Origin of the sequence: Clostridium hominis (assembly GCF_014287825.1) — a bacterium.
Taxonomy (GTDB): Bacteria; Bacillota; Clostridia; order Clostridiales; family Clostridiaceae; genus Clostridium; species Clostridium hominis.
Map to the genome: position 1 here is coordinate 1 of NZ_JACOOO010000008.1, position 115,343 is coordinate 115,343.

General features: G+C 29.6%; 114 protein-coding genes and 1 other annotated feature (1 of these 115 running past the window's edge). Of the genes, 104 read left to right on the forward strand and 10 right to left on the reverse strand.

Going from position 1 to position 115,343, the window contains the following annotated elements; genetic code table 11:
• Both H8S20_RS05645 and H8S20_RS05650 read right to left on the reverse strand, forming a co-directional pair.
• On the reverse strand, positions 1-210 hold a 210-nt coding region (locus H8S20_RS05645; RefSeq protein ID WP_186859514.1), incomplete at its 3' end, for a hypothetical protein.
• A 107-nt stretch (positions 211-317) separates the two neighbouring features.
• On the reverse strand, positions 318-1,727 hold the full coding sequence (locus tag H8S20_RS05650; RefSeq protein ID WP_186859515.1) for a cation:dicarboxylate symporter family transporter: 1,410 nt from the start codon (positions 1,725-1,727) through the stop codon (positions 318-320).
• Between the two features lie 276 nt (positions 1,728-2,003).
• Here H8S20_RS05650 and H8S20_RS05655 point away from each other — a divergent pair, with 276 nt between their 5' ends.
• Positions 2,004-2,384: a hypothetical protein gene (locus H8S20_RS05655; RefSeq protein ID WP_032118044.1), complete on the forward strand. Its 381-nt coding sequence runs from the start codon at positions 2,004-2,006 to the stop codon at positions 2,382-2,384.
• Positions 2,385-2,426: 42 nt separating this feature from the next.
• On the opposite strand, the gene H8S20_RS05660 is transcribed toward H8S20_RS05655, so the two are convergent.
• From H8S20_RS05660 to H8S20_RS05670, 3 genes are all read right to left on the reverse strand, one after another.
• Positions 2,427-3,167 carry a TIGR03915 family putative DNA repair protein gene (locus tag H8S20_RS05660; RefSeq protein WP_186859516.1) on the reverse strand — a complete coding sequence of 247 codons (741 nt, stop codon included), beginning with the start codon at positions 3,165-3,167 and terminating at the stop codon, positions 2,427-2,429.
• A 2-nt stretch (positions 3,168-3,169) separates the two neighbouring features.
• Positions 3,170-4,498, reverse strand: a complete 1,329-nt coding sequence (locus H8S20_RS05665) for a putative DNA modification/repair radical SAM protein (protein ID WP_186859517.1) — start codon at positions 4,496-4,498, stop codon at positions 3,170-3,172.
• Between the two features lie 151 nt (positions 4,499-4,649).
• Entirely contained in the window at positions 4,650-7,256 is a 2,607-nt protein-coding gene (locus H8S20_RS05670) for a cation-translocating P-type ATPase (RefSeq protein WP_186859518.1), read from the reverse strand.
• Between the two features lie 195 nt (positions 7,257-7,451).
• On the opposite strand from H8S20_RS05670, the gene H8S20_RS05675 reads away from it, so the two are divergent.
• The 6 genes from H8S20_RS05675 to H8S20_RS05700 all read left to right on the forward strand — a co-directional run bounded on the left by H8S20_RS05675 (position 7,452) and on the right by H8S20_RS05700 (position 13,822).
• Entirely contained in the window at positions 7,452-9,161 is a 1,710-nt protein-coding gene (locus tag H8S20_RS05675) for an ABC transporter ATP-binding protein (RefSeq protein ID WP_186859519.1), read from the forward strand.
• Between the two features lie 136 nt (positions 9,162-9,297).
• Positions 9,298-9,612 carry a thioredoxin gene (gene trxA / locus H8S20_RS05680; RefSeq protein WP_032118049.1) on the forward strand — a complete coding sequence of 105 codons (315 nt, stop codon included), beginning with the start codon at positions 9,298-9,300 and terminating at the stop codon, positions 9,610-9,612.
• 14 nt (positions 9,613-9,626) lie between these two features.
• A complete protein-coding gene (locus H8S20_RS05685; protein ID WP_081921696.1) occupies positions 9,627-10,490 on the forward strand; it encodes an NAD(P)/FAD-dependent oxidoreductase in 864 nt (287 codons plus the stop codon).
• 91 nt (positions 10,491-10,581) lie between these two features.
• Positions 10,582-12,495 carry an HIRAN domain-containing protein gene (locus H8S20_RS05690; RefSeq protein ID WP_032118050.1) on the forward strand — a complete coding sequence of 638 codons (1,914 nt, stop codon included), beginning with the start codon at positions 10,582-10,584 and terminating at the stop codon, positions 12,493-12,495.
• A 48-nt stretch (positions 12,496-12,543) separates the two neighbouring features.
• On the forward strand, positions 12,544-13,197 hold the full coding sequence (locus H8S20_RS05695; protein WP_032118051.1) for a deoxynucleoside kinase: 654 nt from the start codon (positions 12,544-12,546) through the stop codon (positions 13,195-13,197).
• A 28-nt stretch (positions 13,198-13,225) separates the two neighbouring features.
• Complete coding sequence (locus H8S20_RS05700; protein WP_032118052.1) at positions 13,226-13,822, forward strand: hypothetical protein; 597 nt, start codon at positions 13,226-13,228, stop codon at positions 13,820-13,822.
• A 29-nt stretch (positions 13,823-13,851) separates the two neighbouring features.
• Here the strand turns inward: H8S20_RS05700 and H8S20_RS05705 are convergent, their stop codons facing one another.
• The gene (locus tag H8S20_RS05705; protein ID WP_186859520.1) at positions 13,852-15,756 is read right to left on the reverse strand and encodes an NAD(+) synthase; all 1,905 of its coding nucleotides are present in this window, start codon (positions 15,754-15,756) and stop codon (positions 13,852-13,854) included.
• A 329-nt stretch (positions 15,757-16,085) separates the two neighbouring features.
• Between H8S20_RS05705 and H8S20_RS05710 the strand changes: the two genes are divergently transcribed.
• The 68 genes from H8S20_RS05710 (at position 16,086) to H8S20_RS06045 (ending at position 84,853) form a co-directional block, all read left to right on the forward strand.
• Positions 16,086-16,514, forward strand: coding sequence for an NfeD family protein (locus H8S20_RS05710; protein WP_032118054.1), 429 nt, complete (start codon positions 16,086-16,088; stop codon positions 16,512-16,514).
• 1 nt (position 16,515) lies between these two features.
• A complete protein-coding gene (locus H8S20_RS05715; protein ID WP_032118056.1) occupies positions 16,516-17,460 on the forward strand; it encodes an SPFH domain-containing protein in 945 nt (314 codons plus the stop codon).
• Positions 17,461-17,634: 174 nt separating this feature from the next.
• A complete protein-coding gene (locus H8S20_RS05720; RefSeq protein ID WP_032118057.1) occupies positions 17,635-18,027 on the forward strand; it encodes a zinc-ribbon domain-containing protein in 393 nt (130 codons plus the stop codon).
• Between the two features lie 133 nt (positions 18,028-18,160).
• Positions 18,161-19,288: a Rho termination factor N-terminal domain-containing protein gene (locus H8S20_RS05725; protein WP_186859521.1), complete on the forward strand. Its 1,128-nt coding sequence runs from the start codon at positions 18,161-18,163 to the stop codon at positions 19,286-19,288.
• Positions 19,289-19,302: 14 nt separating this feature from the next.
• Positions 19,303-19,632: a hypothetical protein gene (locus tag H8S20_RS05730; RefSeq protein ID WP_186859522.1), complete on the forward strand. Its 330-nt coding sequence runs from the start codon at positions 19,303-19,305 to the stop codon at positions 19,630-19,632.
• 42 nt (positions 19,633-19,674) lie between these two features.
• Positions 19,675-20,607, forward strand: coding sequence for a tetratricopeptide repeat protein (locus H8S20_RS05735; protein WP_186859523.1), 933 nt, complete (start codon positions 19,675-19,677; stop codon positions 20,605-20,607).
• Positions 20,608-20,713: 106 nt separating this feature from the next.
• Positions 20,714-21,175, forward strand: coding sequence for a MarR family winged helix-turn-helix transcriptional regulator (locus H8S20_RS05740; RefSeq protein ID WP_032118061.1), 462 nt, complete (start codon positions 20,714-20,716; stop codon positions 21,173-21,175).
• Positions 21,176-21,313: 138 nt separating this feature from the next.
• Positions 21,314-21,901, forward strand: a complete 588-nt coding sequence (locus H8S20_RS05745) for a hypothetical protein (RefSeq protein WP_186859524.1) — start codon at positions 21,314-21,316, stop codon at positions 21,899-21,901.
• A 292-nt stretch (positions 21,902-22,193) separates the two neighbouring features.
• Positions 22,194-24,827, forward strand: a complete 2,634-nt coding sequence (adhE, locus tag H8S20_RS05750; protein WP_186859525.1) for a bifunctional acetaldehyde-CoA/alcohol dehydrogenase — start codon at positions 22,194-22,196, stop codon at positions 24,825-24,827.
• A 255-nt stretch (positions 24,828-25,082) separates the two neighbouring features.
• Entirely contained in the window at positions 25,083-25,889 is an 807-nt protein-coding gene (locus tag H8S20_RS05755; RefSeq protein WP_032118064.1) for a CAP domain-containing protein, read from the forward strand.
• Between the two features lie 160 nt (positions 25,890-26,049).
• The gene (locus H8S20_RS05760) at positions 26,050-27,318 is read left to right on the forward strand and encodes a replication-associated recombination protein A (RefSeq protein ID WP_186859526.1); all 1,269 of its coding nucleotides are present in this window, start codon (positions 26,050-26,052) and stop codon (positions 27,316-27,318) included.
• A 188-nt stretch (positions 27,319-27,506) separates the two neighbouring features.
• Positions 27,507-27,959 (forward strand): RrF2 family transcriptional regulator, encoded by a 453-nt coding sequence (locus tag H8S20_RS05765; protein ID WP_032118066.1) that lies wholly within the window; start codon positions 27,507-27,509, stop codon positions 27,957-27,959.
• The gene (gene nifS / locus H8S20_RS05770; protein ID WP_032118067.1) at positions 27,960-29,144 is read left to right on the forward strand and encodes a cysteine desulfurase NifS; all 1,185 of its coding nucleotides are present in this window, start codon (positions 27,960-27,962) and stop codon (positions 29,142-29,144) included.
• 1 nt (position 29,145) lies between these two features.
• Positions 29,146-29,589, forward strand: a complete 444-nt coding sequence (gene nifU, locus H8S20_RS05775; protein WP_032118068.1) for a Fe-S cluster assembly scaffold protein NifU — start codon at positions 29,146-29,148, stop codon at positions 29,587-29,589.
• An 18-nt stretch (positions 29,590-29,607) separates the two neighbouring features.
• Positions 29,608-30,684, forward strand: a complete 1,077-nt coding sequence (gene mnmA / locus H8S20_RS05780; RefSeq protein ID WP_186859527.1) for a tRNA 2-thiouridine(34) synthase MnmA — start codon at positions 29,608-29,610, stop codon at positions 30,682-30,684.
• A 129-nt stretch (positions 30,685-30,813) separates the two neighbouring features.
• Positions 30,814-31,302: a PRC-barrel domain-containing protein gene (locus H8S20_RS05785; protein ID WP_032118070.1), complete on the forward strand. Its 489-nt coding sequence runs from the start codon at positions 30,814-30,816 to the stop codon at positions 31,300-31,302.
• Positions 31,299-32,327: an AI-2E family transporter gene (locus H8S20_RS05790; protein ID WP_032118071.1), complete on the forward strand. Its 1,029-nt coding sequence runs from the start codon at positions 31,299-31,301 to the stop codon at positions 32,325-32,327. Before H8S20_RS05785 ends, H8S20_RS05790 begins: the two co-directional genes overlap by 4 nt.
• A gap of 63 nt (positions 32,328-32,390) precedes the next feature.
• Positions 32,391-32,565: a binding site (T-box leader), on the forward strand.
• Between the two features lie 85 nt (positions 32,566-32,650).
• Positions 32,651-35,299, forward strand: a complete 2,649-nt coding sequence (gene alaS, locus H8S20_RS05795) for an alanine--tRNA ligase (protein WP_186859528.1) — start codon at positions 32,651-32,653, stop codon at positions 35,297-35,299.
• 130 nt (positions 35,300-35,429) lie between these two features.
• Complete coding sequence (locus H8S20_RS05800; protein ID WP_032118073.1) at positions 35,430-35,687, forward strand: IreB family regulatory phosphoprotein; 258 nt, start codon at positions 35,430-35,432, stop codon at positions 35,685-35,687.
• A 43-nt stretch (positions 35,688-35,730) separates the two neighbouring features.
• Entirely contained in the window at positions 35,731-36,150 is a 420-nt protein-coding gene (ruvX, locus tag H8S20_RS05805; protein WP_032118074.1) for a Holliday junction resolvase RuvX, read from the forward strand.
• Positions 36,151-36,273: 123 nt separating this feature from the next.
• The gene (locus H8S20_RS05810) at positions 36,274-36,546 is read left to right on the forward strand and encodes a DUF1292 domain-containing protein (protein ID WP_032118075.1); all 273 of its coding nucleotides are present in this window, start codon (positions 36,274-36,276) and stop codon (positions 36,544-36,546) included.
• 20 nt (positions 36,547-36,566) lie between these two features.
• The gene (locus H8S20_RS05815) at positions 36,567-37,031 is read left to right on the forward strand and encodes a Fur family transcriptional regulator (RefSeq protein ID WP_032118076.1); all 465 of its coding nucleotides are present in this window, start codon (positions 36,567-36,569) and stop codon (positions 37,029-37,031) included.
• A gap of 65 nt (positions 37,032-37,096) precedes the next feature.
• Positions 37,097-38,764, forward strand: a complete 1,668-nt coding sequence (locus tag H8S20_RS05820) for a ribonuclease J (protein ID WP_186859529.1) — start codon at positions 37,097-37,099, stop codon at positions 38,762-38,764.
• Between the two features lie 197 nt (positions 38,765-38,961).
• Positions 38,962-40,788, forward strand: a complete 1,827-nt coding sequence (gene typA, locus H8S20_RS05825) for a translational GTPase TypA (protein ID WP_032118078.1) — start codon at positions 38,962-38,964, stop codon at positions 40,786-40,788.
• A gap of 87 nt (positions 40,789-40,875) precedes the next feature.
• Complete coding sequence (gene mltG / locus H8S20_RS05830; protein ID WP_186859530.1) at positions 40,876-41,889, forward strand: endolytic transglycosylase MltG; 1,014 nt, start codon at positions 40,876-40,878, stop codon at positions 41,887-41,889.
• A 17-nt stretch (positions 41,890-41,906) separates the two neighbouring features.
• On the forward strand, positions 41,907-42,560 hold the full coding sequence (locus H8S20_RS05835; RefSeq protein WP_032118080.1) for an O-methyltransferase: 654 nt from the start codon (positions 41,907-41,909) through the stop codon (positions 42,558-42,560).
• Between the two features lie 62 nt (positions 42,561-42,622).
• Positions 42,623-43,858, forward strand: coding sequence for a peptidase U32 family protein (locus H8S20_RS05840; protein WP_032118554.1), 1,236 nt, complete (start codon positions 42,623-42,625; stop codon positions 43,856-43,858).
• A 21-nt stretch (positions 43,859-43,879) separates the two neighbouring features.
• On the forward strand, positions 43,880-44,497 hold the full coding sequence (gene udk / locus H8S20_RS05845) for a uridine kinase (RefSeq protein ID WP_032118081.1): 618 nt from the start codon (positions 43,880-43,882) through the stop codon (positions 44,495-44,497).
• Positions 44,498-44,552: 55 nt separating this feature from the next.
• Positions 44,553-46,178, forward strand: a complete 1,626-nt coding sequence (locus H8S20_RS05850; protein WP_032118082.1) for a penicillin-binding transpeptidase domain-containing protein — start codon at positions 44,553-44,555, stop codon at positions 46,176-46,178.
• A 125-nt stretch (positions 46,179-46,303) separates the two neighbouring features.
• Entirely contained in the window at positions 46,304-46,999 is a 696-nt protein-coding gene (gene sigK / locus H8S20_RS05855) for an RNA polymerase sporulation sigma factor SigK (protein ID WP_032118083.1), read from the forward strand.
• 101 nt (positions 47,000-47,100) lie between these two features.
• Positions 47,101-48,156, forward strand: coding sequence for a type IV pilus twitching motility protein PilT (locus H8S20_RS05860; RefSeq protein WP_186859531.1), 1,056 nt, complete (start codon positions 47,101-47,103; stop codon positions 48,154-48,156).
• A 407-nt stretch (positions 48,157-48,563) separates the two neighbouring features.
• A complete protein-coding gene (gene ftsZ, locus H8S20_RS05865) occupies positions 48,564-49,688 on the forward strand; it encodes a cell division protein FtsZ (RefSeq protein WP_032118085.1) in 1,125 nt (374 codons plus the stop codon).
• A 193-nt stretch (positions 49,689-49,881) separates the two neighbouring features.
• Entirely contained in the window at positions 49,882-50,685 is an 804-nt protein-coding gene (locus H8S20_RS05870; protein WP_032118086.1) for a sigma-E processing peptidase SpoIIGA, read from the forward strand.
• Positions 50,686-50,693: 8 nt separating this feature from the next.
• Positions 50,694-51,401 (forward strand): RNA polymerase sporulation sigma factor SigE, encoded by a 708-nt coding sequence (gene sigE, locus H8S20_RS05875; protein ID WP_032118087.1) that lies wholly within the window; start codon positions 50,694-50,696, stop codon positions 51,399-51,401.
• A gap of 80 nt (positions 51,402-51,481) precedes the next feature.
• Positions 51,482-52,255, forward strand: a complete 774-nt coding sequence (sigG, locus tag H8S20_RS05880) for an RNA polymerase sporulation sigma factor SigG (RefSeq protein ID WP_032118088.1) — start codon at positions 51,482-51,484, stop codon at positions 52,253-52,255.
• A gap of 88 nt (positions 52,256-52,343) precedes the next feature.
• Entirely contained in the window at positions 52,344-52,622 is a 279-nt protein-coding gene (locus tag H8S20_RS05885) for a YlmC/YmxH family sporulation protein (protein WP_032118089.1), read from the forward strand.
• Between the two features lie 60 nt (positions 52,623-52,682).
• Positions 52,683-53,135, forward strand: a complete 453-nt coding sequence (gene nrdR, locus H8S20_RS05890) for a transcriptional regulator NrdR (RefSeq protein ID WP_032118555.1) — start codon at positions 52,683-52,685, stop codon at positions 53,133-53,135.
• Positions 53,136-53,347: 212 nt separating this feature from the next.
• Positions 53,348-54,085: a peptidoglycan editing factor PgeF gene (pgeF, locus tag H8S20_RS05895; RefSeq protein ID WP_032118090.1), complete on the forward strand. Its 738-nt coding sequence runs from the start codon at positions 53,348-53,350 to the stop codon at positions 54,083-54,085.
• A 22-nt stretch (positions 54,086-54,107) separates the two neighbouring features.
• Positions 54,108-54,806: a winged helix-turn-helix domain-containing protein gene (locus H8S20_RS05900; protein WP_032118091.1), complete on the forward strand. Its 699-nt coding sequence runs from the start codon at positions 54,108-54,110 to the stop codon at positions 54,804-54,806.
• Positions 54,807-54,810: 4 nt separating this feature from the next.
• Positions 54,811-56,496 (forward strand): ATP-binding protein, encoded by a 1,686-nt coding sequence (locus tag H8S20_RS05905; RefSeq protein WP_186859532.1) that lies wholly within the window; start codon positions 54,811-54,813, stop codon positions 56,494-56,496.
• 202 nt (positions 56,497-56,698) lie between these two features.
• Positions 56,699-57,547 carry a phosphate ABC transporter substrate-binding protein gene (locus tag H8S20_RS05910; RefSeq protein WP_186859533.1) on the forward strand — a complete coding sequence of 283 codons (849 nt, stop codon included), beginning with the start codon at positions 56,699-56,701 and terminating at the stop codon, positions 57,545-57,547.
• Between the two features lie 87 nt (positions 57,548-57,634).
• On the forward strand, positions 57,635-58,531 hold the full coding sequence (gene pstC, locus H8S20_RS05915; RefSeq protein ID WP_186859534.1) for a phosphate ABC transporter permease subunit PstC: 897 nt from the start codon (positions 57,635-57,637) through the stop codon (positions 58,529-58,531).
• A 2-nt stretch (positions 58,532-58,533) separates the two neighbouring features.
• Positions 58,534-59,358 carry a phosphate ABC transporter permease PstA gene (gene pstA, locus H8S20_RS05920; RefSeq protein ID WP_186859535.1) on the forward strand — a complete coding sequence of 275 codons (825 nt, stop codon included), beginning with the start codon at positions 58,534-58,536 and terminating at the stop codon, positions 59,356-59,358.
• Positions 59,359-59,404: 46 nt separating this feature from the next.
• The gene (gene pstB, locus H8S20_RS05925) at positions 59,405-60,169 is read left to right on the forward strand and encodes a phosphate ABC transporter ATP-binding protein PstB (protein ID WP_032118096.1); all 765 of its coding nucleotides are present in this window, start codon (positions 59,405-59,407) and stop codon (positions 60,167-60,169) included.
• Between the two features lie 21 nt (positions 60,170-60,190).
• Positions 60,191-60,847, forward strand: coding sequence for a phosphate signaling complex protein PhoU (gene phoU / locus H8S20_RS05930; protein WP_032118097.1), 657 nt, complete (start codon positions 60,191-60,193; stop codon positions 60,845-60,847).
• A 138-nt stretch (positions 60,848-60,985) separates the two neighbouring features.
• Positions 60,986-62,320 (forward strand): DUF512 domain-containing protein, encoded by a 1,335-nt coding sequence (locus H8S20_RS05935; RefSeq protein ID WP_186859536.1) that lies wholly within the window; start codon positions 60,986-60,988, stop codon positions 62,318-62,320.
• The gene (gene der, locus H8S20_RS05940) at positions 62,320-63,636 is read left to right on the forward strand and encodes a ribosome biogenesis GTPase Der (protein WP_186859537.1); all 1,317 of its coding nucleotides are present in this window, start codon (positions 62,320-62,322) and stop codon (positions 63,634-63,636) included. Before H8S20_RS05935 ends, der begins: the two co-directional genes overlap by 1 nt.
• A 5-nt stretch (positions 63,637-63,641) precedes the next feature.
• Positions 63,642-64,634, forward strand: a complete 993-nt coding sequence (locus H8S20_RS05945; protein ID WP_032118100.1) for an NAD(P)H-dependent glycerol-3-phosphate dehydrogenase — start codon at positions 63,642-63,644, stop codon at positions 64,632-64,634.
• A gap of 186 nt (positions 64,635-64,820) precedes the next feature.
• Positions 64,821-66,299, forward strand: coding sequence for a stage IV sporulation protein A (gene spoIVA, locus H8S20_RS05950; RefSeq protein ID WP_032118101.1), 1,479 nt, complete (start codon positions 64,821-64,823; stop codon positions 66,297-66,299).
• A gap of 153 nt (positions 66,300-66,452) precedes the next feature.
• On the forward strand, positions 66,453-66,854 hold the full coding sequence (locus H8S20_RS05955) for a PBECR3 domain-containing polyvalent protein (RefSeq protein WP_032118102.1): 402 nt from the start codon (positions 66,453-66,455) through the stop codon (positions 66,852-66,854).
• Positions 66,855-67,043: 189 nt separating this feature from the next.
• Positions 67,044-68,015, forward strand: a complete 972-nt coding sequence (locus tag H8S20_RS05960) for an asparaginase (RefSeq protein WP_032118103.1) — start codon at positions 67,044-67,046, stop codon at positions 68,013-68,015.
• 285 nt (positions 68,016-68,300) lie between these two features.
• Positions 68,301-69,686 carry an NCS2 family permease gene (locus H8S20_RS05965; RefSeq protein WP_186859538.1) on the forward strand — a complete coding sequence of 462 codons (1,386 nt, stop codon included), beginning with the start codon at positions 68,301-68,303 and terminating at the stop codon, positions 69,684-69,686.
• A 162-nt stretch (positions 69,687-69,848) separates the two neighbouring features.
• Positions 69,849-70,730, forward strand: a complete 882-nt coding sequence (locus H8S20_RS05970; RefSeq protein WP_186859539.1) for a YicC/YloC family endoribonuclease — start codon at positions 69,849-69,851, stop codon at positions 70,728-70,730.
• 13 nt (positions 70,731-70,743) lie between these two features.
• Positions 70,744-71,013, forward strand: coding sequence for an extracellular matrix/biofilm regulator RemA (remA, locus tag H8S20_RS05975; protein WP_032118106.1), 270 nt, complete (start codon positions 70,744-70,746; stop codon positions 71,011-71,013).
• On the forward strand, positions 71,013-71,648 hold the full coding sequence (gene gmk, locus H8S20_RS05980) for a guanylate kinase (RefSeq protein WP_186859540.1): 636 nt from the start codon (positions 71,013-71,015) through the stop codon (positions 71,646-71,648). The genes remA and gmk overlap by 1 nt, the downstream gene beginning before the upstream one ends.
• On the forward strand, positions 71,629-71,847 hold the full coding sequence (rpoZ, locus tag H8S20_RS05985) for a DNA-directed RNA polymerase subunit omega (RefSeq protein ID WP_032118108.1): 219 nt from the start codon (positions 71,629-71,631) through the stop codon (positions 71,845-71,847). Before gmk ends, rpoZ begins: the two co-directional genes overlap by 20 nt.
• Positions 71,848-71,849: 2 nt before the next feature.
• The gene (gene coaBC / locus H8S20_RS05990) at positions 71,850-73,043 is read left to right on the forward strand and encodes a bifunctional phosphopantothenoylcysteine decarboxylase/phosphopantothenate--cysteine ligase CoaBC (RefSeq protein WP_186859541.1); all 1,194 of its coding nucleotides are present in this window, start codon (positions 71,850-71,852) and stop codon (positions 73,041-73,043) included.
• Between the two features lie 45 nt (positions 73,044-73,088).
• On the forward strand, positions 73,089-75,326 hold the full coding sequence (gene priA, locus H8S20_RS05995) for a primosomal protein N' (RefSeq protein WP_436231591.1): 2,238 nt from the start codon (positions 73,089-73,091) through the stop codon (positions 75,324-75,326).
• Between the two features lie 11 nt (positions 75,327-75,337).
• Entirely contained in the window at positions 75,338-75,781 is a 444-nt protein-coding gene (gene def / locus H8S20_RS06000; RefSeq protein ID WP_186859543.1) for a peptide deformylase, read from the forward strand.
• 12 nt (positions 75,782-75,793) lie between these two features.
• Positions 75,794-76,720 (forward strand): methionyl-tRNA formyltransferase, encoded by a 927-nt coding sequence (gene fmt, locus H8S20_RS06005; RefSeq protein WP_186859544.1) that lies wholly within the window; start codon positions 75,794-75,796, stop codon positions 76,718-76,720.
• 18 nt (positions 76,721-76,738) lie between these two features.
• The gene (locus tag H8S20_RS06010) at positions 76,739-77,431 is read left to right on the forward strand and encodes a zinc metallopeptidase (RefSeq protein WP_186859545.1); all 693 of its coding nucleotides are present in this window, start codon (positions 76,739-76,741) and stop codon (positions 77,429-77,431) included.
• Positions 77,432-77,441: 10 nt separating this feature from the next.
• Positions 77,442-78,758: a 16S rRNA (cytosine(967)-C(5))-methyltransferase RsmB gene (rsmB, locus tag H8S20_RS06015; protein ID WP_032118114.1), complete on the forward strand. Its 1,317-nt coding sequence runs from the start codon at positions 77,442-77,444 to the stop codon at positions 78,756-78,758.
• An 11-nt stretch (positions 78,759-78,769) separates the two neighbouring features.
• Complete coding sequence (gene rlmN, locus H8S20_RS06020; protein ID WP_186859546.1) at positions 78,770-79,801, forward strand: dual-specificity RNA methyltransferase RlmN; 1,032 nt, start codon at positions 78,770-78,772, stop codon at positions 79,799-79,801.
• Between the two features lie 17 nt (positions 79,802-79,818).
• On the forward strand, positions 79,819-80,529 hold the full coding sequence (locus H8S20_RS06025) for a Stp1/IreP family PP2C-type Ser/Thr phosphatase (RefSeq protein WP_032118116.1): 711 nt from the start codon (positions 79,819-79,821) through the stop codon (positions 80,527-80,529).
• A 2-nt stretch (positions 80,530-80,531) separates the two neighbouring features.
• Positions 80,532-82,520: a Stk1 family PASTA domain-containing Ser/Thr kinase gene (gene pknB / locus H8S20_RS06030; protein ID WP_186859547.1), complete on the forward strand. Its 1,989-nt coding sequence runs from the start codon at positions 80,532-80,534 to the stop codon at positions 82,518-82,520.
• A 181-nt stretch (positions 82,521-82,701) separates the two neighbouring features.
• Positions 82,702-83,565, forward strand: coding sequence for a ribosome small subunit-dependent GTPase A (rsgA, locus tag H8S20_RS06035; protein ID WP_186859548.1), 864 nt, complete (start codon positions 82,702-82,704; stop codon positions 83,563-83,565).
• Positions 83,565-84,212 (forward strand): ribulose-phosphate 3-epimerase, encoded by a 648-nt coding sequence (gene rpe, locus H8S20_RS06040; protein WP_186859549.1) that lies wholly within the window; start codon positions 83,565-83,567, stop codon positions 84,210-84,212. The genes rsgA and rpe overlap by 1 nt, the downstream gene beginning before the upstream one ends.
• Before the next feature lie 2 nt (positions 84,213-84,214).
• Positions 84,215-84,853, forward strand: a complete 639-nt coding sequence (locus tag H8S20_RS06045) for a thiamine diphosphokinase (protein WP_032118119.1) — start codon at positions 84,215-84,217, stop codon at positions 84,851-84,853.
• A gap of 276 nt (positions 84,854-85,129) precedes the next feature.
• On the opposite strand, the gene rpmB is transcribed toward H8S20_RS06045, so the two are convergent.
• Positions 85,130-85,321 (reverse strand): 50S ribosomal protein L28, encoded by a 192-nt coding sequence (gene rpmB / locus H8S20_RS06050; protein ID WP_032118120.1) that lies wholly within the window; start codon positions 85,319-85,321, stop codon positions 85,130-85,132.
• Positions 85,322-85,538: 217 nt separating this feature from the next.
• On the opposite strand from rpmB, the gene H8S20_RS06055 reads away from it, so the two are divergent.
• The 6 genes from H8S20_RS06055 to H8S20_RS06080 all read left to right on the forward strand — a co-directional run bounded on the left by H8S20_RS06055 (position 85,539) and on the right by H8S20_RS06080 (position 91,299).
• On the forward strand, positions 85,539-85,889 hold the full coding sequence (locus H8S20_RS06055) for an Asp23/Gls24 family envelope stress response protein (RefSeq protein WP_032118121.1): 351 nt from the start codon (positions 85,539-85,541) through the stop codon (positions 85,887-85,889).
• An 11-nt stretch (positions 85,890-85,900) separates the two neighbouring features.
• On the forward strand, positions 85,901-87,547 hold the full coding sequence (locus tag H8S20_RS06060; protein ID WP_032118122.1) for a DAK2 domain-containing protein: 1,647 nt from the start codon (positions 85,901-85,903) through the stop codon (positions 87,545-87,547).
• Positions 87,548-87,605: 58 nt separating this feature from the next.
• A complete protein-coding gene (gene recG / locus H8S20_RS06065) occupies positions 87,606-89,636 on the forward strand; it encodes an ATP-dependent DNA helicase RecG (protein ID WP_186859550.1) in 2,031 nt (676 codons plus the stop codon).
• A 66-nt stretch (positions 89,637-89,702) separates the two neighbouring features.
• Positions 89,703-90,257, forward strand: coding sequence for a 16S rRNA (guanine(966)-N(2))-methyltransferase RsmD (rsmD, locus tag H8S20_RS06070; RefSeq protein ID WP_032118124.1), 555 nt, complete (start codon positions 89,703-89,705; stop codon positions 90,255-90,257).
• A 12-nt stretch (positions 90,258-90,269) separates the two neighbouring features.
• On the forward strand, positions 90,270-90,761 hold the full coding sequence (coaD, locus tag H8S20_RS06075; RefSeq protein WP_032118125.1) for a pantetheine-phosphate adenylyltransferase: 492 nt from the start codon (positions 90,270-90,272) through the stop codon (positions 90,759-90,761).
• A 1-nt stretch (position 90,762) separates the two neighbouring features.
• Positions 90,763-91,299 carry a hypothetical protein gene (locus H8S20_RS06080; protein WP_032118126.1) on the forward strand — a complete coding sequence of 179 codons (537 nt, stop codon included), beginning with the start codon at positions 90,763-90,765 and terminating at the stop codon, positions 91,297-91,299.
• Here H8S20_RS06080 and ylbJ read toward each other — a convergent pair.
• On the reverse strand, positions 91,285-92,460 hold the full coding sequence (ylbJ, locus tag H8S20_RS06085) for a sporulation integral membrane protein YlbJ (protein ID WP_032118127.1): 1,176 nt from the start codon (positions 92,458-92,460) through the stop codon (positions 91,285-91,287). The two genes, H8S20_RS06080 and ylbJ, sit on opposite strands and share 15 nt — an antisense overlap.
• A gap of 52 nt (positions 92,461-92,512) precedes the next feature.
• Positions 92,513-93,718 carry a nucleotidyltransferase gene (locus H8S20_RS06090; protein ID WP_186859551.1) on the reverse strand — a complete coding sequence of 402 codons (1,206 nt, stop codon included), beginning with the start codon at positions 93,716-93,718 and terminating at the stop codon, positions 92,513-92,515.
• 216 nt (positions 93,719-93,934) lie between these two features.
• On the opposite strand from H8S20_RS06090, the gene pta reads away from it, so the two are divergent.
• From pta to rnhB, 20 genes are all read left to right on the forward strand, one after another.
• Positions 93,935-94,939: a phosphate acetyltransferase gene (pta, locus tag H8S20_RS06095; protein WP_032118129.1), complete on the forward strand. Its 1,005-nt coding sequence runs from the start codon at positions 93,935-93,937 to the stop codon at positions 94,937-94,939.
• Between the two features lie 22 nt (positions 94,940-94,961).
• A complete protein-coding gene (locus H8S20_RS06100) occupies positions 94,962-96,161 on the forward strand; it encodes an acetate kinase (protein ID WP_186859552.1) in 1,200 nt (399 codons plus the stop codon).
• A gap of 168 nt (positions 96,162-96,329) precedes the next feature.
• On the forward strand, positions 96,330-96,830 hold the full coding sequence (locus tag H8S20_RS06105) for a YceD family protein (RefSeq protein ID WP_186859553.1): 501 nt from the start codon (positions 96,330-96,332) through the stop codon (positions 96,828-96,830).
• 12 nt (positions 96,831-96,842) lie between these two features.
• On the forward strand, positions 96,843-97,028 hold the full coding sequence (gene rpmF / locus H8S20_RS06110) for a 50S ribosomal protein L32 (protein ID WP_005213472.1): 186 nt from the start codon (positions 96,843-96,845) through the stop codon (positions 97,026-97,028).
• Positions 97,029-97,084: 56 nt separating this feature from the next.
• Entirely contained in the window at positions 97,085-98,080 is a 996-nt protein-coding gene (plsX, locus tag H8S20_RS06115) for a phosphate acyltransferase PlsX (RefSeq protein WP_186859554.1), read from the forward strand.
• A 79-nt stretch (positions 98,081-98,159) separates the two neighbouring features.
• Positions 98,160-98,390 (forward strand): acyl carrier protein, encoded by a 231-nt coding sequence (acpP, locus tag H8S20_RS06120; RefSeq protein ID WP_032118133.1) that lies wholly within the window; start codon positions 98,160-98,162, stop codon positions 98,388-98,390.
• A gap of 113 nt (positions 98,391-98,503) precedes the next feature.
• Positions 98,504-99,202 (forward strand): ribonuclease III, encoded by a 699-nt coding sequence (gene rnc / locus H8S20_RS06125; protein WP_032118134.1) that lies wholly within the window; start codon positions 98,504-98,506, stop codon positions 99,200-99,202.
• A complete protein-coding gene (locus tag H8S20_RS06130; RefSeq protein ID WP_186859555.1) occupies positions 99,195-100,229 on the forward strand; it encodes an elongator complex protein 3 in 1,035 nt (344 codons plus the stop codon). Before rnc ends, H8S20_RS06130 begins: the two co-directional genes overlap by 8 nt.
• A gap of 131 nt (positions 100,230-100,360) precedes the next feature.
• Entirely contained in the window at positions 100,361-100,453 is a 93-nt protein-coding gene (locus H8S20_RS20320; protein WP_207725267.1) for a DUF4044 domain-containing protein, read from the forward strand.
• Positions 100,454-100,472: 19 nt separating this feature from the next.
• The gene (gene smc / locus H8S20_RS06135; protein ID WP_186859556.1) at positions 100,473-104,030 is read left to right on the forward strand and encodes a chromosome segregation protein SMC; all 3,558 of its coding nucleotides are present in this window, start codon (positions 100,473-100,475) and stop codon (positions 104,028-104,030) included.
• 11 nt (positions 104,031-104,041) lie between these two features.
• Positions 104,042-104,950 (forward strand): signal recognition particle-docking protein FtsY, encoded by a 909-nt coding sequence (gene ftsY / locus H8S20_RS06140; protein WP_032118137.1) that lies wholly within the window; start codon positions 104,042-104,044, stop codon positions 104,948-104,950.
• Between the two features lie 281 nt (positions 104,951-105,231).
• Positions 105,232-105,561, forward strand: a complete 330-nt coding sequence (locus tag H8S20_RS06145) for a putative DNA-binding protein (protein WP_032118138.1) — start codon at positions 105,232-105,234, stop codon at positions 105,559-105,561.
• A gap of 21 nt (positions 105,562-105,582) precedes the next feature.
• Positions 105,583-106,932 (forward strand): signal recognition particle protein, encoded by a 1,350-nt coding sequence (gene ffh, locus H8S20_RS06150; RefSeq protein ID WP_032118139.1) that lies wholly within the window; start codon positions 105,583-105,585, stop codon positions 106,930-106,932.
• A 41-nt stretch (positions 106,933-106,973) separates the two neighbouring features.
• Positions 106,974-107,219, forward strand: coding sequence for a 30S ribosomal protein S16 (gene rpsP / locus H8S20_RS06155; RefSeq protein ID WP_032118140.1), 246 nt, complete (start codon positions 106,974-106,976; stop codon positions 107,217-107,219).
• Between the two features lie 44 nt (positions 107,220-107,263).
• A complete protein-coding gene (locus H8S20_RS06160) occupies positions 107,264-107,503 on the forward strand; it encodes a KH domain-containing protein (RefSeq protein WP_032118141.1) in 240 nt (79 codons plus the stop codon).
• Between the two features lie 109 nt (positions 107,504-107,612).
• Positions 107,613-108,110, forward strand: coding sequence for a ribosome maturation factor RimM (gene rimM, locus H8S20_RS06165; RefSeq protein WP_032118142.1), 498 nt, complete (start codon positions 107,613-107,615; stop codon positions 108,108-108,110).
• Positions 108,100-108,813: a tRNA (guanosine(37)-N1)-methyltransferase TrmD gene (gene trmD / locus H8S20_RS06170; RefSeq protein WP_032118143.1), complete on the forward strand. Its 714-nt coding sequence runs from the start codon at positions 108,100-108,102 to the stop codon at positions 108,811-108,813. The genes rimM and trmD overlap by 11 nt, the downstream gene beginning before the upstream one ends.
• Before the next feature lie 113 nt (positions 108,814-108,926).
• On the forward strand, positions 108,927-109,277 hold the full coding sequence (gene rplS / locus H8S20_RS06175) for a 50S ribosomal protein L19 (protein ID WP_032118144.1): 351 nt from the start codon (positions 108,927-108,929) through the stop codon (positions 109,275-109,277).
• 157 nt (positions 109,278-109,434) lie between these two features.
• A complete protein-coding gene (gene ylqF / locus H8S20_RS06180) occupies positions 109,435-110,388 on the forward strand; it encodes a ribosome biogenesis GTPase YlqF (RefSeq protein ID WP_032118145.1) in 954 nt (317 codons plus the stop codon).
• Positions 110,388-111,206 carry a ribonuclease HII gene (gene rnhB, locus H8S20_RS06185; protein WP_186859557.1) on the forward strand — a complete coding sequence of 273 codons (819 nt, stop codon included), beginning with the start codon at positions 110,388-110,390 and terminating at the stop codon, positions 111,204-111,206. Before ylqF ends, rnhB begins: the two co-directional genes overlap by 1 nt.
• Here the strand turns inward: rnhB and H8S20_RS06190 are convergent.
• The gene (locus H8S20_RS06190; RefSeq protein ID WP_186859558.1) at positions 111,203-111,574 is read right to left on the reverse strand and encodes a YraN family protein; all 372 of its coding nucleotides are present in this window, start codon (positions 111,572-111,574) and stop codon (positions 111,203-111,205) included. The two genes, rnhB and H8S20_RS06190, sit on opposite strands and share 4 nt — an antisense overlap.
• A gap of 110 nt (positions 111,575-111,684) precedes the next feature.
• Between H8S20_RS06190 and H8S20_RS06195 the strand changes: the two genes are divergently transcribed.
• The 3 genes in view from H8S20_RS06195 to topA are tightly spaced (at most 52 nt apart) and all read left to right on the forward strand, a layout consistent with a single transcriptional unit that may run on beyond the window.
• Entirely contained in the window at positions 111,685-113,211 is a 1,527-nt protein-coding gene (locus tag H8S20_RS06195; protein WP_032118148.1) for a YifB family Mg chelatase-like AAA ATPase, read from the forward strand.
• Between the two features lie 21 nt (positions 113,212-113,232).
• Entirely contained in the window at positions 113,233-114,288 is a 1,056-nt protein-coding gene (gene dprA, locus H8S20_RS06200; protein ID WP_032118149.1) for a DNA-processing protein DprA, read from the forward strand.
• Positions 114,289-114,340: 52 nt separating this feature from the next.
• Positions 114,341-115,343, forward strand: the 5' portion of a protein-coding gene (gene topA / locus H8S20_RS06205) for a type I DNA topoisomerase (RefSeq protein WP_032118150.1). 1,082 nt of this gene lie beyond the right edge of the window; 1,003 of the gene's 2,085 nt are visible here — the first part of the coding sequence; it begins with the start codon at positions 114,341-114,343; the stop codon falls past the right edge of the window.

Genomic DNA, 115,343 nt, shown 5'->3' on the forward strand with positions numbered 1-115,343 from the left:
ATTATGAGTAGAAAGATAAAATTTAATTGCTTTTAGAAATCTATCAGAATTATTTTTTTGCAAATCTTTAATTGAAAGAATACCTCTTTCAATTTTTTCATCAGATATCTGTTCTTTAAGAGAGATAATATTTTCTTCAATAAATTTTGAAAGTAGTCTTAATGAGAAATATATTAATATAAAAAAAGGAGTATATTTTAATAAATTCATATAATAATTCACCTCAGTATAAATTATTGACAAATTTATCTGTTATATACAAAAAGCTAGCTTATAAGAAAAAACTTATAAACTAGCTTAAAAAATATATATCTAAATTAATCTTCAATATTAGAATTAGATTTCTCATCACTGTTAAAGATATCTTTATCTAAGTCATTAGTGATTGAGCTTGTTATAACAGCAGATATCATTGTTCCATTAACATTTATCATAGTACGTGCCATATCAAGAATTGGATCTATAGCTATAATACCAGCTGCTAATGGGAAGAATTCACCAAGGCCAACACCACTAATAACTACTGAAACAGCCATAATAGCAGTTCCAGGTAAGCCGGCTATACCAAGTGAACTTATTACAATTACTATTATAAGTGTTGCATAGAAAGATATGTCTAAAGGTCTTCCTACCATGTTTGCTAAAGTTACAGCCATAAGCGCAGGATAAATACCAGCACAACCATTCATACCCATATTAGATCCTAATGATCCAACAAAAGTTGAAGTACCTTCTTTTATACCAGCATTCTCTGTTAAAACCTTTATTGTTACAGGTAAAGTTCCAAGGCTTGAACGAGAGGTAAAAGCAAGCACAAGTGCTTCAAGAACGTTTTTAACATATCTAAATGGGTTTAATTTAAATAGTGAAACTATAAGCATTTGGACTACAAAGGCAATTGCAACAGAAATATATAAAGCAATTATAAACCCAAATACTTCTTTTAAAGAACTTATACCACGCGAAGCTATTACATTAGATAATAATGCGATAACAGCATAAGGCATAAATTTAATAACTGTTATAGCGACGCTAGTTATAATTGTATAAGAAGATTCAATAAAATCTATAAAAACTTTAACTTTATCATATTTTTTTACTTTTAATCTTCTTATAGAAAGCCCTATAAACGTTGCAAATATAACTATAGCTATAACGTTTCCTTTAGCCATAGAATCTACTATGTTTGAAGGTAGTAAACCTCTTAATGTATCAGCTATAGGCTCTATTTCCTTTATAGTTGCAGAACCAGCAGCTACATTTGCACCTACACCTAAATTCATTATATTTGCTACGACTATACCTATTATTGCAGATAAAGCTGTAATTGATAAAAGACTTCCGATAGATAAAGCTGTAAGTTTACCAATATTATCATCTTGAGTCATATTCATAATTACTCTTATTATAGAGATTAAGACTATTGGGACTACAAGCATTTTTAATAGATCTATAAAGCCATTACCTATAAGTCCATACCACTTAGAAACCTCGTTAATCCATGTTATTTCAGATGGATTAGTAGGGAACTTTGCTACTAATTGTATTAATAGACCTAATACTAATCCTATTACAGTTGATAAAATCATTCTAGTAGAAAACTTAAGTTTTGTTTTTCCTTTACCTAGAAAACTTATTCCGAAAAATATTGCTACTAAAACTGCGATAAATAAAATAGTTCTAATGTCTGAAATCATTAAAAACTGTTGAAAAAATGTTGAATCCATTTTTTACTCCTTTCTAAACTACTCTTTAAGTTAGTATTATATATTTTGATAAAAATTAATTCAATAAAATTTATTAAAAAATAATAAAAATATTATTGAATAATTTCGAAATTTGCTTTAAATTTTTAAGTAAACGATTTAAATAAGTATATTTTTCATAATATTATCACATAAAATGTGGAAAAAGGTGTTTTATTCTGTGAAATATCATATTATAATGATAATAATATGATTTAAGTAGAAATTTAATAACTAAGAATTAAGGGGGAGTCTAATATGGAAAAAGTATTAAGATGTAGTATTCTGATAGTTGATGATTTTAATAACGTTTTAGTAGCTGAAAGAGGAAAAGGAAAAGGTGCGACTAAAACTTGGGGGTTATTTGGAAAAGAAATTAAGGGAAAAGAAGATGAAGAAAAATGTATTACAAAAGCTGTTGATAAAGATATCAAATGTAATATATTTGATTTAAAGCCTTTCAAAGAATATTTCAAAGAAGAAGGTAATGGTCTTAAAGTATTTAGAGGGAGTATAAAAGAATACATAACATGTCATAAAAGTATAAATCAGGTTAAATGGATTGGGAAAAATGATATAGATAAATATGAATTTAATGAAGAAGATATAAAGATTCTTAAAGATTTTTTTAATATATAAAAGATGAAGCTTAATTGCTTCATCTTTTTATTGTAAGATGTACTATTTGACTTCAATTAAGTTATGCCAGTATCTAGTAGGCATATACATTTTTTGAAGTCTTGAGTTTTCGCGTTCTTTTATATTTACAGAATTGTAGAATGTTTTCCATAGCAATTCAAATTCATCATTAGAATTGTTTAATAAGTTTTTTGATTTATCCATAGAAAAATTAGTTATTATACTATTGTTTTTATTATAAAAAAGAGCAATTCCTCTTTTTGAATCATGAATTATAAAGTTTTGATCAGAAAAGCGTTCTATAAAATGTGTTGATATTATAGGTAAAATATTGTAATCAGGTTCTATAGAACTATAATATAAATCCTCTTTTATTTTTTTAAATCTAACAAAGCCTGTGAAACGATGGGCCTCTAAAGAAATCCTTCTGTAATACTTATCAACTAAGGATATTATTTCGTTATTTTTAGCTAAGTTAATATCATTTCCATAGGTGTAACATAGTTTAATATATTTGTATATTAACGTTTCTATATCATTAATATCACTTAAGTAAAGATAATAAATAGTTTTTAATGTAGTATAACTAAGTTTGTCCCTTATACTTGAATAAACTCTTTTAAATTTATCTATTTCAGTTACAATCTCTATAGGAGATGAAATAAGATTAGGTAAATAATTTTTAGTTTTCGTTATTTTTACTTCAGACTTAGATGAATAAGAATAAAAAATACATGTTAATAAACCTTCAAAAGATCCATCGTATAAATATTCATTTAGCATAATTATATTTCTCCTATTAATGAAGATGTTCTATCTTTTAATAATGTTAACTTATTAAAAGAAGGTAGGATAGTGGTATTGTTATCCAAAAAGCTAAGCTGTTCATGATTGTTATCTATAATGTTTAAGTCTACTTTAGGGGTTAAAACTTTTTTGATTTTTTCACCGTCCATAGATACAGATCCAAAATATTTTCCTTTACAAGTAACAAAATACTGAGCTCTTCTTAAGACTATACCCAATTTTTTTAAGTCATAAAAATCTAAAGATGCGATTCGACGAGAGCTAATTATTTTTCTAGCACCTCTTATACCTATACCTGGAATTCTTATAAGAGTTTCGTAGGGTGCTTTATTTATTTCTACAGGGAAAAGATGAATATTATTAATAGCCCAATTAGTTTTAGGATCAAAGTTAATATCAAAATTAGGAGAGTTATTATCTAGTAATTCATTAGCCTTAAATCCATAAAGTCTAAGAAGCCAATCACCTTGATATAAGCGGTGTTCTCTTAATGTTGGTGGAGTTTTTATAGTAGGTAGATTTTTATCACTATTTACAGGTATATACGCAGAGTAATAAACACGTTTAAGTGAAAACTTATTATAAAGGTTTTCGCTTAATTTTAATATGTTAAAATCACTTTCTTTAGTTGCACCAACTATTAGTTGTGTGCTTTGCCCTCCAGGAACAAATAGCGGAGCAGATTTGAATTTTTTTCTTTCATCATTATGCAAAATAATATTATTCTTAATAGATTTCATTGGAGTAAAAATACTGCCCTTATTTTTTTCGGGGGCAAGAAGTTTTAATGAGTCACTAGAAGGTAACTCTAAATTAACACTCATTCTATCTACTAAAGTACCAGCTTTTTTTATTAACGTATCATCAGCTCCAGGAATAGCTTTTAAATGTATATAACCTCTAAAATTATGGACATTCCTAAGCTTATCAACAATATTTGTTAGCATCTCCATAGTATGATTAGCATCTTTAAATATGGCGGAACTCAAAAAAAGCCCTTCAATATAATTTCTTCTATAGAAGTTTATTGTTAAGTCTACTACTTCGTCTACAGTAAAAGCAGCTCTTTCTATATCATTAGATCTTCTATTTAAGCAATAAGCACAATCGTAAATACAATAGTTTGTTAATAAGATTTTTAAAAGGGAGATACATCTTCCATCTGGAGTAAATGAATGACAAATTCCAGAAGTACTAACTGAACCGAGTTGGCCGTTTTTAGAACTACGGTTTGAACCAGATGATGAACAAGATACATCATATTTAGCTGCATCACTTAATATTCTCAATTTATCGTTTATATCCATTAAATCACCTTCAAAATATATTAATATATTTATATTAACAGAACATATGTTTATGAGCAAGGGTAATAATTATGTAATAAGAGGAAATTTATAAAAAATAAAACAACTACAATTAAAGTTCAAACAATTGTGGTTGTTTTATTAATAATATTTATTTTTTTCTAAAAAGTTTTGAGATTTCGAAAAAAGTAAAAGGTATCATAGCTAGTAGTGATACAAAAAGCCAATCTTTTAATGTTAGAGAGAATACATTAAATATTCTAGCGATTGGAGGAATAGATATTATAGATATCTGAAGAAGAATACCTATAAAAATAGCTCCTAATAATTTCTTATTTTTAAAGATACCAATTTTAAAAACAGATTCTTTCTCACTTCTCATAGATAAAGATAAAATAAGTTGTGATCCACTTAAAACTACAAAAGACATAGTTTGGGCATGAGCTAAAGAGTTTGGATATAAATATTCCCCAACTTTAAATGCAAGCAATGTTGTAAAACCTATTAGTATTCCTAACAGTATTAAAGTTACTCCAGTACCATTTGAAAATAAATTATCCTTTGGATTTCTAGGAGGCTCTGACATCACATTAGGATCTTTAGGATCTACACCAAGTGCTAAAGCTGGCAAGCTATCTGTAATAAGATTTATCCATAATATGTGGATGGGCAATAATGGAGAAGCCCAATTAAGTAATATAGCGGTAAATAGAGTTATTACTTCACCTAAATTACTACTAAGTAAAAATACGATTGATTTTTTTATATTGTTAAATATATTTCTCCCTTCCTCTATTGCTTTTACAATAGTTGAGAAATTATCATCAGTAAGAATCATATCAGCTGCACCTTTTGCTACATCAGTTCCTGTAATTCCCATAGCAACACCTATATCAGCAAATTTTAATGATGGAGCATCATTAACGCCATCGCCAGTCATAGAAACAATATTTCCATGAGATTTTAAAGCTTTAACTATTTTTACTTTATGTTCTGGAGATACTCTTGCAAAAATATTATAAGTATTTACTATTTTATTAAACTCTTCTTGACTGTAAGAATCTATTTCACTTCCAGATAAGGCTTCTGAAATATTATTAGCTATACCTAACTCATTACCTATAGCAAAGGCAGTGTTTTTATGATCTCCAGTTATCATAACCGTCCTAATACCTGCAGCTTTACTTGTGGCAATAGAATTTTTAACTTCCTTTCTAGGAGGATCAATCATACCCATAAAGCCTACAAAAGTTAGATTATCTTCTAAGTTACTATTTTCAGAAGGGTCTTTTGTATCTTTATATGCAAGAGCTAAAACTCTTAAAGCAGAATCAGACATTTTATTCGATGCAGTTAAGATTAATTTTTTTTCTTCATCATTTAAAGGTAGTACTTTATCATCTTTTAGTATTTGGGTTGAGAGTTTAAGTATATTATCTATAGCACCTTTAGTAAAAACGCGGTATTTATTTTCATATAAATTTACTGTAGTCATAAGTTTACGCTCAGAGTCAAAAGGAATTTCGTTTACTCTTTTATGATTTAAGTTTAGTGAATCTTTTAAAATGTTAAATTTATTGCCAACATCAAGTAAAGCTATTTCTGTAGGATCACCACTTTTTGATTCTTTTATTGAAGTTGCATCATTACATAATATCATACCTTCCACAAGAATTTTATCTTCATTTTTATTAAGATTTAGTTCATTTACATCAATAGAAATATTATTTACAAAAGCCTTTTTAACAGTCATTTTATTTAAAGTTAATGTGCCTGTTTTATCTGAGCATATAATATTTACTGACCCTAATGTTTCAACAGCTGGCAATTTTCTTATTATAGCATTTTCTTTACTCATTCTCTGAACGCCTAATGCAAGAACAATAGCAACAGTTGCAGGTAAACCTTCCGGGATAGCTGCTACAGCTAAGCTTATTGATGTCATAAACATTTGAAGAAAATCTCTACCTTGAAACATGGAGATTATAAACATTAATATAGAGATAGATACTGCCCCTATACCTAAAATTTTACCAAGATGAGCTAAGTTTTTTTGAAGTGGAGTTATATTATCATTTTCTGTATCCAACATTTTCGCTATTTTACCTATTTCAGTATCCATACCTGTAGAGACTACAATGCCACTTCCTCTTCCATAAGTAGCTAAAGTAGACATAAATGCCATATTTGATTTATCACCAATTGCAACATCATCGCTGGATAAAACTATAGAGGAATCTTTCTCGGCAGGTAGTGATTCACCAGTAAAAGCAGATTCATCAACTTTAAGATTTATACTTTCTATTAATCTTAAGTCTGCAGGAATATATCTACCAGCATCGATAATAACTAAATCACCTAATACAACATCTTCAGAAGGGATTTCAAGTATATTTCCATCTCTTTTTACGAGGGCTTTAGGTGTGGATAGAGATTTTAATGCTTCTAAAGCTTTTTCGGCTTTATTTTCCTGAACAACGCCTATAATAGCATTTATAAGAATCACAATAACTATAATGATGGAATCACTTACTTCTCCTACAAGAGCAGAAATAAGAGCTGCAGCAATAAGTATATATATCATAACATCATTAATTTGAGAAAGAAAAAGTTCTAAGAGAGTTTTTTTCTTTTTAGCAATCAGCTTATTTTTACCATTTTTAGATAAGAGTTCTTCAGCAGCTTTAGAAGAAAGGCCATTGGTTATATTTGTATCAAAATGAGATATAATTTTATCGATAGGTTCATTAGAATACATTAATATCACCCCTAATAATTAATAATTTATAAAATAAAAAACTTTATATAATTAGGGTATTAAAGTCGTATTATAATAATGACTTAATTCATAAGTATCGATGGAAGAATATTTCATATATTGTTATAAAAATCAAAAATATGTATAATGTTTAATTAAGATATAAATTAAAATTACTGATAAAGGGGGAGTTCGATGATAAAAAAATTTATATCATATTACAAACCATATAAAAAACTATTTTATTTAGATTTGCTAGTAGCATCTATAGCATCAGGAGTAGATTTGTTTTACCCTATGATGACTAGAGAACTAGTAAATGAAGCAGTACCAAATAGAGATATTAGAACTATTGGAGTTTTTGCTATCACTCTTTTAATAATTTACTTAATAAAAGCAGCTTGTGGATATTTCATGAATTATTATGGACATGTAGTTGGAGTTAGAATGCAAGCAGATATGAGAAAAGATATGTTTGACCATTTGCAAAAGTTGCCTAACTCATATTTCGACAATAATAAAACTGGTGATTTGATGAGCAGAATGATAAATGACCTTATGGAGGTGTCTGAACTTGCACATCATGGTCCAGAAGATATATTTATATCTATAGTAATGCTTATAGGATCTTTTATAGTTTTAAGTACAATAAATTTACCTCTAACAATAATAATATTTGCCTTTGTACCATTTATAGTTTTGTTTACTTGGAAGCAAAGAACAAGAATGAACAATGCATTTATGGAAACAAGAGTAGAAACTTCAGAGGTTAATTCAACTTTAGAAAATTCAATTTCAGGTATAAGAATATCAAAGGCATATGTATCCCATAGCTATGAAAAAAAGAAATTTAAAAAAGGAAATGAAAAATTTAAGGCGGCAAGAGAAAGGGCTTATAAGGTAATGGCTGAGTATTTTGCAGGAGTTAATTTTGGAATAGATTTTTTGGATTATGTTGTATTAATAGCAGGTGGAATATTTACTTTTTATAATATCATAGATATAGGAGATTTTCTTGCATATATGCTTTATATAAAGTTATTTACTCAGCCTATCAAGAAGCTAGTAAACTTTATGGAGCAATATCAAAGTGGAATGACTGGATTTAAGAGATTCATCAAAATAATAGAAGAAGATATAGAAAAGGAAAAAGATATAGCTATTGATATAAAAGACGTTAAAGGTGAAATAGAATTTAAGAATGTTAACTTCAGTTATGAGGATAATAAGATATTAGAAAATGTATCCTTAAAGATTGAAAGTGGAAAAATGCTTGCGCTTGTTGGGCCATCAGGTGGTGGTAAGTCTACTTTCTGTAATTTAATACCTAGATTCTATGATGTGGATAGTGGAGATATAGAAATTGATGGTACAAGCATCTATGATTTAACATTATCTTCTTTAAGAAATAACATAGGAGTTGTACAGCAAGAAGTATTTTTATTCACTGGAACTATTAAAGATAATATTAAATATGGAAAACAAGATGCAACAGATGAGCAAATTATAGATTCAGCCAAAAGAGCAAATATTCATGAGTATATAATGGGATTAAAAGATGGTTATGATACATTTATTGGTGAGAGAGGTGTTAAACTGTCAGGAGGGCAAAAGCAAAGAATATCTATTGCGAGAGTATTCCTTAAAAATCCGCCAATATTAATTCTAGATGAAGCTACTTCAGCCTTAGATAATACTACTGAATACTTAATACAAAAATCTTTAGAGGAACTTTGTAGAGGAAGAACTACTATTGTTGTAGCACATAGATTATCTACTATAAAGAATGCAGATGAAATTATAGTTTTAACAGAAAATGGTATAGAAGAAAGAGGAAGCCACACAGAATTAATAAGAAAAAGTGGAATTTATGCTGAACTAAACAGATATGCTGTAGTTAGTTAAAAGTTAATATAAAAAGGGTTATAGTTGGATAAAATAAGATTGTTAATATACTAGGTTAATATTGACTAAAAATATCTAAAAGAGTAAAATGAACTTAAACAATATACCCCATGGGGGTACACTAGGAGGAAAAATTATGGTTAAACATGTACAAGAAAATGAATTCTCAGCTGAGGTTTTAAATTTTGATGGAGTTTCAGTAGTAGATTTTTGGGCTTCATGGTGTGGTCCTTGTAAAATGATTGCTCCAATATTTGAAGAAGTTGCTGGAGAAATAACTAATGCTAAATTTGTAAAGGTTAATGTTGATGAAAATCCAAATTTAGCAAATCAATTTAGAATAGCTAGTATTCCTACTATACTAATTATGAAAAATGGTGCTCCAGTAGATACTTTAGTTGGATTTATGCCTAAGCCACAATTAAAAGATGCTATTGCTAAACACGTATAGGATGAGTGATATTAGTGGAAAGATATGATATTGCTATAGTAGGGAGTGGACCTGCTGGATTATCAGCTGCATTAAATGCGAAGATCCGTAATAAAAAGTTTATAGTGTTTGGAAATAAAAACTTAACTAATAAATTAGTTAAAGCACCAAAGGTAAATAATTATCTTGGGTTCTATGGCTTGAATGGTGAAGAGATTAAGAATAAGTTTCAAGAACACTTAGATGCTATGGAGATAAAAATAACACACGAGAGAGTAAATAACATTTATGCTATGGGTGATTATTTTGCTTTAATGGTAAATGAAAAAATGTATGAAGCTAAGACTTTAATTTTAGCTACAGGTATGGAATATACAAAAGCTATAAGTGGTGAATTAGAGTTTTTAGGAAAAGGTGTTGGATATTGCGCTACTTGTGATGCACCTCTTTATAAAGGTAAAGTTGTAACGATAATAGGTTATAACAAAGAGGCAGAAGAGGAAGCTAGATATGTAAGTGAGCTTGCAAGTAAACTTTACTATATTCCTATGTATAAAGCTGAATATGAATTAAATGATAATATTGAAGTTATTAATGATAAACCAATTGAAATAATTGGTGATATAAAAGTTAATAAACTTAAGTTGCAAAATAGTGACTTAGAAACTGACGCAGTTTTTGTTCTAAAGGATACTATTTCTCCAGGACAGTTAGTTCCAGGATTAGAGATAGAGGATGGACATATAAAAGTTGATAGAGAGATGAAGACAAATATTGCAGGATGTTTTGCAGCAGGAGATTGTGTAGGTAAGCCTTATCAATATATAAAATCTGCTGGTGAAGGTAATATTGCAGCATTAAGTTCAGTTAAATATTTAGATAATTTAAAAGTTAAGTAAATTAAAAGGAAACTACATTGTGTAGTTTCCTTTTTTTTACTTATATATTTTGATATAATTATTATGACTAAATGTTTAAGGGGTATTATTTATGATTACAGAAATATATATTAATTTAGAAAAGCATTGGAATAAAAATAAATACAAACCGTATAAAAAGCAGGATCTTAATGTAGCAGGTAAAGATGAGTGTGATGGAATATATAGCAATGAATATTTTACAGAAACTATGCAAAGTGAAGTTGCAGATGGGTTAATAGAGTTAATCATTGATTATATTGAAGATATAGCTCCAATATTAAACTATGTAAATAGATATAAAATAATTAATTTTTATAAAAAGTTCTTATTAAAATTAGATGTATTGATTAAAGAAGAAATATTTTTAAAAGAAGAAATTCACAATTTAGCTGTTTTTTTTATAAAGAATTATGAGGATTTTGAGATTATAAAGTTAGGGTTATTAATGCTTAGATTTAGTAATAATGACGAAGGTCTAGAAATATTAAAGATTTTTTCTAATCATAATGATTTCATTTTCTATTCTATAGAGGGGATAAAAGGATATGAAAAGTGTAATTCTATAATTTTTGAGATTGCAAAAAAATCTACAGGATATGGACGAGTAATTTCATATTCAAAAATTGAACCGATAAGCAAAGAAATTAAAAGTTGGATTCTAGGAGATGGTATAAAAAATATATTTTTACAAGAATTCTTAGCTACAATTTCTTTTAATAAGGTTGATTATGTACAATATTTTGATGAAGAAGAAAAAACAAATAAAATGTATAAGATATTAACTAGAAATTTATTATTATTATATGATTTAAGAGACAGTTTCATAAACACTATATCCTTTGACTTAATATATATATATTATTCTTATTTTAAAAAGTATAAGTATACCTTTGATAATATATATGTTATGTGTGCTTTATTTTCTCTTTTTTATAAGATTGATGGTGAAAGTAATTTGATTGATAAATTAGATTTATCAAAAGAGGAAGAGGAAATTTTAGATTATGCAATAGAAAGTTTTGTAAAGAATGATTATATAGATCTTTTAAAAGAAAGTATAAAATCTAATAACACTGAAATAAGCAAAATTGTAGATGTAGCAATGGCTTTAGATATTTATTTATCTTTTGATGAAGTGTTAGAAATACTTGAAGAAAATCCACTTGATGTCTCATTATTTAATTATATTATGAGTTATGGGAATGATGAAGATAGAAATAAGTTAGTTGACTTTGCTTTAAATAAATTAGATTTTGATAAAATAATTGATATAAATTCAACTATAAATGATGATGATTTTAAGATTGACTACCTTGATGATTATTGTTTCTTATTAATAATAATTTATATGGATAAAAGCTATAAAGAATTCAAAACGTTAAACTTATTAGCTCTTAAGGCTAGATATATAAAAACAAAAATAGAAGCTTTAAATAATTTAAAAGGCATTCAAGAAGAGCTTGATAATTATTCAATTGAAAAAATCAAGGAGGCTTATGAATTAGAAAAGGATAGTTACCAACAGAGAGGTTTAAGAGATTTCCTATTATTGATAAAAGGCGATTCAGTAAAGATAGAAAGAGAAAATATAGATAAATATAAGGTGAAAACTCATGCTAAAGATATATATTTAACTGATATATATATTAATGAAACAGAAAACAAGGATATTATTAAATTTAGGCAAGAATTATCCAAAGAAGATATAGTATATCTAAAAGTTGATATAAATAACGAAGATGATGAAAAAATATCGATTTTTAATAATAATGGTTTTGTTGTTGGATATATAAAAAGTAAAGAAAATAATATTTTGAAAAATCTTATGGATTGGGGTAAAATAATATACGGTAAAATTACAAATACAAGTGAAGATTATAAAGAAATAGAATTAGCACTTTATTTAAGCTATGAAGATGTTATAACAGAAGTTTCAAATGCATTTAATATGGTTATTAGAAATCCTAGAGGATATTTAAATTAATAGCTTAAAAGAGTGTAATCGGCACATAAGATGAAGGATAGGTGAAATATGGTGATAGTAGTAGGCGGAATGATAGGGCTAGGAAAAAGCTCTGTAGCGGAAATATTAGGTGAACATTTTAAATCGGAGGTATTTTATGAAAGTGTAGATGATAATCCGATTTTACCATTATTTTATAGTGAGTCTGAAGAAGAAATAGCAAAAAAGAGATATCCGTTTTTATTGCAATTATATTTTTTAAATACAAGGTTCAAGAGTATAAAGGATGCTCTTCATCATGACAACAACATTCTTGATAGATCAATTTATGAAGATTGGTATTTTGCAAAGAAAAATATGGAGCTTGGTAGGATATCAGAATTAGAAATGCAAACATATGAAGGTTTATTAAATAATATGATGAGTGAGCTAGATGAACTTCCAAAGAAGGCTCCAGACGTTATGGTATACTTAAAAGGTTCTTTTGAGACTGTAATGAAAAGAATAAATTTAAGGGGAAGAGATTTTGAAATTGATGATAGTTTAAGAGATTATTATCATTTCTTATGGGAAGATTATGATAATTGGATAAATAATTATTATAATGCATCAGAAGTTGTAATAATAGATATGGACAACTTAGATGTAGTTAATAATGAAGAAGATAAAGAGAAACTTATAAAGACTGTAGAAGAAAAATTAAGGGAAGTAAGAGGAGCATAAATGGTATTAGGGTATTAGGAGTGAGGGGATGGCAAAGAAAAGAAAGATTATATTAATTTCAATGAGTATATCTATAATACTAATAATTATCTTTGGAGTTTTTAAGTTGATGAATGGTGGGTTTATGTTTTTAACTTATGCTACTGATAATTATTTAGAAATCCAATTAGAAGAGTTTTTATTTAAAGAAAGTGGACAAGATTATAAAGATAAAATAACTATTATTGGTGAGCGTGAATATGATAATGGTACATTAATATTTTATAAAATAAATACTAATGATAATATGATTGTATATTATGAGAATGTAACAGAGCTTGGGAAATATAAAGTTTTTAGCATGGATAGAGTTATAAAAAGTGATAACTCCATAGCAATGATAGATGTTTATGATAATAATAGAAGGAAGTATATAATCTTATCTAGTTTAGATAAAGATGAGTTTACTAGTATAAATATAGTAAGTACGACAACTAATAAAATATTAGAACAAATAGAATTAGAAAAAAGTTCGGAAGATGAGTTTAAAATAGAAGAATTAGATGATAAAAGTATTATGTTAGAATATATACCAAAAGCTAATGTAGAACTGAAGTTAGAGTTAAACAAAAAGAGTGGAAATTAAATCCACTCTTTTATTTTATACAAGAAAGTTTATTTGAATGAAGCGAAGGATGCATCAGAAGGCATTCTCCAGTCTCCTCTAGGACTTAAAGAGATAGTACCAACTTTAGGACCATCTGGTAAAGCACTTCGTTTAAATTGTTGAGTGAAGAATCTATATATAAATTTATCTAGCCACTTTTGAATTTCTTCTTTTGAATAGTCACTCTTAAAGGCATTTTCTGCTAAGAATAAAATTCTTTCTTTAGAAGAGCCATGTTTAATAAAGTGATATAGGAAGAAATCATGAAGTTCATAAGGACCTACTATATCCTCTGTCTTTTGAGATATATTTCCTTCGCTGTCTTTAGGTAATAATTCAGGGCTTACAGGGGTATCTAAGATATCTAATAATGTTTCAGAAACATCTTTATTAGATTCATTTTCAGCTACATACTTAACTAAATATCTTACAAGAGTTTTAGGAATAGACGGATTTACAGAGTACATGCTCATATGATCTCCGTTATAAGTGCACCAACCTAATGCTAACTCAGAAAGGTCTCCTGTACCTATAAGTAATCCCCCTTCTTTATTTGCTAAATCCATAAGTATTTGAGTTCTTTCTCTAGCCTGAACATTTTCATAAGTCACATCGTGTATATCTTTATCATGACCTATATCTTTAAAGTGTTGAAGAGATGCTTCAACTATATTTATTTCTCTAAGATCACAGTTAAGTTCTTTGCATAGAGTTAAAGCGTTATTGTAAGTTCTATCTGTAGTTCCAAAGCCTGGCATAGTAATAGTTATAATATTCTTATTATCAATACCAAGAAGTTTAAATGTCTTAGCTATTACTAATAATGCTAAAGTAGAATCAAGTCCACCAGAAATTCCTATGACAGCTTTTTTCAAACCTACATGCTCTAATCTTTTGGCAAGAGCTGATGATTGTATATTAAAGATTTCTTTGCATCTTTCATCTCGTTCGTGAATATTTGATGGAACGAAAGGATGTTTATCTATATATCGTGCAAATTTATTAATTTTAGTATCTTTAAAAGTAAAATCTATATATTTAAATGACTGAGATAAGAAAGATGAAGAATCCCTAAAACTCAAGTTTTTTAATCGCTCTGAATTTAATTTAAATATATCTATGCAAGAAGAAATAATTTCATTGTCTCTTTGAAACCTAGAGTTTTCTTCTAATGTAGAGCCATTTTCAGCAATGATAAGGTGACCGCTAAATAAAAGATCAGTAGTAGATTCGTGTACACCAGCTGATGAATAAATATAAGAAGAAATACATCTAGCACTTTGATTTGAAATTAATGATTTTCTATAATCTTTTTTACTAACTAGTTCATTAGATGCAGAAAGATTACCTATAATATTAGCCCCAGCTAAAGAAAGATAAGAACTAGGGGGAATAGTTACCCATAAATCTTCACAAATCTCAACTCCAAATTTATAATCTCCAGCATTAAATATTAAGTTTGTGCCGAAAGGAATATCTTTTTGAAATGAAAGGTTAACTTTTTGGTCTGTTATGTTGACACCTTGGGTAAACCATCTTTTTTCATAGAATTCACTATAGTTAGGAATATAAGATTTAGGCACGATCCCTAAAATGTCTCCTTCGAAAATTAAATAAGCACAGTTATATAATACATTATTATATAGTAATGGAGCACCAACAGCTATTAGCATATCTTTATTTATACTATTTTTTGCTATTGATTCTAAACCATCTAAAGACGCACGTAAAAGTGAAGAATTTAAAAATAAGTCTCCGCAAGTATAGGATGTAACAGATAATTCAGGGAAAACTAGAAATTTAATATTTTGCTTTTTAGCATCTTCAATACAAGTATATATATTCTCTATATTATAAGCTATATCGGCAACTTTAGTTTTAGGACAAGCTGCACCTACTTTTATAAAATCCATTTTATCATCTCCGTATGTTAAATATAGTTTAGTATTAGATTAAAAAGTTAATAAAATACATATAAGTCAATAATAAAAGGAAAACGCTATAAAATCAACGAAAAGAAAAGGAAAATTAAAACTATCACATTAAATGGTTTAAAATAACCTATAAAAAGATAAAAAATAACTTGCAATAAAATAAAAGATAGCATATAATGTAATCATAGTAAATAAAATATATAAATATCAATTTGTTGGAAAATACTATATAATAAATTTATCAACAAAGTTTTTTACTATAATATTTAATGCATAAATACTTTATTATTAAAGAAAGGGGGAGGACTATGTTAGATGTTATTATCTGGTTAGTAGTTGCGGTTGTCGCAATAATAATTGACGTAGTTACAAGTAGCTTTATATTTATGTGGTTTTCTATAGGAGCATTAGCAGCAATAATCTTATCATTCTTTGGCGTAAGTATGGCATGGCAATTTATTGTATTCTTAATAACAGGAATAATTTTAATTGCTATAGGATATCCTTGGGCTAAGAAAAAATTTAAAGTAGAAAAAAATCATACCCTTACTATGGAACAAACATATATAGGAAGAGTTATGAAGGCGAATGAAGAGATAGTTGAGAAAGCTAAAATTAAAGTAGACGGAATATATTGGACAGCGTATAACAAAGGCAATAAGATAAATAAAGATGATCAATTTGTTATAACAGGAATAGAAGGAAATAAGTTAATAGTTGAATTAAAGGAGAAATAGTATGATTAAGTTAATAGTAATTGGAGTTTTATTATTGATAGTATTATTAGTATTACTATCATCTATCAAAGTTGTAAACACAGGTTATTTATATGTAGTTGAAAGATTAGGACAATTTCATAGGATATTAGAGCCAGGCTGGCATTTTATGATTCCAGGTGTAGATTTTGTAAGAAAAAAAGTATCTACTAAACAACAAATTTTAGATGTACCACCTCAATCAGTTATTACTAAAGATAATGTTAAAATATCAGTTGATAATGTAATATTCTATAAAATGTTAAATGCAAAAGATGCTGTATATAATATAGAGGATTTTAAGTCAGGTATAGTTTATTCAGCAACAACTAATATGAGAAATATTATTGGTAACATGAGTTTAGATGAAGTATTATCAGGAAGAGATAAGATAAATTCAGATCTTTTAAGTATAATCGATGAAGTTACAGATGCTTATGGTATAAAAATACTATCAGTTGAAATTAAAAATATAATACCTCCTGCTGAGATACAACAAGCAATGGAAAAGCAAATGAAAGCAGAAAGAGATAAGAGAGCAGCAATATTAGAAGCTGAAGGTCAAAGACAATCTCAAATTGAAAGAGCAGAAGGGGAAAAGCAAGCTAAGATTCTTTCAGCAGAAGCTGAAAAGCAAGCTAATATTAGAAGGGCAGAAGGTTTAAGAGAATCTCAATTACTTGAAGCTGAAGGTAAGGCTAAAGCTATAGAACAAATAGCTATTGCAGAAGCAGAAGCTATAAGGAAAGTAAACCAGGCTATTATTGAATCAGGAACTAATGAAACAGTTATAGCGTTAAAGCAAGTTGAAGCACTTAAAGAAATGGCAAACAACCCAGCTAATAAGTTAATTTTACCTAATGAGACATTATCATCTTTAGGAAGTATAGCTGCAATAGGTGAAATGTTAAAAGGCAATAAAGAATAAAAGTAAGTAAATAAGTAAATATTATTAATAGCCCGACAGGGTTACGTAGGAAGAGTTGTCGTATGAATTTTTCATAAGGCAATTCTTTTTTTTGATTTGCAGATAATTTATGAAGTTAGTTGCTTATTTTGTTGTGATATAATTAAAGTAATGATATAACTTATGGAGGTAAGAATGTTTTTTATAGGGGTATTTGGTATAGAGAATAAAGAAAAAATAATAAAAGAAACACAAAGAATATATTGTAAGGGTTGCAATGACTACATAGAAGGTAAAATAATTAAAGTATATAGTTTTTTTCACTTTTTCTTTATTCCTTTGTTTAAATGGAATGAGAAATATTATGTTATATATAATAATTGTGATCATGTATATAGTATATCTAAAGAGAAAGGAAAGAGTATTGAACATGATGAGAGTTATGAGATAAGCTACTGGGATTTAAAAGATTTTCAAGGTGCTAATTATGAAAATAATAATGCAATTAATAACAAATGCCTTAGATGTGGAAGAGAACTAGAAAGAGACTATATTTACTGCCCATACTGTGGTAAAAAAATAAGATAAATATTTAATTAAAGAATAGAAAAGATTATTGATTTGATTAGAGAGTTGTAAAAAATTTTGACTATATTAAAAAAACATATATAATTGTATATGTGATTTTTTCAGAATATGATATGAGGTGACTTAATATAATATGGCAGATAATAATAAAATACAAGAGGAAATAATAAAGGCAGATATTAAAGAGGTTGAGAGATTATGGAAAAGTAATATTCAAGATAACTCATTAGAGTCTTTATTAGAAAAAATGACGAAGGAAGAATTAGTTAGAGTAGCTAAAAGATATTCCATTAAAGGGTTAACATCTTTAAAAAAGGCGGAAGTTGTTGAGAGAATAAAAACTATAGTACTAGAAAAGTACGAACAAGCTTTAAGTATTATGGATGAAGATACTTTAAAATTTATAGAGGATCTTATAGATAATAATGGGCAAAAAGTGTATGAATGTAATGATATAGTGTATTCTAATTACCTAAGAAATAGAGGATTAGTATTTACAGGAACTATTGATGATGAACTTTTTGTAATATTACCTAAAGAAATGATGGAATTATTTGAAGAAAAGATAAACAGAGAATTGTATCAAAAGGCTAGATTAAATAAAGAGATAATAAGATCTATTGCAGGTATGATATATTATTACGGTGTTATGGATATAAATAACATAAAAGATACTTTAGAAAAAGTATTTTTATGTGAATTTGATATAGACTTTATAAAAGCTTTAGCTTTAAATGGTGAAGAACTAGGTTATGATTATGTAATTGATGAAGAAGTTTTATATCATATAGATGTTGAAGATGTTGAAAAGTTAATACAAGCTCAGAAATTATGTAATAGTGATTACTATAAATTTGATAAGAAAAGTTTAATTAAGGCTGGGGAACCAGATTATATTGAAGAAAATAAACAAGCTGAAAAATTAAAAAAAGTTTTTAAGGAATTATTTGTTATAGATAATAATATCCTAAGAGAAGAGATGGATTCATTTATAATAGCTATTAAAAATGAGATGTCAAAAGAAGAAGCTATAGAATGCTTCCTAGAAGCATACGAAATTGAATCTGAGGAAGAAAAAGAAATATTTAAATATGAATTAGAGATTTTCGCTAAAAGCATTAAAAGATGGACTTTAAAGGGAAATAGTGAAAATGAAATAAAGAAAAATGAACAAAGAGTTGTTAACGAGAGTAAAATAGGAAGAAATGATCCGTGTGTTTGTGGTAGTGGTAAAAAGTACAAAAAGTGTTGTGGAAAATAAAGAGGTTATAAATTATGTTCAATGGGGTAATTATAGTAATTGGAATAATTGAATTTTTAATAGGTTTATCCATAAGTCTTTTTGCAAAATCTGAAGGGGTGTGTAGATTTATACAATTTCTTTATGATTTTGAAAAAGGTCAAGTGGAATCTTTACCAATTTTAAATAAATGGATAGGACAAAATTATGGCCTCATAGGAAGTGTATATATATTCTTTGCAAGTATAGCTATAGCTTTTAATATGGATTGGTTTATATTAATTTTAGCAATTTCTTTGATTGAATTTTTAAGCTATAGAAGGATTAATAGGGGAATTAAAGAGATATTAAAGAATTCACAATAGGTATTATACTTATTGTGAATTTTACTATAGGAAGGTACTACTATGAATAAGGCATATTTATTTAATAATTATATAAGTATAGCTAGAGGTTTTTTAGCTGAAAAAAATGATCTGAAGGCTTTGAAGTTTTTTAAAATGGCTCATAAATGTGAGGAAGGAAAAGAGGACATTGAGCTGATTTTGGATATAGCGTTATTGTATGATAAAATTGGAAATCCTGTACTATCAAAAAAGATGTATGAAAAAGTTTTAAGTATTAATGACAAAGAGGCGACAGCTTATTATGGAATAGGTGTTTTATTTGATGAAAGTGAAAATTACCTAGAAGCGATAGAGTACTATAAAAAAGCTATAGCTATTGATAAGAACTATGATAAAGCATATTTCTTTTTAGCCAATTGTTATGACGAAATAGGGGAGAAAGAAAAAGCTATAGAATGCTATAGTAAGGTGTTGAGTATAAATCCAAATGATTTATGGGCAAATGCAAATTTAGGTTGTATTTATGATGAATTAGAAGAAATTACACTGGCAATAAAATATATGGAGAAGGCATTACAAATAGATCATAAACATTTTAGAATACTTTTTAATATGGGAGTATTCATGGGTAAGATTAAAAAAGAGGAAGAAGCTGAAGAATTTTATAAAAAATCGATTAATGAAAATCCTAAATTTCCATATAGTTATTTGAATTATTCTATTTTATATAGAGAGAAAAATAAATTTAGGAGAGCTATTGAAATTATTAGTGAAGGAATAAAAGAAAATCCTAATCAAGGATTTTTATATTATAATAGAGCATGCTTTTATGTGAATATAAAAGAATTACATAAAGCTTTTGAGGATTTAAATAAAGCTATAGACCTTGATTATATATTTGAAGAGTATATGAAGGAAGATGAAGAGTTAAATCCTTTAAGAGGATTAGAGGAATATATAGAATTATATGGAAATGATGATAAAGGTAACTAACTAGTTAAAATAATAAATTGTTGAAAAAAGTTAAAATTTGATTGAAAGTTTAAATGATATTTATTATTATTAGAATAAGATTAGTATTTAAATGGGAGTGAAATTGATGACTAATAGAAGAGAGTCAGAAAGTGTATTGAACAAATTATTAGTTCAGTTGTTTAGGGATATTTTAGATATTGAAGAAAAATGTTTACAGAATAGTGAGTTTTCAGATCTTTCAGTAACAGAAATTCATGTTATTGAAGCTATATCAATAGATAAGGAAAGAACTATGAGTGAGGTAGCTTATGATTTAAGCATCACAGTAGGAACACTAACTACTGCTATCAATAAGCTTATAAAAAAAGGTTATGTTGATAGAAGAAGAATCGAAGAAGACAGAAGAGTTGTATTGATAACGTTAACAGAAAAAGGAAAAGAAGTATATAAATTTCATGAAGAATTTCATAATGACATGATAAAATATACAATTGATAGCTTTTCAATAGAAGAAGAAACTGTATTAGTTTCTGCATTAAAGAAGATATCTGGATTTTTTGAAGAGAAATATCATCTTATAAAGTAATATATAAATAGACATCAAGTAAGGATGTCTATTTTTTTTGTATATTATTAACTTAAAAGGATAAATGAATAAATCTACTCGTAATGTTAAATCATATTTATATAATACAAATATGTTAATTAACTATGAGGTGAAGAAATGTGGAAAGATGTACTTATGATGATGGCTGTAGTTTTGGGGGGATATAGCGTATATAATTTTATTTTTGTTTTAGTTAAGAAAGTTATTAGTAGAACAAAAGTTTCCAAAATGGTATATAGTTTTAAAGGTAGAAGAAGATATTACCCTTTGTTGGGAATAGTTATTTTGATTGTAAACATAATAGGGTTAACTAAAAAGAGTCAAGAAGAAATAATTATTGGTAAATATATGCTAAGTATGAGATTGCATCAATTTTATAATGAATCAGGAATTTTGAACAAATGGGTAATATATGTATTAAGCATATTTTTAATTGCAAATTTTATTTTAAGTATTTATATAAAGCCTGTTATGTATGAAGAAGGCATTGTATGTGAGAATGGAAACTTTTTATCTTGGAATAAAATTAAATCAATAAATACGGTTCAGAATACACTAGGTAATAATAAATACATAGTCATTAATACTACTAATGATAAAGAAATTTTTCTAAATGTTACAAATGATGAGAGTAATTTTATTAAAGAAATTATCTTTAATAAAACGGGAATAGTTAATAAGGATATAGTAACAGAATTTAATTAGGAATAGCTAGATATGATGCGATTGTTATTAAGATAACAATCGCATTTGCTTTTTTTATTGAACTTATTATGAAAAAAATAAAGAGATATGAAAAAAGATAATTTATATGTAGATAAAAGGATGAAAATGTTAAAAAAAATAAAAGTTAAAAAAATAACAAAAAAAAGATTGACAAAAAAACACAATGGAATAAAATAGAATCATAGAAGATGTTAAAAAAATAACAAACAAATCTTCGGAAATTTTAAAAATGAGAAAATGTAAAATTCACATATATTTAGGAGGAATAAAAATGGCAGTAACAAATGCTCAAGAGTTAACAAAAAGAATCGAAGAATTAAGAAAGGCTCAAAAGGAATTTGCAAAGTTTAACCAAGAACAAGTTGATGAAATTTTTAGACAAGCAGCTTTGGCAGCTAACCATAACAGAATTAAGTTAGCAAAAATGGCTGTTAAAGAAACAGGAATGGGAATAGTAGAAGATAAGGTTATAAAAAATAACTTTGCTGCTGAATATATATACAACCAATACAAGAATATGAAAACTTGTGGAGTTTTAGAAGAAGATAAGACAAATGGTATTACTAAAATCGCTGAGCCAATTGGAGTTATTGCTGCAATAGTTCCAACTACAAATCCAACATCAACAGCGATATTTAAGACTTTAATAGCATTAAAAACTAGAAATGCAATAATTATATCACCACATCCAAGAGCTAAACATTCTACTATAGAAGCAGCTAGAATAGTTTTAGAAGCAGCTGTTAAAGCAGGAGCTCCAGAAGGGATAATAGGATGGATAGATGAACCATCAGTTGAATTATCTCAAAATGTTATGAGAGAATCAGATATCATATTAGCAACAGGTGGACCAGCTATGGTTAAAGCCGCTTACTCATCAGGAAGACCAGCACTTGGAGTTGGAGCAGGTAATACTCCAGCAATTATCGATGAAACAGCACACATTAAAATGGCTGTAAACTCAATATTGCTTTCTAAAACATTTGATAATGGAGTTATTTGTGCATCAGAGCAATCAATAGTAGTTTTAGATCAAGTTTATGATGAAGTTAAAAAAGAATTAGCTGAAAGAGGAGCTTATATTCTTAAAGGTGAAGAAATAGATAAAGTAAGAAGTATAATATTAAATGAAAAAGGTGGATTAAATGCCGATATGGTTGGACAATCTGCTTATAAGATAGCTAAAATGGCAGGAGTTGAAGTTCCGGAATCAGCTAAAGTTTTAGTTGGAGAAGTTACTTCAGTTGAATTAGAAGAACCATTCTCTCATGAAAAATTATCTCCAGTATTAGCTATGTATAGAGCTAAGTCTTTTGAAGAAGCTTTAGATAAGGCTGATAGATTAATAGAATTAGGTGGAATGGGACATACTTCAATCCTTTATACAGATCAACTTAAATCTAAAGATAGAATATTAACATTCGGAGAAAGAATGAAAACAGCTAGAACATTAATAAATATGCCAGCTGCTCAAGGGGCAATCGGAGATTTATATAACTTTAAATTAGCACCATCACTAACTTTAGGATGTGGATCTTGGGGAGGAAACTCAGTTTCAGAAAACGTTGGTCCAAAGCACTTAATTAACGTTAAGAGCATTGCTGAGAGGAGAGAAAATATGCTTTGGTTTAGAGTTCCAGAAAAAACTTACTTCAAATATGGTTGCTTACCAGTTGCTTTACAAGAATTAGGCGATATGGGTAAAAAGAAAGCTTTCATTGTTACAGATAGAGTGTTATTTGAAATGGGATATACAAATAAAGTAACAGAAATTTTAGAATCAAATGGAATTCAATACAAAATATTCTCAGATGTTGAACCAGATCCAACATTAAGATGTGCTAGAGCAGGAGCTCAAGAAATGGAAACATTCCAACCAGACGTTGTAATTTCACTTGGTGGTGGATCAGCGATGGATGCAGCTAAGATCATGTGGGTTATGTATGAACATCCAGAAGTAAACTTCCATGATTTAGCTATGACATTTATGGATATAAGAAAGAGAATTTACAAATTCCCTACAATGGGGCAAAAAGCAATGATGGTTGCTATCGCTACTTCAGCAGGAACAGGATCAGAAGTAACACCTTTCGCTGTTATAACTGATGAGCAAACAGGAGTTAAATATCCATTAGCTGATTACGAACTAACTCCAGACATGGCTATAGTTGATGCTGAGTTAATGATGACATCACCAAGAGGATTAACTGCTTGTGCTGGTATAGACGTATTGGTTCACGCAATTGAAGCTTATGTTTCAATAATGGCATCAGAATATACTAATGGATTAGCTTTAGAAGCAATAAGATTAGTATTTAAGTACTTACCAGATGCTTATAATGAAGGAACTACTAATGTTAAGGCGAGAGAAAAGATGGCTCATGCATCATGTATGGCAGGTATGGCATTCAGTAATGCATTCCTAGGAATTAATCACTCAATGGCTCATAAGTTAGGTGCATTCCATCACTTACCACACGGTATGGCTAATGCATTATTAATGAATGAAGTTATAAGATTTAATGCAACAGATGCTCCAACTAAGCAAGCTGCATTTGCTCAATACAAGTACCCAAATGCAGCATGGAGATATGCAAGAATTGCAGATCACTTAGGTTTAGGTGGAAATACTGAAGCTGAAAAGGTTGAATTATTAATAAAGGCTATTGAAGGGTTACAAGCAAAAGTAAATATGCCAAAAACTATACAAGAAGCTGGAGTTAGTGAAGTTAAATTCATGGAAACATTAGATGAAATGGTAGAACAAGCATTTGATGATCAATGTACAGGAGCTAATCCAAGATATCCATTAATGAGTGAGTTAAAAGAAATGTACATCACTTCATACTATGGTAAAAAAGAAGAAATAAAGGTAGAGAATAAAAAATCTAAAAAGAATAAATAATAATTTGAAATAGGTGCTAGCTTAAAGCTAGCACTTTTTTTATGTAATAAATTTATCTCCAAAAATATTACTATTAATGCATAAATTTTAAATTTTATGTAGATATATCAATGTAAAGCAGTAATCTACTATTAATTAACTCCTAGTTTTATGGCATAATTTAAAAAGGCTAGATTAGATGAAGTAAAAGTACTTTAACTAATAAAATATTGGACAAGGAGGTTTCTTGTTCGAAAAAATAAAGGGGAGTGTACAATGAAAAATAAACTAATAGCCGCAATTATATCTATTTGCGTAATAGGGGGAGTAGGTACAACTATTTTCTTAGATCAAAAGTCGAAAAACTTAAATGAATTATCTGAAAATAAGGTGCTTCAAGAAAAAAGCATAGAAGATAGTAGTTCAAAAGAAGATAGTAAAGCACAAAAAGATGTAGTAGAGAAAGAAGTAAAAGCAGTAAATGAAGGTGATATACAAACTGCATCACTAGAAAACTCTGAGCCTGTTCAAAATAGTGTAGTAGAAGAAAATGAAGTTATTAATAGTGTAGTGGATAATACAAATGAAGAGGTTGTACAAGAAGTGATACAAGAATCAAGTAACGAAGTTGAAGTTTCTAGGCCGGATAATGAAGCACAAATACCTACTTATGACTCAAGTTATATGGCAGAAGTTGAAAGTATGATTTTTAATAAGGTAAATGAAGAACGAAGCAAAAATGGACTAGCTCCATTATCGTATAATGGTACAATGGAGTATTATGCAAGGATAAAATCTCAAGATATGGGTGATAGAGGGTATTTTGATCATAATAATCCAGAGGGGGAACTTATAACGGCTCAAATGCAAAGAGATGGGGTAAGTTATAGCTCGTGGGGAGAAAATATTGCATACATAGGTGGTGTCTCTGACGCTACTACTTTAGCTAACCAATTTATGACTAACTGGATGAATTCATCAGGTCACAGAGCAAATATATTATCTAGCAATTTTACTTCAATTGGTATTGGGGTATATAAGGTAGGTAATACAGTTTATGCGACGCAAGAATTTTATAGATAGATAATTAAAATATAATATTATGATTATTGAAGGAGCTATGTACTTTGTCATAGCTCCTATTTTTTATATATTAAAATTAAGTTATAATATATATTATGTTATACTTTAAAAATAGTATAATTTTGATGATATTCAATTTAAATAAATTTGAGGTGTAATAATGAAGCCATTAGCAGATTTGGTTAGGCCCAGAAAATTAAGTGAAGTTTATGGGCAGCAACATATTTTAGGAGAAAATAAAATTTTAGATAGAATAGTTAAAAGTGGAAGAATATCTAATATGATTTTTTATGGGCCACCTGGTGTTGGAAAAACGACAGTAGCAAATATTATTGCTGAGAAGGCTGGGAAAAGATTTTATAAACTAAATGCTACCAATGCATCGTTAAAAGATATTCAAGAAATAACAAAAGAGCTAGATACTTTTTTAGGTGTGAATGGAGTAGTTTTATATTTAGATGAGATACAAAACTTTAATAAGAAGCAACAACAATCACTGTTAGAGTATATAGAGGATGGAAGAATTACACTTATAGCATCAACTACAGAAAATCCATATTTTTATATATTTAAAGCGTTGTTATCAAGATCAACAATTTTTGAATTTAAACCTTTAAGTGAGGAAGATATTAAGAAAGCTATAAATAGAGCTTTGGATATAAAGATTGCAGATTATAGTGAAATAAAACTTCAGGTTACTGAGGAAGCTAAAAGTTACCTTGCTTCTTACTGTAATGGGGATGTGAGGAAAGCTTTAAATGGATTAGAAATAGCACTTAATTCAACAAGACCTAATGAAGATAGAGTTGTTCTTATAGATATTGAAGTAGTGAAAGATTCTACGCAAAATAAAATTATAGCTTATGATATTGATGGAGATGCTCATTATGATATTTTAAGTGCTTTCCAGAAATCTATTAGAGGTAGTGATGCAAATGCAGCTGTTCATTACTTAGCTAGACTTGTTAAAGCTGGAGATTTAATTTCAATTTGCAGAAGACTTCAGGTTATAGCTTCTGAGGATATAGGTCTGGCGTATCCGCAAGCAGTTGTAATTGTAAAAGCTTTAGTAGATTCTGCTAGAGAATTAGGTTTTCCTGAGGCAAGAATACCACTAGCAGAAGCAACTGTTCTTTTGGCAACGAGTCCTAAATCTAATTCGGCATATTTAGCATTAGATGCTGCTCTTAGAGATTTAGAAGATGTTACTGTAGGGGATATACCTATTCATTTAAAGGATGCACATTATAGTGGAGCATCTAAGCTTGGGAGGGGATTAGAATATAAATATCCACATAATTATCCTAATCATTATATTAAGCAACAATATCTACCTGATAATATTAAAGATAAAACTTATTATATATATGGGGATAATAAATTTGAAAAGGCTACAAAAGATTATTGGAATAAAGTAAAGAATATATAGAGGAGTTTTAGGTGATTAAATTATTAATTTATATAAGAGAAATTGATAATTTGAATAAAAAAATCTATGGTAAAATTACTATTAATTAAAATTTAAAAAAACTAATTAGTATAGTTGACAAAAGCCGAGTAAGTTAGTATGATATAAACATAAAGCAGAGCAAAAGAGTCTGAATAAGGGGTGAGAAAATGAAACTATCTACAAAAGGAAGATATGGAGTAAAAGCCATGGTAGAGCTTGCAATACATTATGGAGATTCTCCCCTATCAATAAAAACTATTTCTCAGAGACAAGGTATTTCTGAATATTATTTAGAACAACTTTTTTCTCCTTTGAGAAAAGCAAAGCTTATAAATAGTATAAGAGGAGCTCAAGGAGGGTACGTCCTTGGTAAGGAACCAAAAGATATAAAGGTTTCTGATATCATGTATGTTCTTGAGGGACCGATAGAAATTGCTGATTGTATTGAAGGGGTATCTTGTGACAATATTGATTGTTGCGCTACAAGGCTTTTATGGACAAAAATTAAAAATAGTATAGATGAAGTTATGGAAAGCATAACATTACAAGATATAGTAGATGACTACAACAGAATAAAAGAAAAAAATGAAACTTTAGTTTTAAAGAGGAGTGAACAATAAATGAGAACAGTATATATGGATTATGCGGCAACTACATATGTTAAGCCAGAGGTTTTAGAAGAAATGATGCCATATTTTACTCAAAAATTTGGTAATCCATCATCTTTTTATGGAATTTCAAGAGAAACAAAAATGGCTATTGATAAGGCGAGAGGACAAGTTGCCAAAGGGCTTAACTGTGATGTTAATGAAGTTTATTTCACAGGAGGTGGATCTGAAGCTGATAACTGGGCAATAAAAGGTATTGCTTCAGCTCATAGAAAAAAAGGTAATCATATAATAACTACTAAGATAGAGCATCATGCTGTTCTTCATACTTGCGAATATTTAGAGAAAAATGGTTTTGATGTAACGTATCTAGACGTAAATGAAGAAGGATTTATAGATTTAGAAGAATTAAAAAATGCAATAACTGATAAAACTATTTTAGTATCAATTATGTTTGCTAATAATGAAATTGGAACTATTCAGCCTATAAAGGAAATAGGACAAATTTGTAGAGAAAGAAAAGTATTCTTCCATACAGATGCAGTTCAAGCTGTTGGAAATGTTCCAGTAGATGTTAAAGAAATGAATATAGACTTATTATCTTTAGCAGGACATAAAGTATATGGACCTAAAGGAATAGGAGCTTTATACATAAGAAAAGGAATAAAGATTGACAACTTAATTCACGGTGGTGGGCAAGAAAGAGCTAGAAGAGCTGGAACAGAAAATATTGCCTCTGTAGTAGGATTAGGAAAGGCTATAGAGTTAGCAACTAATGATTTAGAAGGTCATATGGAAAGTTTATCTGCTTTAAGAGATAGATTGATAGATGGAATATTAGAAAAAGTTCCATATTCATATCTAAATGGACCAAGAGGAGATAAGAGATTACCTGGTAATGTAAATGTAAGATTTGAATTTATAGAAGGTGAATCAATACTTTTATCGTTAGATTTTGAAGGTGTATGTGCATCAAGTGGAAGTGCCTGTACTTCAGGATCATTAGATCCATCACATGTATTACTTGCAATTGGGCTACCTCATGAAAAAGCACATGGATCATTAAGATTAACTTTAGGAGATGGATCAACAGAAGAAGATGTTGATTATGTTATTGAAGTATTACCTGGAATTATAGAAAGAATAAGAAATATGTCACCATTATGGAGTGATTTTGTTAAGAAGGGAGAAAAATAATATGATATATACAGATAAGGTTATGGACCATTTTAGAAATCCAAGAAATGTAGGGCAAATTGATGACGCAAATGGTATTGGTGAAGTAGGGAATGCTAAGTGCGGAGATATAATGAGAGTTTACTTAAAAGTTGAAGATAACGTAATAAAAGATGTTAAATTCCAAACATTTGGTTGTGGATCTGCTATAGCTTCATCTTCGATGGCAACTGAAATGATTAAAGGTAAAACTTTAGAAGAAGCTTGGGAACTTTCAAATAAAGCTGTTGCTGAAGCGTTAGATGGACTTCCACCAGTAAAAATGCACTGTTCAGTATTAGCTGAAGAAGCTATTCATAAGGCTATAAATGATTATAGAAAAAATGCCGGATTAAGCACAGAAGGATGGGAATTTGAAGAAACAGATCACGATGAATTACATGATGCTGTTCATGGGCATGAATAAAATTTAAGGTGTGAGTTGATGAAAAAGAAAGTAGTTATAGGTATGAGCGGCGGAGTAGATAGCTCTGTTGCAGCTTACCTTTTAAAAGAACAAGGTTATGATGTCGTTGGAGTAACGATGCAAATATGGCAAGAGGATAATGAATATACAGAAAGGGAAGGTGGATGTTGCTCCCTTTCTGCTGTTGATGATGCAAGAAGAGTTGCAGATAAAATAGGTATTCCTTTCTATGTAATGAACTTTAGAGATAGTTTTAAGGAAAAAGTTATTGATTATTTTGTTCAAGAATATATAGATGGAAAGACTCCTAATCCATGTATAGCTTGTAATAAGCATTTGAAATTTGATGAATTATTAAGAAAAGCAAAAGGGATTGGGGCTGATTATGTAGCAACAGGCCATTATGCAAAGATAGAAGAGAAAGATGGAAGGTATCTTCTAATTCGTTCTGATGATGATAGAAAAGATCAAACATATGCATTATACAATTTTACTCAAGATCAATTAGCACATACATTAATGCCTTGTGGTGAATATACAAAAGACAGAATTAGAGAAATTGCTAAAGAAATTGGATTAGCAGTACATAACAAAAAAGATAGTGAAGAAATATGCTTTATTCCAGATAATAATCATGGACGTTATATTTCAGAAGCTAGACCATTAGAGGTTGTTCCGGGAAATTTTGTAGATAAGAATGGCAATATATTAGGTAAACATAAAGGTATAGTTTATTATACTATAGGTCAAAGAAAGGGGCTAGGAATAGCACTTGGAAGACCAGTTTTTGTAACTGATATAAATCCAGAAACTAATGAAGTAGTTCTTGGGCCTGAAGTAGATATATTTAAAACCGATCTTGTTGCAAAAGATGTTAACTTTATTCCTTTTGATAAATTAGAAGGAGAATTAACTGTAGAAGCGAAGGTTAGATATTCTGGAAGACCAGCGGAAGCGATTATATCACAATTAGAAGACGGAAAAGTTAAGGTTAGCTTTAAAGATAAGCAAAGAGCAATAACTAAAGGTCAATCCGTTGTTTTTTACCAAGGGAATATAGTTGTTGGTGGTGGAATAATAGAAGAGATTCTATAATAAATTAAATTATAAAGAAGTCATTGAGAAGATGACTTCTTTTTTTATATTAAAATTTAGCAATAATTAGTAATAATATTATAGAGATGGGGAGATAATAAAAAGATAATATTTAAAAGGAGAAAGTCTATGTTTAAAACTAGAGATTTTTATTTGATGAAGGTCTATGATACAAATGGAAAGTATCTAGGAGCAATAAGTGATATAGCTATAGATTTCTATGAGGGAATTATTAAAGGTTTTATTATTTCAAGTCTATCTATTTTTAATAAAAAAAATTTTGTAAAAAAAGAAAACATAATTTCTCTAGAGGATGTGCTTATAGTTTCTAGTATAGAAAATTATAAAGGCTTAACTTTTAATAATATAAAATTTATGGATGTTGTAGACAATAAAAATATTATGAAAGGTGTTTTAGAGGATTTAATAATTGATAAAGGAACATTTACTATTAAAGGAATTATAATGAGTTCAGGGGTTATAGATACTATGTTTAAAGGTAAAGAAATAATTCTTTTGAGCGGATGTGTTTTATGTGATAATTTCATTCTATATAAAGGTAAGGAATACATTAAGCTTAAAACATTACCTCATAACTTAGGAGGTGTAATATCATGATTAAAGGTAAATACAAATCGATATTGGCCAAAGTAGGTATAGTTTTTATAGTTGTATTAATTTTGCTGATTTATTTCTTTTATGAGCCAGTTCGTTCGGTGATAAATTTGATATTAATATCATTTATTATAGCATATGCAATTAAACCTCTTAGAAACTATTTATGTGATAAATTTAGAATTTCTAAAAGAATATCATCACTTATAATAATTCTCTTATCTTTAGGGATATTTACCACTATAATATATTTTATTGTTCCTACTATAATATATGAAAGCGGTAATTTTGGAATTATGCTTGATAATATTGAGTTATATTTAATGAATATGGCTAGTAAGTTTAATTTAAGTGATTTAAGTTTATTTGAAACAGCTTATATTCAAATAAATGAGAAGATAAACTTATTTCTAGCATCCTTATCAGGAAATTTAATAGATAACATAGCATCGATATTAGAGAATTTAGTAGGATTTGCTATAATTCCTGTAGTAGCGTATTACTTTTTAGCTGATGGGGAGCTGATATATAATAAAATGCTATTAATTTTTCCAACAGATAAAAGGATTTTAATTAGAAAGATTAATAGTAATATTGATAAAGTGTTGAGTAGATATATAGTTAGTCAATTATTATTATCAGTAATTATTGGAGTTCTGACATTTATAATGTTACTAGTATTAGGAATAAAGTTACCTCTTATATTAGCTATATTAAATGCCATAGCTAATATTATCCCTTACTTTGGGCCAATAATAGGGGGAGTTCCTATGGTGTTAATAGCTTTACTTCAATCGCCTACAAAAGCAATTTTAGCTCTAATAGGAGCTTTTTTAATACAACAGATTGAAGGTGATTTACTTGCACCTAAAATTACTGGTGTATGTATCAACTTCCATCCTATAATAATTATAATATTGCTTATATTAGGTGGTAAAATCGGAGGAGTTGCTGGAATGGTATTAGCAGTTCCGATATTAGTTATAGTAAAAGTTATATATGATGATATTAATTATTACTTATTTTGATGATAATAATTGACATAATGACATAAATAAACTATAATTTGCCTAGGAATATTGAATTAAATATAAAAGGCAATGAAAAGAATGAGTAGGTATGTAATAAATATAAAGAGAGGAAGTGGATGGTGTAAACTTCTTGTTTATCATATTGAAGCTATCTTGGAGTCTTTATGCTTTAAGTGATGTGCGAATTAGCGCATAATTAGGGTGGTACCGCGGAATTTAAGTTTTCGTCCCTTGTCTTTAGGGATGGAGACTTTTTTATTATATTTAAATTTATTTTAGTGAAAATACTAATTATAGCAAGAAGTTTTGGAGGTAATTTTATGCAGTTCATAGGAGCAAATGAATTAAGAGAGCAATTTTTAAAGTTCTTTGAGTCAAAAGAACACTTAAGAATGGAGAGTTTTCCATTAGTACCTAAAAATGATAATAGTTTATTATTGATTAATGCAGGTATGGCACCGCTTAAGCCATATTTTACGGGAATACAAACTCCACCAAGTAAAAGGGTAACTACATGTCAAAAATGTATAAGAACTGGTGATATTGAGAACGTTGGTAAGACATCAAGACATGGTACTTTCTTTGAAATGTTAGGAAACTTCTCTTTTGGAGATTATTTTAAAAATGAAATTATTCCATGGTCATGGGAATTTGTAACACAAGTCTTAAAGTTACCTAAAGATAAACTGTACGTAACTATCTACTTAGAAGATGATGAAGCATATGATATATGGACTTCAAAAACAGATATAGATCCAAATAGAATTTTTAGATTAGGTAAAGATGATAACTTCTGGGAAGTTGGAACAGTTGGGCCATGTGGACCTTGTACTGAAATTCACTTTGATAGAGGCGTAGATGTAGCATCTGTTACGAATGTAGAAGATTTTGTGGCAGCTTCTGATGCTGATAGAATAGTTGAATTCTGGAATCTAGTATTTATTCAATTTGATAAGCAAGAAGATGGAAGTTATGCTCCATTAAAGAATAAAAATATAGATACTGGTATGGGGTTAGAAAGAATTGCAACTATAATGCAAGGCGTTGATAATATCTTTGAAATAGATACAGTTAAAAATATATTAAATAGAGTATCTAAATTATCAGGTGTTGAATACGGAAAAGATAGTAATATAGATGTATCTTTAAGAATAATAACTGACCATGTTAAGGCAGTAACAATGCTTATATCTGATGGAGTTCAACCAAGTAATGAAGGTAGGGGTTATGTCTTAAGAAGATTACTTAGAAGAGCTGCTAGACATGGAAGACTTCTTGGAATTAAGGGATTATTCCTAAAGGAAGTTGTAGATGCTGTAATCGAAAATTATGGTGGTTCATACACTCAATTAATAGAAAATAAAGAGTATATAACAAAGATAATTACATTAGAAGAAGAAAGATTTAATGAAACTATAGATGCTGGTATGAATATATTATCAGGTTACATAGCAGAATTGGAGGAAGCTGGTGCTAAAGTTTTAAGTGGAGAAAAAGCATTTAAGCTTTATGATACTTATGGGTTCCCTATAGAATTAACAGAAGAAATTCTTGAAGAAAAAGAAATGGCTGTTGATTCAGATGAGTTTAAAAAAGAAATGGAAGCTCAAAGAGAAAGAGCTAGAAGTGCAAGAGGCGAAACTTCATATATGGGAAGTGAAGAGGTTCCAATAAATAAAGTTAAGGCTGATGTATTAACAGAATTTGTTGGATATACTGATACTGTTGCAACAGGAAAGGTTGTTATTCTTGCTACTGATGAAGAGTTTGTAGAAGAGTTATCAGTAGGAAATAAAGGATATATTTTAACTGATAAAACTCCATTTTATGCAGAAATGGGTGGTCAAATAGGAGACACTGGTATAATAGAGGGGCAAAATGGAAGTGCATTAGTTTATAATACTAAGAAAAATGTTGGTGGAAAAACTATTCATTATGTTGAAGTTAAAACAGGGACTATAAAAAATGGAGATGTTGTAACTTTAAATGTTGATAAAGCTAGAAGAGGAAGCATTTGTAAAAATCATACAGCTACGCATATGTTACAAGCAGCATTAAAAGAAATAGTTGGATCACATATACATCAAGCTGGTTCTTATGTCGACAATGAAAGATTAAGATTCGACTTTACTCATTTCCAAGGGTTAACGGTTGAAGAGATTGAAAAGGTTGAAGATTTAGTAAATGAAAAGATAATGGAAGTTGATTCAGTGTCTACTGAACTAATGACTATTGATGAAGCTAAAGCTTCTGGAGCAACTGCTTTATTTGATGAAAAATACGGAGATAAAGTAAGAGTTGTAGCAGCTGGTGAGTTCTCTAAAGAATTATGCGGTGGTACTCACGTAAGTAATGTAGGAGAAATTGGTTTCTTTAAAATTATATCTGAAACTGGAGTTGCTGCAGGTATAAGAAGAATAGAAGCTTTAACTGGAAGAAATGCTATAAGATATATGGAAGAGAAGCAAAGACTGCTAAAAGAAGCTTGTGCCACTTTAAAATGTAATGAAAAAGATATTTTAAAGAAAATTAATTCACAAGGAAGTGAGTTAAAGGAAAAAGATAAGGAAATAGCTGAGTTAAAAGCTAAACTTACTTCTGGTGCAGAAGATGATATATTAAATTCAGCAAGAGATATAGCTGGAGTTAAGGTCGTAGCTTATGGTTTAGAAGGCGTTGATGGAAATGCATTAAGAGATTTAGCTGACAAAATAAGAAGCAAGATGAATAGTGGTGTAGTAATTTTATTAAGTAATGGTGGAGATAAGGTTAATCTAGTTGCTATGTCATCTAAAGATGTTTTAGCTAATGGAATTCACTGTGGAAAAATTATAAAAGAAGTTGCTGCTGTTGTTGGCGGTGGCGGTGGAGGAAGACCAGATATGGCTCAAGCAGGTGGTAAGAATCCAAGTAATATTTCTAAAGCTATTGAAGTTGCATACGAAGTTGTAGAAAATTTAGTTAAGTAAAATAGTATACTTTTATAAAAAGTTGTTATATAATTAAGTTAACAATATTTGAATAAATAATCTAAAAATGATAATACTATTAATAGTTGTAAAACACGTAAGGGGGTGAGCTGCAAGTAAGCAGCACATTATGGAAAACAATCTTGATAGAACAATGCAATTTAATTTAGGTGTTGATAAAGAGGATTTAACAAAGTCTATATTAACTGATGTATATAAGGCATTAAAAGAAAAAGGATATAATCCTGTAAACCAATTAGTTGGATACTTAATTTCAGGAGACCCTTCTTACATTACAAGTTACAACGGAGCAAGGGCTTTACTTAGAAAGCTTGAAAGAGATGAAATACTAGAAGAAGTAATAAAATCTTATTTAGAAATAAAGTAGAAAGTGCCCGTTAATCGGGCACTTTTAATTTAAGGAGTTTTTAATGCGAATATTAGGACTAGATGTAGGATCAAAAACTATAGGAGTAGCGTTAAGCGATCCTTTAGGATGGACTGCACAAGGAATTACTACTATTAGAAGGACAAAAAAAGAACAAGATATAGAAGAAGTTCATAAGATATGTAAGGAGTATGGTGTAGAGACTATAGTTGTTGGATTACCTAAGAATATGAATGGAACTATAGGAGAGTCTGGAGAAAGAGTTATGGCTTTAGCAGAGCTAATAAAAGAAAAAACTGGATTGCCTATAGAGATGTGGGATGAAAGATTAACTACAGTGGCTGCACATAGAGCTATGCTTGAGGCAGATCTTTCTAGAGGAAAGAGAAAAAAAATAGTAGATAAGATAGCAGCAATATATATACTTCAAGGTTATCTTGACAAGTTGAGACTTAGTAAATAATCAGTGCTAATGATGGAGTCACTTATTTATAGGAAAGAGTTCTTTCTGATAAGATTAGTTTAGTGAATAACAATTGATAATATATTAAATTTAAAATTAAGATGATTTAAAGGAGAAAAAAATATGGAAAAAGAATTAGAAAACATTAAATTATATGATGAAGATGGAAATGAAATAAACTTAAAGGTTATAGCTTTTTTTGATGTAGTTAATCCAGATAATGATGAAAAATGTGAATATGTTATAGTAGAAGATGAAGCATATCCAGATGAAAATCCATTTGCTTTAAAAGTAATAAAGGATGAAAATGGAGAAGAGTTCTTTGAACTTATAGATAATGAAGTAGAACTTGCAGCTGTAGAAGAAGCGTATAATACTATTTTTATTGATGAATAAATATAAGAAGAGGTGTTATAATGGGAGGAAATAGTATTAACATAAACGAATTGAAAGAAAACTTAAAGGAAAAGGGATATAAATTAACGCCTCAAAGAAGAGCTATACTTGATATAATAATTGATAAAGAAGGTCAACATTTAACTGCAGAAGAGATTTATGATGAAGTAAAAAAAATATGTCCTGATATAGGGTTAGCAACAGTATACAGAACAGTATTGCTTTTAGAAGAAGTTAATGTCATATATAAATTAGATTTAAATGATGGATGTAGTAGATATGAATTAGTTCATAGTGATGAAGAGCATAGACATCATCATTTAGTATGCAATAAATGTAAAAAAGTTTTTGAAGTTCAAGATGATTTATTAGAGGAATTAGAAGAAAGAATAGAGAAAACTTATAAATTTAAGATATTAGACCATAGCGTTAAGTTTTTTGGAATTTGTTCAGATTGTTGTGACCATAAAGAAGAGCTTAAATAAGGGGGAACTCTCGCTTAAGAGCGTGATTTAATACATATACAAGAAAGATATGAAGGAGGGGACATATGAAAAACGAAAAGGCTAAAGTTAAGATTATTCCTTTAGGTGGAGTAAACGAGATTGGAAAGAATCTAACAGCTATTGAATACAAAAATGATATTGTTATAATAGACTGTGGCCTAAGATTTCCAGATGAAGATATGTTTGGTATTGATTTGGTTATTCCAGATATAACGTATCTTATTAAAAATAGAGAGAGAGTTACAGGAATTTTTCTAACTCACGGGCACGAAGATCATATAGGAGCATTACCATATGTTTTAAAACAATTAAATGTACCGGTATATGGAACAAAATTAACTTTAGGAATTGTTGAAACAAAGCTTAAGGAACATGGTTTATTAAGCACAACAGAATTAATTAGGGTTAAACCAAGAGATGTTATAAGACTTAATTCTGTTTCAGTAGAATTTATAAAAACAAATCACTCTATAGCAGATTCGGTTGCTATAGCAATTCATACTCCATTAGGAGTTGTACTTCATACAGGAGACTTTAAAGTAGATTATACACCAATTGATGGTGAACCAATGGATTTTGCAAGATTTTCAGAGTTAGGTAAAAAGGGCGTTCTTGTAATGATGGCTGACTCAACTAATGTTGAAAGACCTGGATACACTATGTCAGAAAGAGTGGTTGGAGAAAGTTTAGTAAAAATATTTGGTAAAGCAAAAGGAAGAATTATAATAGCTACTTTTGCATCTAATATCCATAGAATTCAACAGATAATAGAAGCTGGTAAAATATATGGTAGAAAAGTTGCAGTTTCAGGAAGAAGTATGGAAAACAATATGCAAGTTGCTATGGAACTTGGTTATATTGATGTAGATAAGGAAACACTTATAGGTATAGATCATATTAATAAATATAATGATGATGAATTAGTAGTTATAACTACTGGAAGTCAAGGAGAGCCTATGTCGGCACTTTCAAGAATGGCTTCATCAGACCATAGAAAAGTAAATATAAAACAAGGTGATACAGTTATAATATCTGCAACACCTATTCCTGGAAATGAAAAGTTAGTATCTAGAGTTATTAATCAACTTTTCAAAAATGGAGCAGAAGTTATTTATGAGTCACTAGCACAAATTCATGTATCAGGTCATGCCTATCAAGAAGAATTGAAATTAATGCAAGCATTAGTAAAACCAAAATTCTTTATACCAGTTCATGGTGAGTATAGACATCTAAAGAAGCATGGAGAACTTGCTATGACAGTAGGGTTACCAGAAGAAAACCTTGTTATTGCTGATATTGGTGATGTAATAGAGGTTACAAGGAATTCTATAAAGAAGAATGGATCAGTAGCAGCAGGTCAAGTATTTGTTGATGGATTAGGTGTTGGTGACGTTGGAAATATAGTTTTAAGAGATAGAAAGCATTTATCTCAAGATGGTATTTTAACTGTTGTAGTAACTTTATCAAAAGAAAATAAATCAATTGTTGCCGGACCAGATATTATATCAAGAGGATTTGTATATGTAAGAGAATCTGAGCCGTTAATGGAAGAAGCTAGGGAAATAGTTAAATCAATTTTATTAGAATGTGAAGAAAAGAAGATTAATGATTGGGCTACATTAAAATCAAGAGTAAGAGATGAACTTAGAAGTTATTTATATGAAAAGACTAAGAGAAAACCAATGATTTTACCAATAATAATGGAAATTTAACTGAAAGTTGACAAGAGGTCAAATAGATAGTAGAATAGCTTATAGATTTGAAAATTGGATACACGTGTATCCAATTTTCTTTTTGGGCAAAATATTTATAGGTTTACATTAAAGCAAAAATAATAATTAAAAGAATTTGAAGCAACTTTTTTAAAAGATTCTGATAAAATTATTATTACAATTTGGAGGAAATATATATGGAATTAATAAGTAGAGACGATATTAGAAATATAGCTATAATAGCTCACGTTGACCATGGTAAGACTACATTAGTTGATGCTATGTTTAAGGAAAGTCACGTATTTAGATCAAATGAAAAAATTGATGAAAGAGTGATGGATTCAAATGATTTAGAAAAAGAAAGAGGTATAACAATTCTTTCTAAGAATACTGCAGTTATGTATAACGATATAAAAATAAATATCGTAGATACTCCAGGACATGCTGACTTTGGTGGAGAAGTTGAACGTGTACTTGATATGGTAGACTCAGTTTTATTAGTAGTGGACTCTTATGAAGGGCCAATGCCTCAAACTAAGTTCGTTTTAAAGAAAGCTTTAGAATTAAAGTTAAAGCCAATCGTGGTTATAAATAAAATAGATAAACCTAATGCAAGACCAGAAGAAGTTATTGATGAAGTATTTGAATTATTCTTAGAGTTAGGTGCAGATGATGAACAGTTAGACTTCCCAATTATATATGCATCAGCAAGAGAAGGTTTTGCAAGATATAATGTTGAAGATACAAATATGGGAATGGAACCATTATTTAAGACTGTAATTGAGCATGTTCAATGTCCAACAGGAGATATAAATGGATCTTTCCAAATGCTAGTAACAAGCTTAGATACTAATGAGTATTTAGGGAAAATAGCTATAGGTAAAATTCATAGAGGAAAAGTAAGAAAAAATCAACAAGTTGCTTTAGTTAGAAAAGATGGTACAACTTCAACTTATAAAGTTTCAGGTGTATTTGGTTATAATGGACTACAAAGAGAAGAAGTTCAAGAAGCAGCATTAGGAGATATAATTGCTTTAAGTGGTGTTGTTGATGCAAATATAGGTGAAACTATTGCAGATTCACAAAATCCAGAAGCTTTACCATACATTGAAATTGATGAACCAACATTAAACATGAACTTTATGGTTAATGATTCACCATTTGCAGGTAGAGAAGGTGACTTTGTTACATCAAGACATTTAAGAGATAGATTAATGAAAGAATTAGAAACTAACGTAAGTTTAAGAGTTAATGAAATAACTCCAGATTGTTTTGAGGTTTCAGGAAGAGGAGAATTACATTTATCTATACTTATAGAAACTATGAGAAGAGAAGGGTTTGAACTTCAAGTTTCTAAGCCAAACGTTATATTTAAAACTATTGATGGTAAAAAGATGGAGCCAATGGAATACTTAACTATAGATGTACCTGAAGAATTCATGGGACCTGTTATGGAAAAGATGGGACCAAGAAAAGGTGAAATGGTTAATATGACTTCAGCTGTAAATGGATATACTAGATTAGAGTTTAATATACCAGCTAGAGGGCTTATAGGATTTAGAAGTGAGTTTATGACTGATACAAAGGGTAATGGTATAATGAACCACGTGTTTAATGGATATGGACCATATAAGGGTGATATTCCAACAAGAAGTAGAGGATCAATAGTTTCATTTGAACAAGGAGAGGCTATTGCTTACGGATTATTTAATGCTCAAGAAAGAGGAAAGTTATTTATAACTCCAGGAACTCCTGTATATGAGGGAATGATAGTTGGAGAATGTTCAAGAGCAGAAGATATAGATATAAATGTATGTAAAGGTAAAAAGCTAACTAATACAAGAGCTTCAGGTTCTGATGATGCAGTTAAACTTGTACCAGTTACTCAATTAACATTAGAGCAATCTTTAGAATTTATAAATCATGATGAGTTAGTAGAAGTTACTCCAATTAACGTAAGAATGAGAAAAAGAGCATTAAATGCTGCAGAAAGAAAGAGATTAATAAGTAGAAGTAAAAAATAATATCTAAATTTCTTTAAAATTTCATAAAAAAGTATTATAATAGTGAATAGCCTCTAGGGGCTATTTACTTATATATAGGGGGTATTTATGAATTTTAAATCTAAAAGATTAATTATGTTTATAACAGTAACAATCTTATGTTTTATTATCATAGGTATAGTTGTATTAAATTCTACAATAAATAAACCTTTAAAAATAGTTTCAGATGAAGAGATACTAATAGAAGAAGGAGAAAGTTTTTATAGCTTACTAAATGAATTAAAATCAAAAAATAAGGTTAAAAATACATTTGTTATTAAAGCTTATACTAAACTTACAGGAATGGATTTAGAAATTATACCTGGTCAGTATACTTTAAATAAAAATATGTCAACTAAAGAGATGATTGAGTTATTACAAAGTGTTTCTGATGAAAACTACATAAACTTTACAATACCTGAAGGGTTTACAATTGATGACATAGCAGAAAAATTAGAAAAAGAGGGAATATGCACAAGTGAGGATTTCATTAAGGCTATAAATGAATATCCACTACCAACATACATAAAAGCAAATAGTGAAAAGAGATATAACTTAGAAGGATTTTTATTTCCAGATACATATAAATTTGAGAAGGGCATATTACCTGAAGAAATAGTTAAAACTTTATTAAATAGATTTGATGAAGTTTGGAATGAGATTGTAACAAACCTAGGTATTAAAGTTAATAATGATGATATAGAGAAAGTAATTACCGTTGCATCTATGGTGGAAAAAGAAGCAAGGGTAGATGAAGAGAGAGCTACTATAGCATCTGTTATTTATAATAGGGATAATAAAGATATGACGTTAAGTATTGATGCAACAGTATTATATGCTTATGGATACCATAAAGATAAACTTTATTATAAAGATCTAGAGATAGAGTCACCATATAATACATATCTTTATAAAGGATTACCGATAGGGCCTATAAGCAATCCAGGTGCACCATCTATCATAGCTGCATTAAAGCCGGAGAATACCGATTATTTATTTTATGTACTAGAAAGTGATAATAAGCATTATTTTACTAATAACGATGAAGACTTTATGAAGAAGCAAGAAGAGCTTGGATATTAACTATTAGGAGGAATATAATGAGTGGAATTACCTATGATTATATGGAAGGATATATAAGGTCATTAATACCTGAAAGTGAAGGCAGAATTAAAGAGTTAGAAGAGTTTGCAAAGGAAAATAAAGTTCCTATAGCTCAGAAAGAAACAATTAAATTTCTAGAATTTATGGTAGGGATGAAAAAGCCTTTAAGAATTTTAGAACTTGGAACTGCTATAGGTTATTCTGCTATCTTGATGTATGATGCTGCTGGAACTAATCCACACATAACAACAATTGAAAGAAGCGAAGAAATGATAGAGCTTGCTAAGAAAAATATTAAAAATTTTGGATTAGAAGACAAGATATCTATTGAAGAAGGAGATTGCTTAGAGGTTTTAGAAAGGCTTGAAGAACCATATGACCTTATTTTTATGGATGCAGGAAAAGGGCATTATAATCATTTTCTTCCTCATTGCTTAAGACTTTTAAAAGAAGATGGAATTATTATAGCAGATAATGTGTTGTTTAGAGGAATGGTAGCTTCAAATGATTTGGTTAAACGTAGAAAAATAACTATAGTTAAAAGAATGAGAACATATTTAGAGATGGTTTCGAAAGATGATAATTTAGTAACATCAGTAATACCAATGGGAGATGGAATTGCTATTACTAAGAGGAAACTCCTACCTTAGTAGGAGTAAGTTTGCAAAGCTAAATGGAAGATTTAGAGGCTTACTTAAAAGGAGGTAAAAAGATGAGAAAACCTGAAATACTAGCTCCAGCTGGGAACTTAGAAAAATTAAAAATTGCTGTTGATTATGGTGCAGATGCAGTTTATATTGGGGGAGGAAGACTTAATCTTAGAGCTTTCTCAAACAATTTTACTACAGAGCAAATAATGGAAGGTATAAAATACTGTCATGATAGAGGAAGAAAGCTATATGTAACATTAAATGTTTTTCCAAGAAATCATGATTTAGAAGGTGCTGAAAGCTATATTAGAGAACTTTATGAAATAGGAGTGGATGCAGTTATTGTTGCTGACCCTTCATTAGTAGCTATATGTAAAGAGGTAGCACCAGAGTTAGAAATACATTTAAGTACACAGGCTAATACTGTAAACTGGAGAGCAGTTAAGTTCTGGTATGAACTTGGAGTTAAAAGAATAGTTTTAGCTAGAGAGTTAACATTTAAGGAAATAAAGACAATTACGTCTTATATGCCTAATGGATGTGATATTGAAGCTTTTGTTCACGGATCTATGTGTGTAGCATATTCAGGAAGATGCTTAATATCTAATTATATGTTAGGTAGAGATGCTAATAAAGGAATATGTGGAAATGTTTGTAGATATAAATATTATCTAGTTGAAGAAACAAGACCAAATGAATATTATCCAGTAGTAGAGGATGATAACGGAACATATATAATGAACTCTAAAGATTTATGTATGATAAAACATATACCAGAGCTTATAGAAAGTGGAATTTATTCTTTCAAGATTGAAGGAAGAATGAAGAGTGAGTTTTATGTTGCATCTGTTGTAAAGGCTTATAGAGAAGCTGTTGATTCATATTTTAAAAACCCATATGAATATGAATTTAAAGATGAATGGATGGATATATTAACTAAAATAAGTCATAGAAAATATCATACTGGCTTCTATTTAGGAATAAATGGTGAAGAAAATTATGATGAATCTTCTTACTTAAGAGATTATGACTTAGTAGGTATGGTTAAAGAGTATGATGAAGAAACAGGGGTTGCAACAATACTTCAAAAAAATAGAGTTTTTGAGAATGATGAAGTTGAGGTATTAAGAGCTGAAGATCCTTACTTCAAGGTAACACTTACAGATATGTTTGATGTTGATAAAAATGTAAAAACAGATGTAGCTAATAGAGCTCATATGGTATTTAAAGCAAAGGTTAATAAACCACTTAAGAAAAATGATATGCTAGTTAAAGCTAGTAAGAAACTTACTTTATAGAATCATCGAGGAGGACTATTAATGAGAAGACCTGTGTTAATAGGGATTACTGGAGGAACAGGATCAGGAAAAAGTACTATTGCTGATGCTTTATACTCTACTTTTTCGCAAGACTGTATAGCAATGATACAACAAGATATGTATTATAAAGATCAAAGTCATTTATCTATGGATGAAAGGGTAAAAACTAATTATGATCATCCTATGGCTTTTGATAATGATTTATTAGTGGAACATTTAAAGTCACTTATAAATGGAGAAGCTATTGAAAAACCAAGTTATGACTTTACAGTACATAATAGAGCTAAGGAAACTACAACTGTAGATCCAAGAGATATCATTCTTGTAGAAGGAATTCTTATTCTAGAAGATGAGAGAGTAAGAGATTTATTAGACATAAAGGTATATGTAGATACTGATGCGGATATAAGAATATTAAGAAGACTTGTTAGAGATATAAATGAAAGAGGAAGAACTGTAGAATCAGTAATAGATCAATATTTAACTATGGTTAGACCTATGCATATGCAATTTACTGAACCAAGTAAAAGATATGCTGATATCATAGTACCAGAAGGTGGACATAATTATGTAGCTATAGATCTTCTGATGACTAAAATAAAAGATATATTGAAGTAACTGTATAAAACACCTTTTTTTGGATAGAATTTATTCAAAGGGAGGTGTTTTATTTTTGTATAAGCATGTGATAGATAAGAGAAGAATAATTTTTATTTTAATTATATATGTATCTGTATTAATGTTATTATCAGTAAGATTATATTATTTACAAGTACAACCATCTACTCAGGTACAAGGGGAGTTGCAAAATCACCAGATTGAAACATTGTCAGAACTTAATTATAGAATTTTAGATACTAATGGGAAAGATTTATTAAACTATAAGAAAAAGTATGTGCTAGTAATTGATTCAAGACCTTTTAAACTTAACAATTATGAAGAGACTTTAGAAGACTTACTTGCATTAAATTTTATTATGAAATCAGAAGATACAAATTTTAATTATTCAGATATAATAGCTTTAAATGGAAAAACTTATTATGATGAAATAACAGAGGAAACTTATAATAAGATAAAGAAATTAAATAATATTAAAGGAATATATTTATATGTCTATGATATGGTAGATAGTTCTGAAGGATGGAGAATAGAAAATTTTATTGCTAATATAAGAGAAGATAATATCGTAGAGGGATCCTTCCAACATCAAATATTAGATATAGTTGGAGAAAATGAATATCCATCTATTAGTTTTAATTTAGATCAAAAAGCAAATTATACAGAAAGTATATTAAATTATGGAGAAAACAATAAAAACTTGAAACTTACAATTAATAAAGAGTGGGAAGAAAAAATAAGAGATATTTTATTAGATGATTCTTATAGTTTTTTAGAAAATATAGGGGTAGTACTTTTAGAATCTGAAACAGGAAAAATTAGAGCTATGGTTCAAAAAGATGAAAGTAAAGCAAATGTAAATTTGGGGATTGGAACTATCGGATATGAGCCAGGATCTATATTTAAGGTATTAACAGAGGCCATAGGATTAGATTTAGGTAAGATTTCTTCATCAAGTGTATTTACTTGTGAAGGGAAGATATGTACTAAATTAGGAGAACAATATGCTCATGGAGACTTAACAGTAGATGAAGCATTGCAAGTATCTTGTAATGATATATTTGCAAAAGTTGGAGAATTATCAGGATATGAAAATATGATAGAATATACTGAAAAGTTAGGATTATATCAAAAGATATTAGGATTATCAGGGGAAAATAAAGAAGAGGCAGCTGGAGTTAAAGCTACCTATGAAGATGGAGTAAGCAATTTTTCGATAGGTCAATGTGTAACAGTTACACCCTTACAAATTGCTGGAGCTATAAATGCAGTTGTAAATGACGGTGTTTATATTAAGCCTACGATTATAGATTCTATTATTGATAATGATGATAATGAGGTTGAACATATTGAAGTTGAAGGAAAAAGAGTATTTAGTGAAACTACAGCTAAAATAGTTCAAGATAGCATGACAAATGTAATTTGGAAAGGTACTGGTTATGAAGCAAAGGTAGAGGGGATAACTCAAGGAGGAAAAACAGGAACATCTACTGGAGAAGGTGGTAAAACTAATCATGGGTGGTTTGCCGGTTATTTTGAGATGGATGGCAAAAAGTATACACTGCTTGTGGTGGCGCCTAATATAGGTGATAATCATCCAGATGGAAGAGAACTTGGTGGCGGAAATACAGGTGCTCCAATTTTTAGGCAAATTATAAATTCACTAATTTCAAATAATTAAAAAGGTATTACAATAGCTGGCTATTTAGGCTGGCTATTATTTATTCATAAAATTTAAAATTAAATGAAGCAATATTTTTAGAAACCATCATATTATATAATAAGCACTGCTAGGAGGAAAATGGAGTGATATTATTTTCTAATATTATGGAATTCTTTTCTAACAATATTCTTTTAACTGGATATATTTCGGGAAATAATACATTTCCAAAGCCTTTGGACGAAAAGGAAGAGGAGAAGTATTTATCGTTGTTGAAGGAAGGAGATAAAAAAGCAAAAAGTATTCTTATTGAAAGAAACTTAAGACTTGTAGCACATATAGTTAAGAAATATTCTTTTCCAAACAAAGATATTGATGAATTAATTTCTATTGGAACAGTGGGTCTAATTAAAGCTATAGATTCTTTTGATGCATCAAAAGGTACTAGACTAGCTACATATGCTTCTAGATGTATAGAAAATGAAATTTTGATGCTATTTAGAAATAATAAAAAGCAAAATAGTGAGACATCTTTACAAGATCCTATTGGGGTAGATAAAGAAGGGAATGAAATATGTTTAATAGATGTTTTAAGTAGTGATAAAGATTCTGTTCTTGATAAGGTAGAAGTTAATTTACAGATAAAAGCTCTATATAGCAAAATGAGCACAGTTTTAACAAATAGAGAATCTGAAATATTAAAAATGAGGTATGGATTAATAGATGGAAGATGCAGAACTCAAAGAGAGATAGCTGGAGACTTAGGAATTTCAAGATCATATGTTTCTAGAATCGAAAAAAAAGCTTTAAAGAAACTGAAAAAGGAATTATCTTCTAAATAATACAAAATATTATAAAAAATTTAAAATACATTGAAATGTTACCATATCTTTTATAAAATATAAGTAACAGCTTGATATTTTAAGCCTGAAAGGGGATTTATATGTATTTTTTAAAAGAATTATTGGTTAACACCATAGAGATGGGGGCTTCAGATTTACATTTAACTGTAGGAGTACCACCTACAGTAAGAAAGAATGGGAAACTAGTTCAAATAGGTAAAGAAAACTTATTACCTAATGATATAGAAAAATTTGCAAAAGAAATTTTAGAGTCAAAATATGATGAGTACTTAGAAATTGGGGAGTATGATATATCATATTCTTTAACTGGAGTAGGGAGATTTAGAGTTAATGTATTTAAACAAAGAAATAGTGATGCAATAGCTATAAGAGTTATAGCATTAAAAATACCAACACTTGAGGAACTTAGATATCCAACAGTTTTAAAAGAAATTGCAAACAAACAAAGAGGGTTAATACTTGTTACAGGGCCAACAGGAAGCGGAAAAAGTACAACCCTAGCTGCCATGATTAATGAGATAAATTCTTCAAGACAAGGGCATATAATAACATTAGAAGATCCTATTGAATACTTGCATAAACATAAATCTTGTATAATTAATCAAAGAGAGATAGGAAAAGATAGTAAAAGCTATCAAAATGCACTTAAAGCAATATTAAGAGAAGATCCAGATGTTATTTTAGTAGGAGAGATGAGAGATCTTGAAACAATTTCTATAGCAATAACAGCGGCTGAAACGGGGCATTTAGTTCTTTCCACACTTCATACAATTGGAGCTGCAAAAACTATAGATAGAATAATAGATGTTTTCCCACCGTATCAACAACAGCAGGTAAAAGTTCAATTGTCATCAGTTTTACAAGCTGTAGTATCACAACAGCTTATAGAAAAATCCGATGGATCTGGTAGAACGGCCGCTTTAGAAGTTATGGTAACTACACCAGGTATACAAAATCTAATAAGAGAGGGAAAAACACATCAAATTGAATCAGCAGTTCAAACAGGAAGTAAATATGGAATGAAGACAATGGATATGGCTTTAGCAGACTTGTATAAAAGAGGAGAAATATCATCAGAATCGGCTATTAGTTATTCGGTTGATAGAGAGACATTAAAGCGACTTATGATGCTTTAATTTAGTAAGCAAGTGAAGGGGGATAAAAATCCTCCTTTATTTTATTTCCAATAAATTGAAAAAGCTGAAGGAAATTTATAATATATGTTGAATAAATTAATAAGAGTAGAAAAGTATATTCAATATATTTGATTTTAGAACTAATTAACTTATATGGTAGAAGAATAATTTATAAAATTTTTCGCAGATTTTTTATTAAAAGGTAAAAATACACCTAAAGTCTGCTAAAACCTACAAAATTCTTCAATAAATATATATTTTCTATTGTTAAATGTATATGAAATGATGTAAAATTATAATAGGATAAGTTTTTATAGTCAATACAGGCATGAGTTAGCTTAAACTATTAAATATTTTAATGGAATTATTAAACTTTACTAATAGAGATTTTTAAAGGAGGAATTGTTTTGTTAGATTTTGAATTAGATATGCAAGAATTAACTAATATAAAGGTCATAGGTTGCGGTGGCGGCGGAGGAAATGCTGTCAATCGAATGGTACTTGAAGGATTAAGAAATGTAGAATTTATAGCAGTTAACACTGATAAACAAGCGTTATTATTATCACATGCTAATACTAAAATTCAAATTGGAGAAAAGTTAACAAAAGGTCTTGGTGCAGGAGCAAATCCTGAAATAGGTAAAAAAGCTGCTGAAGAAAGTAGAGAAGAAATAGCAGAAGCAATAAAAGGTGCTAATATGGTATTTATAACAGCTGGTATGGGCGGTGGAACAGGAACAGGTGCTGCTCCAGTAGTTGCTGAAATAGCTAAGTCTATGGATATACTTACAGTAGGAGTTGTTACTAAACCGTTCCCATTTGAAGGTAAAAGAAGAATGAGACATGCTGAAATGGGAATAGAAAACTTAATGCAAAAAGTAGATACATTAGTTATAATACCAAATGAGAAGTTATTAGCTATGGCTGATAAGAAAACAACTTTACTTGATTCATTTAGATTAGCTGATGATGTATTAAGACAAGGGGTACAAGCAATTTCTGACTTAATAACAATTCCTGGAGTTGTAAATGCAGACTTTGCAGATATAGAAACTGTAATGAAAAATAAAGGTTTAGCACATATGGGTGTTGGATATGGTAAAGGAGATAATAAGGCTCAAGACGCTGTAAGACAAGCAATTTCTTCACCATTATTAGAAACATCAATAGATGGTGCTACTGGAGTTATAATAAACTTTACAGGTGGTGTAGATCTAGGAGCTATAGAAGTTTATGAAGCTGCTGAAATTGTAAGAGAAGCTGCAGATATGGACGCTAATATTATCTTTGGAGCAGTTATTGATGAAACTTTAAATGATGAGATTAGATTGACTGTAATAGCAACAGGGTTTGAAGATGATAACGCTAAATCATCATTAAAGGCAAGTGAACCAAAGAATGAGGTAAAAACTACACCTACCCCAAAAGTTGAAGAAGTAGTTAAAGAGGAAGTAACATCTAAAGTTGATCCTTTATTAGATATTGACAGAGAAAGTGTTAATATACCAAGTTTCTTGAGATCAAGAAGATAAAAGAATAAATAAAATGTTACATTGTTTTTAAAAAGCTATCAAATTAAGTTTTGATAGCTTTTTATTTTTATGTAATAAAAAAAATGTGCTTTATTGTAAAAAAAATTAGAGGGAAAATTTCATAGTTAGTATTAATTATGACAAAAAAATAATGAAGTAAGAAGTATAATTTTATTTAATGAGGAGGGGTTATATGGAAATATATGTAGATGTTATAATTGCAGAAAATTTCATAATAAATTTATTTTTATTATTAGTTACTACAAAGTTATTAAAATATCAATATAGAAATATAAATATTTACTTGTCGGCATTAATTGGAGCCATATATACCCTAGTGCTTTTTTCAGAAGTGAAGTTTTTATCTTCATTAGTATTTAAATTCTTAGTTGCGATGATAATGATAACAATAGTAATAAGACCAAAGAGAGTGGCGAATGTAATTAAAGGGACTATTGTATTTTTCATTAATTCTTTTATGTTATGCGGATTATGTTTTGGTCTTGTAATGATGCAAAATACCTATGTGTTAGGTGATTCCTTTAGTATAAATAATTATTCAATAAAATGGATGTTATTATCACTTATGATATTTTATATAGTTTTAGTAAGGGTAAATGATTATTTAAGGGATAGGGCTGCAATTAAGAATTTTATATATGATATTTATATAAATGTTGGAGGTAAAATATTAATTCTAAAAGGCTTTTTAGATACTGGAAATGAGCTTAGGGAAGTAGTAAGTAATTTGCCTTGTATTATAATAGAGGATAAATACTTAAAAGAAATTGATGTAAAAGAAAATGATAAGTATATAATAAATTACAATACGATAACAGAATGTGGACAACTTGAAGGCATTAAAGGTGATAAGATAATGATAAGAAACACTTTATGTGATGAATGGAAAAAAATTGACGCAATTATTTGTAAAAGTCCAATGGTCTTAAGCAAAGACAATGATTATCAAGCATTATTATCAAGAGGGGTTATATAGGAGGAAATATGAGAAAAATAATTTTACTATTAAATAAAATTTTATCTAAGTTTAATTTGTTTGCAAAAAAAGTATTTTATGTAGGCGGTAATGATGCTTTACCACCACCTTTAAAAAAGGATGAAGAAGAAGAATTAGTTGAAAAGTTAACGACTGGAGGAAGTGAAGTAAGAGATATACTGATAGAGAGAAACTTACGTCTTGTAGTCTACATAGCGAGAAAATTTGAGAATACAGGGGTAGGGGTTGAAGATTTAATTTCAGTTGGGACTATTGGATTGATAAAAGCTGTTAATACTTTTAATCCTGATAAAAAGATAAAGTTAGCAACATATGCTTCTAGATGTATAGAAAATGAAATACTTATGTATCTAAGGAGAAATAGTAAAGTAAAGGCTGAAGTTTCATTTTATGAACCTTTAAACATAGATTGGGATGGTAATGAACTTCTTTTGTCTGATATTTTAGGAACTGAAAATGATACTGTTTACAATATGATTGAAGATGAAGTTGATAAACAATTATTATTTTTAGCTTTAAAAAATTTAAATGAAAGAGAAAAAGAAATTGTTAAGTTAAGATTTGGGTTAGACGGGTATAGAGAAAAGACTCAAAAGGAAGTAGCAGATATGCTTGGGATATCGCAATCATATATATCAAGGTTAGAAAAGAAAATTATAAATAGGTTAAAAAAAGAAATCAATAAAATGATATAGTTTGTCTTAGTATAAAAGATACCTCTATCGGAAATAATTTAAAATGCAGTATGTTATTTCTTGATGAGGAGTTGTTGATTTTGATCATTAACAAGGTTGAAATATGTGGAGTAAATACTTCAAAATTACCAGTACTTAAAGAAAAAGAGAAGAGAGAACTCCTTCTAAAAATGAGAGAAGGCGATAAAACTGCTAGGGAAACATTTATTAAGGGGAACTTAAGGTTGGTCTTAAGTGTTATACAAAGGTTTAATAACAGGGGCGAAAATGTAGATGACTTATTTCAAGTTGGATGTATAGGACTTATGAAGGCTATAGATAATTTTGATTTAGGGCAAAATGTTAAATTTTCAACTTATGCTGTTCCAATGATAATAGGAGAAATTAGAAGATATCTTAGAGATAATAATGCTATAAGGGTAAGTAGGTCTTTAAGAGATATAGCTTATAAAGCGCTATTAGTTAGGGATAGATTAGTTAAAGACAATAATAAAGAACCAACTATTTCCCAAATAGCAAAAGAACTTAATATTCCTAGAGAAGATGTTGTTTTTGCTCTTGATGCAATTCAAGATCCGGTTTCATTATTTGAACCAATATATCATGATGGTGGTGATGCGATTTACGTTATGGATCAAATTAGTGATTCTAAAAATAGTGATGATAGTTGGCTAGAAAACATCTCTATAAAAGAAGCTATGAAAAAGCTTAATGATAGAGAAAAGCTAATTTTAACATTAAGATTCTTTAATGGAAGAACTCAAATGGAAGTAGCAGATGAAATAGGTATTTCTCAGGCTCAAGTCTCACGGTTAGAAAAAACTGCATTAAAACATATGAAAAAATATATTTAGGACTCTTTTGAGTCCTCTTTTTTTATTTTTAATAATAAATAGTTAATAGTAATCATATAAATAATTAAGTAGAATAGGAGGGGTAATTATGGATGAGGATTTAGTTTTATTTTCAACAAATGCTGTAAGAAGTATGGAAGTTATTGATATATCTACTGGTTCTAAACTTGGATATGTTAAGGATTTTAGAGTAGATGTTAATGAACAGAGAGTTATATCATTAACGCTACCATCACCTAATAAAAGTTGGTTTGGAAAAGAAGAAGATATAGAGGTGCCATGGGAGAAGGTAATTAAACTTGGAGTAGATGTATTACTCATTGATGGTAGTGATATTCAAAGACAATTAGAACAAAATAGAATCTAGTAAATTTTATTAAAAGGTAATATAATATAGTAAAGTACATATGAGAAAGGTTTGATAAATATGAAATGCCCTTTTTGCGGATTTGACGAAAGTAAGGTAGTTGATTCTAGATCGACCGATGATAATACAACTATTAGAAGAAGAAGAGAATGTGCTAATTGCAGTAAAAGATATACTACTTATGAAAAAATTGAGGATATTCCTATTTTAGTTATAAAAAGAGATTCAACAAGGGAAAATTTTAATAAAGAAAAAATCGTCAATGGTCTTATAATAGCATGTCAAAAAAGACCTATCTCTAGAAGGCAAATTGAGGAGATAGCAGAAGATATAGAAAAGTCTATATCTAATAAAATGCTTACAGAAGTAGAAACTAAATTAATCGGCGAAATGATAATGGAAAGATTAAAAAAAATAGATGAAGTATCATATGTAAGATTTGCTTCTGTATATAGACAATTTAAAGATATTAATACGTTTTTAGAAGAAATAAAAAATTTAATGACTAAATAATTATAAGAATAGACTTTCTTAATTTTGAAAGTCTATTTTTGCATTGTTGATAGAAGACATAATTACTATTTACAAAATTAAAAGTTTTTAATTAGTTTAAAGGTAGACTCATTGGTTAAAGTTAAAACTAAGTAAAAAATAATGCGTTTAAATAGAAAATAAGTATAAAAAATGTTAAAATATCCACAAGTATATAAAAAGTGAGGATTTTTATGAAAAAGATAGATAGAAATAATTTGAAAACCTTCAAGGATTTTTTGATTGTTGAGGGAGAAAAGGTTAATATAGTGTTTTCTACTGCTAAATATGATAGAAGCTTTAATAGAAATAATGATGAAGGGCTAAAAAATATAGAATCTTTAAAAGTAGATTTTAATGTTAATGAAGTTGTATACCTTCACCAAATACATAGTGATAATGTATTTGTATTTAATAATAACGCTAAAGAGTTTATAGAAAGAGAAGGGGATGCAATAGTAACCAATAAAGAGAATGTTATTATTGGAGCATTTACAGCAGACTGTGTTCCAGTGGTTTTAGTAGATGAAGTTGAAGGAGTTATAGCTGCTATTCATAGTGGATGGAAAGGAACCTTTAATTCAATAACTAAAAAGAGCATTGAAAAAATGATTCAAGAATATGGAACTAGAATCGAGAATATTAAAGTCTACATAGGACCTCATATAAGGCAGTGCTGCTATGAAGTATCTGAAGAATTAAAAGAAAGATTTTTAGATAAGACAAAAATAGATGAAAATGAGCTGTTTAATGGTAGAAACCTTAGTATGGAACGTTGTATTCTTGAGGATTTAAGAAGTTTGAAGATTGAGGAAGATAATATTTATACTATTAACCTTTGTACTTATTGTGAGGAAGAGATAAAGCTATTTTCATATAGAAAGAGCGTTGGAACATACGGGAGATTATTTACTTTTGCATATAAGAAATAATAAAATTTAGGGGGAATGCTTGATGGCTAATGAAAAAATATTAGTAGTAGATGATGAAGAACATATAGTGGAGCTTATAAAATATAATTTACTGTCTTCAGGATATGATGTAATAACATGTAATAACGGAATAGATGCAGTTAATTTAGCTATGAATGAGAGACCTAATTTAATTCTTTTAGATTTAATGATTCCAGGAAAAGATGGTTATGACGTGTGTAAAGATATAAGATCAAAAGCAGATATAAAGAATACATCAATTATTATGCTTACGGCTAAGAGTGAAGAGTTTGATAAAATATTAGGATTAGAATTAGGTGCAGATGATTATATAACAAAACCTTTTTCTGTAAGGGAATTGTTAGCTAGAGTTAAGGCTGTATTGAGAAGGATAAATGTTAAGGAAGAACAGAATGATATTGTCGTATTTGGAGAGTTAGCAGCTAATTTCGAAAAAAGGGAAATAAGAATTAAAGATAATAAGATTGATTTAACATTAAAAGAATTTGAACTTTTAGAAATGTTAATTAAAAATAGAGGGAAAATTTTAAGAAGAGAAATGCTTCTAGATAAAATTTGGGGATATGAATATATAGGAGAAACAAGAACTGTTGATGTTCATATTAGATATTTAAGGAAGAAAATAGAAGATGATGATAAAAACCCAAAATTTATTGAAACTATAAGAGGAGTAGGGTATAGATTTAACCCAGATCTATAATATTATGAAAAAAAGAATAATAATATCATCCCTTGCAACGGTAATATTTTCTCTTATATTAGTATGTTTATCTTTTATAGAGTTAATTAATATGCATGAGATAGAAAGAGCAAAAGGTATCTTATCTGTATATAATGAGCTTTTTATTAAAGGAGTAGAGGAAAATGATCTTGATTTTAGTAAGTTTAGGATAGATGATAATCAAGTTAGATTTACTATAATTGATATACAAGGGAATGTTTTATATGATTCGGAAAATGAAGGCTCCATTTCTGAAAATCATATTGATAGGGAAGAGATTCAAAAGGCCTTTATTAATGGAGAGGGTTCTAGTGTTAGATATAGCGAAACTTCTACTGTTAATTTGGTTTATTATGCAACTAAATTAAATGATAATATGGTTGTAAGAAGTTCGGTGCCAACAAGCGCTATAATGATATTTTTATCAGGTAATTTTAAATATTATATATTCATAATAATTATAGTAGCTATTTTAGCTTTAGGACTATCTATTAAGTTGACAAGGATTATAATATATCCTATTAAAGAGCTAGAAGGGGCTACAGCTAAGATTGTAAATGGTGATTTAAACAATCGAGCTAAAGTATATAATAATGATGAGATTGGATCTTTAGCTAAAAGTTTTAATAGAATGGCTGATGAGTTACAAATCAAGATAAATGATTCTTATGACAAACAAAATAAATTAGAAGCTATCTTGGAAAGTATGGATAGTGGGGTTATAGCTATTGATAATTATGGTAAAATAATGCTTATAAATAACTATTCTAAAAAGTTATTTGGCTTGAAGGGAGAAATAATTGGTGAGAAAATTGAAGATTGTATAATTGATTATGATTTATTACAATTTGCAAAAAATATTCCAGAGATTGACTCAAAAGAAATAAAGTTGTTTCATCCTGTGCAAAGAGATTTAAAAGTAAAAAAGGCACCTATAATAAATGGGAATATAAGTACCATAGGGATAGTTATAACATTATCTGATATAACAGATATTAAAAGGTTAGAAAATATGAGAAGTCAATTTGTAGCTAATGTTTCTCATGAACTAAAAACTCCTTTAACGTCTATAAAAGGGTTTTCGGAAACTTTAAAATATGTTGATGATAATGAAACTAGGAAGAAGTTTTTAGATATTATAAATAAAGAAGCTGATAGGTTAAGTAGGTTGATTCATGATATATTGATTTTATCGAATATAGAAAATATGAAGGTAACAAAGGTAGAAGATTTTAAACCATTAGAAGTATTACAGGATGTTGTAGATGTAATAAGTGCTGAATCTACAGCCAAAGGGATAGAGATTACAATAAGTGATAATTATAAAGGATGTTTAAGTGGTAATAGAGATAAATTCTATCAGTTAAGTATGAATCTTGTTGATAATGCAGTGAAGTATTCGAAAGAAAATGGGAAAGTTAAAGTAGACCTATTTGAGAAAAATAATTATTTTATAATGGTAGTAGAGGATGATGGTATAGGTATACCAAAAGATGATTTACCAAGAATATTTGAAAGATTTTATAGAGTTGATAAATCAAGGTCTACTAAGGGTACTGGATTAGGATTAGCTATTGTAAAACATATTGTTAAGCTTTTTAATGGGGAAGTTGATGTTCACTCAACACTTGGAGAAGGTACAAAGTTTATTGTTAAGATTAGAATATAACTAAGAAGAGTTTATTGCTATAGTATGCAATGAACTCTTTTTTTACGCTTTTATTCATAGTTAACATTGACTTAACGTTCCTATAATATTATTTAACAATTGTATAATATTCCTTTAACTTTAAAATACTATTATTGATATTGTAAGGTAAATGAATTTAATAAATGGACAAATTAAATGAAGTGGATTTGGAGGAAAATTTATGAAGAGTAAAAAGTTGAGATTAATGGTAGGTGCTTTAGTAGTAATGATGATGGGAGCAACTTTAACAGGTTGCGGAGGAAGTAATGAAGAAAGTGGAGATGCTGGAACAGAAACTCAAACAACTATTTCGATTTCAGGATCTACTTCTGTAGGACCATTAATGTTAAAAGTTCAAGAGAAGTATGAAGCTGCAAATAGCGGTGTAACATTAGAAGTTCAAGAAAATGGTTCAGGTGCAGGAATTAAAGATGTTATAAACGGAGTTTCAGAAATTGGAATGTCTTCAAGAGAGTTAAAAAGCGAAGAAGCTTCACAAGTAGATGGAACAGTAATTGCTCATGATGGTATTGCATTATTAGTAAATCCAGCAAACAAAGTAGAAAACATAACTTTAGAACAGATTAAAGATATATATACAGGGAAAATAACTAACTGGAAAGAAATAGGCGGAGCTGATTCTCCAATCGTTGTTATTAGTAGAGAAGAAGGATCTGGAACAAGAGATGCTTTCCAAGAAATCGTTGATTATAAATCAGAAGAGCTAATTAAAGATGCTACAATTGCAGATGGTAGTGGAGCTGTTAAAACTGCAGTTGCTGGTAATGAAAATGCAATAGGATTTGCTTCTTTTGAGTTTATCGATGATAGTGTAGCTGCTTTAAAAGTAAATGATGTTGAAGCTACAGCAGATAATGTAAAGGCAGGAGGATATAAATTATCAAGACCTTACTTATTAGTAACTAAGAAAGATTCGTTAACTGAAGCTGGAACTGCTTTAATTGATTATGTATTAAGTGCAGAAGGACAACAAATCGTTAAAGAGAATAAACTAATAACTTTAGAATAATAAAGAATATTTAGGTAAAGATGCCTCATAGTTGAGGCATTTTTACTACATAAATGAAGGCTATTTATTACCATTAGGAGGACTAAAATGGTAGAGGGAAATAAAAAGAGTAATACAAGTAAATATGTTATTGATAAAATTACTAGAGTGATATTTTTAATATGTGCACTTGTTGCAGTAGTAAGTTTGATTTTAATTATAGGATTTGTATTTATGAAGGGATTAAAGCCTTTTGTTACAGGTGGTAAATCTTTTGTAGAATTCATATTTGGTACTGATTGGTACCCAACATCAGAAACACCTAAATACGGTATACTACCTATGATAATTTCATCTATATATGGTACCTTAGGAGCATTAATTATAGGGGTTCCTATAGGGTTATTGACAGCTATATTTATAGCTGAGGTTGCTCCGAAAGGAGTATCAAAATTTATGATTCCAGCAGTCGAACTTTTAGCTGGAATACCATCTGTATTATATGGATTATTTGGTTTGGCAATAATTGTTCCGTGGATACAAAGAACTTTTAATTTAGCTCAAGGTCAAAGCTTATTTGCAGTAATTATTGTATTAGCTGTAATGATGTTACCGACAATAATTTCGGTTTCAACTACTGCAATAAAAGCAGTTCCGAAAAGTTATAAAGAAGGTTCGTTAGCGCTGGGAGCTTCACATATAGAAACAACATTTAAAGTGGTCGTACCTGCAGCTAAATCAGGTATACTAGCTGCAATAGTACTTGGTAGTGGTAGAGCAATTGGAGAAACTATGGCTATAATTTTAGTTGCAGGTAATTCAGTACAAATACCAACATCTATTTTTGACAAAGTAAGACCACTTACTAGTAATATTGCATTAGAAATGGGATATGCATCACAAGCACATCAAGAATTACTGTTTGCTACTGGAGTTGTATTATTTGCATTTATTTTAATATTAAATTTAGTTATTTCAAAACTTTCTAATAAGGAAGGTAAATAAAAATGAGAAAATTTAAAGAGAATATTTTAAAAATATTATTATATTTATCAGCAGTAGTAACTGTAGGAATATTGATTTTTATACTGGGATTTATATTTATAAAAGGATACAAATTAATTAATTTCAATTACTTATTTAGTGAATATAAACCATCTGGTGGAGGTGGAATAAAACCGTTCATAATATCTACTCTATATACAGTTGGGTTATCACTAGCTATAGCAACACCTATAGGTGTTCTTGCTGCTGTTTATTTACAAGAATATGCAAAACAAGGAAGAATGGTAAAGGTTATAAGGTATTCGACAGAGGCTTTAGCAGGAATACCTTCAATAGTTTATGGGTTATTTGGAGCAGCATTCTTTGTTGCGGCGTTGAATTTTGGCTATTCACTTATCGCAGGTTCGTTAACTTTATCTATAATCATATTACCTGTAATAATACGTACTACTGAGGAGGCTTTAAAAGTTGTACCACCTTCATATAGGGAAGCGTCACTTGGCCTTGGAGCTACAAAATTCCAAACTTTATATAAAGTAATTCTTCCAAGTGCAATACCAGGAATACTTTCAGGAGTGATTTTATCTATGGGGCGTGTAATAGGTGAATCTGCTGCATTATTTTTAACAGCAGGTACAGTGTATAAAATTCCTAAAAGTATTATGGCAAGTGGAAGGACGTTAACAGTTCATGCTTTTTTAGAAACAAAAGAAAAGGGAGATATAGCATCAGCAGCTGCTGCAGGAATAGTTTTAATAGCAATGATTTTAATATTAAATCTTGTGGCTAAGCTAATAAGTAAAAAGTTAAATAAGGCTGATTATTAATTAGATGTAACTAAGTTAATATTATACAAATTTAAGAGGTGTAAGTATGTCAAATATAACAACACCTGAAATTCAGGTGAAAAATTTAGATTTATTTTATGGAGATAATCAAGCTCTGAAGAATATAAATATAGAAATAGAAAAAAATAAGGTTACAGCATTAATTGGACCATCAGGATGCGGGAAATCTACTTTTTTAAGAACATTAAATAGAATGAATGATCTTATTCCCATAGTTAAAATTAATGGTGAAATTCTTGTTGGGGCAAAAGATATATATAAGGATTATGATGAAATTGATTTAAGAAAAAAAGTAGGAATGGTATTCCAAAAACCTAATCCATTTCCAATGTCTATATATGATAATATTGCATATGGTCCAAGAATTCATGGAGTAAAAGATAAAAAGACATTAGATGAAATAGTTGAAAGAAGTTTAAAAGGGGCTGCATTATGGGATGAGGTTAAGGATAGACTAAAAAAGAGTGCATTAGGTCTTTCTGGAGGACAGCAGCAAAGATTATGTATTGCAAGAACTATAGCTGTATCTCCTGAAATAATCTTAATGGATGAACCTACATCTGCGTTGGACCCAATATCAACAAATAAAATGGAAGAGCTTATGCATGAATTGAAGAAACAATATACTGTAGTTATTGTTACTCATAATATGCAACAAGCAGGTAGAATAGCTGATAAAACTGCCTTCTTCTTATCTGGTGAACTTATAGAGTATGGAAGAACAGAAGATATTTTTTATAGACCACAAGATAAGAGAACAGAGGATTATATATCAGGAAGATTTGGCTAAAAGTATAAAGGGAGTGAGAGTGTGACAAGAAATGTTTTAGATAATAGAATGAAAACATTAATTTCTGAATTAGCAGAAATGGGAAGTTTGGTAGAAAAACAATTACATGATAGTATTGAAGCTTTTAAAAACAGAGATATGGTTCTTGTAGAAAAAGTAATGAAAAATGATGATAAGGTAGATGAATTAAATAAAAAAATTGAAGAGCAATGTTTAAAGTCTATGGCAATGGAATCACCGGTGGCCACAGATTTAAGAAAAATATTTACTACATCTAAAATAGTTACAGACTTAGAAAGAATGGGAGACTATGCAGTAGATATTTGTAAGATAACCAAGAGAGTAGAACTAGAGCCAATTGGTGAGGAGTGTGATCCTATTTGGGAAATGGTTGATATTCTTATTAATATGATTGGAAAATCTATTGAAGCATTTGTAGATGGAAATGTTGAAGAGGCATACGAAATATGCAAGATGGATGATAAGGTAGATATACTATATAGAGGATTATTTGCAGAAATGCTTAAAAAGATGGCTAAAGATGAAACTATGATAAATAGAGGTGCACAAATTTTATTTGCATCTAAATATTTAGAAAGAGTCGGGGATCATGTTACAAATATTTGTGAGTGGATAATTTTTTCTAAAAAAGGTGATTACGTAGATTTAAATGAGTAATAATAAAGAATATGAGATCTTCTCATATTCTTTATTTTATTTGTAAAAATGTAACGCAAGATAATCTCTTTTATTGACTGAAGATAATTAATAGGTTAATATATCATAGAGATGATAGGTTATTATAGGAGTGACGTTATGAAGAATGTAGTAACAAATGTAATACCTTATAGTATTGCTGAAGAGATTGGCATCGAAGTTAATGATATTTTATTATCAGTAAATGGAGAAAAAGTAACAGACATTATTGATTATAGATTTTTAACAGCAGATGAAGAGTTAGTGTTGGAGATGGAAAAATCAAGTGGCGAGATTTGGGAGTATGAAATCGAGAAAGATTACGGGGAAGAGCTTGGTTTAGAATTTGGTGGCGGAATAATGGATAAAGCAAAAAGATGTAGCAATAAATGCATGTTTTGTTTTATAGATCAAAATCCAAAAGGAATGAGAGAAACTTTATATTTTAAGGATGATGATTCACGACTATCTTTTCTTCAAGGAAATTTTGTAACATTAACTAATATGAAAGATGAGGACATAGATAGAATTATTAGATATAGGATTAGTCCTATAAATATTTCTGTACATACGACAAATCCAGAATTGAGAGTTAAGATGCTTGGTAATAGATTTGCAGGGCAAGTTTTTGATAGAATGAAAAGACTAGCAGAGGCAGGTATAGAAATGCATTGTCAAATAGTTCTTATTCCTGAAGTAAATAATAGGGATGAACTTAAGAGAACTATAAATGATTTATATAGCTTGCATCCATCTGTTGCTAATATAGCAGTGGTGCCAATAGGTATTACTAAGTTTAGAGAAGGATTGGTTAAAGTAAAAACCTTTGATAAAGAGTTAGCTAGAGAAGAGTTAGAAATGGTTATCGAGCTCCAAGAAAAGTTTATGAAAGAAATTGGAGATCCTTTTATAAGAATGTCTGATGAATTTTATATAGTGTCAGGAATAGATGTACCAGAAGAGGATTTTTATAAAGGGTACGAACAAATTGAGGATGGAGTTGGAATGATTAGATGCTTCAGGGAAGCAATCAATTATGGAGTGCAAAATCTTAGAAAAGATATTAGCGGTACATTTACAATAGCTACTGGGAAACTTGCATTTAATGAAGTGTTTAATGGTGCTAAAAAAATAATGGGGGCTAATGAAAATATAAGAATTGATGTATTTGAAATAATAAATCATTTTTATGGTGAATCTATAACAGTTACAGGACTTTTAACTGGTAAAGATATAATAAGTCAATTAAAGGGTAGAATTAAAAGTGAATATTTAATTATGTCTAGCAATATGTTCAGAAAAGGATATGAGTTAGCTCCGGCTGATTATATAATGCTTGATGATGTGAGAGTGGAGGATATAGAAAAAGAGTTAGGGGTTAAGGTTCTTGTGGTAGATCACACAGGAGAAGACTTAATAGATATTATAAACGATGTTTGTCAGGAGGAAAAATAATGGGAAAACCAATAGTAGCTATAGTTGGAAGACCGAATGTAGGTAAATCAACATTATTTAATAAATTAGCAGGAAAAAGAATCTCTATTGTACAAGATACTCCAGGAGTAACTAGAGATAGAGTTTATGCGGAAGCAGAGTGGTTAAATCATGTATTTACAATGATAGATACAGGTGGAATTGAGCCAGAAAATCAAGATATAATAGTAAAACAAATGAGAAGACAAGCGAACATTGCCATTGAAACAGCTGACGTTATAATGTTTGTTGTTGATGGAAAAGAAGGGTTAACAGCTGCAGATAATGAAGTTGCAACAATGCTTAGAAAATCTAAAAAACCTGTTGTATTAGTTGTTAACAAGATTGACAACTTGAAGGATGAAGAAAATGCTTGGGAATTCTATAACTTAGGAATAGGTGATCCTGTAGCAGTGTCAGCTGGTCAAGGAAAAGGCCTTGGAGATATGCTTGATATGGTAGTAGGTCATTTTAAATCTATAGGAGAAGCTGATGAAGAGGAAGATGATATAAAAATAGCTATGATAGGAAAGCCTAACGTAGGTAAATCTTCATTAATAAATAGGCTGTTAGGTGAGGAAAGATTAATTGTTTCTGAAATAGCAGGGACTACAAGGGATGCTATAGATAGTAGAATAGAAACTAATTTTGGTAAGTTTACATTAATAGATACAGCTGGACTTAGAAGAAAGAGTAAAGTAAAAGAAGAGATTGAGAGATATTCGGTTATAAGAACTCTTGCGGCTATAGAGAGAGCAGATGTATGCATACTTATGATAGATGCAACTGAAGGTGTTACTGATCAAGATGAAAAGATTATAGGATTTGCTCATGAGTTAAATAAAGCTATCATGGTTGTAGTAAATAAGTGGGATCTTATTGAAAAAGATGGTAAGACTATGGATGTTTATAAGAAGGATTTACAATCAAATCTAAAGTTTATAGGTTATGCTAAATATTTATTTATATCTGCTTTAACAGGTCAAAGAGCTAATAAGGTATTAGAGGTAGCTAAAGAATGTTACGATAATTATAATAAGAGAGTTGGAACAGGTGTCTTAAATGATGTAATAAGTAAAGCAATACTTATGAAAGAACCTCCAGTAGTAGCATTAAAAAGACTTAAGATCTATTATGCAACACAAGTGGCAACAAAACCACCAAAGTTTGTATTCTTTGTTAATGATACAAATGCAAGACATTTCTCTTATGAAAGATATTTAGAAAATCAGTTAAGAGATAGCTTTGATTTTAGTGGTACAGGAGTTCAAATAGAGTATAGAGAAAGAAAGGAATAATCTATATGAGTAAAGTGGCTTTTTTAGGTGGTGGGAGTTTTGGAACATCACTAGCTATATTATTAGGAAACAAAGGAAATGATGTATCTATATATGATAGAGATATATTAGTAGTTAATGATATTAATAAGAATAGAAAAAATGATAGGTATATAAAGGGTTTACAAATACCTAAGAATGTCACAGCTTATAATGATGTTGATGAAGCTTTAGAAGATGTGGAATATGTTGTTTTAGCTTTACCATCTCAGATTATAAGAATTGGGGCTGAAATTTTACGAGGGAAAATATCTTCTGATATACCAGTTATTTGTATAGCTAAAGGAATAGAAGAAGGTACAAATAAAACTTTAGTAGAAGTTATCAATGATGTAATTGATAACCCTGTAGTTGTTCTATCAGGCCCAAGTCATGCTGAGGAGGTTGCATTTAATATACCAACTACTGTAGTGACGTCTTCTAAAAATATGAAAATAGCAGAAGAAGTTCAAGACTTATTTATGACTAAAGAGTTTAGAGTTTATACTAATAGCGATTTAGTTGGAGTAGAAGTTGGCGGAGCGGTAAAGAATATTATTGCATTAGCTGCGGGTGTTTGCGATGGATTAGGATATGGAGATAATACTAAAGCTGCATTAATGACCAGAGGAATGGCTGAAATAGTAAGAATAGGTACAAAATTAGGTGGAAATATTGAAACCTTTTTAGGTTTAACAGGGATGGGAGATCTTATTGTTACTTGTACTAGTATGCACTCTAGAAATAGAAAAGCTGGTATATTAATAGGAAAAGGTATGAGTAAAGATGAAGCTATAAAGGAAGTTGGTATGGTAGTAGAAGGAATAACTGCCTGTCATGCTTTCTACAAACTAAAAGAAGAGCTAGATGTAGAAATGCCTATTACGGATGGACTTTATAGGGTTTTATTCGAAGATAGAAAAGCTAAAGATGTAGTAGATGAACTTTTAAAAAGAGACAAAAAATCAGAAGTTTATTAGTAGTTAAATGCACGTATATAAATATACGTGCATTTTTTGTATTTAAATATAATATACATAAATAAATTGTTGTAAAAAATAATTTAATTTTTATAATTAAAAGAAATTATAAGTGTAAAAAACAGTATACTTTTTTAAAAGCAGGAATATATATATAGTGTTAAAAATATATAGGAGGGCAAATTAGTGGAGGGTTTCAACATATACAGAGATATTGCAGAAAGAACTCAAGGGGACATATATGTAGGTGTAGTAGGACCTGTTAGAACAGGTAAGTCTACATTTATTAAAAAATTTATGGATCTAATGGTTATACCCAAAATCGAAAATTCTTTTAAGAAAGAGAGAGCAAAGGATGAGTTACCACAAAGTGGTTCAGGAAAAACTATTCATACTACAGAACCTAAATTTGTGCCAAATGAGGCAGTGGAGATTACTGTAGATGAGGATATAAGCTTTAAAGTAAGATTAGTTGACTGTGTAGGATACATTGTAAAAGGGGCTTTGGGATATTTAGAAGAAGATGAGCCTAAGATGGTAAACACACCATGGTATGATTATGAGATACCTTTTGAAGATGCAGCAGAAATAGGGACAAGAAAGGTTATAACTGATCATTCTACTATAGGACTTGTTGTTACTACAGATGGTAGTATAACTGGATTAGAAAGATCAGAGTACTTAGAAGCAGAAGAGAGGGTAATAGATGAGTTAAAGTCAATAAAAAAACCTTTCGTAGTTGTACTTAATACTAAAAACATAAATTCACCTGAAACTGAAACATTGAAAAAGCAATTAGAAACTAAATATGATGTTACAGTTCAAGTTATGGATGTTTATAATATGACTGAAAAAGATATCGAAAAATTATTTGTCCATGTACTTAAAGAATTCCCGGTAAAAGAAATAAACATAGATATGCCTACATGGGTAGAAAAACTTGACCCAGAACATTGGCTAAAGAAAGAGTTCTTTAAAATAGTAAAGGGAATGTGTGAAGATGTAGAAAAGATAAAAGACATAAAACCTTCATTTAATTCATTCAAGGAAGATGAAAATATGAATGCTTCAGAATTAAGTGAAATTAAGCTAGGCGAAGGAACAGCAAAAATATTGTTAAAACCTAGTGAAAGTATTTTCTATAAAGTGTTAAGTGAGGATTGTGGGGTTGAAGTTAGTTCTGAAAGTGATTTAATTTCTTTAATTAAAGAACTTAATATAGCTAAAAAAGAATATGACAAAATAAAAGATGCTCTTTGTGATGTTAGAGAAACAGGTTATGGATTAGTAGCACCACAATTATCAGAAATGAAATTTGAAAAGCCGGAAATTATTACTCAAGGAAGTAAGTATGGAGTTAAGCTTAAAGCTAGTGCACCATCATTACATTTCATAAAAGCTGATATCAAAACAGAAATAAGTCCAATTATGGGATCAGAAAAAGAAAGTGAAGAATTAGTTAAGGCTTTGATGGAGAAGTTTGATACAGATCCAGACTTAGTATGGCAAAGTAATATGTTTGGAAAGTCACTTGAGGTTTTAGTTAAAGAAGGATTACAAAATAAACTTTATAAGATGCCAGAGGATGTTCAAGTTAAGATTCAAAAAACACTTCAAAAAATTATTAATGAAGGTAATGGCGGATTAATTTGCATAATCCTATAGAGAGTATTAGCACCTATCTTTTAAGATAGGTGCTTTTAAATTTTTGTTAAGCTTATAATATTATATTTTATATGTGAAATATATATATACAGTGGAATATAATATATTAAGCAGTTATTATGTGCTTAATATATTATAGTGAAGAGGGATAATATGAATAGCAAATTTTGTACCTATAAAAGAGTTGGGTATTTGAGGCGGAGTGTTGCAGAAGAATTAGGTATAGAGTTTACTGGAGCTATATATGCCTGCCCTGGAGTGCTAAAGCATATTATTAAAAGACATGGTAAACAACTAGACAAAAATACAAAGAAAAATATATTTGAGTTCATGAAAGTTATACTGGAAGAACCAGATTATATTGGTATTTACAAAAGTGATGAAGGAAGTGTTTCAATTCAATTTGTAAAGAAGATGTATAATTATTTGTTATTAGGAGTGGAGGTGGACGAAATGAATCAGTATATTTATGTTTCAACTATGTACCCTATAAATGATAATAAAATTAAAAATAGATTGGATTATGGTGAGCTAATCAAAGTGGATTGTGTATAAAATATATTTATTGAAAGAAATGGAGTAGGGTTGTATAATAAACTCAAGAAATGTTTACTAATAATCTTTAACTATTAAATTAAGTTTTAAATAAAATTATTGCTTATATAAGAAAAGTGGCTTTGCCACTTTTTGTTTGTTTAATTTATAGGGCAATGTGATAAAAATTATAATAAATGGAGTGGTAAAATGAAGAAGATAGCAGTTATTTTTAATGGTGGGACAATATCTATGAAAGTAGATGAGAGAATTAAGGCAGCTATTCCTAGTTTAACAGGAGAAGAGATAATGGCTATGGTAGCTGGGATAGAAAATTATGCGGAAATAGAATCCTATACTTTTTCAAGTATGCCGTCACCTCATATGACATTTAAAACAATATTAGAATTAAGTAATTTTGTAAGAGATTTAGTAAATAGAAGTGATATAGATGGTATAGTTATTACTCATGGAACTGATACCTTAGAAGAAACAGCATATTTTTTAGATTTAACAATAGATACATCTAAACCAATAGTAATAACTGGTGCTATGAGAAGTAGTTCTGAGCTTGGATATGATGGACCTTTCAATTTAGCAACATCTATTTGTACTGCTATAGCTGATGATTCAATAGGGAGAGGTGTTTTGGTTTGCTTTAATGGTGAATTAAATTCTGCATCAGAAGTTACAAAAGCAAATTCTATGGCTTTAAATGCATTTAGAACTCCAAACTTTGGCCCTATAGGAATTGTGGATAATAATAAGGTTATTTTTTATAGAAACACTATAAATCCTTCAAAATACAAAATAGATAAAATTGAAAAAGATGTAGCTTTAATTAAATGTGCCGTTGACATGGATTCTACTTTTATAGATTTTATTATTGAAAGGGGATATGGTGGAATTGTAATAGAGGCATTGGGAAGAGGAAATGTACCTCCTAAAATGGTGAGTGGAATAAAAAGAGCAATTGATAGCAATATTCCAGTAATAATAGTATCCAGATGTTTTGAAGGAAGAGTTCATGAATCTTATGGATATGAAGGTGGGGGAAAAATGTTGTTAGATTTGGGAATAATATTCGGGGATACTCTGCCGGGGCAAAAAGCAAGGGTCAAGCTTCTTTTATCTATAAATTCAGGGTTGTCTATGGAACAAATAAAAAAGCAATTTGAGTAAAAAATATTAGGGTATATATACATAATAAAATTTATGTACGAAAATGAATTTAAATAAACTATAAAATATTCGGAAATGTTGACCGATAAAAATAAAAGTGGTATAATAATATTCGTAGGGTAGCTCTATAGGAGGAAATAATACGAATATTATTAATAAAAATATATTGTATTATGTTTGGTATTATATACATAAACTTGTGTTATATAAGCTATGATGAGTTATCTAGGTTTACTTGTCATAGCTTTAATTTATTTTACATATTATTTAAAAGGAGTGTTGAAAATGGGGGAATTATCAACGAAGAAATTATCGACTAAAGAAAAACTTTTACCAATTCTGACTAATAAGAATGTTGACATTAAAAAAGAAATGCTTGCTGGATTAACTACTTTCTTAACTATGGCATATATAATTGCTGTTAATCCAAATATCTTATCAGCTACTGGAATGCCAGCTGGAGCATTGGTTACAGCAACTTGTTTGGCAGCTGCAATTGCTTGTATAATGATGGGATTATTCGCTAACTTACCATTTGCTTTAGCGTCTGGTATGGGGTTAAATGCTTATTTTGCTTACTCTGTTGTTTTAGGAATGGGAATCTCATGGGAAGTTGCTTTAACTGCTGTATTTATAGAAGGTATTATATTTATATTACTATCATTATTTAAAGTTCGCGAAGCAGTAGTAAATGCTATTCCTAAAAATATGAAATTGGCTGTTACTGGTGGGATTGGTTTATTTATTGCATTCATTGGATTAGTAAATTCAGGACTTGTAGTTGCTGATGAAGCTACAATGGTCGCTTTAGGAGAGTTCACACCTGCGGTTATCATTACAATTATTGGATTAGTTATAATAACAGTATTAAATAAAAAAGGTGTTAGAGGAGCTATTCTTTGGGGGATTTTAGTTTCTTCCCTAATAGGTTGGGGATATGCTTTAATAAACACAGAAGCTGCAGCGGCTTTGGGGATATATCTACCTAGTGGAATATTTAAATTTGAAGGTATTGGAGAGATTGCTGGGAAGATTGATTTAGCACATGCATTCCATCCTGATAATATAAAAATGTTTATAACAGTAGTATTTACATTCTTATTTGTAGATTTCTTTGATACAGTTGGTACTTTGGTTGGAGTTTGTTCAAAGGCTAAGATGTTAGATAAAGATGGAAATGTTCCTAATGCTGGAAGAGCGCTTTTAGTTGATGCAATTGGAACAACAGCTGGAGCATGTTTAGGAGTGTCTACAGTAACTACTTACGTTGAAAGCGCAACTGGTGTTGCTGAAGGTGGTAGAACTGGATATACGTCAATAACAGTAGGGGTACTATTCCTTATTGCGATGTTCTTCTCTCCAATCATTGTTGCTATTCCAGCATGTGCTACAGCACCAGCACTTATTTATGTTGGATACTTAATGCTTGAAGCTGTTAAGGAAATAGAGTTTGAAAATATAACTGAAGGTTTACCTGCATTTTTAACTATAGCTGCTATGCCATTAACTTATAGCATAGGCGATGGATTAACTTTAGGTATAATTTCATACGTAGTAATTAATTTAATATATAATTTAATATTTGCTAAGAAGAAAGAGGACAAAACTAAAGTATCTTGGGTTATGTACTTATTATTAGTTGTATTTGTTCTTAAGATTGCTTTCTTATAAGATAAATAATTATTTTAAAAGTCTACCTCTAATTGGGGTAGATTTTTTTGTTTTAATTATGAACAATTTGTTAACAAAAAGTTGACATTAGCAATTAGAGAATATAAACTATATTTATTGTTTAAAAGTATATAAGATAAAATTGAAAGTTAGGGATGAATTATGGTAAAAAGTATGACTAGCTTCGGTAGAAGCAGTAGTGAAGAAGGACAAAAACGTATTTTTACTGTTGAGATGAAAAGTGTCAATAATAGATATTTAGATATAAATATCAGAATGCCTAAAGCTTTAATTTCATTAGAAGAAGAAGTTAGAAAAATGATTTCATCTTCTTTATCTAGAGGAAAAGTTGATGTTTTTATTAATTTAAAAAAATATTCACAAAATGAAGGAACACCAAAGGTTGATTTAAAGCTTGCAGAAGACTACTTAAATTGTTTAAAACAAATAGAAGAAAATTTCGGAGTAAAGAATGATGTATCAGTTATGCAACTTGCAAGATTTCCAGAAGTTATAACTATGGTTCAAGAAGAAGAGAAAATAGAAGAGATATTTGAGGAATTAAAGCCTTTAATTTCAAAGTCTATTGAAATGATGATCAGTATGAGAATTACTGAAGGTGAAAAATTAAAAGATGATATATTAGATAAAATTACTATAATAGAGAGTTTAGTTAAGGAAATTGAAAAAGTAGCAGATACAGTTCCAAAAGCATATAAAATTAAATTAGAAGAGAGATTATCAGAACTTTTAAGCGGTGCAGACGTTGATCAAAATAGATTAGCAACAGAGGTATGCATATTTGCAGACAAAGCTACTGTAGATGAAGAGATAACAAGGTTAGGAAGTCACATAAGTCAAATTAGGAAAACTTTAAGTTTAGATGAACCTATAGGAAGAAAGTTAGATTTTATAATTCAGGAGATGAATAGAGAAACTAATACAATAGGATCTAAGTCAAGTGATATTCATATGACTAACTTAGTCATTGATATAAAAAATCTTATCGAAAAGATAAGAGAACAAGTTCAAAATATAGAATAATAGGAGGAGAGCAATGGGAATTAAGTTAATCAACATTGGTTTTGGTAATATTGTTTCTGCAAACAGACTTGTGGCAATAGTAAGCCCAGAATCAGCACCGATTAAAAGAATAATCCAAGAAGCTAGAGACAGAGGTATGCTAATCGATGCAACTTATGGAAGAAGAACAAGAGCTGTTTGTATAACTGATAGTGATCATGTAATTTTATCAGCAGTTCAACCAGAAACTGTTGCACATAGATTATCAACTAAAGATGAAACTGTAGATGAGGTTGATGAATAATGACTAATAATAAAGGATTATTAATAGTGGTATCAGGACCATCAGGAGCTGGAAAAGGAACTATATGTAAGGCGTTGTTAGAAAAACATGACGACTTATTTATATCAGTTTCAGCTACTACAAGACAGCCAAGAGCTGGGGAAGTAGATGGTGTTAATTATCACTTTATAACAAAAGAAGATTTTATTAAGAGAGTAGAACAAAAAGATTTCCTTGAATATGCTGAAGTATATGGTAATTATTACGGTACACCAAAATCAAGAGTGGAAGAAATGATTGATAGTGGAAAGAATGTAATATTAGAAATAGATATCCAAGGGGCTCTTAAAGTTAAAGAAAACTTTAAAGAGGGCGTATTTATATTTATTCTTCCACCATCGATGGAAGAATTAAAGCAGAGAATAATCAAAAGAGGAAGTGAAACACCTGAATCTTTAATGAGAAGATTTAAATCTGCTTATCAAGAGATAAATTATATCTCTAAATATAATTATGCAGTAGTAAATGATGTAGTTGATGTAGCAGTTTCTAAGGTAGAAGGAATTATTACAGCTGAAAAATGTAGAGTAGATAGAATAAAAGATACAATATTAGATTCTAAGGAGGGCTTAATTCATGAACAACTCTATGATTAATCCATCAATAGTAGACTTACTAACAAAGGTAGAAGATAGATATTCTTTAGTTATCGTTTCTTCAAGAAGAGCAAGACAAATTATAGATGGAAGTAATCCATTAACAACAAACAAATCAAAAAAACCTTTAACATTAGCTATTAATGAAATTAATGAGGGCTCAGTAAGCTATCATAAGGTTGAAGAAGGTACTAAATAGTTATGAGAGAAAAAAAGAGAGTGGTAATAGGTGTTACTGGAGGAATTGCAGTATATAAAGCTTTAGACATAATAAGTGCCTTAAGGAAACAAGATGTTGAAATTAAAGTTATAATGACTGAGTCTGCAAAGCAATTTGTTACACCTTTAGCTTTCCAATCGTTAAGCCAAAATATGGTTATAACCGATATGTTTGCAGAACCAAAAGCTTGGGAGATTCAACATATAGCCTTAGCTCAATGGGCAGATATTATGTTAATTGCACCTGCTACAGCAAATATTGTTGGAAAAGTTGCCAATGGAATAGCTGATGATATGCTTTCTACATCAATAATGGCAACTGAAGCAAAAGTTATTTTTGCACCAGCTATGAATACAAAAATGTATGAAAATAAAATAGTTCAAGATAATATTAATAAACTAAAAGGATATGGTTATAGTTTTATTGAACCTGCTAGTGGTAGATTAGCTTGTGGGGATATTGGAAAAGGTAAGCTTGCTAACGTATCTGATATAGTTGATAGAGTATTGATAGAACTTGAAGAAAAAGAGAAAGATCTTTTAGGTAAAAAGGTATTGATTACTGCAGGCCCAACAATAGCTCCAATTGATCCAGTAAGATATATTACAAATAAATCTACTGGAAAGATGGGATATGCAATTGCACAGGAAGCAAAAGAACGTGGAGCTGAAGTAACATTAGTATCAGGACCAACAAACTTACCTAAAATAGCAGACATTAACTTTATAAGTGTAAAAACTAATGGTGAAATGAAAGAAGCTGTTTTAAGGTATTATGATTTTGCTGATATTGTTATAAAATCAGCAGCAGTAGCTGATTATAAGCCTAAAGAATATAGTAATGAAAAAATAAAGAAAGGCGAGGGTGATTTAGAATTAACTCTTGCTAGAGATAGTGATATCCTAAAAATTTTAGGTGAAAGAAAAAAAGAACAGATTCTTGTTGGTTTTGCAGCAGAAAGTAATAATGTTTTAAATAATGCAGAAAAGAAGCTTAAAAACAAGAATTTAGATTTTATTGTAGCTAATGATATTACTTCAAATGATACTGGATTTGCAAGTGAGGATAATAAAGTAACTATACTATCAAAAGAGGGTAAGGTTATTAATCTTGATAAGATGAGCAAGAAGCAAGTAGCTACAAATATATTTGATATGATTCTAGGAAAGCGCTAACTGCGCTTTTCTTTATATTAAAATAATAGTTTAAATAATAATTAAATGTATTATATTAGTTATGAGGGTGATTTTTTGATTCTTTATGGTGAAATAATATTAAATAGCGAGGCTGTAGAAATTGATAGACCTTTTACTTATAAGATTCCTGAAAGCCTTAACCCTAAGGTAAGGGTAGGACAGATTGTAAAAGTACCTTTTGGATTTAGAAATAAACCAGTTGAGGGATTTATAATAGGTATAAAAAAAGAGGATGAGGTAAGTTTTGATTATAAGATGAAGGAATTGTTATCAATTGAAACAGAAGAACCAATCATTACCCTAGATGACATTGAATTGATCTATTTTTTGAAAGAAAAATATCTTTGTAAATATATAGATGCCTTTAGGCTTTTAATACCTGTAGGGATTATGAAGGGCGCTAAAAATAAGGTTAAGAATGTTATAGTATTAGTTAAAGATGATTTAAGTGATATGAAAAATCCTGAAGGATATAAAGAAATCATAAAGATTATAAAAGAAAATTCAGGTAAATATTCTAAAAGTGAATTAATAAAAAATTTTTCTATATCTCAATATAAACTTAATAATTTACTTCAAAAAGGAATGTTAAAATCTTTAGAAGAAGTTATTTTTAGATATAATGAAAGAGAATATATAAAAGATGAAGATAAAGAATTAACTGGTGAACAAAAAAATGCTATAGAAAGAATTCTAACTTCAGATAAAAATATCTTCTTATTAAAAGGGGTAACTGGTTCAGGAAAGACTGAAATATATATGAGGTTAGTTCAAAATGCATTAACAAACGATAAATCATCAATAGTTTTAGTTCCAGAAATAGCTTTAACACCGCAGATGATAGAGAGGTTTAAAGGAAGATTTGGAAAGGATGTAGCACTTTTTCATAGTAGGCTTTCAGATGGTGAAAGATTTGATGAATGGCACAGAGTTAAGGAAGGAAAAGCTAGAGTAATCGTTGGAGCAAGGAGTGCATTATTTTTACCAGCTAAAAATTTAGGTCTTATTATAATAGATGAGGAACATGAAAATACATATAAATCGGAACAAAATCCTAAATATCAAGCTAAAGAAGTTGCAGAATATATTGCAAATAAAAAAGGTGCAAAATTAGTTTTAGGATCAGCAACACCTACTATAGAAAGCTATTATAGAGCAATTTCAGGAGAGATTGATTTAGTGGAGATTACTAAAAGAGTTGATGGTAAACCTATGCCTAAAATGGAACTTGTTGATATGAGAGAAGAGTTGAAGGTAGGGAATAGATCTCTATTTAGTAGGAAGTTATTTAAAAGTATTGAAGAAGCACTAGAGAAAAAAGAACAAATAGTTTTGTTTTTAAATAGAAGAGGTTTTTCAACTTTTGTATCCTGTAGAAGTTGCGGATATGTTTTTAAATGTGATGAATGTGAAATTTCTATGACATATCATAAAAATGGTTTTCTGATATGCCATTATTGTGGTAAAACTAAAAGAGAACCTAATAAGTGTCCAAAATGTGAAAGCAAGTATGTTAAATTTTTTGGAGCAGGAACTCAAAGAGTTGAAGATGAGATAAAAAAATATTTTAAAGATGCAAAAGTTATAAGGATGGATGTAGATACTACAAGAGCAAAGGACTCACATGAGAAGTTATATAATGCCTTTAAAAAAGGTGAAGGGGATATTTTAATAGGAACGCAAATGATTTCAAAAGGGTTAGATTTTCCCAATGTAACTTTAGTAGGTATCTTAGCAGCTGATATGTCTATTAATATACCTGATTATAGATCGGCAGAGAGAACCTTTCAATTAATAACTCAAGTAGCTGGTAGAGCAGGAAGAGGTGTTAAAGAAGGTAAAGTAGTTATACAGACATACACACCAGAGCATTATAGCTTACAGTATGCTAAAAATTATGATTATGAAGGTTTTTACGAAAAAGAATTTACAGTGAGAGCTTTAATGAATTATCCACCTTTTGGAAAAATTTTGTTAATAAATGGAACTTCAAAAGATGAGAATATGTTAAAAGACTTTATGAATAATATAGCTAATAGCATAAGTATATTGCTAAAGGATTATAATGGAATTGAATTATTAGGGCCTATAGCATGTATGATTTTTAAAATAAAGGAAAATTTTAGGTGGCAAATAGTTCTAAAAGGTGAATTTGATTTAAAATTTGCAAAAAAAATTCAAGAATTACTTTATGATAATAATAAGAGCAATTATAATGAAATAAGAATAAGTATAGATATTAATCCAAACAGTCTAATTTAGGAGGTATAATTATGGCAATTAGAAATATAAGAAAAATTGGCGATGAAGTATTAAGAAAGAAATGTAAAGAGATTACAGAAATAACACCAAGAGATTTAGTTTTAATAAAAGACATGGCTGAAACAATGTATGAAGCTGATGGTGTTGGATTAGCAGCTCCTCAAGTAGGTATATTAAAAAGATTATTTGTAATTGATATAAGAGATGAGGATGGTTTAATGGTATTTATTAATCCAGAGATATTAGAGACTAGTGGTTCTCAACTTGATGATGAGGGATGTTTAAGTGTTCCTGGTGAGTCTTGTGAAGTTGAACGTCCAAACTATGTTAAAGTAAGAGCTTTTAATGAAAAAGGAGAGCAATTTATTTTGGAAGCAGAAGGATTACTTGCAAGAGCTGTACTTCATGAAAATGATCACTTAAATGGTGTTTTATATGTAGATTACAGAAAATAAGGAGAGATAAGAATGAAGATTGTATTTATGGGAACTCCAGATTTTGCTGTACCTTCCTTAGAGAAAATTATATCTGAATATGGAGTAGAAGCTGTGTTTACGCAACCTGATAGACCTAAGGGAAGAGGTAAGAAGATGGCTTTTTCACCAGTGAAAGAAGTTGCTGTAAAGCATGATATAAAAGTTTTTCAGCCAGAAAAACTAAAGGAAGATAGAGTAGCTATAGAGTATTTAAAAGAATTAAAACCAGACTTTATAATAGTAGTTGCTTTTGGGCAAATATTAACTAAGGAGGTTTTAGATATTCCTAGAATAGGATGTATAAACTTACATGCATCATTACTTCCTATGTACAGAGGAGCTGCTCCTCTTAATTGGGTAGTAGTGAATGGTGAAAAGGTATCTGGAAATACTACTATGCTTATGGATGTAGGATTAGATACTGGTGATATGCTATTAAAAGATGAAGTAGAAATTACTGAAAATATGACAGCTGGTGAATTACACGATAAACTTATGGTAAGTGGAGCTGAGCTTTTAATAAAAACTATTGATGGAATGTCAAAAGGAGAAATAACTCCTATAAAGCAAGAAGGCGAAACTTGTTATGCTAAAATGTTAAGTAAAGATACAGGAAAAATTGATTGGAATAAGTCAGCTAAAGATATACATAACTTAATAAGAGGACTTAATCCATGGCCTATAGCTCATACAACATACAAAGATGAGAATATGAAGATATATGAAAGTACTGTTTTAAGTGAAAATAGTTCTAAAGAGCCAGGAACTATTATTAGCGTTAATAAAAATGGTATGAAAGTAAATACTACTGATGGAATAATATTAATTAAAAAAATTCAATTTCCAAATGGTAAGCCATTAACTATTGAACAATATATTAATGGAAAAGAAATTGAAGTTGGAACAAAATTAGTATAAAAAAGGGGAGAGGGAAATATGCCTTTCGGATTTTATCCAGATAGAACTATGCTTATGTTAATACCTGCAATTTTAGTAGCTTTATGGGCTCAGAGTAAAGTAAGTAGTACTTATAGAAATTATAAATCTATAAGAACTATGAATGGTTATACAGGTGAGCAAGTAGCTAGAATGATGTTAGATGAAGCTGGTCTTTATGATGTACCAGTTGTAGAGACAAGAGGAGAGTTATCAGATCATTATGATCCTACTCGTAGAATTGTAAGATTATCAAGAGATGTATTTTATGGAACATCAATATCATCAGCAGGTATAGCTGCTCATGAAATAGGTCATGCAATACAACATAAAGAGCATTATAAGCCGCTTGTTTTAAGAACATCAATAGCTACAGGAGTAAATTTTGCAAGTCAAATGTCTATGATATTATTTATTTTAGGAATTTTTTTAAGTCTTCCCGGACTTACAACTGTAGGGATTATATTCTTTTCAGCAACGGTTATTTATCAACTTGTTACATTACCAGTTGAATTTAATGCATCAAGTAGAGCTTTAAAGGTGCTAGAAGGAAGAGGGATTCTATTAGGTAATGAAGTAGATGGAGCAAAAAAAGTATTAGGTGCAGCAGCTATGACTTATGTAGCAGCAGCGTTAATGTCAATAACACAACTATTAAGACTAATTGCATTAAGCAATAGAAATAACGATTAAGAGGTAAAGTATGAATAGTAGAGAAGTAGCACTAAATGTAGTAAATAGAGTATTAAATGAAGGAGCTTATTCAAATTTAGTTCTTTCTAAGGAGTTAAACCAATCTGAATTATCTGATAAGGATAAGGCTTTAGTAACAGAATTGGTTTATGGAACATTAAGAAGAAAAAATACTTTGGATACGATAATTTCTAATTTTATAAGAGATATAAGTGAAATGGATAAAGAAGTGTTAAATATATTAAGAATTGCAATATACCAAATGCATTTCTTAGATAAAGTTCCGGAGTTTGCAGCTTGTAATGAGGCTGTTGAATTAGCTAAAAAAATATCTGATAAGGATGCTAAGTTAGTTAACGGAATATTAAGAAGTTATACTAAAAATCCAGATGATATAGAAGTTAAAAGTGGAAAGGTTAATGAGTTAGCTTATATTTATTCATATGAAGATTGGTTTATAAGAATGATATATAAGCAATACGGAGAGAACTTAGGTAAGAAAATCCTATCAGGATTAAATCAGACTCCGAAGGTAACTGTAAGAGTAAATAATAATAAAGCTGATTATGATGAAGTGTATGACAAACTTGAAGAAATGGAATATAACATAGAGGAAGGATATGCTTGTCCTGAAGCTATAATAATTTCAGGTGGAAAATCAGTTGAGAACAATCCTGTATTTTCAGAAGGATATATAACTGTTCAAGATGAAAGTGCAATGATTGTAGCGCCATTATTAGATGTAAAAGATGGAGATACTGTTTTAGATTTATGTGCAGCTCCAGGTGGAAAGACAACTCATATAGCTGAGTTATTGAACAATACTGGAAAAGTTTTAGCTTTTGATTTACATGAAAATAAGTTATCGCTTATAACTGAAAATGTTGAGAGATTAGGATTAAATAATGTAACTGTAGATGTTATGGATGCAACAAAATTAAATAGTAAACTAATAGCTTCTGCTGATTCGGTTTTAATAGATGTACCATGTTCAGGAATTGGTATAATAAGAAAGAAACCAGAAATAAAGTGGAACAAAACAAGAAATTCCCTTAAAGAATTAGTTCCTGTTCAAAGAGAAATAATGGATAATGCATGGCATTACTTAAAGAGTGGAGGAACTTTAGTATACTCTACTTGTACCCTTAATAAAGAAGAAAATGAAGATAATATAAATTGGTTCTTAAATAAATATAAAGATGCAGAAATAGAAAAAATCTTCTTAGGAAATATGGAGAACTTTATATATAATGACAATGGTTCTTTAACAATATTACCAAATCAATATATGGATGGATTCTTTGTAGCTAAGCTTAAGAAGAAATAGTAGGTGAACCTATGAAAAATTTATTAGATTTTACATTAGAAGAATTACAAAGTTGGATGAAAGAGAATGGGGAAAGTGCTTTTAGAGCAAAGCAGATTTTCTCATGGATATATAACGAAGTATGGAACTACGATGATATGAAGAATATTCCCAATTCTTTAAAGCATAAGCTAAAAGATAACTTTTATATAGGAATACCTAAAATTGAAGAAGTATATGAGTCTTCTTTAGATGGTACTAAAAAAATGCTATTAAGATTTAATGATGGGAATATAATAGAGTCGGTAATAATGCAATATAAGCATGGAAACTCAATATGTATATCAACACAAGTAGGGTGCAGAATGGGATGTAAATTCTGTGCTTCTACATTAGGTGGTCGTGTGAGAGATTTAACATGTGGTGAGATATTATCACAAGTAATTATAGGAAAAAAAATATGTGGCGATAGAATTTCAAATATTGTTCTTATGGGAAGTGGAGAACCTTTAGATAACTTTGATAATGTTATGAAGTTCTTAAAGATAGTAAATGCTGATTATGGTTTAAATATAGGGCAAAGACATATAACATTATCTACTTGTGGGATAGTTCCTAAAATAATCGAATTAGCAGATAAAGAGATGAGCATAACTTTAGCTATTTCATTACATGCATTTAGTGATGAGAAGAGAAAGGAAATTATGCCTATTGCAAATAAGTATAGTATAACTGAAATTTTAGATGCTTGTAGATATTATATAGATAAAACAGGTAGAAGAATTACCTTTGAATATTCGTTAGTATCAGGAGTTAATGATGGTAAAGAAGATGCTAGATCACTAGCAAAAATTTTAAAAGGTATGCTATGTCATGTTAATTTAATCCCAGTAAATGAAATAAAAGAAAATACATTAAAGAGACCTTCCAAAAAGGTTATAGAGGAATTTGAAGAGATATTAAAGAGTAATGGAATTGAAGTTACTGTAAGAAGGGAAATGGGTGCAGATATAAATGCTGCTTGTGGACAGCTAAGAAAGAGTTACATAGAGTCTGCAAAGTAAAAAGAGGGGGTTATTGTATGGTTAGTATGAAGAGTGATAAAGGGATGGTTAGAAGTTTAAATGAAGACTATGCTGATTTTTATGAAGGAAATCGCTATAAGGTTTATGTAGTAGCTGATGGGATGGGAGGACATAATGCTGGTGAAGTAGCTAGCAAAATGGCTGTAGAATCAGTTATTAGCTATATAAATAAGCAAGATTCATTAGAGCACTCTTTAGAAGAAGCTGTTTTATATGCCAATAGAAAAATATATGATCTCTCGATTGAAGAGAAGAGTTATGGTGGTATGGGGACAACGCTAACCGCTTGTCTTGTGAGAGGTGATATAATAGAGATTGCTAATGTTGGAGATAGTTGTTGCTTTGGTATAAATGAAAAGGAAATAGTTAAGTTAACTAAAGACCATTCATTAGTACAGGAACTAATAGATTCAGGTTCTTTGACAGAAGAAGAAGGTAGAAATCATCCTAAAAAGAATATAATAACAAGAGCGTTAGGTACTGCACGAAATGTAGTAGTAGATATATTTAAAATTGATAAGAATAAGTTTAAAGTCTTTTTACTTTGTTCAGATGGTTTAACTAATGAAGTATCTAAAGAAGAAGTGTTTAATATTATAAAGAATAGTAAAGATTTAAACAATGCTTCTAATGATTTGATTTCTTTAGCGAATGAACAAGGGGGAAGAGATAATATTACTGTCTTGCTATTTGGAGGAGAGGTGTAGAGATGATCGGGATGATATTAGGGGATAGATATGAACTATTAGAAGTAATAGGGGAAGGTGGAATGGCTGTAGTTTATAAGGCTAGAGATAAAAAGCTTAATAGATTAGTAGCGGTGAAGATTCTAAAGAAGGAATTTGCTGATAATAAAGATATCTCTGAAAAGTTTAAAAAGGAAGCTACGGCCATAGCAAATTTATCAGATATGAATATAGTTAATGTCTTAGATGTAGGGCATGAAGACGAAGATAATACTGATTATTTTGTTATGGAATTAGTTGAAGGAAAAACGTTAAAAGAAATAATTGTTTCTAATGGTAAGATTGGTTGGTCTACAGCTAGTACAATAGCAATTCAAGTAGCGAAAGCTTTAGATTGTGCACATAGAAATGGTATAATTCACAGAGATGTAAAGCCACAAAATATATTAATAACTGAGCATGGTGACGTTAAAGTAACAGATTTTGGTATTGCTAAAAGTGCAACGTCATCAACTATTACCAACACAACAACAATTATGGGATCAGCTCACTATTTATCCCCAGAGCAAGCAAAAGGAACATTTATTGATTTTAGAACGGATTTATATTCTTTAGGAATAGTATTATATGAAATGGTAACAGCAAAACTTCCTTTTGATGGAGAATCACCAGTTACTATTGCTTTAAAACATATTCAAGAGGAACCAGTTGCCCCTAAAACTTTAAATGATACAATACCTGATAGTTTAAATAGTTTTATACTTAAAGCTATTAGTAAGGATCCTATTTCGAGATATCAAACTTCAAAAGAAATGATTGCAGATTTACAAAAGATAAAAGATAATCCTATGACAATTATTCAAGCACCAACGGAAAATGATGGTGGAAGAACTATTGTAATGAGTCCTATTAAAACTGATATAAATCCAAAACCTAAAAAAGTTGAAAAAGTAAATCTTCAAAACAAAATGGAAGAAGAAGAAGAAGAAGAAGAAGATTTTGATGATGATTATTTTAAAAAGAAAAATAAGAAAAAGGGTAAAGGATTAATAATAGGAGGCGTAATTGCAGTTCTTTTATTAGTAATAGTAGTATTTACAACTATTTTTATTGGTGGAAATGAAGTTAAGCAGGTTAAAGTTCCAAATATAATTGGAAAAAGTTTTGATGAAGCAAAAAAGGAAATTGAAGCGTTAGGATTAAAACTTGAAAGAGAAAAAACTGAAAATAGTGATAAACCAGATGGAGAAATACTAAGAAGTGATCCAGCGGCAGATACAATGATAAATAAGGGATCTATAATTAAAGTTGTTGTTTCTGGTGGAGTAGAAAAAGTTACTGTGCCAAATTTGAGAGATTATGAAGAAAATGTAATTAAACAATATTTAGATTCTAAAGGGCTTAAATATGAAATAAATTACGAATTTAATGATAATGTTGAAAAAGGTTATTATGTAAGTCAGGATCCTAAGGCTGGAACTGAAATTGCTAAGGAAGATACTATTTATGTAACTATAAGTAAAGGACCAGAAGTTAAGCTGGTTAAAGTTAAAAATTATATTGGATACAATATTAATGATGCAAAAGCAGATTTAGAAAGTCAAAAATTTATAGTTAATATTATGGAGCAGGAAACAGATAGACAAAGTGAAAATGGAAAAGTATTGGAACAGCCAGTGAAAGATATAGAAGTTAAAGAGGGGACTACGATTGAGCTTTATGTAGGAAAGTATGTTGAACCTACAACTGATATAACTCAGTTTATATCAGAAGGAATGTTGTTATCTGATGCAATTGTTGCATTAGATTCTAATAATATTAAATATACAGTAGAAGGTGGTACACCTCCATCAGCTGAGACAAATCAGTATAAAGTAATTGCTTTTACTCCAAGTATCAAAGATGGTGAGCAAGTGAAAATACAAATTCAAAAGATAGAATCATTACCAACGGATACACCTCCAGAAAATCCTCCACAGGACAATGAGACAACTACACAAAATACTCAATAATATTAACAAATTTAAAGGCAAAAAAGAGAAATTGGTAGCCACCTTTGTAGTAGAAATATAAGAAAAATTACTACTATAAAGGTGGCATTTTTATTATATTTATAGGTAATAGCTTAAATATATTGCATTTTTTATGAAAAGGTGTTTATTATAATAAGAGAACAAATTCTTTGGAGGAAATATGAAAGGAAAAATAATAAAGGGAATTGGTGGTTTTTACTATGTAAAAACATCAGAAGGACTTATTGAATGTAAAGCCAGAGGTAAGTTTAGACATAAGGATATGAAACCTATGGTTGGAGATGATGTAGAAATTGAAGTTAGTAATGGGAAAGGTGTAATTGAAGAAATTTTTGAAAGAAAATCTCAATTAATTAGACCTACTGTTGCTAATGTTACTCAAGCTTTTGTAGTTTTTGCAGTTAAAAATCCAGATATAAATTTTGATTTGTTAAACAGATTTTTGATTTTATGCGAACATAATAATATTGAGGCTATTGTATGTTTAAATAAAGTTGATTTAGTATCTGAAGAAGAGAAAGTGGCTATAAAGCAAAAAATAGTAGATATAGGTTATGAAGTTCTATATATAAATGCTAAAAAGGGTATTGGAGTAGAAAAACTTAGGGAAAAGTTAGATAATAACGAGACTGTTTTATGTGGACCATCAGGAGCAGGTAAATCTACTTTAATTAATACATTAACAGAGAAGTATCATATGGAAACTGGCGAAGTATCAGAGAAGATAGGAAGAGGAAAACACACAACTAGACATAGTGAACTAATTGATGTTGTAGGAGGATATATAGTAGATACGCCAGGATTCTCAACATTAGAAGTTAATTTTATTGAAAAAGAAGACTTAAGATATAGTTTTCCTGAGTTTGAGGAATATAATAATCTATGTAAGTTTAGAGGATGTTTACACTATAAAGAACCTAATTGTGCAGTAAAAAAAGCTGTAGAAGAAGGGAAAATAAATAAATATAGATATGATTTTTATATAAGAACATTAGAAGAAAAGATGGATGGGAGGAAATATTAATGATAAAAATTGCACCGTCAATATTATCAGCAGATTTTTCAAATTTAGGAGAGGATATAGAAAAGCTTCATAATGCAGGAGCGGATTTCATTCATATAGATGTTATGGATGGGAAATTTGTACCTAATATAAGTTTTGGGATGCCAATAATTAAAGCTATAAGAAATAGAACAGATAAAGTTTTTGATGTTCATCTAATGATTGAAGAACCATCAAAATATATTGATGAATTTATAGCTGCAGGGGCAGATTTGATTACTATACACTATGAAGCAGAGAAGCATATAGATAGAGCTATACAGTATATAAAATCAAAAGGTATTAAAGCTGCTGTAGCACTAAATCCTGGAACGCCTACATATGTTTTAAAAGATATAATAAGTGAATTAGATATGGTGCTTATAATGTCTGTAAATCCTGGATTTGGTGGGCAAAAGTTTATTAAGTATTCTATTGATAAAATAAAAGAAGTAAAAGCAATGAGTGAAAAATATAATAAAGATTTACTTATTCAAGTTGATGGTGGAGTTGACCCTTCAAATGTTTCAGATGTTATTGAAGCAGGGGCTAATGTTATTGTTGCTGGTTCAGCAGTGTTTAAAAATGGAGAGATAGAAAAGAATATCTCATCTTTGAGAAGGAGATAAACATGAAGGCTTTAATAGTTTCGGGAGGAGAAAAACCATCTGCGGGGCTTTTAAAAGAGGTAGCTTATGAATCAGAACTGATCATTGGGGCTGATAAAGGTTGCGACTCTTTATATGACTCTAATATAGTACCTAAATATATAGTAGGAGATTTTGATTCTGCTAATATAGATAAGGTTAACTATCTAAAACAATGTGGCGCGATAAAGATTGAATTTAATCCAGAGAAGGATTTTACGGACTCTAATAGTGCGTTGAATCTAGCTATAGAAGAAGGTGCTAGAGAGATTATATTATTAGGGGTTACAGGTACAAGGTTAGATCATACCTTTGGAAACTTAGGATTATTGACTATTGCTTTGAAGAGAAATGTGAAAGCTACTATTATAAATGAAAATAATAAAATTTTTATTGTTAACAATAGTATTTGTCTAAATAGAGATAATAGATATAAGTACATATCATTTTTAGCTTATGGAGATGTAGTGAAAAACCTAAATATAATAAATGCAAAATATAATTTAAAAAATTATGATTTATTTATGGGAGATACTACGACTGTATCTAACGAATTTATAGATGAAAAAATGTATATAGAGTTTGAGTCAGGAAAAGTTTTGGTTATTTATTCAAAAGATTAAATAAATTGTCTAAAAAGAAAAAAAGATTTGTTTTGAAAATTTCCTAAAAATTATCACCTATTACCTTATTAATGCATAAGATGAATATGTAGGGAAGGTGATTTTTTTAGGAGGGGTTCTAGTGAAGATAATAGCAATAAAATTACCAAAATTTTTATCATCTATCATTAAATTTTTTACAAGGAAGAAGTAACTACATAGGAATATAATAATACCTATAAAATTAAAAAAATAAAAAATGCAATTGAATAAATCAATTGCATTTTTTATTTGAACTTATATTGCTCTTTCAACCTTACCAGATCTAAGGCATCTTGTACATACATGAACAGTTTTTGGTGTTCCGTTAACTAAAGCCTTTACTCTCTTTATGTTAGGAGCCCAAGTTCTCTTAGATTGACGATGTGAGTGTGAGTACTGAGTTCCAGATACAACACCTTTGCTACAAACTTCGCATCTTCTTGCCACTTGAAAACACCTCCTTATTATGTGAAGATAAATTCTCTTCAATAGGACAAAATTGATTCTATCATAAAAGCTATATATTTTGCAAGAGAAAATAAAAAAAAATAGAAATATACCAATAATATTTTTTATGAAAACCTATAGAAGTATAATTTTACTTGAATTAATGGATTATCTAATATACAATATTTTATAAGGATAATTATAAGGAGGATTCTATATGGTTGGATATATAAACAATCTTGGAAATATACGTTACTCTGAGGAAGTGCTTGCTAAAATAGTAGGTTTATCTACTATGGAGTGCTATGGTGTTGTTGGAATGGTTTCTAAAAATGCAACAGAAGGATTTTGGGAACTAATAAGAGTTGAAAACTTAAGTAAAGGTGTAAAATTGCAATTTAATGATGAAGATAAATTAGAAATAGAATTATTTGTTATGGTTGAATACGGAACTAAAATTTCTGTTATAGCAAATAATATAATACAAAAGGTTCGTTATAGCGTTGAAAATTATACTGGTTTAAGTGTAGCTTCAGTAACAGTAAACGTTCAAGCGGTTAGAGTCTAGGAGGTAACATAATGAAATATGAAAGAATAAACGGCCATGATTTTTATAATATGGTTGTTAATGCTAGTAATAGGCTAGTAGAGGAAAGCGACTTTGTAAATGCACTAAATGTTTTCCCAGTACCAGATGGAGATACAGGGACTAATATGTCTATGACATTTAAAGCGGCAGTTAAAGAGATTGAAAATCTAAATTCTGAATCTATAGGGGAAACTTCTAAAAAGCTAGCTAAAGGTGCTTTAATGGGTGCTAGAGGGAATTCAGGTGTTATTTTATCTCAAATTCTTAGAGGAATATCTAAAGGGTTGGAAGGTAAAAATGATGTAGACTCTACTGAACTTGCCTTAGCATTTTTAGAGGGAAGCAAATCTGCATATAAAGCAGTAATGCGTCCAACAGAAGGTACTATTCTTTCAGTAATAAGAGCTGCTGCTGAAGCTGCTGTAAAAGAAGAAAAGCAAGATGTGATTGACTTATTAAAAGTTGTTGTTGATGCATCAAAAGTTATGCTTGATAAGACACCAGAACTTTTACCAGCTTTAAAGAAGGCTAAGGTAGTTGACTCAGGTGGTATGGGATTATATATAATCCTACAAGGAATGTATGATGCACTTAAAGATGGTATAAAAGCTGAAATAAAAGATGTAGTTGTAAAAGATGCCAATGTTACAGGTGCTGGAGCAGGTTCGGCTAAAGATATAGATATTAAATTTGGATACTGTACAGAATTTATAATATTAGGAGATGCTAAGAAAGCTAAAGCTTTCCAAGATGAAATTGAGTCATTAGGTGATTCTATGATAGTTGTTGGATATGATGATGTTATAAAAGTACATATTCATACTAATAATCCAGGTTTAGTTTTAGAAAAAGCTGTAGCTGTAGGTGAGTTATCTAAGATAAAAATAGATAATATGAGAGAAGAACATAGAGAAATGCTTGAGAAAGAAGAGTTATTAGCAGATAAAAATGAAGAAGTTGAAGCTGAAGAAGTAGAAATGAAGAAATATGCATTTGTATCTGTTGCAATGGGAAGTGGAATAACTAATGTCCTTAAGGATTTAGGTGTTGATTACGTTATTGAAGGTGGTCAAACAATGAATCCTTCTACTCAAGATATGATGGAGTGTATTTCAAAGTTAAATGCTGAACATATTTTCATACTTCCAAACAACAAGAATATAATAATGGCAGCTAACCAAGCAGCTGAAATAGCTGATAAAGATGTTAGAGTAATACCTACTAAGAGTATTCCACAAGGGATAACTTGTATAACAATGTTTAACCCTGAGCAAGATGTAGATTCAAATGAAGCAAGTTTAATGGAAGCTCTTGATATGGTTAAGACAGGCTCTGTAACATATGCAGTTAGAGATACTGAAATGGATGGTATCGAAATTAAAGAAGGAAATATGTTAGGTTTAGTTGAAGGTAAAATCAAAAAAGTTGGAGCAGACTATTTTGATGTTGCTAAGGAAACACTAGAATCTATGATAGATGACGAAAGTGAACTTATAACTATTTTCTATGGTAGTGATGTAGACGAAAGTAAAATAGAAGATTTTGTAGCTGAATTAGAAGAAAAGTATGAAGATTTTGATGTACAATGTTATAAAGGAGATCAACCTTTATATTACTTCATAATGTCAGTAGAATAATATAAAAAAGGCTGTTGCAGATGCACAGCCTTTTTGCTTATAAAGATGAGGTGTAGTTATGGATGTAAGTAAAGATATTGGTTCCTTAAAGGGGGTAGGACCAAAATTAAGAGAAAAATTAAATAAGTGTGGTATTTTTACAGTATTAGATTTACTTCTATATTTTCCTAGGGATTATGAATTTCTTAGAAGTAATATTGATTTTAATGAAATTGATGATAAAGAGAAGCAAGTATTGTCATGTAGATGTGTAAGTATAGAAAGAGATGTGAGAACAAAAACAGGAAAGTTTATAACTACTATCAAATTTGATTATTTAGGCTATGTAGTTGATGGTAAATGGTTTAATCAGAGATTTATAAAAAACTCTTTTAAAATTGGGGAAAACTATGACTTAATGGGTAAATATAAAAAGTTAGGTAATAGGTTGGAGATAGTCAATCCTATCGTAGGAGTAAAGGTTGCTAAAGAAAATGAGATTGTACCTAAGTATAGCTTAAAGGGGGATATGACGGATAAGATATTAATAAAACTCATAAATCAGTGTATAGAAGATTTGAAGATTAATGATAATCTTCCTAAAGAATTGATAGAAAAGTATAAACTTACTGATTTGGATTTTGCAATTAGAAATATTCACTTTCCATCAGGGAGAGAAGAGTTAGAAAAGGCTATAACAAGATTGAAATTCCAAGAATTATTTAACTACTCTATGAAATTACTTATATTAAAAAGAAAGCTAAAGAGTAAAAATGGAATAAAATTTGATTGGGTTGATGAATTAGCAGATTTAAAAGCTGCGCTTCCATATAGCTTAACAGAAGCCCAAACTAGGGTTGTTAGAGAAATCCTTAGAGATCAGAAAAGCCAGTTTCCTATGAATAGGCTTGTTCAAGGAGATGTTGGAAGTGGTAAGACTGTTGTTGCACTTATAGCAATGTTTAATGTTGTTAAAAATGGGTATCAAGCTACTTTGATGGTACCTACAGAAATTTTGGCTAATCAACATTATTTAGAAGCTAAAAAGCTATTAGAACAATTTGATGTACATATTGAGCTTTTGACAGGAAGTACAAGTCAAAAAGAAAAGAGAAGAATAAAAGAGCTTATAGCTACAGATACGCCGATGATAGTTATAGGGACCCATGCTTTGATTCAAGAAGACGTAGAGTTTGCAAATTTAGGGCTTGCTATAACAGATGAACAGCATAGGTTTGGTGTTGAACAAAGAAATAAACTTATTAACAAAGGCAGAAGACCTGATGTACTGGTTATGACAGCAACTCCTATACCGAGAACATTAGCTTTGTATGTATATTCTGATTTAGATATATCTGTTATTGATAAATTACCACCGGGAAGAAAGCCTGTTGAAACAAAATTCTTCTTAGAAAATGATAGAACTGCAGGATATTCCTTAGTTATGGATGAAATTAATAAAGGTAGGCAGGTATATATTGTATGTCCACTGATTGAAGAAGATGAAAAGATGGAATTAAATTCAGTAGAAAAGTTGTATAGAGAGTTAAAAGACGGAATTTTTAGAAATGTAGAAGTAGAAATATTGCATGGTAAAATGAAGCCTAAAGAAAAGGATGAAATAATTAATAGATTTAAGAAAAATGAGACTAAGGTAATTATTTCTACAACAGTTATTGAAGTAGGAGTTAATGTTCCTAATGCTTCTGTTATGATAATTGAAAATGCTGAAAGATTTGGGCTTGCTCAATTGCACCAATTAAGAGGAAGAGTAGGAAGAGGGCAATATGAATCTTATTGTATTTTAATTGGAAAAGCTAAAAGTGAAGTTACTAAAAGGAGAATGGAGATTATGACTTCATCAACTGATGGATTCTATATATCTGAACAAGATTTGAAATTAAGAGGATCTGGAGAGATGTTCGGAATGAGGCAAAGTGGTGATGAAGGATTGATATTAGCTAATATATACGAGGATTTAGCAATTTTAAGGTGTGCAAGGGAAGAGGGGAAACAATTATTAAATTCTAATAATCCAGAAAAGGTTCGTCTTTGTAATGAAATAGCAGAGTCTCTTGATAGATGGAGTCAATATATATGCTTTAACTAATAAATAAATTGTTAAGTAGAAAATTATATGATAGAATTAAAATGTTATAAAAAAGGAGGAATTAGAGTGAGAATTATAGCAGGAAAAGCAAGAGGACGTAAATTAATACCTCCAGCAACAATGGAAACAAGACCTACTTTAGATAGAGTTAAGGAATCAATGTTTAGTATGATACAAAACTATATTCCAGATGCTGTGGTAGTAGATGTTTTTGCAGGAACAGGAAGTTTGGGATTAGAAGCTGCTAGTAGAGGAGCAAAAGAAGTTTATTTAGTAGATAGAAGCAAAGATGCATTCTCTTTACTAAAGCAAAATATTGAAAACCTTAAATTTGAAGATACATGCTATGCACTAAATAAAGATTCTTATGAAGCTTTAAGATATTTATCAGATAGAAACAAGCTTTTTGATGTCATTTTTGTAGATCCGCCGTATTGTAGAGAAATGATTCCAGAGGCGATAAAAATAATTTATGATAAAAAAATATTAAGTAAAGATGGTATCATAGTCACTAAAATTGATTCTATTGAAGAAATATATAAAGGATATGAAGAGATCTCTTTAATTAAAAGTAGAAAGTATGGTAATACAACAATATGTTTATATAAATATGAGGAGTAAAAATAAAAAATAATGAGAGTAGCAATTTATCCAGGGAGCTTTGATCCAATTACCAATGGTCACTTAGATATTATAACTAGAGGTTCTAAGATATTTGATAGACTTATAGTAGGGGTACTTGTAAATATAGATAAAAAAGGATTATTCACTATTGAAGAAAGAGTTGAGCTTATAAAAAAGGTAACTAAGCACTTGCCGAATGTTGAAGTAATTTGCTTTAATGGCCTATTAGTTGATTTAGCAAAAGAATATAATGCTAAAGTAATTTTGAAAGGTTTAAGAGCAGTTTCTGATTTTGAATATGAATTTCAAATGGCACTTATGAACTCTCAACTAGATCCTAATATCGAAACATTATTTATGATGACATCATCAGAGTATTCTTACTTAAGTTCATCGTCTGTAAAACAGGTAGCTAAATTTGGTGGGAAAATAAATGGGTTAGTACCTGATGAAATAATTACAGAAGTATATAATAAGATAAGAAATTTAGGGGGGGAGTAGCTTGAATAAGCTAGAATTAAATATTATTGATTTGTTAGAATATCTACAAGAAATGCTAGATAGTTCTGCAAAAATGCCTATTACAGGTAAAGTTATGGTTGATAAAAAAGAATTTAAGGAAGTTATAGATCAAGTTATTAATTATTTACCAGATCAATTAAAAAAAGCAGAGTGGGTCATGAGTGAGAAAGATAGAATACTTTCAGAAGCTCAAAAGGAATTTGAAGTTGCAAGAAGAGAAAGTGCTGAACTTAAGAAGCAGAATGTTGAAAATCATGATTTGGTTAAAGAGGCTAAAATTAGGGCAAATGAAATAATAGCTTTAGCACAAAGAGATGCCAAAGCTATTAGAGTAGGATCAAGAGAATATTCTAACGAAATTCTTTTAGAGCTTGATAAAGAAGTTGAAAATAAAAAAATTGAACTTATAACAGCTATGCAAGAGTCTTTTGAAAAAGCTGCTAAAGAAATAGATGAAAGACTAAGTGACACTGGTAAGATTATAAAAGAAAATATTGCTGAGTTAAGAAGCATGTAATTTCTTTTTATATCTTATTAAAGTACATATAAACGATAATATCAATATACTATAAACGATAAAGAGTATTTTATTATCTATATAAATACTTTCTATTGGAAAAGTTGATACTGGAGTATCTTTTATAAAAAAGATACATGCTATAAATGTAATAATAAAGCTTACTATTCCTTGAATAAATTTTAAAAATGAGTATTTAAATAGTGATATATTTAAATCTCCAATAAAAGAACTTATCTGCGCTATTACAGATAGTCCAGAAAAAGAGCAAATAAAGCTTATTATGGAAAGCTTTAAAATTAATGGTAGTGTAGATGAACTTATAAGTTTGCATCCGTTGGTAAATTCTATACTACCAAGTAAGGTTCCATATAAAGAAGAAGAAGGTATGTTTAGAAATTCTTCTAGGTTTTTAAAAACAATGCTTATATAAGCATTGTTTTTTATTATGCTTATAATAATTGAAAAAATAATAACGAAAGCGCCAACTTGCAATGTTGTATTTACACTATTTTCAATGGATGTTTTTAAAGCTGATCCAATTGAAATTTTTTTAATTTCTGAAGAAATTTCTTTTGATTCTTTAGAAAACTTTCCTCTAGGAATAGTAAAAATACCAATAATTAATGGAGAAAGATAATTTGCTATTAAAAGTATAAAGCCTAATTTAGTATTTCCAAACATAGTGGCACCTATAGAACCTATTAAAAACATAGGACTGGCATTTGAAGCTATATTCAATAGTCTTTCAAACTCCTTCTTATCTATATATCCTAAGGAGTATAGGTCGCAGCAATATTTACATCCTAATGGATAACCACATATAACACTAGCAGCTATGGGAAAAGAAGAACCTTTTGAAAGCTTTAAAGGCTTACATATTAAAGGTCCTAGAATTTTTGAGTATAATGATATGCCGTCGTAGCAAATTAAAAGATTGCATATAAATGAAAAAGGGAATATTGTTGGCAATATTGTTTTTATAACTAAATTTAGTCCTACTAAAGATGCATTTATACAATCTTTAAGATTTAAAACAAATAGAATAATAGAAAATGAAATTAAAAAGCTTACAAAATAATTCTTATTTATATTAAGAAGTTTCAATAATACAAATATTAGAACAAAAATTAGAAGCCATAAGAATATAATAGTAACCATAGAAAACTCCTCCCATCTATAGTATTTATATGCTAATGACTTCATAATATTATTATTTTATTATAGGACCTTTCAAATAATCTGAATTAGGGTTTAAACTTGTATTTAGTATAGAGTAGGCTTTTGTTGATAAAATATCTAATTCTAATAATGGATTATTTGGATATTTGGGAACTTTTGTAATTAAAGGGATAGAAGAGGTCTTTTTTATTGAAGATAAAATCTCTCGTCCTCTGGAGTTAAAGCCTAAAATTCGTCCGTAGTTATAGTTAGCAATAGTATCTTTATTTAGATTAAAATTATCAAATCCAATAAAAATTTGAGTTAGCAATCTTGAAATCTTTGTGTAGGTATATCTTTTACTTTTTATTCTAAAAATTAAATCGTCATAAGATATGCTATCTAGAATTTCTTTTAATATTTTTTTATCTAAGCCTTCCGATATTTCATACAAATTGTTAAAATTAACACAATTAGTAGAGATTTTATATCTTAAATACTTATATAGGTCTTCATCGAAGGAGAAGTTATATCCGAGCTCTAGAGATTCCTTTAGGATATTAATTGAAGATGAAGGCATTACATTGTTTAAAGCTTCTAAGGAATCTATGTTATCTAAGAGTGCTTTTCTAATGGAAGTAGCTGATGAAAAGACTTTAGATAATGATGTATCGTTATACTTGTTTCCTTCACGTTTTATGGTATATGGTTTAATATTACTTTTTTCTAATATTATCGCCTTTATATATTCTATACCCAATATGTTATTTGATGATGATATAACTTCCTTTATAGAATCATCTTTTGAAAAATGTATTAATGATTTTTCTCTAGCTTTAGCAAAGGACATTCCTTCTTTGAGATTGCTTTTTAATATACTGTTAAATGAGCTATTATTTGTAGTTAAAATTTTAGCAATTTTATATAGCTGACTTACGTCTCCGCATTCAGATCCAAAATAAATATTATCTACAACTCCTAATGAGTTTAAAATAGAAATAGCGCCTCTGGCAAAAATTTCTGCCGAAGAGACAGCGTAAAAAGTAGGTAATTCTAATACTAAGTCTACACCATTTTCTAAAGCCATTTCAGTTCGTTTCCATTTATCTACTATTGCTGGACCACCTCTTTGTACAAAGTTTCCACTCATTATGCAGATTACTCCATCAGCGTTGGTAGCCTTTTTTGCCTCGGTAAGATGATATAAATGACCATTATGAAATGGGTTATATTCTGTAATTATTCCTGTAATATTCATATTTACTCTCCTTTTAGGGAAATATAAAATCATTATAACATAAGATAAAAAAAGTGAAATAAATTATATCAAAATGATATAATGCATAATATTCAGAAAATTAGTAATATAAAGAATTAAATATTTAAACTAAATTTCTATTGAAAAATATAGCTATATAGGAGTATATTAGATAATGAATGATTCGTCCTTGTGACTACGAAAGGGGAAATTGAAATGGAACTTATGAATAAATTATTCGAAGCTGCAAAGGCAAATAAGCAAAGAATAGTTTTACCAGAAGGTGAAGAACAAAGAACTATAATTGCTACAGAAGAAATTAAAAATCAAGGGTTAGCTTATCCGGTGCTAATTGGTAATCAAGAAAAGATTATGAGTATGGCAAAAGAGCTTAATGTTGATTTATCTGGTGTTGAAATTATTGATCCAAATAGCTATGAAAAGATTGACGAATATGTAAAAGCCTTTTATGAAATAAGAAAAAATAAAGGTATGACAATGGAGAAGGCTGAAAAGATAGTAAGAGACCCTCTATACTTTGGTACTATGATGGTTAAATTAGATGATGCTGATGGTATGGTGTCAGGTGCTATACATACTACTGGTGATCTTTTAAGACCAGGTCTTCAAATAATAAAGACAACTCCTGGAGTTTCAGTAGTATCTAGCTTCTTTATAATGATGGTACCAGATTCACCATATGGAGAAAATGGTATGTTATTATTTGCAGACTGCGCTGTAAATCCAAATCCTACATATGAACAATTGGCAGCTATAGCTATAGCTACTGCTGATACTGCTAAAAATCTTTGCAAGATAGAACCAAGAGTTGCAATGTTATCATTCTCAACTATGGGAAGCGCTGATCACGAATTAGTTGAAAAAGTAAGAAAAGCTACTGAACTTGCAAAAGAATTAAGACCAGACCTAATGATTGATGGAGAAATGCAATTAGATGCAGCTATAGTAGGTAAAGTTGCTGCTCAAAAAGCTCCAAACAGTCAAGTTGCTGGAAGAGCAAACGTATTAGTATTCCCAGATTTACAATCAGGAAATATTGGATATAAGTTAGTTCAAAGATTTGCTGGTGCTGAAGCTATAGGGCCTATGTGTCAAGGTTTTGCTAAACCAATAAACGACTTATCAAGAGGATGTAGTTCGGAAGATATAGTTAATGTAGTTGTACTTACAGCTGTTCAAGCACAAGCTCAAAACAAGTAAAAAAATTAAGAGGTGTTTATAAATGAAAGTATTAGTAATTAATTGCGGAAGCTCATCATTAAAATATCAATTAATCGATATGGCTACAGAAGAATCTTTAGCTCAAGGGTTAGTTGAAAGAATAGGAATAGAAGGTTCTGTTTTAACTCAAAAGGTTGAAGGAAGAGAAAAATACATAGTTAAAGAAGCTATGAAGGATCACAAAGATGCTATAAGATTAGTTTTAGAAGCTTTAGTAGATAAAACTAATGGTGTTATTTCATCTATGGAAGAAATAAATGCTGTAGGACACAGAGTTGTTCACGGTGGAGAAAAATATAACAAGTCAGTTGTTATAAATGATGAAGTTAAATCTTATATAGAAGAGTGCTTCAAGCTAGCTCCATTACACAATCCAGCTAATATGATAGGTATAAAAGCTTGTGAAGAGTTAATGCAAAACACTCCTATGGTAGCTGTATTTGATACTGCTTTCCACGGAACAATGCCTGAAGAAGCTTATTTATACGCTTTACCATACGAATTATATGAAAAGCACGGAATAAGAAAATATGGATTCCATGGAACTTCTCATAAGTATGTTTCTCAAAAAGTTGCAGAAGTTATGGGTAAAGATATAAAAGATCTTAAGATAATAACTTGTCATTTAGGAAACGGTTCAAGTGTATGTGCAGTTAAGAATGGTGAATCAGTTGAAACATCTATGGGATTCACACCACTTGAAGGTTTAGCAATGGGTACTAGATCAGGTAATATAGATCCAGCTATAGTTACTTTCTTAATGAAAGAAGAAGGATTAACTGCTGATGAAGTTACTGATTTATTAAACAAAAAATCAGGAGTACTAGGAATTTCAGGAATAAGTTCAGACTTTAGAGATATAGAAGATGCAGCTTATAAAGAAAAAGTTCACAGAGCCCAATTAGCATTAGATATATTCCACTATAAAGTAAGAACTACAATAGGTGCATACGCTGCTGCTATGGGTGGAGTAGATGCTATAGTATTTACAGCTGGTGTTGGAGAAAATGGACCAGAAACTAGAGAAGAGATCCTTAAGGGATTAGAGTTCTTAGGTGTTAAATGTGATACTGAAGCAAACAAGGTAAGAGGAAAAGTAAGAGAAATATCTACAACTGATTCTACTGTTAAAGCATTCATAATTCCAACTAACGAAGAGTTAATGATTGCAAGAGATACTTTAGAATTAATATCAAAGTAATTATTATATAAATAGCTTGACTTTTAATGTCTGCGTATATATAATAAATTGTGTTTGAAATGAGTAAATTAAAGCCTAAGGAGTGAAAAGGATGCTTTGCTCAAGCTATACGTAATGTATAATATGTCTTATTAAAGATATGAGGAGTAAAATCCAGAGCTTATAATTATGGAAGTACAATTTTTAGATTTACTTGTGAAAGATGGAAGAAAGAAAGCTATCGATTTCTCTCTTGATTTTGAACCTATAAAGTTTGAAGGAGAGGTAATTAGAGCTATCAAACCCGTTAAAGTAGAAGGGCAATTAGTTTCAAGAAATGAGATTCTTGAACTAGAGGCTACTATTGAAACGGAATTAGAACTTAATTGTTCAAGGTGCTTAGATACCTTTATCTATCCAATAGATATTGATATAGAAGAAAGGTTTACAAATAATAAAGAACTTCAAGATGAAGAAGGAATTATATTTGTAGAGGGGGATACTTTAGATTTATCCCTGATTGTTGAAAATAGTATTATTTCAACCTTACCTATCAAGAGACTTTGCGCTGAAGACTGTAAGGGTCTTTGCTCCAATTGTGGAGCTAACTTAAATGTTGACAAATGTAGTTGCAACAATTATGATGTCGATATTAGACTAGCAAAGCTCAAAGAGTTGTTTGGGGAATAAGGAGGTGTAATAATGGGAAATCCAGCGAGAAAGACATATAGAGCAAAAAGAGATTCTAGAAGAGCTCAAACTTTTAAGTTAAGCTTACCAGGAATAGTTGAATGTCCACAATGCCACGAAATGAAGATGGCTCACAGAGTTTGTAAGAACTGTGGATTCTACAAAGGTAAAGAAGTTGTTGCTTCAACTGAAGAATAAAGAAAGTCATATGACTTTCTTTTCTTTTATATATAAACAAAAAAGGGGTGAACCAAATGAAAATAGCTATAGATGGTATGGGTGGAGATAATGCACCTAAGGCTGTAGTAGAAGGTGTTGTAAAAGCTACAGAAGAGTTTAAAGATGTAGAGTTTTTCATAACAGGACCAGAAGAGTTGATTAAAGAAGAGTTACAAAAGTGTAATTATGGAGGAGATAAAATCAAGGTAGTAAATACTACTGAAGTTATCACAAATAATGAACATCCAGTTATGGCTATAAGAAAGAAAAAGGACTCCAGTATTTGTAAAGCTTTAAATCTAGTTAAAGATAAAGAATGTGATGCTGTTATTTCTGCAGGAAGTACGGGAGCTTTTTTAGCGGGCTGTACCTTTATTGTAGGTAGAATTAAGGGGATAAAAAGACCGGCGCTTGCACCGATAATGCCAGGAAAAAATGGGCCGTTTATGTTAGTGGATTGTGGTGCTAACGTCGATTGTAAGCCAGAACATTTGATTAACTTTGCACATATGGGCAAAGAGTATTACAAAGGTGTTATGGGGAATAATAATCCTAAGGTAGGTCTTATTAATATAGGAGCAGAAGCTGAAAAAGGTAATGAATTGACTAAGGCTACTTATGAATTATTAGAACAGGAAAATGGATTGAATTTCGTAGGTAATGTAGAACCACGTTATATTTCAGATGGTGATACTCAAGTTTTGGTATGTGATGGGTTTGTAGGAAATACAGTGTTGAAAATGTATGAAGGAACGGCTTCAAATCTTTTAAATATAATTAAGGATGAGATTTTATCTACTGGGATTAAGTCAAAAATAGGTGCAGTTCTATTAAAACCTGTTTTTGCAAATATTAAGAAGAAGTTCGATTATAAAGAGTATGGTGGAGCACCATTTTTAGGTGTAGACGGCATATGTATAAAGGCTCATGGTAGTTCTAATGCTAAAGCTTTTAAGAGTGCTATAAGACAAACAAAGAACTTTTATGATAGCAAGGTATTAGATAAGATAAAAGAAGGTTTAGAAAACTAGTAATTTATATTGCTTTTAATATTGACGACTAACTTAATATATAATATTATCTAAGTGGGTGAATTTAGGAGGTGAGATTATGTTTGAAAAGATTAGATCAATAATATCTGAAAAGTTAGGGATAGATGAAGAAGAAATAACAATGGAATCTGCTTTTATTGAAGATTTAAATGCAGACTCATTAGATATAGTTGAACTTATTATGGCTTTAGAAGATGAATTAGAAATGGAAATTCCAGATGAAGAAGCTGAAACTTTCGTAACTGTAGCTGATATAGTTAAGTTTATGAAAGAACATGGTGAGGAATAATTAGATCCCGCAGTATTGCGGGATTTAATGTTTAAAACAAAAAAATAGTCTATTCTTGAATTTGTTTAGAAGTAGAAGCAAGTTGAAGAATATACTTGTAAGGAGCGTACAAGATGAATAACTTTTATCAAAAAGAAGTGGAGGAAGTAATAGGTATAAGATTTAATGAACCTAGTTTATTAATAACTGCTTTAACCCATTCTTCATATGCTAATCAGCATAGGGATGAAGACTATAATGAAAGACTAGAATTTTTAGGAGATTCTATTCTACAATTATGTATTACTGAATATCTATTTCTAAATTATAAAGATAAAACAGAAGGTGAATTAACAAAGATTCGTAGTCTAATAGTTTGTGAAAATTCATTATATGAGATTGGTAAGGAACTTAACTTAGGATATTTTTTAAGAATGAGCAAAGGTGAAGAGCTTACTGGAGGAAGAGAAAGAGTATCTCTTATTGCAGATGCTGTAGAAGCATTAATTGCAGCCATATACCTAGATAAAGGATTAGAATTTACTAAGGATTATATTTTAGGTAGATTTGAAAAAATTATTAAAAGAGCTATTAACAATGATATAATATTAGACTATAAAACTAAACTTCAAGAATTATTACAAAGAAATGGGGAAATATCTATAGTTTATGAATTAATTAAACATGAGGGACCACCTCATAGGAGAAAGTTCTTTACTCAATTAATAATTGATAATAAAGAATTTAGTCAAGGAGAGGGTTATAGCAAAAAGGAATCAGAGCAAAATGCTGCCAAATCAGCATTAAAGATTTTGGAGGATATAAATGAGTAAGAATTATTATATTATACCTATTTTTATATCGCACCAAGGTTGTCCTCATCAATGTGTGTTTTGTAATCAAGATAGAATAGCTAGAGTAGTTGAAGAGGAAGTTACAGAAAATGATGTTAAAAACACTATAGATGAATACTTAAATACTATAGATGCTAAAGGTGCAACATTAGAGGTTTCTTTTTTTGGAGGTACATTTACTGCTATACCGGTAAAAAAACAAAAAGAGTTATTAGGTGTGGCTTTAGAATACAAAAATAGAGGTTTAATTCATAATATAAGATTATCTACAAGACCTGATACTATAAATAAGTATATATTAGATTATTTAAAAGAGTATAAGGTAGATATTATTGAGCTTGGTGTTCAATCTTTAGATGATGAGGTATTAATTAAAGCAGGTAGAGGTCATACTGCAGAACAAGTAAGAGAAGCTTCTAAACTTATAAAAGAATATAATTTCACATTAGGACATCAAATAATGCCGGGATTACCTGGAGATACTTTTGAGAGGGATATATATACTGCTAAGACTTCAATTAGTATGAAACCAGATATATGTAGAATATATCCAGCGCTTATAATAAAAGATACTCCTATGGAAAAGATGTATAATAGAGGAGAATATATTCCATATTCATTAGATGAAGCTGTACATATATCAAGTGAATTATTAAAGCTTTATAAAGAAGCAAAAGTAAAGGTTATTAGAATAGGACTTCAACCGACAGAGTCTATAACATGGGGAAGGGATATTATAGATGGACCTTTCCATCCGGCTTTTAGAGAGCTTGTTGAAGGATATCTAATTTGTAGTACTTTAGAAGAGAAAGCACCTAGGGATAAAGATATTATAATAGAGATTAATAATAAGGATATAAGTAAGCTATATACAAATAAGAAAGAGTATTTTAAGAAATTTATTACTAACAGAAGTGGTAAAACTTTTGTTAAAGTAGAAAATAAAGTTAAAAGAAATAAAGTAAAATTAACTATAATTGAGAAAATAGAAGACTTTAAAATTTAGTGTAGTTTTATCATTACAAGGGAGTTAAGCTTATTGCCTAACTCCTAAAGTTTTATTATATAAAGATATATGTGTATTTATTGAAATTTTTATATCTTTGCTATAAACTAAGAATGAATGGGGTGATAATGATGAAAAAGAAGACTAGAGATAAGTTAGTTTATATTATTTCAATATTTATGTTGGTAGCATTTATATTAGGATTATTACCAGCGCTTATATAAATAGATAAGGAGTGTGCCAATGTTTTTAAAGTCACTAGAGGTACGTGGATTTAAATCCTTTGCAGATAAAACAGAACTAAACTTCAAAAAAGGTATAACTGCAGTAGTAGGTCCTAATGGGAGTGGAAAAAGTAATATATCTGATGCGGTTAGATGGGTATTAGGTGAACAAAGTGTTAAAAGCCTAAGAGGTGGAAAAATGGAGGATGTTATATTTGCAGGTACTCAATTTAGAAAACCAGTAGGACTAGCACAAGTTTCACTTTGTTTAGATAACTCAGATGGATCACTACCTATTGAATACAATGAGGTAATAGTAACTAGAAGAATATTTAGATCTGGAGAGACAGAGTATTTAATAAATAAGCAAAAATGTAGGTTAAAAGACATTATAGAATTATTTATGGATACTGGTATAGGTAAAGAGGGGTATTCACTAATAGGTCAGGGGAAAATAGATGCTATATTAAGTGGAAGACCTGAAGAGAGAAGAGCTTTATTTGAAGAAGCAGCAGGTATTGTTAAATATAAAGCTAGAAAAGATGAAGCGGAAAAGAAGTTAGACAATACAGAAAATAATCTTATTAGAATAAGGGATATTATATCGACTTATGAAGAGAGGTTAGGACCTTTAAAGGAAGAAAAGGAAAAAGCTATTAAGTACAAAGCTTTAGCTGAAGAGCTAAAGGTGAAAGAAGTTTCTTTAATAGTATTTCACTTAAAAAAAGTGAAAGCTGATTTAGAAGTTTTAAGAAAAGATATAGAAGATAGAGAAAATACGATAAGTCTAAAAAGAGAAAATATATTAAAATATAAATCAGAAATTTTTTCTTTAGAGGAAGCTATAGAAGAGATTGAAAGAAAGAATAAAGAAGAGCGAGAAAGATATTATAGTGAGAAAGAAGCTATGGCTAAAAATTCAAAGGACATAGATCTATTCAAAGAAAGAATATCTAACTTTAAAAATTTAATAGTAAAAGAAGAAAAAGATATAGAGGAAATAAATCTTAAATTAAATGATTTAAACAATGAAAAAGAAGCTTTAGAAAAAGAGATAGATAGTAAGCTTGAAGAAAGAAGACAAAAAGAATTATCTATCAGGGAAATAGAAAACAATATATCTGAAAATAATAGAGAAATTATTAAAATAGAAGCAGAGTTAAATAAGCTAAAAGATAGTGAATATGAATTTTTATCTAAAAATTCTGAAATAAAAAATAGTATTAAGTCTATAGAAAAAGATATAACAAATACAGTTGAACAAAAAGAAGCATTGGTTTTATCTATTAATAATCTTAAAAGCAATTTAACTATTAATATAGCTACTATTGAAAAGTTAAGAGAGAATATAGCAAAAACCAAAAAAGATATAAAATCTCTTGAAGAGAATGTGATAGAACTGAAAAAAGATCTATCTAGGGCACATAGTAAATTGAATCAAAAAGAAAATGGATTAAAGATTCTAACTAAAAATATTAATGGTCTTGAAGCGACACATTCAGCTTTAAGTAATTTAGAAAAGCATTATGAAGGATATAATAGAACCGTAAAAAATTTAATGGAGCATATTTTAGCAGGTAAAGTTTCAAATGTTAGTGATATTAAGGTTTTAGGTGAGATATTTAATGTTGATAAACAATATGAAGTAGCTATAGAAATAGCATTAGGTGCGGCTATATCCAATGTAATAACTAAGAATGACAGAGATGCAAAGCTGTTAATTCAATATTTAAAATCAAGAAGCTTGGGAAGAGCTACATTTTTACCGCTTAACATAATAAAAGGTAAGAGATTAAATCTGCCTGAAAATATAAAGAAAATAGAAGGGTATATAGGAATAGCTTCAGATTTAATAACTGTAGATGATATATATAAAGATATAGTTGATTATAATCTAGGAAGAACCATAATATCAAAAGATATGGATTCAGCGCTAGCTATATCAAAAGTTGGTAATCATAACTATAAAATTGTAACTTTAACTGGAGAGGTAATAAATCCTGGGGGAGCTTTAACAGGAGGAAGTATCCAAGGTAAGAGTAGTAATCTTCTAGGAAGAAAAAGAGAGATAGAAGAGATTGAAGTAAAGGTTGAGAAGTTAAGAGCAGAGTATAGTAAAGAAAATGAAATTTTACAAGGTATAAAAAATGATATAAAGAAAATTGATGAAGAGATAATTGATAAAAGAGAGGAAGTTCATCAAAAGAATATTAATTTAACTGTTTTAGATGGAGAAACAAAAAATCTTGTAATTGAAGGTGAAAAGATTAAAAAGTCATTAGAATATTCAAATGATGATTTAAAGAAGAAAGCTATATTTATTGATAATTTAACGAAGCAATTGGAACTTAAAAAGAATGAACTTGACTCTTTAGGCAAAAAAAATTATGAAAGTAAGGAAAAGGTAAAGCTTCTTGAAGAAACATATGAAATAAAGAAAAGAGAGCTAGATATTTTAAAAGAAAAAGCTACTGAAATGAAAATTTCTAGAGCTACTTTAGATGAAAGTATACAAGGTAAGAAAAATGAACTGTATTCTAAAAGGTCAAATATTGCTGAAAGAGAACAAAATATAAAGAATCTTTTATATGAGATTAATGAAAAGAAAATTAATATTAAAACATTAGAAGATGGAATAAATAATAAAACATCTATAATTGAAAAGATTAATGAGAATATAAGAACCTTAGAAGAGATTTTTAAGGAAGATGAAGTAAGAAAGATTTCCTATAAAGAGGAATTGAAAGTAAAAGAAACCTTCGCTAACGAAATAATTGAAGAAGTAAGAGTTTTAGAAAATGAATTGAATAAGAGAACAATTCAAAAGGTAAAACTGGATAGTGAGGAAGAAGGATTATTTAGTAAACTAAATGGAGAAATAAATCTAACATTAGCTGAAGCTATGGAGATAGCTATAGAAATTGATAATGTTTTAAAGATTAAGGAAGAGATAGGAAGATTGAAAGGTAAGATAAGTGCTATAGGCACTGTTAATTTATCTGCAATTTTAGAATATGATGAAGTTCTAGAAAAATATGAATTTATGTCATCTCAAGAGTTGGATTTAGAACAAGCAAAAAATGAATTATTAGATGTTATAAGTGAAATGACAATTAAGATGCAGAAGATGTTTAGAGAGAACTTTGAGATATTAAACGAGAACTTTGGAGAAACATTTAGAGAACTATTTAAAGGTGGAACAGCAGAGCTTATATTAGGTGAAGGTGATGAACTAAATGCTAATATTGTTATAAATGTACAGCCACCAGGTAAAAAACTTCAAAATATTAATCTTATGTCAGGTGGAGAGAAGGTTCTCTCTGCAATAGCTTTGTTATTTGCGATATTAAAGATGAAACCAACTCCTTTCTGTATATTAGATGAGATTGAAGCGGCACTAGATGATGCGAATGTATTTAGGTACGCAGAGTTTTTAAAACAATTCTCGCATAATATACAGTTTGTAGTAATAACACATAGAAAAGGTACTATGGAAGTAAGTGATGTTATGTATGGTGTCACTATGGAAGAAAAAGGTATATCTAAAGTTGTTTCAGTAGACTTAACAGAGAATTAGGAGGAAAAAGGATGTTTGGAAAATTATTTGATAGTTTAAAAACGGGACTAACTAAAACAAGGAATGCTCTAACAGATAAAATAAATGAAACTTTAAAACTTGCTGTTACTATCGATGAAGATTTATATGAGGAACTTGAAGAAATTTTAATTATGGCTGATATAGGTATGGATACTACTATGGACATAATTGAAAGACTTAAAGAGAAAATAAGAAAAGAAAAGATAAATGATGTTGAAATGGTGCAGCCTGCTTTAAAAGAAGTTATAGCAGATATGATGAGTGGCAAAGATGAGATTGTAGAAGAGTCAGGGAAAAGAGTGGTTTTAGTTATAGGGGTTAATGGAGTAGGTAAAACTACATCAATAGGTAAGTTAGCTGCTAAAAACAAACAGGCTGGCAAAAAAGTTTTATTAGCAGCGGCAGATACTTTTAGAGCTGCAGCTATAGATCAATTAGTAGTTTGGAGCGAAAGAGCAAAAGTTGATATAGTTAAACATGAAGAAGGATCAGATCCAGCTGCTGTAGTTTTTGATGCTATTAATGCATCGAAAGCTAGAAATGTAGATTTATTAATATGTGATACTGCAGGAAGACTTCATAATAAAAAGAATCTTATGGATGAATTAGGAAAAATAAATAGAATAATTGAAAGGGAATACTCTGATGCAAAGAAAGAAACTTTGTTAGTTCTAGATGCTACTACAGGCCAAAATGCTGTAATTCAAGCAAAGCAATTTATGGAAGTGTGTCCTGTTGATGGTATAGTGCTAACTAAATTAGATGGAACAGCTAAAGGTGGAGTAGTAATTTCTATTAAGAATTCATTAAATATACCTGTTAAATATATTGGTGTAGGTGAAGGAATAGATGATCTGCAAGAATTTGATGCAGAAAGCTTTGTAGAAGCACTTTTTTAATTAAGAATTAAGAGTTAATAATTTAAAGTTTACGTTCAAAGTCAGCCTAAGCTGACTTTGGATAGAAAATTCATTTTAAATATAAAAATCTTTAAAATAAATTTATATTTTAAAATATAAAGCAATTAATTTGGATTGAATAAGTTAGTTAAAAGCTAGTTAGATAGCGCTTTTAAGCATATTTATATAGATGAAAATACATTAGTAAAAAGTGTTAAGTAAAAATACTTGACACATATAAATACTTCTGTTAAAATCTCATATGTGGGTAAGGTGATTACATGGAAGATAGGGTTGAGATTTCTTTATTAATGGACTTATATGGTGCATTATTAACAGAGAAACAATATAGTATTATGGATTTATATTATAACGAGGATTTATCTTTAGCTGAAATTGCTGAACTAAATCAAACGAGCCGACAAGCGATCCATGACCTTATTAAAAGATGCTATAAACAATTTCTAACTTATGAAGGCAAATTAATGTTATTAAAAAAGTCGTTAGAAAGAGAAAAAAAGATAGCTAAAATTCTAGATGATATTGATGAAAAGTATTCTATTGATAAAGTAGATTATACTAAATACAAAGAGATTCTAGAGGAGCTATAAAGGCATATTAGGAGGGTTAACATGGCTTTTGAAGGATTAGGCGAGAAGCTGCAAAATACGTTTAAGAAGCTTAGAGGTAAAGGTAAGATAACTGAAAAAGATATAAAAGAAGCCATGAGGGAAGTAAAACTTGCATTATTAGAAGCTGACGTTAACTTTAAAGTGGTAAAAACTTTTGTTAAAAATGTTAGTGAAAAATGTGTTGGTAGCGAAGTTTTAGAAAGCTTGACACCTGCTCAGCAAGTAATTAAGATAGTCAATGATGAACTTACTGATCTTATGGGTGGTAGTGAGAGTAAATTAGAATTTGCAGGTGTAGGACCTACAGTGATTATGCTAGTAGGGTTACAGGGGGCAGGTAAAACTACAATGTGTGGTAAGCTTGCATTACAATTAAGAAAAAATCATAACAAGAAACCACTTTTGGTAGCTTGTGATATATATAGACCAGCAGCTATTAAGCAATTAGAGGTTGTTGGAAAACAAATTGATGTTCCAGTATTTCAAATGGGTGATAAAGTAAGTGCAGTAGAAATTGCAACTGAAGGAATAAAGCATGCAAGAGAAAATGGAAACAATGTTGTAATTATAGATACAGCAGGTAGACTTCATATAGATGAGGCTCTTATGACTGAACTTGAGGATGTAAAACAAGCTGTGAATCCATCAGAGATTTTACTAGTAGTTGACTCAATGACAGGACAAGATGCTGTGAATGTTGCAGAAAACTTTAATAATTCTTTAGATTTAACTGGGGTTATTTTAACTAAGTTAGATGGAGATACTAGAGGTGGAGCTGCACTATCTATAAGACATATGACATCTAAGCCAATTAAATTTATTGGTGTTGGTGAAAAAATGAGCGATTTTGAAGTGTTCCATCCAGATAGAATGGCTTCAAGAATTTTAGGAATGGGAGATGTTCTTTCATTAATAGAAAAAGCTCAGGAGGCAATTGATGAAAAAGAGGCTAAAGAATTAGGCCAAAAAATGATGGAAAATGATTTTACTTATGATGATTATTTAACTGCTATGGAGCAGATGAAGAAATTAGGGTCATTAAGCAAAATCATGGAGATGATTCCAGGTGTTCCGAAGGAAATGAAGGATATTGACTTTGATGCCAGTGAAAAACAACTAGGAAGAGTTAAAGCAATTATCTACTCAATGACTCCTAAGGAGAGAAGAAATCCAAAGCTTTTAGCAGGTTCTTCTTCAAGAAAGAAAAGAATAGCTAAGGGATCAGGAACATCATTGCAAGAAGTTAACAAACTTATAAAAGGTCATGAAATGATGAGAAAGCAAATGAAGCAAATGAAATCATTAACTAAGAAGTCTAAAAAAGGACTGTTTGGCAAGTTGCCTTTTTAAGTTAAGATAAATTATAATCCTTTAAAGGAGGTGAAATTAACATGGCAGTAAAAATCAGATTAAGAAGAATGGGTGCTAAGAAAGCTCCTTTCTACAGAGTTGTTGTTGCTGATTCAAGAAGCCCAAGAGATGGTAGATTCATCGAAGAAATCGGGTACTACAATCCAATAACTGAACCTGCAGAAATCAAGATTGATGAAGAAAAAGCTACAAAATGGATAAAGAATGGTGCTCAACCTACAGATGTAGTTAAGAGACTTTTCGATAAAGCTGGTCTTAACAAGTAATTTTTAGGAGGTGAATTCTGGTGTTAATTTAACATCAGAGCCTAATGAAAGAATTAGTAGAAGTAATCGCTAAGTCATTAGTTGACAATCCTAATGAAGTTCATGTAAATGAGGTTCAAGGAGAGCAATCATTAATTCTTCAATTGAAGGTTGCTCCTGAAGATATGGGTAAGGTTATCGGTAAACAAGGTAGAGTAGCTAAAGCTATTCGAACTGTAGTAAAAGCCGCAGCATTAAACGAAGAAAAAAAAGTAGCAGTTGAAATTATCGATGCTAAGAGTTAGGATTTTCCTAACTCTTTTTTCTTATTTATAATATTATTTTGATATTTTATAAAAAGTTTGATATAACTAATAGATGAGAAGAAAAAAGATGTAAACAGGAGTGAAAAGAGTGAGCGAATTATTAAAGGTTGGAAAAATAGTAAATACTCATGGGTTAAGAGGAGAAGTTAAGGTTATGGCATTAACTGATGATCCGCGTAGATTTGATGAATTAGAGTATGTTTTAATAGATGGTAAAGAAGTTGGAGTAGAAGGTTGCAAATATCAAAAAGATAGAATTATAGTAAAACTTGAAAGTGTAGATAAAGTAGAAGAAGCTGAAAAATTAAAAAATAAATTTATGGAAATTCCAAGAGAGTTCGCAATAGAACTAGAAGAAGATTGTTATTTTTTAGCTGATTTAAGAGAGTGTACTGTTTTTGATACAGATGGAAAAGAAATTGGTGAAGTGTATGATGTAATTCAAACAAAGAATAATGATGTATATTGGATTAGAAAGCCTAAGGAGGTTTTAATACCTGCATTAAAGGATATAGTTACAGATATAAATATAGATGATAGAAAAATTATAATTAGACCAATAGGAGAATGGATGGATGAAGATTAATATTCTTACTCTATTTCCTGAGATGTTTGATATTTTTAATCATAGTATTGTAGGAAAAGCAAAAGAAAAAGGGTTAATTGATATTGAAGCTATAAATATAAGAGATTACACTATGAATAAGCATAAAAAAGTAGATGACTATCCTTATGGTGGTGGTGCTGGAATGGTTATGTCTGCGCAACCAGTTGTAGATGCTATAAGAGATTCTAAAAAAGCTAATAAAGGCAAAGTGATATTTTTAGGGCCGAGAGGTAAGACTTTTGATCAGAAAATGGCTGAAGAATTGTCAAAAGAAGAAGAGCTTATATTTCTATGCGGACACTATGAAGGTATAGATCAACGAGCTTTTAAAGAAGTGGATATGGAAATTTCTTTAGGAGACTTTGTTTTAACAGGAGGAGAAATGGCTGCGATTCCTATTATTGATTCGATTTTGAGACTTATACCAGGAGTTCTTAATAAAGAAGAAAGTCATCAAGATGAATCATTTTCTGATGGATTATTAGAATATCCTCAATATACAAGGCCAGAGGTTTTTGAGGATGAGCGTGTTCCAGAAGTATTATTATCAGGCCATCATGAGAATATAAGGAAGTGGAGAAGACTTCAATCGTTATTGGTAACAAAGGAAAGAAGAAATGATTTATATAAAAAAGTTACGTTAACTAAAGAGGATATAAAATTGTTAAATAGCAAAAAATAATAGCTTGAAATATAATTATACTTATGTTAGAATATGTTTTGTGCTAGTACGGGCGGTCCTCTGTCAAAATATTTGTTAAGAACGTCAATTTATCATTTAGGAGGGAATGCACAATGAACGAAATTTTAAGAGCTATAGAAGCAGAACAAATTAGAACTGACTTACCTAACTTTAGAGTTGGAGACAACGTTAAAGTTCACGTAAAAGTTAAAGAAGGAAACAGAGAAAGAATACAAGTATTCGAAGGAACTGTTATCAAAAAGCAAAACGGTGGTTTAAGAGAAACTTTCACAGTTAGAAGACTTGCTTACGGAGTTGGAGTTGAAAGAACTTTCCCAATGAACGCACCAATCATCGAAAAGATGGAAATTACTAGAAGAGGTAAAGTTAGAAGAGCTAAGTTATTCTACTTAAGAGATAGAGTAGGTAAGGCTGCTAAAGTTAAGGAATTATTAACTAGATAATTTAAGTTAATAAAGATATGAAGGGACTTAGTATTAAGTCCCTTTTTCTTGTAATAAAATACTTATATATGTCTAAAATAGAGATATATAGTGTTTTGTATAGAGGAAATCTTAACTGCTATTTAAAATGTGCAGATAGAAGGAAGAGGTGTAGAGTATGGCTACTATCAATTGGTTCCCAGGACATATGAAAAAAACAAAAAAAGAAATAGAAGACAACTTAAAACTTGTTGATGCTGTAATAGAAATTAGAGATGCAAGAATTCCAAGAAGTTCTGCAAATCCAGATATAGATAAACTTTGTGCAGGAAAGCCAAGAGTAATTTTATTAAATAAAAGTGACTTAACAGAAGCTAAAGTTACTAAAGAATGGATAAAAGTGTTATCTAATGAGAATGTTAAGGTGTTAGAGGTTAACTGCCTAAAGGGTCAAGGGTTGCAACAAATAAAACCAGCACTTTTAGAATTGCTAAAAGAGAAGCATGATAGAGCTAAAGCTAAAGGATTAGTTAAGTTTATGATGAGAGTAATGGTAGTTGGTGTTCCAAACTGCGGTAAATCTACATTCATAAATAAAATGGCAAGAAATAATATTGCTAAAACTGGAGATAGGGCTGGTGTTACCAAGAATAAGCAGTGGATAAAAACACCTTTAGACATGGAAATGCTGGATACTCCAGGTGTGTTATGGCCTAAATTTGAAGATGAAAGAACTGCTTTAAATTTAGCATTCACAGGAGCTATAAAAGACGAAATAATGGATATTGAAGAATTAGCACTTAAACTTGTGGAAAGACTTCAACAATACTATCCAGATAGATTGATAGAGAGATATGGAATAACAGAAATACTTGAAAATCCATTAGACAATCTTGATGCTATTGCTAGAAAAAGAGGTTGCATAATGGCACGTAATGAAATTAATTACAATAGAATTGCTGTAATGCTTTTAGATGAATTTAGAGGTGGAAAACTTGGGAATATTTCTTTAGAGCGTCCAGATGATGTTTTTGAGGAAGAAGAAGCTGTAGTAAAAGAAGAAAGTGAAAAAGAAAGAAAAAGAAGAATTAGAAAAGAAAAGCTAAAAGCGAAGAAAAAGGAAACGAGATAATGGATATATTAACTACAGATATTGATAAGTTAAGCTTTAAGTTTGTTAAAGAAAAAGTAGAGGAAATAGACGTAAGTAAATTACTTCGTTCAGAAGAGTTAACTAAAATTATTAATATATTAAAAGCTGATAAAAGAAAAAATATTAATAGTTTAGGCGATAAGCTTAAAAGAGAAAAAGAAAAGATAGAAAATGAAATTAATAGAGTAAAAGCTATGTATAATTTTGATAAATCTTTTGGAGAGTTTAATATAATTGCAGGAGTAGATGAAGTTGGTAGAGGTCCACTTGCAGGACCAATAGTATCTTGTGCTGTAATATTAGACTTAGATGTTTTAGATGAAGAATTATTATTATGGATAAACGACTCTAAAAAACTAAGCGAGAAGAAAAGAGTTGAATTAGCGGAGATAATAAAAGAGAAGGCTGTAGCTTATAATATAGCTATGTGCGATTCTGAAGAGATAGATAGAATAGGAATAGGAGTTTGCAATAATTCGGTATTCCTTGAGGCTGTTAATTCATTAAAAGTAAAGCCTGAATTAGTTCTTTCAGATGGGTATACAATCAAAGGAATAGATATTCCTAATAAATCAGTAATTAAAGGTGATACTAAATCAGCAACTATAGCTGCAGCATCTATAGTAGCTAAGGTTTACAGGGATAAACTTATGAAGGAATATGCTGAGAAATATCCTTATTATGCTTTTGAAGAGAATGTTGGTTATGGAACATCAAAACATATTGAAGGAATTAAAGAATACGGACCTTGCAAAATACATAGAATGTCATTTTTGAAAAATATATTAGAGAGTTAATATGCTCTAAATGCGTCTTTAATATGGTTTATTGTAAAATTTTGATTTGATTTGTTAAAAAATATTTCAATAACATCATATCTGATGTTATAATCATTAAGTTTATTAATTAAAATGTAATAAGAAGAGAGTTTTATAATTAGTTTCTGTTTATAGTAGGTAACAGATTCCATTGGTGATCCATAGGAGTTTGTATACCTACTTTTTACTTCTGTAAAAATTATCATATTATTAAAGAAAGTAATAATATCTATCTCACCTAATTTGCTACGAAAATTTCTTGCTAAAATTTTGTGCTTAATATCTAAAAGATATTCGCAGGCTAAATCCTCACCATAAGATCCAATATCTTTATTTAAAACATTCATATCATCACTCCTATATATATTGTAATGATAACCAAAGAAATAAAAAAATATTCAGATTACATAGTTTTAAGATTAGGTTCTATGTCAATAATCCTAAAAGGGTGATGAAAATGGCAATAAAAATAATAAGTGCTACACATCGTGGACTAGATGGAGTCTTAATAAGTGTAGAGGTAGATATCATGAAAGGGTTACCAACATTTAGTATAGTTGGATTACCTGATGCATCAGTGAGAGAATCAAAAGAGCGTGTAAGAGCGGCTATAGTTAATAGTGGATTTGATTTTCCTTTGGGCAGAATAACTATTAATTTATCTCCGGCTGATGTAAGAAAAAATGGAACTCTTTTAGATTTACCAATAGCATTAGGAATACTTATGGCATCAAAGCAAATAATTAGACGAGAGCTAGAGGATTACATAGTATTTGGTGAATTATCATTAAGTGGAGAGTTAGTTGGAGTAAAAGGGGCTATCCCTATTATTTTTGAAGGTGATAGCAAGAAGAAAAAGAATTATATATTTCCTTTAGATAATTTAAGTGAAATGAGACACTTCACTTTGGGGAATTTTTATCCCTTTAAATCATTAGAGCAAGTTGTTTCGTTTATAACTAATGAAGATTTACTTCCTTATAAAAATAAGAAGAAAGTAAGTAGAAAAGAAGGCGATTATAAGATAGATTTTGGAGATATAATAGGTCAGTATACAGCTAAAAGAGCTATGGAGATAGTAGCAGTAGGGAGGCATAATATTTTCTTGTTCGGGTCTCCTGGATCTGGAAAGAGTATGTTAGCAAGGGCATTGCCATCAATATTACCGCCATTAACTATTGAAGAGCAAAAAGAGATTGCAAAAATATATAGTGTTTCAGGATTGTGGAATGATGGCTATTTTATAGAAAGGCCATTTAGAGCTCCGCATCATACGATGACTAAGACAGCGCTTATTGGTGGAGGTAAGGAAATAAAGGTTGGAGAAATAACTTTAGCTCACAATGGAGTATTATTTCTAGATGAAATATTAGAATTTAGTAATGATTTGTTAGAGGTATTGAGGCAACCGTTAGAAGATGGGATAATAAATATTTCGAGGTTAAGAGAAAGCTATACATTACCGAGTAAATTTATATTAGTAGGAGCTTTTAACCCATGTAAATGTGGGCGGTTAATGGAGAATGGAAACAATTCTTCTTGTGAATGTACGGAGTATGAAAGAAGAAGATATTTAAATAAGTTATCTAGGCCGTTAATGGATAGAGTTGATTTATTTAGCTTTGTTCCAAGAATAAAATATGAAGAAATTACTGACAAAAAAGACTATATAAATTCTGACAAGATGCGACAGAATGTTTTGGAAGCTGTTGAAAGACAAAATTTTAGACTGAAGGATACAAAATACAAATATAATTCTGAGATTATTGGTAAAGATGTATTTAAAATATGTAACATAAGTTCTAAGGGGAAAAGAGTATTAGAGGAATACTATAATAGATACAATATAACTCTTAGGGGATATGTGAAAATAATTAAACTTGCAAGAACTATAGCAGATTTAGAGTGTAGTGATGAGATAGCAGATTATCATATAATTGAGGCATTGCAATATAGGAAAAATGTTTTGGGAGAAATAATATAACCTTAAAGGGAGTAAAGATGAATGAGAGAGTATGAATTATGGTTTATAGTAGCGAATATTTCTAATCAAACTAAAATAGAATTAATTAAAAAGTATAATAATGAAGAAAATATTTATAATAATATTGATAGTATAGATAATTGCTACATATATAAAGGTGGAGAATATGAAAGATTAAAATCTACTACGATAAGTCAAGGAACCGCATTGTTTCAGTATATTAACAAGAATAATATTAATTATGTAACAATAAATTCAGAGTATTATCCAGAAAGGCTAAAGGAAATAGATGATGCACCTTATGTATTATTTTATAAAGGAGATGTATCCTTATTAAATTATAATATGGTCGCTATAGTTGGATCTCGTAAAAATAGCACTTATGGTGAGGTTGTTACTAGGCAAATCGTAGGAGAGTTAAGGAATATGGATTATGGAGTAGTAAGTGGTGTAGCCTATGGAATTGATGCTATAGCGCATAAAGAGTGTTTAAGTAGAGGGATAAAAACAATTGGGGTGCTAGGTTGTGGAATAGATATAATTTACCCAAGAGCAAATAAGTTAGTATATAATGAGATTGAAAAGAATGGATTGTTGATATCGGAATTTTTACCTAATACAAAACCGATGCCGTATAATTTTCCTAGGAGGAACCGAATAATAACAGCATTGAGTAGAGGTGTAATAGTTATAGAAGCAACTGTTAAAAGTGGATCTTTAATAACAGTAAATTATGCATTGCAATACGGAAGAGATGTTATGGCTGTACCTGGGCCGGTTTCCAATACTAATAGCAAAGGATGTAATTTATTGATAAGAGATGGTGCAAAAGTATTTGTTGAGCTAGATGATTTATACTATTTTCTTAATGTGATTAAAAAAGAAGAGAAAAAAATAGAAAATAATGACATAAAATTACTTTTAAATAATGTTCTAAGTAGTGAACCAATTCATTTAGATAAAATAATCCAATGTGTAAATGTTGACAGAATGGCTTTGTTTGAGTTATTATTTGAAATGCAAAATAGAAACGAAATAATTTGTTTACCAGGCAATTATTATGCGAGAATAAATTAATGATAAATGGGGGTGAAGAACTCCTAAAATAAGTGAAATAGGAGTTTGTGAAATGGGCCAAAAACTTGTTATAGTGGAATCACCTGCTAAAGCTAAAACAATAGGGAAATATTTGGGAAAAAATTATATTGTTGAAGCTTCAATGGGGCATGTAAGAGATTTACCTAAAAGTAAATTAGGTGTTGATATAGAGGATAATTTTACTCCGAAGTATATTACAATACGAGGAAAAGGTGAATTAATAGATAAATTAAAAAAGAGTGCAAAAAAAGCAGATAAAATATATCTGGCAACTGACCCTGATAGAGAGGGAGAAGCTATTTCATGGCATTTAGCAAATATTTTAAAGATATCACCTGAAGATAGTTGTAGAATAGTATTTAATGAAATAACTAAAACGGCGGTAAAATCTTCAATAAAAGAAGCTAGAGCGATAGATCAAAGTTTAGTAGATGCTCAACAAGCGAGAAGAATATTAGATAGATTGGTAGGGTATGAAATTAGTCCTATTTTATGGAGAAATGTAAAGTGGGGACTAAGTGCTGGTAGAGTTCAATCTGCAGCTTTAAAGCTTATTTGTGATAGGGAAGAGGAAGTTAAAGCATTTATACCAAAGGAGTTTTGGACTGTAGATGTAGTACTTAAAAAAGATAAAAAGAAATTTCCTGTTAAACTATTAAGATATAAAGATAAGAAGATAGAGATAGATTGTAAAGGTGAGGCTGATAGAATAATTCAAGATTTATCAAAGGATAAATATAGAGTTTCTGCTGTTAAAAAGGGAAAGAAAATGAAGAATCCATTACCACCTTTTACTACTAGTACATTACAACAAGATGCATCTAGAAAGTTGAATTTTGTTACTAAGAGAACTATGTCTATAGCGCAAGCGTTATATGAAGGTGTTGAGGTTAAAGGTTATGGAACTGTCGGTTTAATTACTTATATGAGAACAGATTCTGTAAGAATTTCTGAAGAGGCTCAAGGAAAAGCCCGTGAATTCATTACTAATAGCTATGGAGAAGAATATACACCAAGTGCTCCTAGAAATTATA

Bases quoted from the DNA above. Each gene is read 5' to 3' on its own strand.
- H8S20_RS05730 (WP_186859522.1), top strand. From the start codon at position 19,303: ATGTTCAATGGGGTAATTATAGTAATTGGAATAATTGAATTTTTAATA.
- rpmF (WP_005213472.1), top strand. From the start codon at position 96,843: ATGGGAAATCCAGCGAGAAAGACATATAGAGCAAAAAGAGATTCTAGA.
- H8S20_RS06060 (WP_032118122.1), top strand. From the start codon at position 85,901: ATGAAATATGAAAGAATAAACGGCCATGATTTTTATAATATGGTTGTT.
- H8S20_RS05650 (WP_186859515.1), bottom strand. From the start codon at position 1,727: ATGGATTCAACATTTTTTCAACAGTTTTTAATGATTTCAGACATTAGA.
- H8S20_RS05725 (WP_186859521.1), top strand. From the start codon at position 18,161: ATGGCAGATAATAATAAAATACAAGAGGAAATAATAAAGGCAGATATT.
- trmD (WP_032118143.1), top strand. From the start codon at position 108,100: ATGAAGATTAATATTCTTACTCTATTTCCTGAGATGTTTGATATTTTT.
- H8S20_RS06100 (WP_186859552.1), top strand. From the start codon at position 94,962: ATGAAAGTATTAGTAATTAATTGCGGAAGCTCATCATTAAAATATCAA.
- H8S20_RS05960 (WP_032118103.1), top strand. From the start codon at position 67,044: ATGAAGAAGATAGCAGTTATTTTTAATGGTGGGACAATATCTATGAAA.
- rpsP (WP_032118140.1), top strand. From the start codon at position 106,974: ATGGCAGTAAAAATCAGATTAAGAAGAATGGGTGCTAAGAAAGCTCCT.
- pknB (WP_186859547.1), top strand. From the start codon at position 80,532: ATGATCGGGATGATATTAGGGGATAGATATGAACTATTAGAAGTAATA.
- H8S20_RS05955 (WP_032118102.1), top strand. From the start codon at position 66,453: ATGAATAGCAAATTTTGTACCTATAAAAGAGTTGGGTATTTGAGGCGG.
- rplS (WP_032118144.1), top strand. From the start codon at position 108,927: ATGAACGAAATTTTAAGAGCTATAGAAGCAGAACAAATTAGAACTGAC.
- H8S20_RS05840 (WP_032118554.1), top strand. From the start codon at position 42,623: ATGAGAAAACCTGAAATACTAGCTCCAGCTGGGAACTTAGAAAAATTA.
- H8S20_RS06195 (WP_032118148.1), top strand. From the start codon at position 111,685: ATGGCAATAAAAATAATAAGTGCTACACATCGTGGACTAGATGGAGTC.
- rsmB (WP_032118114.1), top strand. From the start codon at position 77,442: ATGAATAGTAGAGAAGTAGCACTAAATGTAGTAAATAGAGTATTAAAT.
- rnhB (WP_186859557.1), top strand. From the start codon at position 110,388: ATGGATATATTAACTACAGATATTGATAAGTTAAGCTTTAAGTTTGTT.
- trxA (WP_032118049.1), top strand. From the start codon at position 9,298: ATGGTTAAACATGTACAAGAAAATGAATTCTCAGCTGAGGTTTTAAAT.
- pgeF (WP_032118090.1), top strand. From the start codon at position 53,348: ATGAAAAAGATAGATAGAAATAATTTGAAAACCTTCAAGGATTTTTTG.
- nifU (WP_032118068.1), top strand. From the start codon at position 29,146: ATGATATATACAGATAAGGTTATGGACCATTTTAGAAATCCAAGAAAT.
- H8S20_RS05675 (WP_186859519.1), top strand. From the start codon at position 7,452: ATGATAAAAAAATTTATATCATATTACAAACCATATAAAAAACTATTT.
- ylqF (WP_032118145.1), top strand. From the start codon at position 109,435: ATGGCTACTATCAATTGGTTCCCAGGACATATGAAAAAAACAAAAAAA.
- H8S20_RS05720 (WP_032118057.1), top strand. From the start codon at position 17,635: ATGTTTTTTATAGGGGTATTTGGTATAGAGAATAAAGAAAAAATAATA.
- recG (WP_186859550.1), top strand. From the start codon at position 87,606: ATGGATGTAAGTAAAGATATTGGTTCCTTAAAGGGGGTAGGACCAAAA.
- sigE (WP_032118087.1), top strand. From the start codon at position 50,694: ATGAGAAAAATAATTTTACTATTAAATAAAATTTTATCTAAGTTTAAT.
- alaS (WP_186859528.1), top strand. From the start codon at position 32,651: ATGCAGTTCATAGGAGCAAATGAATTAAGAGAGCAATTTTTAAAGTTC.
- H8S20_RS05935 (WP_186859536.1), top strand. From the start codon at position 60,986: ATGAAGAATGTAGTAACAAATGTAATACCTTATAGTATTGCTGAAGAG.
- H8S20_RS05715 (WP_032118056.1), top strand. From the start codon at position 16,516: ATGATTAAGTTAATAGTAATTGGAGTTTTATTATTGATAGTATTATTA.
- coaBC (WP_186859541.1), top strand. From the start codon at position 71,850: ATGAGAGAAAAAAAGAGAGTGGTAATAGGTGTTACTGGAGGAATTGCA.
- H8S20_RS05745 (WP_186859524.1), top strand. From the start codon at position 21,314: ATGTGGAAAGATGTACTTATGATGATGGCTGTAGTTTTGGGGGGATAT.
- nifS (WP_032118067.1), top strand. From the start codon at position 27,960: ATGAGAACAGTATATATGGATTATGCGGCAACTACATATGTTAAGCCA.
- H8S20_RS05765 (WP_032118066.1), top strand. From the start codon at position 27,507: ATGAAACTATCTACAAAAGGAAGATATGGAGTAAAAGCCATGGTAGAG.
- pta (WP_032118129.1), top strand. From the start codon at position 93,935: ATGGAACTTATGAATAAATTATTCGAAGCTGCAAAGGCAAATAAGCAA.
- H8S20_RS05760 (WP_186859526.1), top strand. From the start codon at position 26,050: ATGAAGCCATTAGCAGATTTGGTTAGGCCCAGAAAATTAAGTGAAGTT.
- rsgA (WP_186859548.1), top strand. From the start codon at position 82,702: ATGAAAGGAAAAATAATAAAGGGAATTGGTGGTTTTTACTATGTAAAA.
- coaD (WP_032118125.1), top strand. From the start codon at position 90,270: ATGAGAGTAGCAATTTATCCAGGGAGCTTTGATCCAATTACCAATGGT.
- H8S20_RS05945 (WP_032118100.1), top strand. From the start codon at position 63,642: ATGAGTAAAGTGGCTTTTTTAGGTGGTGGGAGTTTTGGAACATCACTA.
- smc (WP_186859556.1), top strand. From the start codon at position 100,473: ATGTTTTTAAAGTCACTAGAGGTACGTGGATTTAAATCCTTTGCAGAT.
- udk (WP_032118081.1), top strand. From the start codon at position 43,880: ATGAGAAGACCTGTGTTAATAGGGATTACTGGAGGAACAGGATCAGGA.
- ftsY (WP_032118137.1), top strand. From the start codon at position 104,042: ATGTTTGGAAAATTATTTGATAGTTTAAAAACGGGACTAACTAAAACA.
- H8S20_RS06090 (WP_186859551.1), bottom strand. From the start codon at position 93,718: ATGAATATTACAGGAATAATTACAGAATATAACCCATTTCATAATGGT.
- H8S20_RS05965 (WP_186859538.1), top strand. From the start codon at position 68,301: ATGGGGGAATTATCAACGAAGAAATTATCGACTAAAGAAAAACTTTTA.
- H8S20_RS05660 (WP_186859516.1), bottom strand. From the start codon at position 3,167: ATGCTAAATGAATATTTATACGATGGATCTTTTGAAGGTTTATTAACA.
- ruvX (WP_032118074.1), top strand. From the start codon at position 35,731: ATGCGAATATTAGGACTAGATGTAGGATCAAAAACTATAGGAGTAGCG.
- H8S20_RS05885 (WP_032118089.1), top strand. From the start codon at position 52,344: ATGGATGAGGATTTAGTTTTATTTTCAACAAATGCTGTAAGAAGTATG.
- H8S20_RS05905 (WP_186859532.1), top strand. From the start codon at position 54,811: ATGAAAAAAAGAATAATAATATCATCCCTTGCAACGGTAATATTTTCT.
- pstB (WP_032118096.1), top strand. From the start codon at position 59,405: ATGTCAAATATAACAACACCTGAAATTCAGGTGAAAAATTTAGATTTA.
- der (WP_186859537.1), top strand. From the start codon at position 62,320: ATGGGAAAACCAATAGTAGCTATAGTTGGAAGACCGAATGTAGGTAAA.
- H8S20_RS06025 (WP_032118116.1), top strand. From the start codon at position 79,819: ATGGTTAGTATGAAGAGTGATAAAGGGATGGTTAGAAGTTTAAATGAA.
- H8S20_RS05860 (WP_186859531.1), top strand. From the start codon at position 47,101: ATGTATTTTTTAAAAGAATTATTGGTTAACACCATAGAGATGGGGGCT.
- H8S20_RS05665 (WP_186859517.1), bottom strand. From the start codon at position 4,498: ATGGATATAAACGATAAATTGAGAATATTAAGTGATGCAGCTAAATAT.
- H8S20_RS05870 (WP_032118086.1), top strand. From the start codon at position 49,882: ATGGAAATATATGTAGATGTTATAATTGCAGAAAATTTCATAATAAAT.
- H8S20_RS05910 (WP_186859533.1), top strand. From the start codon at position 56,699: ATGAAGAGTAAAAAGTTGAGATTAATGGTAGGTGCTTTAGTAGTAATG.
- mnmA (WP_186859527.1), top strand. From the start codon at position 29,608: ATGAAAAAGAAAGTAGTTATAGGTATGAGCGGCGGAGTAGATAGCTCT.
- typA (WP_032118078.1), top strand. From the start codon at position 38,962: ATGGAATTAATAAGTAGAGACGATATTAGAAATATAGCTATAATAGCT.
- dprA (WP_032118149.1), top strand. From the start codon at position 113,233: ATGAGAGAGTATGAATTATGGTTTATAGTAGCGAATATTTCTAATCAA.
- H8S20_RS05695 (WP_032118051.1), top strand. From the start codon at position 12,544: ATGGTGATAGTAGTAGGCGGAATGATAGGGCTAGGAAAAAGCTCTGTA.
- H8S20_RS05900 (WP_032118091.1), top strand. From the start codon at position 54,108: ATGGCTAATGAAAAAATATTAGTAGTAGATGATGAAGAACATATAGTG.
- H8S20_RS05820 (WP_186859529.1), top strand. From the start codon at position 37,097: ATGAAAAACGAAAAGGCTAAAGTTAAGATTATTCCTTTAGGTGGAGTA.
- H8S20_RS05740 (WP_032118061.1), top strand. From the start codon at position 20,714: ATGACTAATAGAAGAGAGTCAGAAAGTGTATTGAACAAATTATTAGTT.
- acpP (WP_032118133.1), top strand. From the start codon at position 98,160: ATGTTTGAAAAGATTAGATCAATAATATCTGAAAAGTTAGGGATAGAT.
- H8S20_RS06010 (WP_186859545.1), top strand. From the start codon at position 76,739: ATGCCTTTCGGATTTTATCCAGATAGAACTATGCTTATGTTAATACCT.
- H8S20_RS06055 (WP_032118121.1), top strand. From the start codon at position 85,539: ATGGTTGGATATATAAACAATCTTGGAAATATACGTTACTCTGAGGAA.
- def (WP_186859543.1), top strand. From the start codon at position 75,338: ATGGCAATTAGAAATATAAGAAAAATTGGCGATGAAGTATTAAGAAAG.
- rpoZ (WP_032118108.1), top strand. From the start codon at position 71,629: ATGAACAACTCTATGATTAATCCATCAATAGTAGACTTACTAACAAAG.
- pstC (WP_186859534.1), top strand. From the start codon at position 57,635: ATGGTAGAGGGAAATAAAAAGAGTAATACAAGTAAATATGTTATTGAT.
- H8S20_RS05810 (WP_032118075.1), top strand. From the start codon at position 36,274: ATGGAAAAAGAATTAGAAAACATTAAATTATATGATGAAGATGGAAAT.
- rpe (WP_186859549.1), top strand. From the start codon at position 83,565: ATGATAAAAATTGCACCGTCAATATTATCAGCAGATTTTTCAAATTTA.
- H8S20_RS05705 (WP_186859520.1), bottom strand. From the start codon at position 15,756: ATGGATTTTATAAAAGTAGGTGCAGCTTGTCCTAAAACTAAAGTTGCC.
- H8S20_RS05690 (WP_032118050.1), top strand. From the start codon at position 10,582: ATGATTACAGAAATATATATTAATTTAGAAAAGCATTGGAATAAAAAT.
- remA (WP_032118106.1), top strand. From the start codon at position 70,744: ATGGGAATTAAGTTAATCAACATTGGTTTTGGTAATATTGTTTCTGCA.
- H8S20_RS05800 (WP_032118073.1), top strand. From the start codon at position 35,430: ATGGAAAACAATCTTGATAGAACAATGCAATTTAATTTAGGTGTTGAT.
- H8S20_RS05785 (WP_032118070.1), top strand. From the start codon at position 30,814: ATGTTTAAAACTAGAGATTTTTATTTGATGAAGGTCTATGATACAAAT.
- H8S20_RS05970 (WP_186859539.1), top strand. From the start codon at position 69,849: ATGGTAAAAAGTATGACTAGCTTCGGTAGAAGCAGTAGTGAAGAAGGA.
- H8S20_RS06190 (WP_186859558.1), bottom strand. From the start codon at position 111,574: ATGAATGTTTTAAATAAAGATATTGGATCTTATGGTGAGGATTTAGCC.
- H8S20_RS05670 (WP_186859518.1), bottom strand. From the start codon at position 7,256: ATGTATTCTAATGAACCTATCGATAAAATTATATCTCATTTTGATACA.
- H8S20_RS05790 (WP_032118071.1), top strand. From the start codon at position 31,299: ATGATTAAAGGTAAATACAAATCGATATTGGCCAAAGTAGGTATAGTT.
- plsX (WP_186859554.1), top strand. From the start codon at position 97,085: ATGAAAATAGCTATAGATGGTATGGGTGGAGATAATGCACCTAAGGCT.
- H8S20_RS20320 (WP_207725267.1), top strand. From the start codon at position 100,361: ATGAAAAAGAAGACTAGAGATAAGTTAGTTTATATTATTTCAATATTT.
- ylbJ (WP_032118127.1), bottom strand. From the start codon at position 92,460: ATGGTTACTATTATATTCTTATGGCTTCTAATTTTTGTTCTAATATTT.
- gmk (WP_186859540.1), top strand. From the start codon at position 71,013: ATGACTAATAATAAAGGATTATTAATAGTGGTATCAGGACCATCAGGA.
- H8S20_RS05655 (WP_032118044.1), top strand. From the start codon at position 2,004: ATGGAAAAAGTATTAAGATGTAGTATTCTGATAGTTGATGATTTTAAT.
- H8S20_RS06130 (WP_186859555.1), top strand. From the start codon at position 99,195: ATGAGTAAGAATTATTATATTATACCTATTTTTATATCGCACCAAGGT.
- mltG (WP_186859530.1), top strand. From the start codon at position 40,876: ATGAATTTTAAATCTAAAAGATTAATTATGTTTATAACAGTAACAATC.
- rnc (WP_032118134.1), top strand. From the start codon at position 98,504: ATGAATAACTTTTATCAAAAAGAAGTGGAGGAAGTAATAGGTATAAGA.
- nrdR (WP_032118555.1), top strand. From the start codon at position 52,683: ATGAAATGCCCTTTTTGCGGATTTGACGAAAGTAAGGTAGTTGATTCT.
- H8S20_RS05710 (WP_032118054.1), top strand. From the start codon at position 16,086: ATGTTAGATGTTATTATCTGGTTAGTAGTTGCGGTTGTCGCAATAATA.
- H8S20_RS06160 (WP_032118141.1), top strand. From the start codon at position 107,264: ATGAAAGAATTAGTAGAAGTAATCGCTAAGTCATTAGTTGACAATCCT.
- H8S20_RS05835 (WP_032118080.1), top strand. From the start codon at position 41,907: ATGAGTGGAATTACCTATGATTATATGGAAGGATATATAAGGTCATTA.
- H8S20_RS06105 (WP_186859553.1), top strand. From the start codon at position 96,330: ATGGAAGTACAATTTTTAGATTTACTTGTGAAAGATGGAAGAAAGAAA.
- pstA (WP_186859535.1), top strand. From the start codon at position 58,534: ATGAGAAAATTTAAAGAGAATATTTTAAAAATATTATTATATTTATCA.
- fmt (WP_186859544.1), top strand. From the start codon at position 75,794: ATGAAGATTGTATTTATGGGAACTCCAGATTTTGCTGTACCTTCCTTA.
- H8S20_RS05735 (WP_186859523.1), top strand. From the start codon at position 19,675: ATGAATAAGGCATATTTATTTAATAATTATATAAGTATAGCTAGAGGT.
- rlmN (WP_186859546.1), top strand. From the start codon at position 78,770: ATGAAAAATTTATTAGATTTTACATTAGAAGAATTACAAAGTTGGATG.
- adhE (WP_186859525.1), top strand. From the start codon at position 22,194: ATGGCAGTAACAAATGCTCAAGAGTTAACAAAAAGAATCGAAGAATTA.
- H8S20_RS05815 (WP_032118076.1), top strand. From the start codon at position 36,567: ATGGGAGGAAATAGTATTAACATAAACGAATTGAAAGAAAACTTAAAG.
- H8S20_RS06045 (WP_032118119.1), top strand. From the start codon at position 84,215: ATGAAGGCTTTAATAGTTTCGGGAGGAGAAAAACCATCTGCGGGGCTT.
- priA (WP_436231591.1), top strand. From the start codon at position 73,089: ATGTATTATATTAGTTATGAGGGTGATTTTTTGATTCTTTATGGTGAA.
- H8S20_RS05700 (WP_032118052.1), top strand. From the start codon at position 13,226: ATGGCAAAGAAAAGAAAGATTATATTAATTTCAATGAGTATATCTATA.
- H8S20_RS05755 (WP_032118064.1), top strand. From the start codon at position 25,083: ATGAAAAATAAACTAATAGCCGCAATTATATCTATTTGCGTAATAGGG.
- H8S20_RS06145 (WP_032118138.1), top strand. From the start codon at position 105,232: ATGGAAGATAGGGTTGAGATTTCTTTATTAATGGACTTATATGGTGCA.
- ffh (WP_032118139.1), top strand. From the start codon at position 105,583: ATGGCTTTTGAAGGATTAGGCGAGAAGCTGCAAAATACGTTTAAGAAG.